This is a genomic window from Pelomonas sp. Root1217 (genome assembly GCF_001425705.1).
Classification (GTDB): Bacteria; Pseudomonadota; Gammaproteobacteria; order Burkholderiales; family Burkholderiaceae_C; genus Pelomonas.
Window position 1 is genome coordinate 530049 of record NZ_LMDC01000012.1, and the last position, 110691, is coordinate 640739.

A 110691-nucleotide genomic window follows, 5' to 3' on the forward strand; every position below is an offset into this window, starting at 1 on the left:
GGGTCAGCAAAGGCCGCCTGCCAAGTACCTACTGACTCCAGGCCTCCGCAAGGCTGACGTACTTTTCAATGCCCATGCGGCGATTCAGACTCTTCGGAATGGAGCTCGAAGCGGACAGCAAGACCCGATCCCCGCGTCAGCATGGGTGTGTACGCCACGGCGCTCTGGCTGATGGGCAGAGATGACGCTTTGCGTGAACTGGCGGCCCCTGAAAGCGATTCGCAGGCGTTGGCGCAGGAGATGCTGGTGATTCCCCACGAGCACAACCCACCCCAATAGGTAACGTGCCCGTTGATCGGAATGTGGACCGTTGTACCGTTGATCGTCAGCGACGTATCCAGGATACGTGCGCGGGAGATTGCGGACTGAGCCGACTTTCTAAAAGGCCAGGGTGACTCGCTCATCTGTCCGACATCAAGCAGCCGAGGCTAGTTCGAGGTAGAGCGCACAACGTAAGCGCTAACAAGGGGAAACGGCGAGCCCTCATGGGGCTCGCTTTGCGATTCACTCGTGGAAGAAGTATTTGCGCTACTTCCCTGGAATTCTTTGCGTGGTGTGGACGTGGACGTCTCTTGATCGTGACGCATGTGTCCTCGGCCTTCTGCGCGGCCCCTGGAACTTGGCGCGGACCTTTTTTGGGCCCTTTTCGATTAGCCCGGCTATCTCATGCCAACTCTTCAGCGGCAGGGCTGGATAGCGCTGCGTCATCCCGGCGAACGCTGACGTGCCTGGCGCAGGCGCAGGCACAAGGTTGGCTCGACGCGTGCAGTGAGCTGCCCGACGACGACACTAGCGCCACCGCGCTGGTACCACGCAAGCTGGTCTCGTCAACCGTCTCCAGCGCCGAGCCCCTGCGCGAGGCGTGCGCACTGGTTCGACGCTGGCGTGCAGGGCAGCGCGATCTAAGCCCACTCACGCGAGAAGGGCCATGGTCCACCCGCGAAGCCTGAGATTCCTCCATTGATTGGCGTAGCATTGCCCCCTGCACCGAGCAAATTCCCCCGCAGTCAGGCGTCATCGTCGGTGATCGACGAAGTTCAATCTGGCTGCGCTTATGACATACCAACCCGTCTTCCCCGTTGCACTTCAGCCTGCAGCGTCGGCATTGCTGAATGCAATGACCGCCTCGGAGCTTGCCCCGGCGCATCAGGGATTCCAAGTCACCGTGCGGGGAGAGTTGTTCTCCGCTCCTGCCCGGCTCTATTGCTCGCCAAGAGTCCTGCGGGCATTGATTGAGAACGCCACTGGCGACACTCGTACTCTCGCGCTCTGCCTCGGGACGCGGCACTGGAATGGATATATCCGTGAGGAGTGCTTGAGACGACTCATCTCGACGGACTTCCCATGGGCCGCTCCGTTTTTAGTCCAGCTCCTCGGCGAATACGTAATCGAAATCGTCGAAGTGATTGCCGAAGCAGTCCGGCAGGCGACCATTCAGAACCTGTCTGACTTCGCGCGGGCAAACCCAAAGTTCATGGCGATCACCAGACAGAGGGCTACAAGCTACTGGGACTGCTACTTCCGGCGCGGCTTCCGTTCGCTACAAACTTACCCCGCAATCATCGCCTTGAACGCTATCGACGTGATGCCCCGATCCGTGTAGGCCGTCGTCAGGATGGGTTCACCGATGCGTCCGCCCAAGTCACCTTGATGTCCGGTAGACGGACCTGGATGCTTGTGCCCACGACGACATGCGTGGACATATGGGCACTTCAGACTTGAGCACAGAGGAACCGACGACACCGACCGGGCGCAGCTGGCGCCGGCACTCGGCAGAGTTCAAGACTCGAGTTGTCGAGCTGGCGCGCCAGCCCGGCGTCTCGACGGCGGCGGTGGCTCTGGCCAACGGCCTCAACGCCAACATGCTGCGTCGCTGGGTTCGGGAGGCTGATGAGCGCGTGCCGAGCAGTGCACACAAGGACGCGGCGGCGGTGCCGGCGTTCGTTCAATTGCCCATGCCGCAAGCGGTGCCGCTCGCCTTGCCGCCCGCATCGGTAGAAGTGCCGAGCCGCATCTCCGTGGAGATCCGCCGCGGCAGCACCACGGTGCAGGCTGAGCTGCCGCTGGATGCGCGCAGTTCCGCCTGGCTGCGTGAGGTCCTGGGTTGATCCGCGTCGACGCCGTCTGGCTTCCATGACAGCGCCGTGGGCGGCGTGTTGACGCGGTCAGAAGAGCCGATGGAGGCGAACTACCGGAAGAATCCGAAGATGGGTGAAGGTTTTGGCCTCGACATGGAAAACTGGAGCCCGCAAGGCCACGCCGAACTCGTCACGAAGTTCCGCCACAGGCCTGACGATCCGGTCGGCCAGATGCTTATGGCGCACCCGGACAAGATGATCGAACGGAGCGCCGACGGAATGTCATTGGTCGGCCGGCCGGCGTTCCGCCTCCGGCCGACGCGATCGCGCGAGCAAGCGGTCGAGCTGGCCAGGGAGGTCATTGACCGTTACGCCACCGACATCAGCGCGACGAACGAGCTTGCGGACGCAGTCAGCCAGCGCAAGGCCAAGTTGACGGCGATCATCCGCGTCTGTCAGGACCTCGATCAGATGCACCTCTTCACCGACGGCAATATCCGCACCATCACCTTCCTGGTGCTGAACAAGCTGCTGATAGAGCAGGGCTTCTCGCCCGCAATCATGGACGAGCCCAATGCCTTCGACTGCATGAGCGTCGCGGAGCTGACGGCATTGGTCTTGGCCGGGCAGCAAACGTACCAGAAGTACGCCAGCTAAGACTCGACCATGCCAGCACCCGCAGGACTGCGCACAATGCGGACCTTGTCATCGTTCTCGTCATGCGCCATGCGTCTTCTGCTGCTCGCCTTCGCCCTGCTCGCCAGCTTTGCCGCCCAGGCCCAAAGCCCTGTCGTGAAGATCGACGACCCCTGGGTGCGCGCCACCGTCGCGCCACAAAAGGCCACCGGCGCCTTCATGCAGCTGACGTCGGCCAAGCCGGCCAAGGTCGTGGCGGCCAGCTCGCCGGTGGCGGCCGTCGTGGAGATCCACGAAATGAAGATGGACGACGGTGTCATGAAGATGCGCGCCGTCGACGCGTTGCCGTTGCCCGCCGGCCAGGCCGTGGCGCTCAAGCCCGGCAGCTATCACGTCATGCTGATGGGTCTGAAGGCGCCCATCAAGGCCGGTGAGACCGTGCCGCTGACGCTGACCGTCGAGGGCGAGGACAAGCAGCGCACGACGGTCGAGATCAAGGCGCAGGCGCGCTGACGCATGGCGAAGATGTACATCGTTGATGCCGCCGACCCCGGCGGCTATGTCGCCGCGCTCGGTGGCTGGCAACGGGCCCAAGTGATGGCGCTGCGCGCCGCCGTGCTGCAGGCCGCGCCGGGCCTTGAGGAAAAACTCAAGTGGGGCCACCTCGTCTACTTCAGCAACGGCCCGGTGCTGCTGATCCGCGCCGAGCCCAAGCGCGTGCTGTTCGGCTTCTGGCGCGGCAAGCGGTTGCTGCATCTGGAGCCCCGCATGCGCGGCGGCGGCAAGTTCGAGCTGCGCACGCTGGAGCTGCAAGAGGACACGCCGTTTGATCGCGAGACCGCATTGGCCCTGGTGAAAGCAGCCGTCGCGCTCAACGCCGAGCTGGGCAACCCGCAGCGGGCGGGCCAGTGAAAGCGCCGTAAAGCCAGTTCAGTTCTGCGCTGGCCTGCCGATATCGCTGGATTACTCCGGAGTTGCCCATGGTCGCCGCCGTCAACACCCAAACCCCGGCCAGTCCCCTGACTGGCGGCGCCTCCGTCGACCGCACCGAGCAGCCTCTCAAGGAGCTGGACAGCGGCGATCAGCAGGCCGCAGTCGTCAATATCTCGGCAGAGGGCGCGAAGCGAGCCGGCACTGCCACTCAGGCCACCCAGGCGGCGCCCAGCGTCCAGGACCAGCCGGCGCGGCTGGATGATGGCAGCGCCGTCCAGGTGACTGCACCGCAACTCCAGACCAGCGCGCCCAAGGCGCCGCCGGCGGATGCCAGTGGTGGTGGCGCAGGCGGTGCGGCACCTGCCGGCGGCGAGACGACCGCGGTCAGTACCAGCGCCAGCACCAGCCAGACGTACGAGCCGGCCGATACCGACGAGGACGGCACGGTCTCCCCCATGGAACGCCAGGCTTACGAGGCCAAGCTGGCCGACGAGAAGGCCGCCGCCCAGGCGGAGAAAAGCGCGCGCGCCGCCGAGGCCGATGCCGCGGTCAGGGCCTATGAGGCGGTCGAGCAGCTGGGCGGTGCCGCCGCGGGCTGAGGCTGTCAGGCCCGGGCCGCATTGGCCGCGATTTCAGCGGCCAGCCGCGGCCACAGGGCTTCGGGCAGGTCGTGCCCCCAGCCGGGGATGGTTTCCAGCCGCGCATTGGGAACGCGCTTTGCTAGGTCATGCGCCGCAGCGACGGGGATCAGCGCATCGTCCTCGCCGTGGACGATGAGGGTGGGGACCGTGATGCGCGGCAGCCGCTCGGCGCGGTGCCCGTCCGCAGCGACGGCCACGATCTGGCGAGCGACGGCCTGAGGCCGGAAGGCCCGCTTCACGCCGCTCGCGAGGCGCTCGCGCAACTGGCTGGGTTCGGGCGGGTAGCCGGGGCTGCCGATGATGCCGTAGAGGCTGGCGTAGTGGTCGAGGACGTTCTCGAACTTCTGCTGCGGCGTCGTGGCCGGCCGCGGGCGCGACAGCAGCGCACGGCGCACCTTCAGGCTCTCCTTGGGCACGCTGCGGTCGCCGCTGGTCGTCATCATCAGCGTCAGGCTCTTCAGCCGCTGGCCATGCGAAAAACCCAGATGCTGGGCCACCATGCCGCCCATGGACGCACCGCAGACATGGGCCTTGGCAATGCCCAGTGCGTCCATCACACCAACGGTGTCGCGCGCCAGGTCGCTGAGCTGGTAGGGGGCCTTCACTGGCAGCCGCAGCGTGTGCAGCAGGGCCGCCATCGGGATATTGGGCGTGCCGAGTTCATCGAAGGGCTGGCTCAGCCCGACGTCGCGGTTGTCGAAGCGGATGACGCGAAAGCCGCGGGCCACAAGCTCGTCCACAAAGCCCTCGGGCCAGGCGATGAGCTGCATGCCCAGGCCCATGATCAGCAGCAAGGGCTCGCCGCCCTCCGGGCCGTGGATGTCGACCTCGATGCGGACGCCGTTTGCTGAGACTTGCATCGACGTCCAGATCAGCCGAGGTCTACCTGGCGCTCGATGACGCGCGACACCAGGCCGTAGGCGATGGCCTCTTCGGTGCTCATCCAGAAGTCGCGCTCGATGTCTGAGCGCACGCGCTCCAGCGGCTGGCCGGTCTCGCGCGAGATCGTGGCGGCGAGGCGCTCACGCGCGCGCAGGATCTCCTTGGCCTGGATGGCGATGTCGCTCGCCTGGCCGCCGGCACCGCCGGCGGGCTGGTGGATCATGAAACGCGTGTTGGGCAGCGCGAAGCGGCGCTCCTTGGGCACGGCGAGGTAGATGTGGGTGCCGGCGCTGGCCACCCAGCCGGTGCCGACGATGGTGACCGGCGCGCGCACGAAGCGGATCATGTCGTGAATCGCGTCGCCACTTTCCACATGGCCGCCGGGCGACGAGATCAGCAGCGTGATCGGCGCGTCGGATTCCTGCGAGAGCGCCAGCAGGCGGCGGCAGGTGGCATGCGCCATCTTGTCGTCGATCTCGCCAAAGATCATCACGAAGCGGCCCTTGAAGAGCAGCTGCTCTTCCATCTTCTCGGGGGCGTCTTTCTTGGCGGCCTTGTCTTCGGCGGCGAGGGTGTGGTGTTGCATGGTCGGGGGTCCGGGTTAAGGGCGATACCTTACCGCGAGATGCGGGAGCGGGTTGAATATGGGTTCAAGGGTCAGGCGTCGCCCAGGCGGCGCCACCAGGCGACGCTGCCGATGACGAACAGCGTGGCGAAGCAACTGGTGCTCCAGACGACCGTGCGCACCAGCCGGCGCATCGGGTAGCCGGGCAGCGTGTCGGGCGTAAGGGCCCAGGCGGACTGTGCGCCGACCGCGAGCGCCACCGCCAGGCAGGCCCACAGCACGCGGGCGCGCCGCGGGTCCGGCGCTTCCGTGCGGTCGGGCTGCCGGCGCACCACCCGGGCGTAGGCGACGGCAAGGACCAGCGCGCCGGCCACGGTGCTCAGGTGCTGCAGCAGCCGGGCGACCGTCAGCGGCCGGCCCAGGAAGGTCAGCAGCGGCTGGGCCAGCCAGGGCAGCAGGTCGGTGAGTGGCCGCACGGGGTGGGTGAAGAGGTCCCACAGCAGGTGGGTTGCCGCGCCGAGCAGGATGGAGAGCACGGCGACCGCCCAGCGCGCGACGGCCGCTCGCGGCGGCGGCTGTAGCTCACCGCGCACCAACGACCGGTGAGGCTCGGGCAGCAGCACGGTCAGCGGGCGCGGCCACCGCAGCATGAGGCCCAACAACAGCAGGCCGGCCGGCAGACAGACGGTCAGGACCCCCATCGGCGTGTGGCAGAAGGCGCGCCAGGGGCCGTGCATGCCGACGTAGTAGCTCAGGTCGGGGGCCATGGCCCCCAGGATCAGGCCGGGAAACGAGAGCCAGCGGGGGCAGAGAGACCGCAGGGGCAGGACGGCTGCGGGGTGGGCGAAGGTCCAGGGCATGGTGGGGTTGTCAACAGCACACAAGAGCACCGTCGTGCATGCTGCACGATGCGTGCCCGACGGGTGGCTGGGCGTTCTACGGCCGCACCGGCGTCTTGTAGAACCACCGCCTCGCCCCCTTGGGCTCAAACGGCTGCCAATCCCCATCCGGCTGCGCCAGCCGGTCTGCCAGCGCATACAGCGCGATCGGGTTCACGCCCAGGCCGATGTGGCTGGCCTGCACTTCGATGTTCTCGGCCAGCGGCGAGGGCTCGTTGACGCTGCAGCGCCAGGCGACGACGCCATCGCTCTTGGAGTAGATGGAGGTCGTTGGCACTGGCGGCGCCTTGCGGATCTGGGCCATCAGCTCCGGATCGTTGGAGGCATGGCCGCTGACCATCTCGAAGAAGCGCCAGGCGTTGGTCGCGCGCGGATGGCCGGTGAAAGGCGTGCCCAGCGTGACGACGCAGCGCGCCAGCTCCGGGCATTCCTTGGCCAGCTCGCGGGCATAGATGCCGCCCAGGCTCCAGCCGAGCAGGCTGACCTTGCGACCATGCCGCCGGTGCAACTCGATCAGGTCGGCCTTGGTCTTTTCCAGCACCCCGGCGCGCGGGCCGAAGTTGAAGCCCTGGCCCCAACCCTGCGTGGTGTAGCCCAGCGAGTCGAGCATGGCGCGCAATGGTGCCGTGGTGAAGTCATGCGCGCCCAGGCCGGGGAAGACGAGCACGGGATGGCCGTCGCCATGTGGCAGCTTCTTCATCCACGGCATGGTGGCCAGCAGGGCCGCGTACTCCCAGGGCGCGCGGCCCTCCAGCATCAGCAGCCAGGCGTTGGGGGCGCGCAAGTCGGACCAGTCGGGATGAGGGGTGGTAGAAGTCTGGTGCCAGTGCGAGAAACGTGGCGAGCGGGAGGCGGGCATGCGGAAAGCGGGGAACGGGCAGGCCCGGCGATGTTAGCCAGCTGTCGCCTGTTTCCGGGGCGTGCTTGCCCGGGGCTGGGGTGTCGCGTTGGCGACTCGGCCCGAGATGCTATTGGGGCGAATCCCCGGAGCGGGGGCGGTGCGGCGGCGTCAGGTCCTTCAGCTGGCGAAGCCATAGCCGGCGGGCGCCCGCAATGAAACGGTGCGGGTCGCGCGAGCCTTTCCAGTCGGCCCAGAGCTGCCGACCGCAGAAGGCGAGCATCAGCACCATCCCCGTCCGCACGAATGCCTTGTGCGAGCCCGAGGACTCCATGTGGAGCATCAAGCTGACCACTGCGAGCCAGATCCAGCCGAAGAACGGGAGATCCCGGCGATCCCTGAGCTGCGTTTCGCAATGGGGGCATTGCAGCCGGAACGTCGTGGGGCGCCACCATGCCACCCTGGGTGGCCACAGCACCCGAACTGGTGCTGCGAAGCGCTCGTGGCAATGCGGGCAGATGTATTTGCCAGGCGGGTTCGGCGTTTCGGCCGTCAGTTCGGCCTCGCAGTGCGAACAGACGGCGTCTGGGGATGGCAGCGCCGCGCCGCAGCCCTGGCATCGGAGGGCTGCCTCATTCATCGGGCGAAACCGCCTTCCGACGAATAGCGGGTCGGACACTCGGCCGTCAAGCGCGTGATCTTCTCAGGAGCTTCGAAGGCTTGGCGTGCGTCGTAGGCCAGATGGCCGGTGAAGCACACGATCGCTGCCATGAATGCCAGGCCCGCGACGCCTCTGACCTTGGCGCGCCAGCCCGCGACGGCGATGGCGTCCCGCGCTAGCGTCGAGTCCAGTGGGGGTGCATAGCCACCCCGCAGTATCCGGATGGACCGGAGGATTTCGAACATGGCGGGCAGCGCAGCCAGGACCGGCACGCCGGGAAAGATAAACGCCAGGGTCCAACGCAAGGTTTCGGCCATGCCGACGCGGCCGCACAGGAAGATGAGCCCGTGCTCCATGACGTAGAAGAGGCCATAGAGCACGCCGACCGCCAGCATGGCGTTCAGCAATGGCCGCCACCATGCGCTCGACGCGGGTTGCCCCCGGATGATGACGGCGCGGGCGCTGGCGGGATAGCGTGCCAGCCGCTTCTGCAGCGCCTGCTCGCGCTTGGGTTCCAGGTGGCTATCGTCGTTTGCCGCATACCAGACAAGTGCCGCCCCGCCCAGCACCACGCAGCCCCACAGCAGCAGATCCCAGAGTGAGACGTCCACCGGCGATCAGGCAGCCTTGGCCACTCGCCGCTTGGCGGGCGCTGCAGCCTTCTTTGCCGCTACCTTCTTCGCCACCGGCTTCTTTGCCGGCACCTTCTTCGCCGCCGCCTTCTTCACCACCGGCGCCGGCTCAGGCTCGACAACCTCCGCTACCGGCAGCGCCTGGAACTCCATGAAGGCCGCCTCGACGTAGGCCGACAGCTCGGCCGTCTCCGGCAGCGCCTCGCCGCAGGCCATCAGGCCGATGTCCAGGGACTGGTTGTAGGTCTGCACCGTCACGTTCAGTGCCAGGCCGTGCACGGCAATCGACGTGGGGTAGTTGGTCAGCATCTTGGCGCCGGCCAGGTACAGCGGCAGCTGTGGCCCGGGCACGTTGGAGATGACGACATTGGCGACGACGGGCAGCTTCTCGGCCACCTTGGCGCGGCCGTAGAGCATGGCGCCGGCCTGCATCAGCCATGGGATGCCCAGGGAGGGGAAGTCGGTCGGCATCAGGCTCTTGAGCTGGCTCATCTGCGCCTTCATGGCCTTGCTTGAGGCCATCACATGGGCCAGGCGCTCGCTCGGGTCGCTCAGGTGCGTGCCCAGGCTCATGAAGGTCATGGTGGCTTGGTTGTTGGACGTGGTGTCGCCGGCAGCGCGTGTGGACACGGGCACGGCGGCGATCAGGCTCTTGCGCGGCAGCGGGCCATGCTTGGCGAAGTAGCGCCGCAGCGCGCCGCCGATGACGAAGAGCACGGCGTCATTGACGCTGGCGTGGTGGCGCTTGCGCGTGCGGTGCAGTTCGGCCAGCGGCAGGGTCACGCCCGAGAAAGAGCGCGTGTCCGACAGGCTGACGTTGAAGCGCGTGCGCGGTGCCGGCCCCAGGCTGGAGACTGCGGTCTTGCCGCGCACCAACGCCGTCGTCTGGGCGGCAACGTCGCCCAGCAGCGTGCGCAGCTTGTCGATGGAGGCGCCGGCCGCGGCGCCTCCGGCATAGCCCATGGCCATGTTGCCCAGGATGTTGGCGGCGCTGGGCAGGGAGCGCGCCAGCTTGACGGTCTGCTTCCACTGCTGCGACACGGCGGCGCGCAGCATGCCGACGGTGCCGAGCTGGCCGCGCTTTTTGCCGCGCGCGGCGATGGCGTCGATGGCACGCGGCTCCGGGCTCAGGTCGAGGATGACCTGAGCCAGCGCCACGGCGGCCTGGCCGTCCACGGCGGCGTGGTGGAGCTGGGTGTACAGGGCCACATGCTGCTGGCCGTCGGGGCCTGGCTCCAGGCCAGTGAAGACATGGAACTTCCACAGCGGCTGGCTGCGGTCCAGCAGCACGGGGTGCAGGGCACCGACCTGCGCCTCCAGGTCAGCCATGCCGCTGCCTTCAGGGAGCGGGATCTCGACGATGTGCTCCTCGAGATCGGGTTCGGCATCCACCCAGCCCGGGTTGGACAGGCCCAGCGGCATCGCGATGAGGCGGCGGCGCAGCGCTGGCAGCAGCGGCATGCGGGCCCGCATGTGCTCGCGCAGGTCTTCGACGTAGTCACCGTCGTAGCCGACGGGCAGCTCCAGCAGGTGCAGGGCGCCGACATGCATCGGCATCTGCGGCGTTTCCAGGTAGAGGAAGCTGGCGTCGAGGCCGGCGAGCTGTTTCATCGGGCTGTCTCCTGGTGTATTTATCCCACCCCCTACGGCCTGACGGCCGCCCCCTCAAGGGGGCACTGCCGACGGCCCGGCAAAGCCGGTTCCGTGGCAGTCACTGGAGGCGTCGGCCCAAGGGCCTCTTCATTCCTCCGGCACGAAGATCCACAGGAGGACGTACAGGAGTATGCCGCTGCCGAAGGCCAGGAAGAGTACCGTGAAGATCAGGCGCCAGACCCAGGAGTCCAGCCCCGTGGCGCGGGCGATGCCGCCGCAGACGCCACCGATCCAGCGGTCGATGCGGGCACGGCGCAGGCCATTGACGGCGCCGACATTGGGGCTGGCTGTGCCGGCGTGGCTCGCGGAGGTGTTGCCACTGAGTACGCGGGCCTTGGCCTTGGCGAATTCCTCGTCATTGAGCACGCCACGGGCATGCAGGTCGGCCAGCTTGTTGAGTTCTTCTGCGTCGTTCATCCGGGACTCCTTTCGGTGTTGATGATGCGAAGCCTAGCGGCCCGGCGCATGCAGGCGAGGGCCTTGCGACAGTCGGTCGAATCTGCGGGACGCGCCCGCGGAAATCAATGGACAGGCTGTGAGGAAGATCTCGGCCACACCCGTGGGCTGCGTTTGCCAGAGAACCGGCCCGCGAGTAGGCGTGCTGCGAAGTTGGGGCTGTGAGCCCCAACGAGCGGCGCAACACCGTCGCGGGCCGGTTATCTGGCAAACCCACCGGGGCATAGCTTTGCGGGCGCGGTGCGGCGTTGCAGCCCTTGCCCAGGTACCTGCCTGGGCGGCGGTCCGCGCCTTGCCCCGCATCCCGCAAAGCCATGCCGCAGCCTACGGGTGTGACCGAGATCTTCCTGGGTCGATGTCCACGAACTGCCAGAAGTCCTGCCAGAACAGCGGCCGGCGGAAACCGCTCATCCAGGGCTGCTCGATGTCGGTCAGGATGCGGTGCGCATGCACCTTGTAGGGCATGTAGGTCACGGCAATGCGCTTGGCCTCGCGGAACAGCGCATCGCGCTCGGGCCCGTCCGGCATGGCCTGCATGCGGTCGTACATCGCGTCGAAGCGGGCGTCCTTGAAGCGCGGCAGGTTCTGCGTGCCCGAGGCCGGGCCGTACAGGCGCTGCATGGCCTCCTGACCGTCCGACGAGGCCGCGGTGGAACCCACCGGCCACATCTGAAAGTTGCCGGCCTGGGCGGCCTTGAGGTTCTCGGGCCACTGCTGGATCTTGACCCGCAGCCGGATGCCGACGTTGCGCAGGGCCTTCTCCCACAGCTCGTCGATGGCGCGGCTCAGCGAGTTGGGCTCGGTGTTGCGCGTGAGGATCAGCGGGCTGCCGTCGGGCAGGTCCCGCCAGCCGTCGCCGTCCTTGTCGACATAGCCATACATGTCCAGCAGGGCCTTGGCGCGCGCCGGGTCGTAGTCGCTCATCTCGCTCTTGAACGCCGGGTCGTAGCCGCTGGTGTTGGGCACGATAGGGGCCTGGGCGGGCACGCCCTGGCCGCGGCGCGCGCTCTTGATTTCCTTGCGCACGTCGAAGGCCAGCGAGATCGCACGGCGCAGCGCGATCTTGTCGGGAGTCATGCCGCCGATGACCGGGTCTTCGAGATTGAAGCAGGTCAGCGTCATGTCGGGCGCCAGCGTGAACACGGCGTGCATGCCGCGCTTGGCCAGGTTGGGTGCGAGCTTGCCGCCGGGCGCGGCCTGGGTGATGAACTCCTCGGGCACGCGCTCGATGAAGTCGTGCTCGTTGTTCAGGAAGGCCAGCCAGCGCGGCTGGTTCTCGACGATGACGTCGATGACGACGCGGTCGACCATCGGAATGCGGCGGCCCTTGAACTTCGCGTAGATGGCCTCGGCCTCCTTGTCGCCGGGGGCAGGCTGGGCCTCGTAGTGGCGCTCGCGGTAGTCGGGGTTGCGCTCGAACACCATCTGCGAGCTGCGCCGCCACTCCTTGAGCATGAAGGGGCCGGTGCCCACCGGGTGCTCCATGATCTTGTCGCCGTAGAACTCCACCACCTCGCGCGCGACGGCGCCGTAGAGGTCATTGCCGGCGAAGATGGATTCGATCAGACGCGGCCGAGGGCCATTGGTCTTGATTTGCAGCGTGTAGCGGTCCAGCGCGCGCACGCCGGCGATCTCAGTGTCGTAGGAGAAGGGCTGCTTCGTCTTGAGGGCCTTGTTGCGCGCCTCGCCCAGGCCGGTGATGTCCTGGTCCTCGTAGCTCGTCCAGGCCTGGGCGTTGGTGGCTGGGTCGGCAAAGCGCTTGATGCTATAGACGAAGTCCGCGGCCGTGACCTCGCGCTTCTTGCCCTTGAAAGCAGGGTCGTCGGCGAAGTAGATGCCCGGCTTGACCTTGATCGTGAAGGTCTTGAAGTCAGCACTGATTTCGGGCTCGCCGGCGGCGATCAGCGGCATCAACCGCGTGGGCCGTGCCAGCGGGTCGAAGGCGTACAGCGTCTCAAAGATGTGGGCGGTGATGCTGCGCGAATAGATGTCGGACAGGCGCGGCGGGTCGAAGCCGGTCTCGGCGATCCTGAAGGCGTAGCGCAGCGTCTTGACCGGCTCGGCCGAGTGTGCCGATTGGGCCGGCGCAAGCAGGGACAGGCAGGCGGCGAGGGCGGCGAGCAGGTGTTTCATGGGCTACTTGGCTTTGGGCAGCGCGGTGGTGTCGATGTCGACGTACTTCCAGAAGTCGCGCACGAAGAGGTTACGGCTATAGCCCCTGACCCAGGGCTGCGCCATGTCGGTCCAGATGCGGTGGACGTGGAATTTGTAAGGAGCGTAGGCCACCAGCAGGCGCTGGGCTTCGGTCATCAAATGGGCGCGCTCAGGGCCGTCGGGCAGTGCGCTCTGCTTGTCGAAGAGGGCCTCGAAAGCCGGCAGGTCGAAGCGGGCCTTGTTGGCATTGCCCTTGGACTTGCTGGAGCCCATCGCCAGGAAGGTATCGCCGTCGGGCGTCGTGGCCACCCAGCCGAGGCCCCACATCTGCAGCTTGGCCGCATTGGAGGCCTTGAGGTGCTCGGGCCATTTGGCGATCTTGAACTTCATGCGCACACCCAGGGCGTCCATGTTCTTCTGCCACAGTTCTGCGAGCTGGCGGTTCTGCGCATCGGGCGTCGTTGCGTATTCCAGTTGGAGCGGCGAGCCGTCAGGCAGGTCGCGCCAGCCGTCGCCATCCTTGTCCACATAGCCGTAAAGGTCGAGCAGCGCCTTCGCCTTGGCGAGGTTGAACTCGCTCATCTCGGACTTGAAAGCCGGGTTGAAGCCGAAGGACACCGGGGGAATCGGTCCCTGGCTGCTGACGGCCTGGCTGCGGCGCACGAGGCGGATCTCCTTGTCCACGTCTACCGCCAGGTTGATGGCGCGGCGCAGCGCGATCTTGTCAGGCGTGTAGCCACCGACGACCGGGTCCTGCATGTTGAAGTAGCTGTACGACACGTCGGCCCGCGGGTAGCGTGTCATCGAGATGCCCTGCTTGATCAGGTTGGGCGCGAGGTGGTTGTTGGGCATCGCAATCGACGTGAAATCCGCCGGCACTTCCTCGATGACGTCGAACTCGCCGCGCAGGAAAGACAGCCAGCGCGGCTGGGCCTCCTCGATGACCTCGATGACGACGCGGTCCACCAGGGGCAGTTTGCGGCCTTGCAGCGCGGCGGCCTCAGCCTTGACGCGCGGGTCGGCCTCTGGCGGCACGGTCTCGGCGTAGCGCTTGTCGCGAAAGTTGGGGTTCCGGTCGAGCACGATGCGCGAGCTGCGCCGCCACTCGGCCAGCCGGAAGGCGTTGGTGCCGACCGGATGCTCCATGATCTTGTCGCCATAGAACTCGACCACTTCGCGCGCGAGGGCGCCAAAGGTGCCCGCGTCGCTGAAGTTGTAGACGAAGCGCGGGTCGCTCACGCCAAGCTTGATCTGAAAGGTGTAGCGGTCCAGTGCCTTCACCCCTTCGACTTCGCGGTCGTAATCGAAGGGCTTCCCGGCCTTCATCAGCTCGCGGCGCAGTTCCGACAGGCCAAGCAGCTTGGCGTTCTCCAGCAGGTAGAGGTTGCCGCTCTTGAGCTTGGGGTCGTAGTGGCGCTTGAGCGAATAGACGTAGTCGGCCGCCACCAGCTCGCGCTTCTTGCCACCAAAGGCGGGGTCGTCGGAAAAGTAGATGCCGGGCTGGACCCGAAAGGTGAGGGTGCGGAAGTCGGCGCTGATCTCCGGCATCTCCGTCAGCGTGGCCGGGCGCAGCTTGAATGGGCGGGCGCCGAAGTCGTATTCCAGCGGTGCGTCCAGGATGCCGGCGATGACCGCCTTGGAATAGGTATCGGTCACCTGCACGGGATCGAAGCCGGTCTCGGCGATCTTGAAGGCGTAGCGCAACACCTTCTCGGGCGCCGAGCTCTGGGCCTGGGCGGCCGTCAGCGCGCAGGCCAGCAGCCAGCCGATCAGCAGGGAGGAATGCTTCATTGCAAGAGGAGCGCAGCTCGAAAGAAGCGCGGAGTCTAGTGAAACCGTCAGGACAAAGCCGAAGGTGGCTCGCATAGACTCCGCCCCGTTCTCTCGTGTAACCCCGCGTCCACGGCGGGGTTTGTGGTTTCTGGAGCCCTGAATGGCGGCCTATCTGATCCGACGCCTGTGGCAGATGATCCCGACCCTGCTCGGGGTCGTGCTGCTGGTGTTCTTCCTCTTCAAGTACTTCGGCAGCGACCCGGCCATCATCCTTGGCGGCCTGAACGCCAGCCCGGAGCAGATCGAATCCATCCGCGAGCAGCTCGGGCTGAACAAGCCGGTCTGGGAGCAGCTGTGGATCTTCATCAAGCAGATCGTCAGCTTCGACTGGGGCAAGAGCTGGGCCACCAACGAGTCGGTGGCCAACCTGTTTGCCACCCGGCTGCCGGCCACGCTGACGGTGACGCTGCCCATCCTCCTCCTTGAGGTGATGCTGGCCATTCCCTTCGCGCTGGCGGTAGCCACCGTGCGCGGCAGCCTGACCGACCGCGCGGTGATGATCTGCACCACGGTGGCGGTATCGATCTCGCTGCTGGTCTACGTCATCCTGGCGCAGTACCTCTTTGCCTTCCGCCTGGGCTGGTTCCCGGTGCAGGGCTGGACGAGCAGCCACTGGACCAACCTGACCACCTACGCGCCGTTGCCGGTGCTGGTGGCGGTGGCCGTGTCGATGGCGCCGCAGATCCGGCTGTATCGCAGCTTCTTCCTCGACGAGATCGGCCACGACTACGTGCGCACCGCGCGCGCCAAGGGCATGACCGAGGGCACGGTGCTGCTCAAGCATGTGCTGCGCAACGCCATGATTCCCATCCTCACGAACGTGTCGGTGCTGCTGCCCGGCGTGCTCGTGGGCAGCTTCCTCATCGAGGTGTTCTTTTCCATTCCCGGCCTGGGCCGCGAGCTGCTGCTGGCCGTCAACCGCGGCGACTATCCCGTGATCCAGGCCTTCGCCATTTATCTCGCTGCGCTGACGATGACGGTCAACCTCGTGGTGGACCTGCTCTACAAGCTCGTGGACCCGCGGGTGGTGCTGAAATGACCGCGGTCTCCAACTCCTCTGGCCCGGTCCGGGCGGCGGAATCTTCGAGCGGCGGCGTCTGGGCCGCCGCTTGGCGGCGCCTCAAGACCGACCGCGTCGGCGTCGTGTCGATGTGGGTCGTCGGTGCCTTCCTCGTCCTGGTGCTGCTGGCGGCCACCAAGCTGCTGGCCTCGGGCTGGCAGCAGGAGGTCGGCGTGCCCAACGCACCGCCGACGTTGCTCGGGCCCCAGCCGCAGGAAGACACCGGCACCATCGCCACGCCCAAGGGCCCCAACGTCGACCTGTCCGACATCGACCCGCTGGCGCCGCGCTATGCCGAGTGGGCCGAGCGCGCCAAGGCCTTCAAGACCGAGGAGGCGCCCAAGGCAGAGACCCTGCCGCTGGGCGGCGACCGCCTGGGCCGCGACGTGCTGGCCAAGGTCATCAAAGGGGCCGAGGTGTCCATCGTCGTCGGCCTGGCGGCGGCCCTCGTCGCGACGCTGATCGGCACCGTGCTGGGCGCCATCTCAGGCTTCTTCGGCGGCAAGGTCGGCGACCTGCTGGAGTGGGTCTACAACGTCTTCACCGCCATCCCCAGCATCTTGCTGATCTTCGCCTTCGCGGCCATCTTCCCGCGAGGCGTTGGCGCGGTCGTCTCCATCCTGGCGCTGACGGGCTGGACGGGCATCTACCGCCTCATCCGCGCCGAGTTCATGAAGCACCGCGTGCGCGAATACGTGCGCTCGGCCGAGGCCATCGGCGCCTCGCAGGCCTCGCGCATGTTCAGGCACATCCTGCCGAACGTTTCGCACGTGGCGCTGGTGCAGTTGTCACTGCACGTCGTCAGCTTCATCAAGAGCGAGGTCATCCTGAGCTACCTCGGCCTGGGTGTCGGCGTCGACCAGGTGAGCTGGGGCACGATGCTGGCCGAAGCACAGAACGAGATGATCCTCGGCTACTGGTGGCAGCTCGCCGCCGTGACGGCCTGCATGGCCGTTTTCGTCACGGCCTTCGCGTTGTTCACAGATGCGCTGCGCGATGCGCTCGACCCGAAACTACGAGGTCTGGAGTGACCATGCTGTTGAGCATCCAAGACCTCAAGGTCGCCTTCCGCATGGGCAAGCAGGGCGGCGCCATGCAGCGCACGCTCGCCGTCAAGGGCGTCAGCTTCGACGTGCCGGAGAACAGCACCGTGGCGCTGGTCGGCGAGTCGGGCTCGGGCAAGAGTGTCACGGCCATGTCCGTGCTGAACCTGTTGCCAAGCAACGCTGAGCGCGAAGGCCGCATCCTGTTCCAGGGCCGCGACCTGCTGCAGGCTTCGCTGCGCGACTTGCAGGCCATCCGCGGCCGCGACATCGCCTGCGTCTTCCAGGACCCGATGAGCTCGCTGAACCCGGTCTTCGACGTGGCCACGCAGATCTGCGAGCCGCTGATGAAGCACATGGGCATGAGCCGCCGCCAGGCCCTCGTGCGCGCAGAGGAACTTCTCAACGAGGTCGGCATCCCCGAGCCCAAGCGGCGCCTGAAGGCCTATCCGCACGAGATGTCCGGCGGCCAGCAGCAGCGCGTGATGATCGCCGTGGCCCTGGCCTGCAGCCCGAAGCTGCTGATCGCCGACGAGCCGACGACGGCCCTGGACGTGACCATCCAGCGCCAGGTGATGGAGCTGATGGCGCGGCTCAAGGAGAGCCACAAGATGAGCCTGCTGTTCATCTCCCACGACCTCGGCGTCGTCGGCGAGATCTCGGACCAGGTCGTCGTCATGCGCCACGGTCAGGTGCGCGAGAACGCACCGGTGGCGCAGATCTTCAACGACCCGCAGGACGCCTACACCAAGGCCCTGCTGGCCTGCCGGCCGTCGTTGACCGAGAACCCGGCGCGATTGATGGTCATCGACGACCACATCGCCGGACGCGCGGCCGGCAACGACGCGAAGGTGAAGGACGACAGCGCGCCCGTCATCATGGAAGTGACCGGCCTGCAGAAAAGCTTCTGGCTCAAGGACGGCCTGTTCGGCAAGCGCGAGTTCAAGGCCGTCAAGGGCGTCGACTTCAAGCTGCGCAAGGGCCACACGCTGGGCGTCGTTGGCGAGTCCGGCTCTGGCAAGACGACCATGGGCCTGACGCTGCTGCGCCTGCACGAGCCCACGGGCGGCCAGGTGCTGTTCGAGGGCAAGGATCTGCTGAAGATGAGCGGAAGCGACTGGCAGCAGATGCGCCGGCGCATCCAGGTCGTGTTCCAGAACCCCTATGCCTCACTGAACCCGCGCTTCACCATCGGCCAGACGCTGCGCGAGCCGATGGAGATCCACGGCATCGGTACCAGCACCGCCGATCGCGAGGCGCGCGCCGTGGCGTTGCTTGAGAAGGTCGGCCTGGACGAGAGCGCCATGGCCAAGTATCCGCACGAGTTCTCGGGCGGCCAGCGCCAGCGCATCGCCATCGCGCGCTGCCTGACGCTGCAGCCCGAGGTGCTGGTGCTGGACGAGGCGGTGTCGGCACTGGACGTGTCGGTGCAGGCCCAGGTGCTCAACCTGCTGAAGGATCTGCAGGACGAATTCGGCCTGAGCTACATCTTCATCAGCCACGACCTGGCGGTCGTCAAGTTCATCTCCGACGAGGTGCTGGTGATGCAGAACGGCGACGTTGTCGAGCAGGCACCCACGCGCGAGATCATCCAGGCGCCGCGTGAGGAATACACGCGCCGCCTGCTTGGCGCGGTGCCGCGCGGCTACCAGGGCGCCGTCGCCGGACCGGCCTAGCCTGGCGATTCTTACGGTTACGTGTAATTTCAACGGTCTCTGACGTGGGATCCGCAACAGCCAGGCCGAACCGCGCTGAAATCAGCAGCGCGGTTCGGCAAGCCCGGCCGCCTACCGTTTCGATGCATCAACCCCTGGCTTCACGATCCACGCTTTGCGCGGCGCTGGCCGCACTGGCATTGCTGTGCGCCTGCTCGCCCAGCGAGGGTCCCAGTGCGCCCGCCGGCACCGCATCGGGCGTGCAGAACGAAGACCTGGCCCGTGACCTCGAACGCATCGAGCGTGCCGCCCGCGCCAAGCCCGCGCTGCTGGAGCTGGAGCTGCGTGGCCGCAGCGAGAAACTGGCATCCGGCAGCTTTGCCGAGCTGGAGGTGCTGGCCTTGCGCGGCCTGCTCGCCGCCTATGCACGCGACCGGGCGCTGACCGACCAGATCACCCAGCGCCTGCGCGACTGGCCAGCCGGTGAATTGCGTGCCGCCGCCACCGTCGCAGCGGCCAGCGTCAGCGCCGAATACCTGCGCTCCCACGGCGACCTGCGCGAGGCGCGCAAGACGCTGCTGGCTGTGGACGCCGCCCAGCTCAATGCCGCCGCGCCCGTGTTCCGCTGGCGCTACCACCACCAGCTCATGGCCATCGCCAGCGATTCGGGTGAACTCGACCTGTCGCTGAACCAGGGCCACGCCGCCCAGCGCCTGGCCGAGCAGATGGGACAGCCCTGGCGCGTGGCGCTGACGCTGGTGGACCTGGCCTTCACGTCCAGCCGCGCGGACACGCCGGCGCGCGCCCGCCAGCTCATTGGCCAGGCGCTCACCGAGGCCCAGAAAGACCCGGACCCGATGACGCTGAACCAGGTCTACACGATGCGTGGCATCGTCTACGCCGAGGACAGCGACTCCAGCATCACGCTGCAGGCGAATTCCGACGCGCTGGAGCAGGCCACGCGCGCCGGTGCCGACTCGGTGCGCGCCCTGGGCCTGGCCAATTTCGCCGACTACCACCTGCGCCAGGGCCACCCGGCGCGGGCGCTGGAACTCGCCGAGCAGGCGCTGCCGCTGGCACGCGCGACGCGCAACATCAGCGCCGAAAGCGTCGCCCGCTCCAACATCGGCCTGGCCAAGATCGCCATGGGCCGCGTCGCCGAAGGGCGCGACGACGTGCGCGCCGGCATCATGCTGGATGAGCAGCAAGGCGCCATGTCCTATGCCTCCGCGGGCTGGCAGGAACTCGCGGGTTATCTGGAGCGCGCCGGCGACCTGGCCGGTGCCATCGCCGCCTATCGCGAGCATCGCCGCATGGACGAGCGCGTGCTGCGCGACGAGACCCGCAAGCTGCTGCTGGAGGCCCAGGAGCGCCAGGACGCCGAGCAGCGTGCGCGAGACATCGAACTGCTCAACCGCGACAACGCCCTCAAGGCCGAGCAGGTCCACCAGCGCAACCTGGCGCTGACGCTGTGGTCGGCCATGGGCGGCTGCGTGCTGGTGTCGCTGGGCCTGCTCTACCAGGCCTTCCGCCGCGTGCGTCGCACGAATGAGGCACTCGCCCACAGCAACGCCTCGCTGAAGCGCCAGAGCGAAACCGACCCCTTGACCGGCCTGGCCAACCGCCGCCACTTCCAGGCCGCGATCAAGACCCTGGCCAGTGGCGAGGGCCTGGCGGCCAGCCTCTTCCTCATCGACATCGACCACTTCAAGCGCATCAACGACAGCTTCGGCCATGCCGCCGGCGACACCGTCCTCATCGAGATCGCCGCGCGGCTGCGCCAGGCGGTTCGCGACGACGACCTCATCGTGCGCTGGGGCGGCGAGGAATTCCTCATCGTCGCGCGCAGCCGCGACGGCGCGTCGGCGCACCAGCTGGCCCAGCGCCTGCTCGATCTCGTCGGCAGCAAGCCCGTCGCGTATGAAGGCCGTGAGGTGCCCGTCACGGCCTCCATCGGCTTCGTCAGCCTGCCGGTGCCGCCGCACGGGCTGCGCCTGTCCTGGGAGCGTGCCATCGATCTCGTCGACACCGTCATGTACCTGGCCAAGGCGCATGGCCGCAACAAGGCCTATGGCGTCGAGCGCATCCATGCCGAGGATGCCCTGGCCGCGGCGCAGTTGACGGCGCGACTGGAGGCCGCCTGGGCCGAGGGCCTGGTGGGCTTACAGGCCCTCAGCGGCCCGCCCCGCGCAGCCGACAGCGGCTTCCATCCCGACGCCGCCAGCCGGCCGGCCAACGCATGAGAACCGTTGCGCTTCTGCTGATGCTGGTTTCGGGCTTTGCGAGCGCAGCACCGGTCACGGCGCCCGACCCGGTGGCCGAGGACACGCTGCTGGCCAACATCACCCGCCGCGCCTTCGATGCGCCCGAGGCCATGCTGGCCGAGCTGCAGCAGCGCTGGCCCACCCATGCCGAGCCCGGCCAGCCGCGCGAGGCCGCCTGGCTGATGGCACGGGGCCGTGTGCTGCTGGCCGCTGGCCAGGCCGGGGCGGCCGACGCCGTTGCCGTGCAACTGATGGCCCGAGAGGACGGCGTCGACCGCAGCTGGCTGCTGCGTGCCCTGGCCCAGGAGCGTACCGGCAGATCCGCCACTGCACTGGCTGCCCGCGCCCTGGCCGGCCTGGACAAGCGCTGCCCTGCCGGCGATGAGGCGCGTGCCGTGCGCGAGCTGGGCTGCGACTTCCGCAGCGCCTGGGAGGCCCTGCGCATCCTGCAGCGGGAGCAATACGCCCAGGGCGCCTTCGCCGTCGCCGAGACCAGCATCAGGCGGGCCCTGGCCCTGGCCCGTGCCGGCGATGACAAGCATCTGACCGCCCTCAGCCACGGCCTGCTCGCCGTGGCGCAGCAGGCCCAGGACCGCATGGACGCCGCGCGCGCCGAGCTGCGCGCCGCCGCGACCGAGGCCGCGGGCGACCTCGTGGCCGGCGCCCGGGTGCGCAACTACGAGGCCGCCGTCGAGCGCCGCGCCCGTGACATGGCGGCTTCGCGCAGTGCCGTCGAGGCCGCGTTGTTGCTCGCCGAGCAGGCTGATGCGCCGCACCTGGCCGCGCAATTGCGCTCCAACCTGGTCGACTCCTACATGCATCTGGGCATGGCCAAGGAGGCGCTGGCCGCCGGGCAGCGTGCCATGCCGGTGCTGCAGCGCTTCGGCGACCGCTTCTACGAGCGCAGCCTGCACCACAACCTGGCGGTGGCCCACATCAAGCTGCGCCAGTTCGACCAGGCCCGCCAGGAGCTCGCCAAGGTCAGCGAGTTCGGCACCGACCCGGCCGACCTGGTGCCGCGCGCCCGCGAGCTGCGTGAGCTGGGCGACACCTGGGGCGAGGCGGGCCAGTACAAGGAGGCTCTGGCGGCCCTGCATGCCGAGCGCGACCTCAACACCCGTGCCAACGAGCGCAACCGTGCGGCGGCGCTGGAGGAGCTGGGCCGTAAATACGACAGCGCCGCCAAGCAGCGCGACCTCGACCTGCTGGCCCGCGACGGCCAGCTCAAGGACCAGCAGATCTCCAACCAGCAGCTCGCGCAGCAGGTCGGCTTCGCCATCGGCGCGTTGCTGCTGCTGTCCGTCGCCCTCATCGGCGTGACGCTGGTGCGCATGCGCCGCGCCCAGGCGCGCCTCACGGCCAACCAGAGCCTGCTGCGGGCCCAGAGCGAACGCGATCCGCTGACCGACCTGTCCAACCGGCGCCACTTCCTGGCCGTCATGGACCAGAGCGCCCGCGAAGCCAGGGGCGAGGGCTTTGTCGGCGCGCTGATGATGATCGACATCGACCACTTCAAGAACGTCAACGACTGGCATGGCCACGCGGCCGGCGATGCCGTCATCGTCGAGGTGGCGCGCCGCATCCGCGCTGCCGTGCGCGATACCGATCTCGTGGTGCGCTGGGGCGGCGAGGAGTTCCTCGTCTTCGCGCCCGCGCTGCCTGGGGACGACCTCGCGCTGATGGCCGAGCGCGTGCTGCGCGGCATCGGCAGCCAGCCGATCGAGACCGCCGAGGGCCCGTTGCGCATCACGGTCTCGATCGGATTCGCGAGCTTCCCGCTTGGCGGCGCTGCCGGCGCGGGCCTGCGCCTGCACTGGGAGCAGGCCGTCAACTGGGCCGACATGGTGCTGTACCAGGCCAAGGCTGAGGGCCGCAACCGTGGTGTCGGCATCAGCGCCGTCGAGGCCCCCGATGCCCATGCGCTGGCCGCCGTGCTGCAGGACTTTGACGCTGCCTGCATGAATGGCCAGGTCAAGCTCAGGCAGCTGCCGGGGCCTCCATGACCGCTCTGCTGCAACGCCGCAGCCTGATGCTGTGGTTGGCCGCTTCGTCGGCTCCTTCGGCCTACGGCCAACCCGCCGCTCCATGGCCAACGCGGCCGCTGCGCATCGTCGTGCCCTATGCGGCGGGCGGCCCGGCCGACGTTGCTGCCCGCCAGCTCGCGACCGAGCTGCAGAGGAGCCTGGGCCAGCCGGTGACCGTCGACAACAAGCCCGGTGCCGACGGCAATATCGGCACGGCCGAGGTCGCTGGTGCCAATGACGGCCACACCCTGCTGATGGGCAGCCTCGGCACGCATGTCATCAACCCGCTGCTGTGGCGCCGCCTGCCCTATGACGCGGTGAAGGATTTCGCGCCGATCAGCCTGGTCGCGACCGTGCCGCTGGTGCTCGTCATCAACCCCGGTGTCGCGCAAGCCTTGGGCGTGCGCAGCGTGAGCGACCTGGTGCACGCCGCCACCAACCAGCCTGGGCGCCTGCACATCGCCTCCGGCGGCAACGGCAATACGACGCATCTGTCCGGCGAACTCTTCAAGCGCCTGACCCAGACCTACATGCTGCACTTCCCCTACCGCAGCGCGGCGTCGGCCCAGCAGGATGTCATCGCCGGCAACATGGACCTGATGTTTGACGCCCTGCCCTCGGCCCTGCCGCAGATCAAGGCCGGCAAGCTGCTGGCCCTGGGCGTCACGAGCGCGCGGCGCAGCCCCAGCCTGCCGGAGCTGCCCACCGTCGAAGAAGCCGGCGGGCCGGCGCTCAAGGGCTATGAGGCCAGCGCCTGGATCGGCCTGTTTTCTCCCAGCAGCCAGCCGGCCGAGCAGCTCGCACGGCTGCAGCGCGACAGCGTCGCAGCACTCGCCGCTCCCGCGCTGCGCGAGCGGCTGACCCACCGTGGCATGCTGGTGCACGGCAGCGGCGGGCCGGAGTTCGCTGCCCTCATTGCTGCAGAAACGGCGAAATGGGCGCGCGTGATGCAGCTGTCGGGTGTCAAAGTCGATAGATGAAACCCCGCGTCCAGTCGCGCCGCGCTGAACGCGCCTGACCGGTCCGTCGCGAGCACATCGCCAACAGGGCCGGCTCGCACTCGGCCCGAATATCCTCTGGCGTTGCCGAATCACTAAGAGGAGACCGCCATGAAGCTGAACCGTCGCCAAGTCACCGTGCTGGCGGGCAGCCTTGCGCTACCCGCCGTTGCTCAGTCGACGTGGCCGAGCAAGCCCATCCGTCTTGTCGTGCCCTTCACACCCGGCGGCACGACCGACCTGCTGGCGCGGGCAATGGCGCCCGAGTTGCAGCAGCGCCTGGGCCAGGCCGTCGTCGTCGACAACAAGCCCGGCGCGGGCGGCAATATCGGTTCGGCCGAGGTCGCCAAGGCCACGGACGGCCACACGCTGCTGATGGGCACCGTCGGCACGCATGCGATCAATGCGTCTCTTTACCCCAAGCTGCCCTACGACCCGGTGAAGGATTTCGCGCCCATCACGCTGGTGGCGGCCGTGCCGAATGTGCTGGTGCTCAACCCCGCCAACGCGGCGCGCCTGGGCATCCGCAGCGTGGCCGACCTGATCCGCGTCGCGCGCGCCAATCCGGGCAAGCTCAACATGGCGTCCAGCGGCAACGGCACGTCCATCCACCTGGCCGGCGAGCTGTTCAAGAGCATGACGGGCAGCTTCATGCTGCACTTTCCCTACCGCGGCTCGGGTCCCGCGCTCCTCGATCTGATCGCCGGCAACACCGACCTGATGTTCGACAACCTGCCCTCGGCCCTGCCGCAGATCAAGGCCGGCAAGCTCCTGGCCCTGGCCGTCACCAGCGCTCAGCGCAGCCCGGCCGTGCCCGACCTGCCCACGGTGGCCGAGGCGGGTGGCGCGGTCCTGAAGGGCTATGAAGCCAGCTCCTGGTTCGGCCTGTTGGCGCCTGCCCATCAGCCGGCCGACCAGGTTGCCCGCCTGCAGCGCGAAGCTGCCGCGGCGCTGAACACGCCGGCATTGCGCGAGCGCATGGCGGGGCAGGGAGCTGTGGCCGGTGGAGGCTCCTCCGCGGAGTTCGCGGCGCTGATCGCCAGCGAGACGGCAAAGTGGGCCAAGGTGGTGAAGGTCTCGGGCGCCAAGGTCGATTAGGTGGAGCCCCTCGTCCAAGGCATACCTTGGCCGGTCCCCCAAGGGGACGGCGATGCTTGCGGTATCGAACCGCAAGCACATCGCCAGCGCGTGCCGGCTAGGGAGCGGCCCGTCGCTCGGCCCGCAAGTTTCATTCGCGGCGGATGCCGCGAACGCGAAATCGATCACCGATGAGATTCATGCCCACTTGGCGCGCCGACCTGATTGCCGGCGCCGTTGTCGCGGTGCTGTTGATCCCGCAGAGCCTGGCCTACGCGATGCTGGCCGGCCTGCCGCCGCAGGTGGGGCTGTATGCCAGCTTGCTGCCCCTGCTGGCGTATGCGGCCCTGGGCTCCAGCCCGGTGCTGGGCCTGGGCCCGGTGGCCGTGCTGGCGCTGATGATTGCGCAGGCCCTGGGCGCATTACCGGCCAGCGTCAGTGCGACCGAGGGTGCCCTGGTGCTCGCGGCCGAGGTGGGCCTGCTGCTGGCGGTGGCTGCGATGCTGCGCCTGGATGCCCTGTCCAGCCTGCTGTCGGTGCCAGCGCTGCGCGGCTTCGAGACCGGTGCGACGCTGATGATCGCGGCTGGCCAGCTGCCGGTGCTGCTTGGCAGCGCGGCAGTGGGCTTCACGTTGCCGGACCTGATCGCGTCCGCCGTATCGGGCGGCTTCGGGCCGGTCAGCGCAGCCTGGGGTGGCGGTGCGATCGCCTTGCTGCTGCTGTCGCGCCGGGCCGGCCCACGCCTGCTGGCGCGGCTGGCGCCGCTGCTGCTGCTGGTCGTGGCGATGGCGCTGTCGGCTTTTACGCCGGCCGCCACGGGTGTCGCCCAGGTCGGTGCGCTGCCGTCTATGGCCCTGCCGCTGGGGTTGCCGCGCCTGGAGGCCGCGCTGTGGCTGCAGCTGCTGCCTTCCGCCGCGCTGGTGGCCCTGATGGGTTTCGTCTCCAGCCTTGCGGTATCGGAGTCGCTGGCGCAGCGGCGCGGCGAGAAGCTGCTGCCGGCGGCCGAGATGCGCGGGCTGGCGGCGGCCAACCTGGTCGCGTCGGTCAGCGGCGGCATGCCGGTGGCGGGCAGCTTCTCACGCAGCATCCTGTTACACGAGGCTGGCTCGGCCAGCCGCTGGAGCCTGGTGTTCGTCTGCGGCTTCATGTTCGTGGCGATGCTGCTGCTGGCCGAGCCTCTGGCCCATCTGCCCAAGCCTGTGCTGGCTGCAACCATCGTCGTGGCCGTGCTGGGCGGCTTCTCGCTGCAGCCCTACCGCGAGGCCTGGCGCTATGCGCGTGCAGAAGGCCTGCTGATGGTGGCCGTGACGGTGGCGGTGCTGTGCTGGAGCATCGCGGCCGCGCTGGCCATCGGGGTGGTGGGCTCGGTCGCGTTGCTGATCCAGCGCACGGCCCAGCCCCATGTTGCCCGCATCGGCCGCGTGCCGGGCACGCAGCATTATCGCAACCTCGAGCGCTACGCCGTCGAGTGCCGGCCCGAGGTGGTCGGGCTGCGTGTCGACGAGAGTCTCGTGTTCACCAACGCCCGCGGCCTAGTCGATGCCGTGCTGGCCCATGTGCGCGAGCACCGCGAAAAGGTCGGCAAGCCGCAGCGTGTGCTGATGCTGATGGCGCCGGTCAACCACATCGATGTCTCCGGGCTGACGGCGCTGCAGGAGCTGCACGCGGCGCTGCAGGCCGAGGGCCTGAGGCTGGAGTTTTCCGAGGTCAAGGGCCCCGTGCTGGACAGGCTTAAGGCTGTGGGTTGGCTGGAGCGCTATGACGTTTCGCTTTACCTCAGCCACCACGAAGGCATCCAGGCCGGCGAACATGCCCTGAGGCCGAGTCTGGCTGACATGGACGCGCCTGGGCAGCTTTAGCCTTCATCTGCTACCGTCTTGGCCCAATTCCCGGTCCCCGGACGCCATGAACGACAAAGAGACATTGCTCGGCATCCGCCGTGGCATCGAGAAGGAAAGCCTGCGCGCCCTCCCTGGGGGCGGCCTGGCGTTGACACCGCATCCGGTGGCCCTCGGCGCGGCCCTGACCCATCCGCACATCACGACCGACTACAGCGAGTCGCAGCTGGAGCTGATCACCGGCGTGCATGCCGGTGTCGACGACTGCCTGCTGGAGCTGACCGAGATCCACCAGGCTGTTTATCGGGCCCTGGCCGACGAGCGGCTGTGGGTGGGCTCCATGCCCTGCGGCCTGCCGACGGACGAGACCATCCCCATCGGCCGCTACGGTTCGAGCAATGTCGGCCGTGCCAAGAGCGTCTATCGCATGGGCCTGGGCCAGCGCTACGGCCGGCGCATGCAGACCATCTCGGGCATCCACTACAACTGGTCGCTGCCGGGCGTGTCCACGGAGGGCTATTTCGGCACCATCCGCAACTTCCGCCGCGAGGGCTGGTTGCTGCTGTACCTGTTCGGCGCCAGCCCGGCGCTGTGTGACAGCTTCGTGCATGGCCGCGAGCATGGCCTGCAGCGCCTGTCGGGCCACACCCTGTACCTGCCGCACGCCACGTCGCTGCGCATGGGGCGGCTGGGCTACCAGAGCGACGCGCAGGCCAGCATCGCCGTCACCTACAACTGCCTGGAGAGCTATGCAGCCTCACTGCAGGAGGCGCTGAGCCGGCCCTATCCGGCCTACGAGGCCATCGGCGTGCAGACGCCCGGCGGTGACTACAACCAGCTCTCCACCAGCCTGCTGCAGATCGAGAACGAGTTTTACAGCACCATCCGCGCCAAGCGCGTGATCCGCTCCGGCGAGCGGCCACTGCATGCGCTGCGGGAGCGCGGTGTCGAATACATCGAGGTCCGGCTGATGGACCTCGACCCCTTCGAGCCGATCGGCATCGGCGCCGACGCGATCCGCGTGCTGGATGCCTTCCTGCTGCACTGCCTGAAGAGTGACAGCCCCGACGACACACCCGACGAGATTGCCGCCAACGGGCGCAACCAGCACCGCGTGGCCGCCCGCGGCCGTGAGCCGGGCCTGATGCTGGAGCACTGGCGGGGCGGTGAACGCAGCCTCGCCGACTGGGCCGGCGAGATCCTGGCCGCCTGTGCCGTGCAGGCCGAAACCCTGGACGCCGCCCATGGCGGCGACGCCTATCGCGCCGCCTTGCGGCGCGTGGCCGAGCGGCTGCAGGAGCCGCAGCTCTGCCCGTCGGCGCGGGTGCTCAGCGTCATGGCCCAGGACTTTGACAACAGCTATGTCGGCTTCATCCGCCGCCAGAGCGACGCCACGCGTGCGGCCTTGCTGGCCCTGCCTTTCCCGGATGAGCTGCAGCGCCGCTTCGAGAAGATGGCCGCAGATTCCCTGGCCGAACAGGCCCGCATCGAGGCCGCAGACACCATGGACTTCGAGGAGTTCCGGCGGCACTACGTCGCGCCGGAACGGATGGCGGTCTAGATGGTGGTGTCCAGCGCCCCATAGACCGACGAGCTGAAGCGCGGCCGGTCGTCCTGCGCGTCGGTCGCCCAGCGCGTCAAGTCGTCGGCCGGCATCGGGCGCGCGAACAAGAAGCCCTGCAGCTTGTCGCAGCGTTTGCCGCGCAGCACCTCGGCCTGGCCTTCGGTCTCGACGCCCTCGGCCACCACCTGCAGGCCCAGCGCATGGGCCAGTTCGATGACGGCCTTGACGATGGCGCGCGCGTCGGCGCTGCTCTCCAGGTCCTGTATGAAGCTGCGATCGATCTTGAGCTGCGACACCGGCAGCCGGCGCAGATAGGCCAGGCTGGAATAGCCGGTGCCGAAATCGTCGATGGACAGGGACAGGCCGAGTTCGGCCAGGCGCTGCAGTGATCGCTCGGTGGCGGTGGCGTCGTCCATGGCGACGGATTCGGTGATCTCGCAGGTCAGGTGGCGGGCGTCAACGCCATGCTGGGCCAGCGCCTCCTCGAAGCGGCGCACCAGGGCATCGGGCTGACGCAGCTGCTGCACCGACAGGTTGATGGCCACGCGCATCTGCAGGCCTGCCTCGCGCCAGAGCGCGATCTGGCGGCAGGACTCCTTGATGACCCAGTCGCCCAGCGGCACGATCAGGCCGAAGCGCTCGGCCACCGGGATGAAGACGACCGGGCTGATGGCGCCGCGCTGCGGGTGCTGCCAGCGCAGCAGCGCCTCGACGCCCTTCACTTCACCCTGGGCCGTGGCGATCTTGGGCTGGTAGTGCAGGGCCAGGCGGCCGCTGCCGGTTTCGCCGGCCAGCGTGGCGCGCAGGTCGCGCGCCAGCTCGACCTGCTCGCGCACGCCGGCCTGCATATGCGCCTCGAAGAACGCAAAGCCATTGCCACCAGCGCGTTTGATCGACTGCGCGGCCGAATCCGCCTGGGCCACCAGCGCCTCGCCGGGCCCGCTGCCGTCGTACAGCGCAATGCCGACCGAGGCCGACAGCCGCAGCGGCTGGCTGCCGGCGCCGGGCACGCCCGCCATGGGCTGGGCCAGCGCGTCCAGCAGGCGTTGGGCGATCTGGGCCAGCGTCGTCTCGCCGACGTCGCCCTCCACCATCAGCACGAATTCATCGGCGGCCAGCCGGGCCAGGGTGTCATGGCCGCGGGCCAGGCCCTCCAGGCGCCGGGCGGTTTCGCGCAGCACCTGGTCCCCGGCGGCCAGGCCGAAGCTGTCGTTGATGGGCTTGAAGCCGTCCAGGTTGACGGCCAGCAGGGCCAGCCGGGCGCCCTCGCGCTGGCCGCGCGCGGCGGCATGCTGCAGGCGGTCGTTCAGCAACTGGCGGTTGGCGAGGCCGGTCAGCGGGTCACGCAACGCGATCTCCTGCAGCTCGGTCGTGGCGGCCTGCAGGGACTGCTGCAGCCGGTTGGTGCGGCGCTGGCCGCGGGCGTCCAGGGCCGAGGTGATCAGCGTCAGCAGCAGCAGCGCGAAGGTGGCGCCGGCGACGAGATTGCCGAGGTTGTCGCCGCGCAGCGCGCCCGCGCTGAGGCAGACCGCACCTTCGGCGATGCCGGCGGCGGCCATGCCGGTGTAGTGCATGCCGGCCACGGCCGCACCCATGACAAGGGCAGCGACGAGCTGGCCCCAGCGGGCCCAGGCCCGAGGCAGCCTGCGCAGGCCGAAGAAGATGATGAGCGCCGCGGCGGCGGCGCCGGTGGCAACGGCGGCCGAGGCTGCCACCAGGCCCCAGTGCCACTGGATGCCGGGCGCCAGTACCAGAGCCGCCATGCCGGTGTAGTGCATGGCGCAGATGCCCGCACCCATGCTGATCGCGCCCATCGCCAGGCCGGCCGGCGTCAATGCCTCCCGGGCCGCCACGCGCAAGGCGATGGCCGACACGGCCACGGCGGCGAGCCAGCTCAGCAGTGTGACGGCGCTGTCATAGCCGACGAGGAAGGGCAGCTTGAGGGCCAGCATGCCGACGAAATGCATGGCCCAGATGCCCGTGCCCATGGAAAGCGAGCCGGCAATCCACCAGGTGCGGGCGACCAGCGCATCGGGCGTGCGCACGCGTTGGGCGAGGTCCAGCGCCACATAGGAGGCGAAGGCAGCGGTCAGGTAGGACAGCACGACGACCGCCGGGTCGAAGCGCAGCGCGAGTACGGCAGCGGGCATGCCGCCAGTATGAAAGCTCAGCGAAAGATTGGCCCGGCGCCATTCGCGCCCTGCGTGAAGGGGTGCCGGAACCCACGGCTCACGCTGGATAGATGCCTGCCCCGTGAGCGACTTCGCGCCCCACGGGGCGCGGACAGGCCTCGTGGCACAGGGCCGCAGGCCCCGGCGCGTCAGCGCCGAACGGCTCACGCCAGGGAGCCGTGTGCCCCGTGACTGACAAAAAAAGACCCGGTCAGCAGGCTGCCGGGTCGTGAAGCCCTCAGGGTAGAGGGCGTCGTTGGGATGGGGGCACTCTAGAGCTTCGGCCGGCGCCAATGTGGGCAATATTCACTTGCGCTGCCCATAATCCCGCCATGTCAGCCCCCCAGCACCGTCCGACCGAAGCCCTCTCCGAAGCCGACCTGGAGCGCCTGCAGGCGCTGCTGGACGACCTGCCCGCGCCGCTGGAGCCGCTGGACGTCAGCATGGTCGATGGCTATCTGTGCGGCGTGCTGCTGCAGCCTTCAGTCGTGGCGCTGGAGCAGTGGCTGCCGCCGCTGCTGGACAGCGAGGGGCGACCCATTCCTCAGCGCATCAGCGACGAGCTGATAGGGCTGCTGCGCCGCCGCCACAAAGAGCTGAACCTGGCCATCGTCGGCCGCCAGTGGTTCGACCCCTGGGTGTTCGAACTCGACGAGGACGCCAGCCCCAGCGAAACCGTACTGCCCTGGGTGGCCGGCTTTGCGCATGCACTGGACGCCCATCCCGCGCTGATGAAGCTGCCCGAGGAGCCGCTGCTGGAGCCGCTGGCGGCCCTCTATCTGCACCTGGACCCGGACGACCTCGAGGACGCCGACGCGCTGCTCGAGGAAATCGAGTCGCTGGAGCCGCCGACTGACCTGGAAGAGGCGGTCGAGGGGCTGGTCAGCGCGGTGTTGATGCTGGCGGACGTGTCTAGGCCTCTGAAGCCGCAGCCGACCCAAAAAGCCGGCGCGCGTGCAGGCCCAGGCCGGTCGCGACCGAAGCAAAGCGGTCGCCGCTGACGCGGGCCGCCTTCGGGAAGCCGGCTGCCATCCCGTCCACCAGCAGGCGCAGCCCGGTCGAGCCGCCGGTGAAGTAAAGGGCGTCGATCTGTTCGGCCTTCAGGCCGGCCAGCGCCACGGTTTCGTGGGCGGTCGAAATGATGCGGTCGAGGTCGGCTCGCAGCGCGGCCACCGCGGTTTTTTCGCTCAGTGGCAGCACCAGGCCGGTCTCGATGTGACCAAGGTCCACCGTCGTGTCCTCACCGCCCGACACGGCGATCTTGGCGCCTTCGGCGCGAGCGGCCAACTCGTGGCCCAGGCGCTCCTCCAGCACCGTCATCAGCCGCGCATGCTGGCGCACGTCAGTGAACCAGCTCTTCATGCCGCGCCACTCGGCCACGCGCAGCGGCGAGTAGCAGGTGTTGATCAGGTGCCAGGTGGCAAGATCGAAGTAGATGCCGCTGGGCACTTCCCGTCCGCTGGGCCCCGTCGTGCGGTAGCCGAATTCCTGAAGCAGGCCGGCGAGTTCGATGTGGCGGTCGAAGTCGGTGCCGGCGATGTGGATGCCGTGGCTGGCGAGGATGTCGTCGCGGCGCGCCAGGCGCTGCATGCGCTCGGGGCCGACGCGCACGATGGAGAAGTCACTGGTGCCGCCGCCGATGTCGGCGACCAGCACGATCTGCTCGCCCTTGCCTTCACGGATGGCCTGCTGCTCGAAGTCGAAGGCCGCCGCGATGGGCTCGTACTGGAAGTGCACCTCGCGAAAACCCACGGCGCGCGCGCAGGCCTCCAGCTGAGCCTGGGCGGCCGCGTCGCGCTCGGGCTCGCCGTCGACGAAGAACACCGGCCGGCCGAGCACGACGCGCTCGGGTTCGCCGGCCAGGCGGCGCAACCGTTTCAGGTAGCCGGCAACGATGTCGGAATACTTGGCGCCTCGGCCGCCGCCCACGTCGGTGGTCTGGTCGATGAGGGGGGAGCCGAGGATGCTCTTCATCGAGCGCATCAGCCGGCCGTCGTGGCCCTCGACATAGGCCGCCACGGCGGCGCGGCCGAAGGCGCGCGGCGGGCCATCGGCGTCGTGGGCGCCTTCGGTGAAATAGAAGACCGCGGTGGGCATCGTGCGTTGAGCCGGTTCCAGCTCGATGAGACACATCTCGCCGGCGGCCGTGCTGGCATTGGGCACCGCCACCGCGGAATTCGACGTGCCGAAGTCAATCGCGCAAAAGGGGGGAGGGGCAATCATTCGAATTAACGGCTGTGGCGGGCCAGTCCTGACAAGTCCTGAAAAGTTCGGAGGAAAGGGCGCGGATTCTAGGAACACAATCGCGCGCCTGATTTGCGGAGATTCGATGAAGACGCGCCATTTCGCTCCTCTCCTGCTGGCTGCCGCACTGGCGGCCTGCGGCCAACGTTCCGAGCAGGACCTGCTCGCCGCCGCGCAAAAGCGCATGGAGCAGAAGGACGTCGGCGGGGCCGTCATCGAGCTGAAGAATCTGCTGCAGCAGAACCCCGAGAACGCCAAGGCCCGGCATCTGCTGGGCAAGGCGCTGCTGGATGCCGGTGACGTGGCCGGCGCCGAGATCGAGTTGCGGCGGGCCTGGGAGCTGGGTGCGCCGCGCGACGAACTGGCGCCGCTGCTGGCGCAAACGCTGCTGTTGTCCGGCCAGTCGCGCAAGTTGATCGGCGAATTCTCCGACCAGACCCTGGCTGACCCCGTGGCCCAGTCGACGTTGCAGCAATACCTGGCCATGGCCTTCCTGGCGCAGGGCAATGTGACCGAAGCGAAGGCGGCGGCCGGGCGAGCCCTGCAGCTGCAGCCCGAGTCCGAGGACGCCATCATCGTCAGCGCCCGCACCAAGTTGGCTGCCGGCTTCCCCGACGAGGCCCTCGTGGCGCTGGATCAGCTGATCCTGAAGAATCCCAAGGCGGGCAAAGCGCTGCTGCTCAAGGCCGAGGTGCTGCTGGCGCGCGGCAAGATGGATGAGGCGGAGCCGCTGCTGCGCGAAGTGCTGGTGCTGGACCCGAAGTCCTACGACGCGCGTTCGCTGCTGCTGCGCCTGGCCTTCGGGCGCCAGCAGCTCGACGTGGCGACCAAGCTCGTCGATGAGATGCCGCCTGACGTCGCCAAGAAGCCGCAGGGTCGTTTCATGCAGGGCCAGCTCGCGCTGGCCAAGGGCGATGCAGCCAAGGCGAAAGAGCTGGCCGTTCCCCTGCTCAAGGTGATGCCCAACTACCTGCCGCTGTTGCGCCTGGCTTCGGGGGCCCATCAGCAGCTGGGCGAGATTGCCGATGCGGAGAATCTGCTCAACCAGGCCCTCAAGCTCGCGCCTGAAGACCTGGCGCTGCGCCGCCAGTTCGCCGGCCTGCAACTACAGCGGCGCTCGCCCGCCAAGACGCTGGAGACGCTGCGCCCGATGCTCGAAAGCGGCCGCGCCGACGCCGACTCCCTGCTGATGGCCGGCAAGGCCCAGCTGATGCAGGGCAATTTCGAGGCCGCCGACCAGGCCTTCGGTGCCGCTGCCAAGCTGCGCCCTGACGATGCCAAGACCACCGCGGCCCTGGCACTGTCGGCCATCATTCGCGACAGCGCGGCGCCGGGCGGCGCCAGCCGGGCCAAGGCCGACGCGGCCATGAACCAACTGCGCGACATTGCCGCCAAGGACAGCGGCAGCAGTTACGACCTGATGCTCATCAATGCGCTGTTGCGGCGCAATGACCTGCCTGCGGCCCTGGCAGCCCTGGACAGGCTGGCGCCGAAGATGAAGGGCAGCCCGGTGCCGGACGGCCTGCGTGGGCGCATCCACCTCGCGCGCAAGGACACGGCGGCGGCGCAAGCGTCCTTTGAAGCTTCGTTGAAGGCCGACGCCGGTTATCTGCCCGCCGTGCTGGGCCTGGTCACGCTGGACATGCAGGCCAACCGCAGCGAGGCCGCAGTCAAGCGCCTGGAGAGCTTCGTCACGACCCAGCAGCATTCGCCGCAGGCCCGCCTGGCTTTGGCCGACCTGCTGGCTCAGACGCGTGCGCCGGTCGATCGCGTCACCGAGGTACTCGCCGCCGGGGTGCGCGAGGAGCCGACCGAGGCCGCGCTGCGCGTGTCGTTGATCGACCACTACCTGCGCAATGGCGACGTTGCCAAGGCCGCCCAGGCGGCGCAGGAGGCTGCGGCCGCCCTGCCGCTCAACGCCGATCTGCTGGAGCGCCTGGCACGCACCCAGCTGGCGTCCAGCGACAAGGCCCAGGCTGCCAAGACCTACACGCGCCTGACGGTGATGGCGCCCACGCGCGCCCAAGGCTGGCTGGGCCTGGCCCAGCTGCGTTTCATGGAGAAGGACGACGCGGGCGCCGAGCGCGAAGTCAAGCGCGCGCTGGAAGCCGAACCGGCCTCCGTGCCGGCCCAGCGCCTGCTGATCCAGCTCGCCGCCCGCCAGGGCCGAGTCGACGAGGCGCTGACCGCTCTGCGTGAGCGCCAGAAGAAGAATCCGCAAGAGGCCTTTGCGCTGATGGCCGAGGCCGAGATCGAGAGCAATCGCCAGCGCTACGACGTCGCCATCGCGGCCCTGCGCAAGGCCGTCGCCCTGCGCGAGCCGGCCGATGCTGCACCGCGTCTGTTTTCCGTGTTGATGGCGGCCAAGAAGCGTGACGAGGCGCTGGCCTTCGAGACCCAGTGGACGGCTGCCCACCCGCAGGACCAAAGCTTCCCGGCAGCCACGGCCGACATCCTGCTGGCCCGCGGCGAACTCGACCCGGCGCTCGCCCGCTATGAAGCCTTGCTCAAGCGCAACCCTGACGCGCTGCCCATCATCAACAACGTCGCCTGGCTGCGCAGCAAGACCGGCAAGCCCGGTGCGCGCGAACTGGCCGAGCGTGGCCTCAAACTCAACCCGGACTACGCAGCCTTGCGAGACACCTATGCCACCGTGCTGGCCAACGAAAAGGACTTCAGCAAGGCGGTCAGTGCGCAGCGCCAGCTCATCAGCGACCAGCCCGACCAGCCGGCCTATCGGCTCAATCTCGCACAAATCCTGATCCAATCCGGCGACAAGCCGGCCGCCAAGGCCGAGCTGGAGGGCTTGGCCAAGCTGGGAGCGAAGTTCCCGCAGCAGGCGCAGGTCGAGGCGCTGCTGAAGACGCTCTGATCAGACCGAGCCGTAGAAACCGAAAGCCATGTCCGGCTTTCGGCCAGCGATCAACTCGGCCATCGCATGGCCCGAGCCGGCGCCGTGGGTCCAGCCCAGGGTGCCGTGGCCGGCGTTGATCCACAGATTGCGCGCTTTCCTGCTACGGCCGATGTAGGGGATGTTGGTCGGCGTGCTGGGACGCAGGCCGGTCCAGTAGTTGGGCTCGCTGGTGTCGGCCACGCCGGGGAAGAGTTCCTCGTAGCGCTTGACCAGGGCGGCACAGCGCACGCGGGCCGTCGGTGAATCGAGGTTGAGGTCGAAGCCCGACAGCTCGGCCGTGCCGGCGATGCGGATGTGGTCGCCCAGGCGCGAGATGGCGATCTTGCGGGTGTCGTCCAGCAGGCTGACGACGCTGGCGGCCTCGGGCTTCTTCAGCCGCAGCGTGGCCGAGTAGCCCTTGGCGGGATAGATGTTGAGGTGCTCGCCGAGGGGCTGAACCAGGGCCGGCGTGTATGAGCCCATGGCGGCGACGAAGGCATCGGCCTTCAGCGTCTTGCGCTCGCCATTGCGGGTGTGGGCGACCTGAACGGACTCGATGCCGTCGCCGGCGCGCTGCAAGCCGAGGACGTCGTGCTCATAAAGGAATTGCGCGCCGCGTTCGGCGCACAGCCGGGCGAGCTTTTGCGTGAAGACCTTGGCGTCGCCGCTTTCGTCGCTGGGTGTGAAGGTGCCGCCGAAGATGCGGTTGCCGAAGGCCGCCAGCGCCGGCTCGACCTTCAGCACCTCCTCGCGGCCCAGCACGCGGCGGTCCACGCCATGGCGGCGCATGATCTCTGCACCGGCGGCGCCATTGTCGAAGTCGGCCTGGCTGGAGAAGAAATGCAGGATGCCGCGTTCCAGCCGGTCGTATTCGATGCCGGTGCGCGCGACCAGTTCCTTCAACGAGGCGTGCGAGTAGCGGCCCAGTTGCACCAGTTCTTCGACATTGCGCTCGAAGGCGGCGTTCGTGCATTGCAGCAGGAAGGCCAGGCCCCAACGCCACTGGTTGGGGTCCAGGCGCGGGCGGAACAGCAGCGGTGAGTCGTCACGCAGCAGCCATTTAGCCACCTTGAAGGGCGCGCCGGCATTGGCCCAGGGTTCGCAGAAGCTGACCGAGATCTGGGCGCCGTTGGCGAAGCTGGTCTCCAGCGCGGCGTCCGCCTGGCGATCGACGACGATGACCTCATGCCCCTCGTCGAGCAGGTACCAGGCGGTGGCGATGCCGATGATGCCGGCGCCGAGAACGACGATCTTCATGGTTGTCCTTTTTGAGTTTTTAGAGGGGTTGCAGGAGGAGTTGTAAACCCAGGGCGGCCATCAGCACAGCGACAAGAGCGTCGATGACCCGCCAGGTGTGGGCGCTGCGCAACCGCGGCGCCGCCGCTGCTGCGCCGAAACCGAGCAGGCCGAACCACATCGCCGACGCCAGCCCGGCTCCCGCCGCGAAGGCCGCGCGCAGCTCGGCCGGCTGGCGTGCGCCCAGGCCGCCGAGCAGGACGACGGTGTCCAGGTAGACGTGGGGGTTCAGGTATGTGAAGGCGAAAGCGGCCGACAAGGTGGCGCCCAAGCTGGACGCGGCCGTTGCGGCATCCAGCCCGGCGGCGGGGCGCCAGGCGCGCCGGGCGGCGAGCAGCGCGTAAATGAGCAGGAAGGCGGCGCCGCCGAAGCGAAACACTTCCAGCAGCAGCGGCTGACCCTGGACCAGCGCGCCAAGACCAAAGACGCCCAGCGCAATCAGCAGCCAGTCCGACAGCGTGCAGACCGCGACGACGGCGCCGACATGTTCTCGCTTCAGGCCTTGGCGCAGCACCAGTGCGTTCTGTGCACCGATGGCCAGGATGAGGCCGGCGCCCATCGCCCAGCCTTGGGCGAACACGGCAGGCGCGGTTGCAGAGGCCAGGTCGGAGGCGGGCATCGGCGGATTTTCTGCACCAGCCGGCAATTCAAGAAGTGTCATTCATATTCTTAGCCATATATTAGAAGTGCTTATGAACGACTTCGATCACGCTGCGCTGGACTGCTTGGCTGCCCTCGCCGACGAGCAGGGTTTCGAGCGTGCTGCGCAGCGCCTGTCGATCACGCAGAGCGCCGTGTCGCAACGCTTGCGTTCGCTGGAGGCTCAGGTCGGCCAGCCGCTGGTGGTGCGCTCGCGGCCGCTGCGGCTGACGGAGGCCGGCAAGGTGCTGCTGCGCTTTGCTCGCCAGTTGCAGGCGCTGCGCGTGGATGTGGCACGAGAACTGGGCGAGCGCGTCGCGCCGCAATCGCGCCTGGCCATCGCCGTCAACGCCGACAGCCTGGCGACCTGGGTGCCGCCAGCCTTGGACGCGCTTGTGCAACGGGGCCTGCGTGAAGGGTATGGGCTGGAGCTCGTCGTCGACGACCAGGACTTCACCCACGACAGCCTGCGCCAGGGCGCGGTGCTCGGCTGCATGTCCACGGTGGCCGAGGCGCTGCAGGGCTGCCGGGTGCAGGCCCTGGGCGTCATGCGCTATGTGGCGGTGGCCAGCCCGGGTTTCCTGGCAGGCCAGTTGCAGGGTGATCCGATTCAGGGCTTGCACGCCGGCAACTTCGCCGACACCCCGTTCCTCGTCTTCAACCGCAAGGACGACACGCAGGTGCAATGGGTGTCACAGGCCTTTGGCGTGCGCGCACCGAGACTGCGCGAACGCTTCGTGCCGTCCAGCGAGGCCTATGTGCGCGCCGCCGCCATGGGTTGGGGCGTGGGCGTGGCGCCCGAGATCCAGGTTCGGCCCCTCGTCGAGGCGGGTCAACTGGTTGTGCTCAAGCCGGAGGTCGGTATCGACGTGGCGCTGTACTGGCACCAATGGCAATTGCAGGGACGGGGCGCCCTGCTGGACCAGATCGGCCAGGCCCTGGCGGATGGCGCCAGGCTGGCCCTGGGCTGATCAAGGTGTGGCAATCACCGGTGCCGAGGCAGCGGCGGCTGCCGGTACTGCGACCTGGGCGAGCATCAAGCTGGCGCCGCCCTGCTCGGGATGGATGACGTGGGCCATCCATAGCGTGCTCGCGAGCACGGCAGCAATCAGGCCGCTGGCGACCCATTTCAACAGTTCTGAACTCATGCAGTCAGCCGGGGGGGCTCGGAAGGGTGGCAGCTTAAGCGCCGAAGCCTGCGAACCTATCCTGAGCTCTAGGGAGACGCAGAAAAGAATTGCAAAAGCGCAACGCTCCCCTTGGATCGGGGGCATCGGCCCACAGGCCCCATCGCTACTGGGAAAAACAGGGGTTGCGCCTGTGCGGTAATGCCTGGCCAGGCAATATTTACTCACAGATGAGGGGTTCGTTTGTCACATGAATCCCGCACACTGGCTTCGCGGTGCTGATGTTGTTGTTGGCCCGTCAAGCCAATGAGGTCTGCCATGCGATTCGTTCCAGCGCTGCGCTTCTTCCGCCGAAACGTCGCTGCGCGCAGCGAGCCGGATCCCGCCGACCTCGGCACGGCCTTCGGCCTGGACGCCTGCCTGGACGGCGTTGGCGTCAGCGAATATCGCAGCCAGCCGCCCAGTGATTTCCTCGAATCCCAATCGTCCGTCGCGGTTCAGGAATCGCCGCTGAGCTGGTTGTCGCGCCGAACGGCTTAAAGTTTCGGAATCCGGATCCGGCTCACCATCAACGAGCCGGACAACGCGAACATCAGCACCAGCGGGTGCAACTTGAAGCCCGCCAGCCACCAGACGCCACCCCATAGCGCGTCACCGATGGCCCCCTGAGCCGTGGCCACCCACAGCACAGCCACAAGCAGCATGGACGTCGGGATCGGCGTGCCCTCGAAATACGCCACCTTGTCCGAGCCTGCGCTGAGCTTTTCCGCCGTCACGTTGTAGCGCGCCAGCCGGCTGACGCCGCAGGCAACGAAGAACACCAACACGACGCGGTCATACAGCCCCTGCATGCCACAGCCGTAGGCGATCGCTGCGGGTGCGACGCCGAAGGAGATCACGTCGGCCAGGGAATCCAGCTCGCGGCCGAGCGCAGAGCTCTTCTGGCGCCAGCGCGCAATACGGCCGTCCAGCACGTCGAAAGCCAGCGCCAGCGGAATCAGCGCGCAGGCGTATTGCAGATGATGGCGCTCGCCGGTCTGCAGGAAGCTCATCACGGCGAACAGGGCGCCCATGCCGGCGCAGGCATTGCCGAGGGTGAACCAATCGGCGAGATGGAACTCGCGGATCATCGAAAAGGGCTTGGGTTTTTCCATCAGGGCCTCCTTCTCAACGCTGCTCCAGCGGGTCGATGTCGTCGCGCCGGGACGGCCTGGCAGGAGGGCGGCTGACCGCTTTGACGACGAGATGAGGCACGAGCAGGTGCATTGGCATGCGAAGGTAATGGCTGCGAACGAATAGCGCAAACTCGGCAACGCGCGTGCCCGGGGCCATCGAGCCGCGGTGGGCGCTGGTCAGGGCCCGCCTCAGCAAGCCCTGCATCAGCCAGCGCAGCACAGGGCCCGGGCGGGCAGGGCAGCGTTCCAGCACATCGTCCGGGACGGGCGTGTGCAGATAGCGTCGGCACAGGCAAAGGGCATAGAACAGCGGCCGACCCAGCGACAAGGCCGCAGCGCGGGCCAGCAAGGTGTTCCAGAAGCTCGGCTCGGTGGCATGGCGGCGCAGCAGGCTGTCGAGATCGCTGAGGTCGCGCAGGCCGTGCCCCCATTCGCCCTCATGCATCAGGTGCGTCGCGCTGTGCAGGATCTGGTCCGGTGCCGACGGCAGGCTGAAACGCGGGAATTCGGTGACCGGCTGGGCGGCCGCCAGAAGCGGTGCGCTGTGGGTTTTGATGCGCGCCGTCAATGGCAGGATGTTGTGGTGCAGGTCCAGGTTGGTCTGGCGGCGCAGGTGCATCAGCGGCGGCAGCTCGTGCATCCATTGCCGGTAGTAGCGTTCATCGTAGGCGGTTCCCGCAGCACTGGCCCAGCCCCCGAGCATCAACGCCGCCTCCGCTTCATCGAGCTGCTCGCGCGGCACCAGGATGTCGATGTCCGAGAACAGCCGGCCCGGCGCCGGGGGTAGGTCGCCAGCGACATAGGCAGCGCCCTTGAGCAGCATCACAGGGCCGGGAAGGCTCGCCAGATCGCGGGACAGCAGCACCAGCTCCCAGCGCACGGCGCGCCGCTGTTCCTGGGAAACGGCCAGCAGCGCGCGCATCTGGCGCCGCACGGGCAAGGGCAGTGAGGGCTCGACGCCCGCCTCCCGGGCCAGCGCGCCCAGCCGGGCCAGCAAGCCGGCCGACACGGCCTGTCTCAGCAGCAGGTCCCAGGTCGCTTCGCCATGGAAAGCCATGAAAGCCGGCTCGCGCAGCGAGCGCAGCAGCGATTCCCATGCCGGCGTCATGACTTCAGCCCGCCAAGCGTGGCCAGCCCTTCCGCCAGGTCGCAGTAGCAGAAATCCCAGCACCTGCACGAATCGATCAACGCTGCCGTCAGCTCGAAACCCACCCGGCCCAGCATGCTGTAGTTGAACGCATGGCCGGCCAGCCGCTCGAAGGCCTGGGCCTTGGGCACCGGCGTCAGCTGCGTCGACGCGCCGGCGCGCCAACGGGGAAAGATCAGCTGCGTCGGGCGCGCCTGTTGCTGCTGACCGGTCATGCTGGCGACCGACGCGCGCAAATGGGAAACCGTGCCCTTGTGCGTGTCGCGGGCGGGCTCACCCAAGACGGCCTGCGGGGAGAAGCCGCGGATGATGTCGATGGACTGATTCTTCAAGCTGACCGGACGGGCCAGCGGCGCGACCTGCCCGTCGTCGCGGTCGACCATGGCCATCTCGTCAGAGAGCAGCCGCCAGCCCGACAGCATCAGCGCAGCCGTCAGCGTGCTTTTGCCGGCGCCGGGGTCACCGGGCATGACGAGGCATTGGCCGTCTTTCTCGAGTACCGCCGCATGGAAGAGCAGATAGTGATTCGCTTGGCTGGCCAGACACCAGTTCATGCCCCATTCCAGCAGTGCAAAGGCGTGGTTGGCCGGCAGCGGCAAAAAGGGGCTGTGCTGATCCAGCCGGAATTCCACCTGCGCGCCAAGCCAGCGGCGTAGCCCGGTGACCGGCTGCACATGCACGTGGAAGTCGGCAATGCCGCCCTCCGGTTCCAGCTCGAAATCCGCGTACAGCGTTGCCAGGCCCGCCGCCACGGGCGGGCAACTGCTGTGGATGCGGTAGGAGAAGGGGCCGGTCCTGAGCGTCAAGCCGTCGTGCAGCCGTTGCCCAAGCTCTGCCGGCGCCAGCATGCCCAGCGTCAGCATCGCTGGACCAACAACAGCTGTTCGAGCTGTTGCAGCACATCGGCGGTCATTTCCGAATCGGCATCCATCAGTGCAGCGAGTTCATCGAACCCCGCGGGCGGCTGCTCGGCGAGGCGTCGCAGGGCGGGCACCAGCCAGGCGGCGAGGCGATGGGTGTCGTTGGACAGCGCGTGATGCACGAGGCAATCGTCACCCCAGACCCGGATCGACAGATCGGCTCCGTAAGTGAGCGCCCATCGAGGCGTTGGCACTGGATCGGTGGTGGTCACGGAGTGGCTGCAAAAAGACTTCGGGCGTCGCTACGGACGCCCGAAGTGTCACACCGGCGGTGCCGGCCGCTCAGGAGTACAGGCTCTGGAAGTAAGCCATGACCTGATTGGCGTCCCAGGAGACTGTCGTATTGACCTGGTACTTGCCCCCCGCAGGGCAGACGGCGTTGAACATCTTGATGGCCTGGGCGACTGTGATCGGGTAATCGGTGCCGACGCTCAGCGCGTTCAGGATGGTCGCCACGGTGGCGCGGCCCAGCGCATAGATCATCGTGTCGTTCAAGCCGCCGGGCGCATTCAGCACCTGCAGCAGGGTGGCCTTGCTCGTGCACAACCCGAATGCCGAATCGCGAAGGCCATAGACATTGCAGGCCGAGGACTCGGCCTTGTAGCGGAAGGCGTCCATCAGCGTCTGGCCACCGCTGATGAAGCCGCCGAAGACGGTGCCCTTGTTGCCGCCGAAGCTGCAGCTTGCCGCGGGCAGATTGCCCTTCAGTGTGCCGGCCGGCCAGGTAGCTGCGTTCTTCCAGTAGCCGGGCGATTTGCCAAGGAGCTTGCAATCCACCTTGCCAGGCCGCGGCGATGCATTGCCGGACATCTGGCCCGACACGGTGCAGTTGTAGGCCTGGCTCGCCAGCGCCGGTTTGCTCAACAGGCTGCCCAGCACGACCGGCGTGGCCGCGCCCGCTTGGGCGAACCGTCGACGAGACGCGTTCATCCGGGTCGCGGCCGGCCGACTGGCGGACGCATCGACGGAGGCCGGCACTTTGGGTGTCGACTGCGGGTCGTTGATTTGGCGTTCGCTCATGACAGTGTGCCTCGTGGGTCCGTTTTTGGGTTGCACCAGACTAGGGCACAACTCGCTCTGAATATCAGAGCGGGCCGATGCTAATAGGGGGCTCGGCGGTTTGGACGGAAGTGTTTCACACAAAGCCTTTTGAGGGTCATCTGGCGCCCCCTTGATTGGGTGGGCCTGAATCAGGGACTTAAAGGGCGGCTGACGAAAACGTGTCACATGCCTTCAGATCGCCTGCTTCCAGGCCGCGCTTGAACCAGCGAACACGCTGGGCGCTGCTGCCGTGGGTGAAGCTTTCGGGCACGACGGAGCCCCGGGAGCGCTTTTGCAGGGTGTCGTCGCCGATCTGGGAGGCCGCGTTCAGCGCCTCCTCGACGTCGCCTTGCTCCAGCCAGCCTTTGCTGCGTTGCGACAAATTCGCCCAGACGCCGGCAAAGCAGTCCGCCTGCAGTTCCAGCCTGACGCTCATGGCGTTTGCTTCGCGCTCGGAGACGCGGCCGCGGGCGCTGTCCAGCTTCTCGGTTGTGCCCATCAGGTTCTGCAGATGGTGGCCCACCTCGTGGGCGATGACATAGGCCTGGGCGAAGTCGCCCGGCGCGCCCAGGCGCTGGCGCAGGGTGTCGTAGAAGCCCAGGTCGATATAGACCTTGCGGTCGGCAGGACAGTAGAACGGTCCCATGGCGGCCTCGCCGGCACCGCATCCCGTGGGCCAGCGGTCGCGGAAGATGACGAGCTTGGGAGCAGGGTATTGCTGGCCCGAGCGTTGAAAGTACGCGCCCCAGACGTCTTCGGTATCGGCCAGCACCCGGCTGACAAATACGGCGCCGGGGTCTTTCGGGTGCTCGGCGGGCGCACTGGACTGCACCGCCGGTGCACCGCCGCCACCGTCCAGCAATCCCAGCACCGTGAGCGGGTTGATGCCAAAGGCCCAGGAGGCCAGCAGCGCGACGACGATGCCACCCAGCCCGATGCCTCTGCCACCGATCGGCAGGCCGCCGCCGCCCCTGCTGCCCCGCACGTCCTCGACGTTCTCGCTTTCGCGCTGGCCATCCATCTTCATGCCGACTCTCCTGCAGATCGCCTCATCCTACGGCCCATGCCCGCGGAAATGCAGTCCGTCGCCCAACGCGGGCGCCGCATCGGCGTGTCGGACAGACTGCCTTTATCCGCCTGAACCGGGAGCCCTCCAATGAAACGACTCGTCCTGCCGATCCTGTTCGCCGCCCTTTGTGGCATAGCCTGTGCCGGCGAAAACGACTGGCATCTGCGCATCAAGAAGGAGTCCGACGGCTGGACGGCCCATTTCAGCGGCCCCATCGACTACGGCAGCGGCAAGAACCGCATCAAGGGCTCGGGCGTCAAAGTCGAGAAGGCGCGTGCCCTCGGCAGCTTCAGCAAGCTGCGCATCGATGGCCCCTTCGACGTCACGCTGACCCAGGCCGGCAGCGACCAGGCCACGGTGGTTGCCGACGACAACATCGAGCCGCTGGTGGAGACGGTCGTTGAGGGCGACGCCCTGGTGGTGCGCATGAAGCGCGACGCCGGCTTCACGACGCGCGCCGCGCCGCTCGTGCGTGTCGACGCCCGGGCCCTGCAGTCCATCGCCATCAATGGCTCGGGCGATCTGGCCGTGGAGCGCTTCAAGGCCGACAGCCTCAACCTGAACGTGATCGGCTCGGGGGACGTGCATTTCGGTCTCGTCGAGCTGAAGGACCTGAGCGTCAGCATCAGCGGCTCGGGCGATGTGCGCCTGGCCGGCCGGGCGGACCAGCAGAGCTGGACGGTCAGCGGTTCGGGCGATGTCGACGCGCGCGCCCTCGCCGGCCGCGCAGCCCGAGTCAACATCAATGGCTCGGGCGATGTATCCGTCGGGGTGATGGAACAGCTGGACGTCCAACTGAGCGGTTCCGGCGACCTGAGCTATGCCGGGCGGCCGCAGTTGCGCCAAAGCGTCAGCGGCTCCGGCGAGATCCACCGCCGCTGACCATTGACGGCCCAGAATCGGGCCGTGAATGAAGACGAACTCTGGTGGCAAACGCTGGCCGATGGCCCGCTGCTGCTGGCCCTGTTTGATGCGGGCGAATGCCTGCGCCAAGCCAATGCGTCCTACCGCCAGGCCTGGGGGCTGGCTGCGGATTCATCGCCTGGCTGGCTCGAGATGGTCGAGGCCGCCCAGCGGGCCGGCGTCGGCCCGGTCGACGTGCCGGAGCGCCGCGGCCGCATGGTGCAGCGGGGCTATGAGCAGGCCTGGCGCGATGGCCGGCGCCTGTGGTGGGTCGAGCAGCGCACGCCAGAAGGCGGCCTGGCGCTGACAGGCGTGGACATCAGTGCGCTGGCGGGGCCGCGGCCTTTGACGGGTCAGTTGCTGTCGGCTCAGGCTGGCCGCGAACTGCTGCAGGCTCTGCTGGCCGACCCGCGCGCCTGGCCCTTGTCCGTGGCGACGTTGGCACCCGAGGCCGATCCGGCCGAGCTGCTGGCGCGCACCCGTGGCGAGGATGGCTGCATGCGCCTGGACGACGGGCGGCTGCTCGTCATGCTGCCGTCCACTGGGCCAGCCCAGGCCGCGGCGCTGGGCGAGCGCCTCGGGGCATTGACGCTCACCGAGGCCATCTGGGGCGAATCGGCAGCGGCACTGATCGTCAGGGCTTGAGCTTCAGGTCCCGGCCTTGAGCCTGGGCCGGCGCGGGCAAGCCGGCGATGGCGGCCAGCGTGGGCGCCAGATCGGCAATTTCGACGCGTTCTTTCACCTCGCCCTGGCCGACATAGCCCGGGCCCCAGAACAGCAGGGGCACATGGGTGTCGTAGTCGTAAGGGCTGCCGTGCGTGCTGCCACCAGGCCGGTAGCTGAAGATCCAGTTGCGCTTCAGCACGATCTGCAACTGCGCGGCGCGCGTTGGATCGAAGGATTTGCGCATGGCTTCCAGGTAGGGCGTGGTGCGGTCGTCACCCAGCAGCTGCTCGCGGGTGAAGACCGCGGCCACGCCGGGCAACTGCAGCAGTTCCTCGCGGGCAGCGGCCTGGACGTCAGCAAACTTCAGGCCCTTGTCGGCTGCCAGCTTCTCGTTCAGCAGCAAGCCGGAGGCGGAGAAGTCGCGCGCCAGCCTGTCGACACCAAAGCGTGCCGACAGGGCCGTATTGACGACAGCCAGCGATGGGGCGCTGTTGAAGCGGCCGGCGTCGCGACCCTGGGTGGCTGCCCATTCCGGCGTGTCGGTGAAACCGTGGTCGGCCGTCAGTGCGAGCACGTAGTTGCCGGCGCCCACTTCCTTGTCGAGAAACTGGAAGAAAGCCTGCAGATGGCGGTCCAGATGCAGCGTGTGGTCGTGCGACAGCCGCGATTCGGGGCCGAAGGCGTGGTTGATGTAGTCGTGGCTGGACAGGCTGACGGACAGGATGTCCTGCACGCCGCGCTGGCCGAGCTTCTCGTTCGTGACCGCCGCGCGCGCGAAGGCCAGCGTCAGCTCATCGCCAAAGGGCGAGGCCAGCAGGCCGCCATAAAAGCGCGGGCCAGGGCCGTCCATCTTGTCGCCAATGACGGTCGGCAGCTTGTTGCCGTTGCCGCTGGCGATCTGCCAGGACTGGCCGTCCGGCACCGAGCGGGCGTAGGCGGCCTCCGGCAGCAACGGGGCCCAGGTCTTCTTGAAGAAGGCATCCGCCGGCTTGGTGGCGTTGAAGTCCGTCACCCATAGCGGATGGGCCTGCATGTAGTAAGTGCTGGAGGCGAAACGGCCCGTCTCCGTCATGTACATATAGGCCGTGCCCTTGTGGCCCGCGGGCAGGATGGCGCCGCGGTCCTTGCCCGAGATGCCGATGACCTTGGACGCCGGCGTGCGCGTGCGCAGCACATCGCCCAGGGTTTCGACCTTCAGATTGCGCGGACTGGTGCCTGACAGCGGCGCGGTGGGGTTGTCGATGTATTGGTAGTCCGGGTCGCCGGTGTTGTAGACCGGCTCGCCGGTTGCTGGATTGCGCCATTCGTTGCTGATGATGCCGCTGCGCTGCGGATAAGCACCGGAGAGCATCACCGAGTGTCCGGCCGCCGTGACCGTGTGGCCATGGCCGTAGTGGGCCTGCGAGAACCAGCGTCCGTGGTCAAGAAAGCGGGCGAAGCCGTCGGGCGCGAGTTGATCTCGGTAGCCCGTCACCTGCCTCATGGGCAGCCCGTCGATGACGACCAGAACGAGCAGCCTTGGCTTTTGCGGCACCGAGGCAGGCGGTGCCATCGTCGTGCAGGCGGACAGGGCGGTGGCGAGGGCCAGGCTCAGCAGGCGGCGGCGAGTGTGCAACATGACGTTTGTGTGACAGTGAGTTCGCGAGCTTACGTCGTCACAATGTCTGGCTTGTAAATGCCATGGCCGAGCCGGACGCCTTCGACCCTACACACGCGCTGGACGGCTGGCGCCCGCCCGCTCCTGCCCCCATCTCGCTGCAGGATCTGACGCTCGGCGCGTTGCCACGGAGCGACGGCGATGGGCAAGGTAGGGCGCCGCGACTCCCTCTCGTCAGGGCTGAAACCGTTGCCTTCGATCCCACGCATCTGCTGGACGGCTGGCGCCCGCCCGCGCCGGCGCCCTTGGACCTGGAGCTCAAGTCACTGGTGCGCGCCGGCCGCAGCGGGCCCGACGAGGCCAAGAAGGCGCGATTGAAGGCGCGCGGCTACGAGATGCTGGACGTCGAAGACATCGAGTTGCCGGAGGCGCCGGCGCCGCGCGTCGTCGTCGCGCGGCTGGTTCGGGAAGCCACGCCCGCGCCACCGCTCGCCGAGGCCGAGTCCGTGGCGCCGCCTGTGAGCGAGGTGCCGCCCGCGCCGCCACCCGAGGCAGCCGATGTGGAGCCGCCGCCCGAGGCGTCGTGGCCTCTCTTCACGGCCGAAGCACAGGTCCTTGAAGAGGCGTCGGCGCCCACCGAGCCCGACGCTGTCGACTCGCCTGAAGCGCCGCCTCTCACCGCCGAAGCAGCATGGCTTGATCTCCGGTTCGAGCCGCCTCAGACCGTTGAGGACGGTGGAGCCTTGGCGGAGCCTCCGCCCGCAACCGCGGGCATGCATGAGGGCGAAGCGGTCGAAGTGGCGCCGCCGGACGCGGACGCCGCCGCGGTGCCGGTCGATCTGACACGACCGGTTCAAAACGCCGAAGTGCCTGCCGGGCCGGCACCCGGCGACGCGCTCATGGCAGATGTCGAAGTGCCGGAAGCGCCCGAAGCGTTTGCGCCGGAGCCAACGCCGTTCGTCGAAATCGTCGAGTCGATCAACGAGCCGCAGCCCATCGTTGCGCAGGCGCCTGAGTCGTCGATCGCGCCGCTGCCGCCAGAGCCGGTGCTCGCCGAGGGTGCTGATCCGCTCGGGAATCCGGCACCCTCTGCCGTCGAAGCGCCCGAAGCGCCCGAAGCGCCCGAAGCGGTCATGCCGGAGCTTGAGCCGTCGCCGGTCTACCCGCAGCCAGGGCCGATCATGGAAGTCGTCGAATTGATCGACGAGCCGCTGCAGCCCGCTGCCGCGCAAGCGCTTGAGTCGTCGAGCGCATCGCTGCCCACGGCGCCTGCCCTTGTGAAGAAAGTTGAGCTGCTCGAAATTCCGCCACTTACCGCCGTCGAAGCGGTGGTGTCGGAGCCAGAGCCGGAGCCGGAGTCGCCGGTGGTCGAGTTCGTACCCGAACCGCTCATCGAACCCGTCGAGCCGCCCGACGAACCGCTGGAGCCCGCTGTCGCGCAAATGCCCGAACCGCCGTCCGCGCCGCTGCCGCCCACGCCCGCCGTCGCGCAAGACGCCGGGCCGCTCGACACGCCGCCGGTTGCCGTCGAACCGCCGGAACTGGATTTCCGCGCGCTGCCCCCGCCGGCGCCCCCGGATCCGCGGGCGCTTTTCGACGACATCAGGCTGACCCAGGTGCCGCCGCCCCCTGCCGTCGTCGAAGCGCCGGTGCTGGACTTCCGGGCTCCGCCGCCATCGCCCCAGCCGGACCCCCAGCAGGTCATCGACGAGATCGAGATGCCCAAGGTGTTGGCTCTGCCCACGGCCATCGAGGCGCCGGTGCTGGACATGCAGGCCCTTGCCTCGCGCAGCGAGCCCAGCCCACGGCTGGTTGCCGAGTGGCAGCCGCAGGCCTGGACGGTGTTGGCGCAGCACGTGGCCGATGCCAGTACCGAGGTGTCGCGGACGGCGCATGGCCTGCACGTTGTAAACCATGCAGCGCAGTGGCTCTGCGCCCTGTGGCCGCCCCAGGACAAGCGGCCGGCACTGCTGGCACGCTGGCCGGAGATGGCCGCTCTCGTCGGTGCGGCAACGAGGGCCGAGGCCTTGGAGTCCTTGCTGGAGGCACTGCCCGACGAGGCGAAGTTGTGGCTGGGCGAGCTGGAGGCGGACTGGGGGCTGGTGGCGGAACTGGTGCTGCATCAGGACACCGGTCTGCGGCCCGCTCAAATCCGGGCCCTGCGCGACTTGGCTGAAGCGGAGCGCAACGCGAGCCTGGCACGCCTGAACGCGGGCTACCAGTCCCAGGGCCGTGTCGCCCGGCGCAAGCCATGACGAGCGGTCAGGCGCCGTTGTTGGAGGTGACCGATGGCGTCGCGCGCATCACGCTGCGCCGGCCGCGCCAAGCCAATCGCCTGGCTGTGGACGACCTCGACACCCTCCGCGGCTTCATTGAGGCAGTGAATGAGAACGATGCCGTGCGCGTGCTGATCCTGACCGGCGAAGGCAGGCATTTCTGCAGCGGTTTCGACCTCGGCGCCCTGGGCGCCATTGATGCGGGCGCGCGCTTCGGCGAACTGGCCGATGCGCTGGAAGCGGCGCGGCCCATCACGATTGCGCGCCTGCATGGCGGTGTTTATGGTGGCGCGGCCGATCTGGCCCTGGCCTGCGATTTCCGCCTCGGCGCGCCGGCCGTCGAGATGTTCGTGCCGGCGGCGCGCATCGGCCTGCACTTCTATGCCGGCGGCCTGCAGCGCTTCGTCAACCGCCTTGGGCTCGCGACGGCCAAGCAGGTGCTGCTGGCGGGGCGCACGCTGGACGCCGGCGCCCTGCTTGGCTGTGGCTATCTGGATCAATTGCTGCCCGACGCCGCGACGCTGGATGCCGCGCTGCAGGCGCTCACCGACGAACTGCTGCGCATGGCGCCGCTGGCGCTGTTGCCGATGAAGCAGCATCTGAACGCGATCGCCGCCGGGCGGCTCGACGGGAAACAGCTGGCAGCCGACATCGTCAGGGCGCGCTATTCGGCCGATCTGGCCGAGGGTCAGGCGGCCTGGGCGGGCAAAAGACCAGCGCGATTCAAGGGGGGTTGAAAGCCCTAGGCCGGGGCTTTCGCCACATCGTGGAAAATACGGGGCCTGCGCGCCTGCCTGGCGCCCCTCTTTCACACACTCTTCGACAGGACCAGCGTGGCCAAAGAAACCACCAAGACCACCATCGAAGCGGATGGTCTGCGCTACCGCTCCAAAGCTCCCGGTTCGCCGTTCGCGGCAACCTCGTCTTTCGGCGCAGCAACGATGTCTTGCTTCCTTTGCGGCAAGCACCGCCCCCGAGCCATGCTCAAGTCCAAGAAGCTGTTGGGCAAGTCGCAGCCCGTCTGCTCGCCTTCTTGCAAGGAACTCGATGCGCAAATAGCGGCCAAATAGGGCTGCCAACCCTCGCCCCGTGTGAGGGCCATGAACGACCCAGCGCCGCCACGGCCTTGACCGCCGTGGCGGCGCTTTTGCATTCAGCCTTGGCGAAAGCATCGGCCGCAGACGGACCGATAGCGCGCATTGCCGCCGATCTCGACCTGGGCGCCCTCGGTGACCTTGCGGTTGTTGGCGTCCACGCGCATGTTCATCGTCGCCTTGCGGCCGCAGTCGCAGATGGTCTTCATCTCGTCCATCTCGTCGGCCAGCGCCAGCAACGTGGCCGAACCGGGGAAGAGCTCACCCTGGAAATCCGTGCGCAGGCCGTAGCAGATGGCCGGCAGGTTGCGCAGATGTGCGAGCTCGTGCAATTGCTGCACCTGGTGCTTGGACAGGAACTGCGCCTCGTCGATGAGCAGACAAGCGATGCCTGGCGTTTCATCAACCAGGGCCAGGAAATCGGTGTTTTCGTCGAACTGCTCGGCCTCACGCTTGGGGCCGAGGCGCGACGTGACGAAGCCGTGCCCGTAGCGGTCGTCCAGGCGGGCCGTGAAGATGCGTACCCGGTGGCCGCGCTCCTCGTAGTTGTGCGCCACCTGCAGCAGTGCGGTGGATTTGCCGGCATTCATTGCGGCGTAGCGGAAAAAAAGCTTGGCCATGTCGTCTTCTGGAGCGGAGCGGCATTGTCCTCGTTGCCTCACCCCGCGGATCGGGGTAGGGAAAGCCCGCGCTTTGGTCACTTTGGTGGCAGCAACCGCGGGCTTGCGAGATGGCGCTGTCATCTTCGGCGTGCGTCAATTCACGCTTCGTCCCGACCTGTCTGAAGAATGAGCAAAGACACCGTCACCGCGGTCCGCCAGGATGGCTTGCGTTACCAGTCGAAAATCGGCGGTTCGCCCTTCCTTGGAAGCGGCCACACCCGCTCCTGCTTCAAATGCGGCAAGCACCGTGCGCCGGCCAGCTTGCAGTCCATCCGACTGCTCGGCCGCAACGAGGTGGTCTGCAAGCCCAACTGCAAGGCTGAGCCCTAAGGGCCTTCGCCGGCTGGGTGCGGTTGGTCGCACCCGCACCCGCCATTGACGGCGCTCGATTCGTTGCATAGCATGATATGCATATCGGTTGAGCGGGATGCGCCATGGTCGAAGATGTCGTCAGGGAACTGGGCCACCTGAGCCTGGGCACCCGCCTCAAGCGCATCGGCGAAACGTTGCAGGCGCAGACCCAGGCCGTGCTGGTGGCTCATGGCTTCGAGCAGCCGGCCGCATGGTTTCCGCTGCTGGCGGCGCTGGACCGGCTGGGCCCGTTGAGCGTCGGTGAGCTGAGCCAGGCCGTGGGCGTCAGCCAGCCGGTAGTCACGAGATCGCTGAAGGGCCTGGAGGACGAAGGCCTGGTCAGCTCGGAGGCTTCCGAATCCGACCGGCGCGTGCGTCGCATCGGCCTCAGCGGCAAGGGGCAGGCGCTGGTGGAGGGCTCCCAGGGCGCAGCTTGGCCCGCCATCGAGGCGGCCGTCGCTCAGGCCTGTGCGGGTTTGGAAGGCGATCTGCTGGCCCAGCTCGGGGCGCTGGAAGACGCGCTGATCGAAGCACCGCTGCTGCAGCGGGTGCCATCATGAGCGAACTCGACCGCCCCGTCTGGGCGAGCCTGCAGCACCAGCTTCATTGGGGCGTCGGCGACGGGCGAGCGCGGCGCTTCAAGGCCGACATCAACCGCTTTGCCGCGACGCCAGACGAAGGCGCCGACAACCTGTGCGCGCTCGCCGCCCTCGTGCAGCCCGGCGATGACGCCGTTTTTCTCGCACAGGTGCCGCCTATCGTCGTGCCACCGGGCCTGATCGCGGTGAAGGAAGCGCTGGGTGTGCAAATGGTGGCGACGCAAGCCTTGGCGCCAGGCGAAGATTTGCAAGTCCTCGGCGATGCCGATGCCGCCGAGATGCTGGCCCTGGCCACGTTGACGGAACCCGGACCCTTCCTGCCGCGAACCCACACCATGGGCCGCTTCATCGGCATCCGCATCGACGGGCGGCTGGCGGCGATGGCTGGCGAGCGCATGCGCTTTCCTGGCTATGTCGAAGTCAGTGGCGTCTGCACCCACCCCGATTTCCGCGGCCGTGGCCTGGCGCGCCGGCTGTCGGCCGCGGTGACGGCCGACATCCAGCGTCGCGGCGAGCAGGCCTTCCTGCACGCCTGGACGGCCAACACCGCCGCGATTGCGCTCTACGAAAGCCTGGGCTTCGTCACGCGCGCCATGGTCAATATCGCGGTGTTGAAGCGTCGGCCATCTTGACCGGCGCCTCGCTCCAGCCGCCACCCAAAGCGCGGATCAGCCCGACCGTCGCCTGGTACTGGGCCGAGCGCACCTGCAGCGCGGCACGCTTGTTGGCGAGCTCGCTGCGGCGTGCGTCCAGCAGTTCCAGCTGGCTGACCAGGCCGTTGCGGTAGCGCGTGTCCGACAGCTTCAGCGCCTGGCCGGCCGCGTTGACCGCGCGCGCATTGGCCTCGCCCTGCTGCTGCAGCAGCGTCAAAGCACCGAGCTGGTCTTCGACGTCCTTCAGCGCCAGCAGGAACTGCTCACGGAAGGCGATCGCCGAGCCGTCGAGCTGCGCCTTGGCCGCGTTCACACCAGCCTCGCGGCGGCCACCGTCGAAGATGGGCAGTGCGGCGAGCAGGCCGACGCCCCAGGTGCTGGCGCCGCTCTTGAGCAGGTTGGATAGCTCGCTGGACACACCACCGCCCTGGGCCGTCAGCGCCAGGCTCGGCCACCACGCGGCCTGGGCGACGCCGACGCGGGCCCGGGCGGCCTGAAGCTGGCTGCGTGCGGCAGCCAGGTCGGGGCGGCGTTGCAGCAGCTCGCTGGGCAGGCCGGCGGGCACCGTGGGCAGGGCAGTGGCCCACGCGGTGGGCGTGAGTCTGAAGTTGGAGGCCGGTTCGCCCAGCAGCACGGCCAGCGCCGTTTCCAGCTCCAGGCGGCGGCGGTCCAGGGCCAGCGCCTCGGCCTCGTTGGCGGCCAGCTCGGCGCGCACGCGAGCCAGGTCCAGGTCGGCGACGTCGCCAGCGCGGGCGCGTTTCTCGGTCAACGACAGCGTCTCGCCATAGGCCGCAACGGTGCCCCTGACGATCTCGCGCTCGGCATCCAGCGCACGCAGCGCCAGGTAGCCGCGGGCGACATTGGCCTGCACCAGCAGGCGGGCATCGGCCAGCAGCTGTTCGCGGGCGAGCACGTCCAGCGCGCTGGCATTGCGTTCGTGCAGCAGGCGGCCGCCCAGGTCCAGTTCATAGGCCAGGTTCAGGCCGGCGTTGTATTGCGTGACGCCTCGCGCGCCGGGGTCGGCAGCGCGGCCGGCACCGGCGGCGACGCCGAGCTGCGGCAGACGCGCCGCCTCGGTGCTGCCCAGTGCCGCACGCGCCTGCGCCAGGCGGTTGGCCGCGGCTTGCACGCTGGTGTTGGCCGCCATCGCACGGCCGACGAGGTCGTCCAGCACCGGGTCGGCAAAGGGCTGCCACCAGCTGGCGGTCAGCGCAGGTGCGTCGTTCGCAACCTGGGCCTTGTAGGCGGCGGGCGCCTGCGGCAGCTGGGACGGGTCGACCGTGCCGACCGACGCGCAGCCGGCCAGCAGCAGCGCTGCAAAAAGTGGGGTCAGGTTCAATTTCATGATGTTGATCACTTTCCTCGTTGCGGCAGGGCGTCGATGACGGGCTGCGTGGGTGCGGCAGGAGCGGCGATCTGGCCACCGTGGTGGCGCAGCGGTGCATTGCCGGTGACGCGGCGCACGATGACGTAGAACAGCGGCGTCAGGAACAGGCCGAACAGCGTCACGCCGATCATTCCGGCGAACACCGCGATGCCCATGGCCTGGCGCATCTCGGCGCCGGCGCCGGTGGACAGCACCAGGGGCAGCACGCCCATGACGAAGGCCATTGACGTCATCAGGATGGGACGCAGTCTGAGCCGCGCCGCCTCCAGCGCGGCCTGCATCGGCGTTCTGCCGGCGAACTCCAGCTCACGGGCGAACTCGACGATCAGGATGGCGTTCTTCGCGCTCAGGCCCACCAGCACGATGAGGCCGATCTGCGTGAACACGTTGTTGTCGCCATGGCTGAGATACACGCCCGTCATCGCCGCCAACAGGCCCATGGGCACGATGAGCAGGATGGCGATGGGCAGGGTCAGGCTCTCGTACTGCGCGGCCAGTACGAGGAACACCAGCAGGATGGCCAGCGGGAAGACCCACGCACCCGAGTTGCCGGCGATCTTTTCCTGGTAGGTCAGGTCGGTCCACTCGTAACCGATGCCCGGAGGCAGGGTCTCCGCGGCAATGCGCTCGACGGCGGCCTGGGCCTGGCCCGACGAGAAGCCGGGGGCGGCGCCGCCATTGATGTCGGCGGCCAGGAAGCCGTTGTAGCGCAGCGCGCGCTCCGGCCCGAAACTGGGCGTGACCTTCATCAGCGCGGCCAGCGGCACCATCTCGCCGGTGCTCGAGCGCACCTTCAGTGCGCCGATGTCCTCGGCCCGGGCGCGGTAGGCGGCGTCCGCCTGCACGCGGACCGAGTAGGTGCGGCCGAACTTGTTGAAGTCGTTCACATACAGGCTGCCGAGGTAGATCTGCATGGTGTCGAACACGTCCGTCACGGCCACGCCAAGCTGACGCGCCTTGGTGCGGTCGAGGTCGGCGAACAACTGCGGCACATTGACCTGGTAGCTCGAGAACAGGCCGGCGAGCTCTGGCGTCTTGTAGGCCTTGGCCATGAAGCCCTTGAGCGCCTGGTCCATCGCCTCGTAGCCCAGGCCGCCGCGGTCCTGCAGCTGCAGCTTGAAGCCGCCCGTCGTGCCCAGGCCCTGCACGGGCGGCGGCGGGAACATGACGATGAAGGCGTCCTCGATGGCACCGTACTGAGCGTTCAGCTTGCCCGCGATGGCGCCGGCCGACAGGTCCTTGGACTTACGCTCGTCAAAGGGCTTGAGCGTCGCGAACACGATGCCCGAGCTCGAGCTGTTGGTGAAGCCGTTGATCGACAGGCCGGGAAAGGCCACCGCGTGTTCGACACCCGGCGTCTTCAGCGTGATGTCGGTCATGCGGCGGATGACGTCCTCGGTGCGGTCCAGCGTCGCTCCATCAGGCAGCTGGGCGAAGCCGATCAGGTATTGCTTGTCCTGGCCAGGCACGAAGCCGCCGGGCACCGCCTTGAACAGGCCAGCGGTGGCAGCGACCAGCACCAGGTAAACGACCATCATCACGGCCTTGCGCGACATCAGCGTCTTCACGCCGCTGCCGTACTTGGCCGAGCCGCTTGAGAACAGCCGGTTGAAACCGCCGAAGAAGCGGCCCAGCACGGCGTCCATGGCGCGGGTCAGCGCGTCCTTGGGGGCGTCGTGGCTCTTCAGCAGCAGGGCGGCCAGGGCGGGCGACAGGGTCAGCGAGTTGATCGCCGAGATCACCGTCGAGATGGCGATGGTCAGGGCAAACTGCTTGTAGAACTGGCCGGTCAGGCCCGTGATGAAGGCCAGCGGCACGAACACCGAAATCAGCGTCAGCGCGATGGCGATGATGGGGCCTGACACCTCGCGCATGGCGCGGTAGGTGGCCTCGCGCGGCGACAGGCCCGAGGCGATGTTGCGCTCGACGTTCTCGACCACCACGATGGCGTCGTCCACGACGATGCCGATCGCCAGCACCAGGCCGAACAGGCTCAGTGCGTTGATCGAGAAGCCGAAGCCGTGCATGACCGCGAAGGTGCCGATGATGGACACCGGCACGGCCAGCAGCGGGATGATGGAGGCGCGCCAGGTCTGCAGGAACAGGATGACGACCAGCACCACCAGGGCAACGGCTTCCAGCAGCGTGTGGATGACCGACTCGATCGACGCGCGCACGAACTGCGTCGGGTCGTAGACGATGGTGTATTCCACGCCTTCCGGCATGGCCGTCTTCAGGTCTTCCATCGCGGCGCGCACATTGGCCGAGATGTCCAGCGCATTGCCCCCCGGGGCCTGGAAGATGGGCACGGCGACGGCGGACTTGTTGTCCAGCAGCGAGCGCAGCGCGTATTCGCTGGCGCCGAGCTCGACGCGGCCGAGGTCGCGCAGGCGGGTCACGGCACCATTGGCGCCGCTCTTGACGATGATGTCGCCGAACTCCTCGGCCGTTTGCAAGCGGCCCTGTGCGTTGACGGACAGCTGCAGGTCGATTCCCTGCAAGCCGGGCGACGCGCCGACCACGCCGGCCGCGGCCTGCACGTTCTGGCCGCGGATGGCGGTCACGACGTCACTGGCCGACAGGCCGTGCTCGGCGACCTTCTGCGGGTCCAGCCAGACGCGCATCGCGTAGTCGCCCGAACCGAACATCAGCACCTGGCCCACGCCGGGGATGCGGGCGAGGCGGTCCTTGACGTTGAGCAGCGCGTAGTTGCGCAGGTAGGTCATGTCGTAGCGCTCGTTGGGCGAGGTCAGGTGCACGACCATGGTCAGGTCGGGGCTGCTCTTGACCGTCGTCACGCCCAGGCGCTTGACCTCCTCGGGCAGGCGCGCCTCGGCCTGGCTGACGCGGTTCTGCACCAGCTGCTGGGCCTTGTCGGGGTCGGTGCCGAGCTTGAAGCTGACGGTCAGCGTCATCAGGCCGTCAGTCGTCGCCTGGCTGCTCATGTAGAGCATGTCTTCGATGCCGTTGATGGCTTCCTCGAGCGGCGTGGCCACCGTCTCGGCGATGACCTTGGGGTTGGCGCCGGGGTACTGGGCGCGCACGACGACGGACGGCGGCACGACGTCGGGGTATTCCGAGATCGGCAGCGCGCGGATCGACAGCAGGCCGCCGATGAAGATCAGCAGCGACAGCACGCCCGCAAAGATGGGGCGGTCGATGAAGAATTTGGAGAGATTCATGTTTGCTCCAGACAGCACGCCCCCCGCGGGCCGGCTGAACCGGCCCGCAGCACGGGACTGCGGTGGGATTGGGGGCTAGATCAGGAGATCTTTGCGGCAGCTTGCTGGGCGGCCAGTTCGGGTTTGGCGTCCATGGCCACGTCCTTGGGCGCGAGCACCGAACCCGGCCTCACGCGCTGAACGCCGCCGACGACGATGCGCTCGCCGCCCTTGAGGCCACTGGTCACGACGCGCAGGCCGTTGACGTTCGCCCCCAGCGTCACGCCGCGCCACTCGGCCTGGTTGCCCTGGCCGACGACGATGACATAACGCTTGTCCTGGTCGGTGCCGACGGCGCGCTCGTTGACGAGCAGGGCCGGTTCGTTCTTCGCCTGGCCCATGCGCAGCTTGGCGAACTGGCCGGGGATCAGCCCGCCGTCCTTGTTGTCGAACACGGCGCGCACGCGCAGCGTGCCGCTGCGGGCGTCCACCTGGTTGTCGACGAGTTGCAGGCGGCCGGTCTGGCTCTTGTCGCTGCCTGACAGCATCTCGACGGGGATGCGCTCCATGCCCTTGCGCTCAGCGGCGCCGCCAGGCAGCGAGGCCAGGGCCTCACGCACCACCTTCTCGTCGGCATCGAAGCTGGCGTAGATCGGGCTGACCGACACCAGCGTCGTCAGCACCGGTGCACCGGCACCGGCGGCGACGAGGTTGCCCTGTGTCACCTCGATCTTGCCGACCCGGCCGGCCACCGGTGCACGCACCTGGGTGTAGCTCAAGGACAGCTGGGCCGACTGCAGCGCGGCCTGAGCAGCGCGCAGGTTGGCCGCACTTTCACGGGCGGCGTTGTCCTTCTCGTCGAACTCGCGACGGGCCACGGCGCGCTCTTCCAACAGCGATTTGGCGCGCTGTGCCTCGCTGAGCGTGTAGGTGACGCGGGCCTGGGCGGCGGCCACCTGTGCTTCCAGGCGCGCCACCTCGGCCTGGTAGGGCGCGGGGTCGATGGTGACGAGCAGGTCGCCTGCCTTCACGAGGCTGCCCTCGCGGAAATGCACGGCCTGCACGGCACCCGACACGCGGGCCCGCACATCGACGCGCTCCACGGCTTCTAGGCGGCCCGAGAACTCGTTCCAGGCCGAGACATCCTGGCTGACGACTTGAGCGACGGACACCGGCGTCGCCGGTGGCGCCGCGGGAGCGGAGTTGGCCTGGGCCGCGCCCGAGCCGAACTGGGCGAAGCCCACGCCGCCCAGGGCGACGAGTGCGACAGCACCAGCGATCAGGCCGGCACGACGATTGAGACGAGGGGTGGACTGCATTTCTATTTCTCTCCGAAGGTCAATCAGGCAGGGATCAGGCGGGAAGGGACAGCGCGCGGCGGGCCGCCTCACGCAGGAATTCGTGGATGGGATTCAGCGCATAGCCCGGTGCGACGGCGGGCAGCGTCATCTCCTTGGCGGCGCCGCCTTGCTCCCGCAGTGCAATGGCATAGCGGCGCGACTCGTCGCTCAGCGGGTGGCCCGCGGCGCTGAGGATCAGCGCGGGCGCCAGGCCGCTCAGCCGGCTGGCGTTCAGCGGCGCGGCATAGGGGTGGTCGGCGCGCGTGCTGCCGCCCAGATAGGCCTGCCAGCCCTTGGCGTAGTGGCATTCACAGCCGCCGCATTCGCCGTCGCGCATGGAGGCGCTGCCGAGTTGCGGGTCCAGCATGGGCGCAATCAGCAATTGGCCAGCGAGCTTGGGTGCGTGCTGGTCGCGCGCCATCAGCGCGAGCGCTGCGGCGAGGTTGCCGCCCGCTTCCTCGCCGGCAACGAACAGGGCGGTGTGCGGGCTGCCGGTCAGCCTGGCCGGCTTGGCGGCGAGGGCCTGCAGGGCCTCGAAGGCGGCGCTCAGGCCGCTGGGGAAAGGGTGCTCAGGCGCCAGCGGATAGTCCAGCGCGACGACATCGGCGCCCGCGTCGGCGAGCATCTCGCTGCGGGCCCGGCTGGCCTGGAGTGAGCCGTCCGTGAAGCAGCCGCCGTGCAGCCACAGCAGCAGCGCGCGCCCGTCACCGTCCAGCGGCCGGCGTGCCGTGTAGACCTGGGCCACGAGGCCAGGCGCAGGGCCGAGGCGCAAAGTGGCAGGGGAGGCGATCTTGTCCATGGACCGAAAGATAGTGATCAACGGCCTAGGGATAAACGGCCTTGAAAGTGACTCACTTTTCCTTGCCGTGGAACAATGAAGTCATGGACCGACTCAACGCGATGCAAGCCTATGTCCGGGTCGTCGAGGCTGGCACCTTCACCAAGGCGGCCGACTCGCTGGACCTGCCCAAGGCCACCGTCACGCGCCTGATCCAGACGCTGGAAGGCCATCTGCGCACCAAGCTGCTGAACCGCACGACGCGGCGCGTGACGGTGACGCCCGACGGTGCCGCCTACTACGAGCGCGCCATGCGCCTGCTGGGCGACCTGGAGGAGCTGGAAGGCAGCATGAACCAGGCCCGGGTGACGCCGCGGGGCCGAATCCGCATCGACGTGCCGGGTGTGGTGGGCCGGGAAATGATCATTCCCCACCTGCCGGACTTCTACGCCAAGTACCCCGACATCCAGATCGAACTCGGCGTCAGCGATCGCACGGTGGACCTGATCAGCGACAACATCGACTGCGTGATCCGTGGCGGCGAGTTGACCGACCAGAGCCTGGTCGCGCGGCGCATCGGCGAATTCCGCTTCATCACCTGCGCGACGCCTGAATACCTGCGCCGCCACGGCACGCCGGCCCATCCGCTGGAGCTGATGCAGGCGCCGCATCGCATGGTGGGCTATTTCTCGGCGCGCAGCGGCAAGGTCATGCCAGACACCTTCCGCCGCGGCGAGGAAGAGGTGGAGGTGGCGGGCAACCACATCCTGGCGGTGAACGATGCGAATGCCTATCTCAATGCCGGCCTGGCCCACCTGGGCGTCGTGCAGGTGACCTGCTTCATGGCCGGCCCGCTGCTCAAGAGCGGCGAACTGGTGCGGGTGCTGGAAGAATGGGATGCCGACCCGGTGCCGGTCTATGTCGTCTACCCGCCCAACCGCCATCTCAGCAGCAAGCTGCGGGTGTTCGTCGACTGGGTCGTCGAGCTGATCGGTCGCGAGGCGATGGGCGGGCTGAAGCTGCGCTGTACGACGAGCTGAGGGCAGTTTTGCCGCTTAGGCCTCGTCGGCCGCGCTGCTGGCGACCACGGCCGCCGGACCGAAGTCTTCGGCCGACGGGGCTGGGGCACTGATAGCCAGCAACATGCCCGCCGCCAGCGCTGCGACAGCCGTCGCGGCGGTGATCAGCGTGGAGATGGATCGGGTGTTGTTCATGGTGACTCTCCTGGTCGACCACCGCCGAGCGGGGTGTGCCGATAGGTTGTCACTGTAGGAATTGCGCGCCGCGAGAAAAAGCGGGGCAGAGAGAACGGCGAGTTGCTGCCAGCGGAACAATCCGCGGCTTGAAAACCGGTCAGCTCTTGCGCGGCGCGCCCCGCCCGCGCTCCTCCAGCCAGGTTTTGGCCGTCGAGAAATGCCCGCAACCGATGAAAGGCCGCGGCGGCTTCAGTGCCGACAGCGGCGAGGGGTGGTTGGCCTTCAGCACCAGATGGTCCTGCCGTGCCGCCTCGATCAGCGGCGCCTTGGCCTGGGCGTAGCTGCCCCAGAGCATGAAGACCTTCGGCGCTGCGTCCTCAGCTGCCGCCTTGATGAGGGCGTCGGTCAGCACTTCCCAGCCGCGGTTGGCGTGGCTGGCGGGCTGGCCGTCTTCCACGGTCAGCACCGCGTTCAGCAGCAGCGTGCCACCCTTGGCCCAATTGACGAGACTGCCGTGCTTGGGCCGCGGCACGCCGAGATCGCGCTCTATCTCCTTGAAGATGTTCAGCAGGCTGGGTGGCGGCCGCACGCCTTCGGCGACGCTGAAGCACAGACCCTCGGCCTGGCCGGGGCCGTGGTACGGGTCCTGGCCGAGGATGACGACCCGGGTTGCGCTGAGCGGTGTCAGCGTCAGCGCGCGCAGCGGCTCGGGCGGATAGATGGTGGCGCCGGCCGCGACCCGTTCCGCCAGGAAGGCCTGCAGCCGTTGGCCGGCGGGTGAGGCGGCCCAGGCTTCGACGACGGGGCGCCAGTCGGTGTCGGGAATCTCGAGCGGGAGCTTCATCCGAACAAGTTTGCCAGCGCCTGGCCCGGGTCGGGCGCGCGCATGAAGGCCTCGCCGACGAGGAAGGCGTTGACGTTCGCCTCGCGCATGCGCTTCACGTCCGCCGCGCCGAGGATGCCGGATTCGGTCACCAGCAGCTTGTCGGCCGGCACGCGCGGCAGCAGGGAGAGCGTCGTGTCCAGCGTCACGTCGAAGGTGCGCAGGTTGCGGTTGTTGATGCCCACCAGCGGCGTCTTCAACTTGAGCGCGCGGTCGAGTTCCTCGCCGTCGTGCACCTCAACGAGCACGTCCAGCCCCAGCGCATGCGCGGCAGCTTCAAGATCGGCCATCTGTGAGTCGGCCAGGCAGGCGGCGATCAGCAGGATGCAGTCGGCGCCCATCGCACCGGCTTCCATGACTTGGTACTCGTCCACCATGAAGTCCTTGCGCAGCACCGGCAGCTCGCAGGCGGCGCGGGCTTCGCGCAGATAGGCGGCCGAGCCCTGGAAGAAGCGCTCGTCGGTCAGCACACTCAGGCAGGCCGCACCGTTGCGGGCATAACTCTCGGCGATTAGCCCGGGCTTGAAGTCCTCGCGCAGCACGCCCTTGCTGGGGCTGGCCTTCTTGATCTCGGCAATGACGGCGGCGTGGCCGGCGGCGATGGTGGCGCGCAGCGAACGCTCGAACCCCAGACGCTCACCCTTGCGAGCCTCTGCCTCCTCACGCTGTGAGGCCAGCGAGCGCTTGAGCTTGGCCGTCGCGATCTCTTCCCACTTGACCTCGACGATGCGTTTGAGAATATCGCTCACGCCTTACCTCCGAGGGCCTGGGTCTGCTTGACGAAGCCATCCAGCTTGGCACGTGCCGCGCCGCTGTCCAGCGCCGCGCGGGCGCGGGCGATGCCTTCTGCCAGCGTCGGCGCCACGTTGGCGGCGTACAGCGTCGCGCCGGCGTTCAGCAGCACGATGTCGCGCGCTGGGCCGGGCTTGCCATCGAGCACGCCGACCAGCATCTCGCGCGACTGTTCCGGGTTTTCGACCTTGAGGCTGCGGTTGCTGGCCATGGCCATGCCGAAGTCCTCGGGATGGATCTCGTACTCGCGCACGGCGCCATCCTTGAGCTCGCCGACCAGCGTCGTTGCGCCCAGCGAAATCTCGTCCATGCCGTCCTTGCCGTAGACGACGAGGGCGTGCTCGGCGCCCAGGCGCTGCAGCACGCGCACCTGGATGCCGACGAGGTCGGGGTGGAAGACGCCCATCAGGATGTTGGGCGCGCCGGCCGGGTTGGTCAGCGGGCCCAGGATGTTGAAGATGGTGCGCACGCCGAGCTCGCGGCGCACCGGCGCGATGTTCTTCATCGCCGGGTGGTGGTTGGGCGCGAACATGAAGCCGATGCCGCACTCGTCCAGGCAGGCGGCCACGGCGCGCGGGCTGAGCTGGATGTTCGCGCCCAGGGCCTCCAGCACATCGGCGCTGCCGGTCTTGCTGCTCACACTCCGGTTGCCATGCTTGGCCACCTGGGCGCCGGCTGCCGCTGCGACGAACATCGAGCAGGTGGAGATGTTGAAGCTGTGCGCGCCATCACCACCGGTGCCGACGACGTCGACGAGATGCGGCAGCGGCCCAATCTCATGCAAGGGCACCTTGTTGCTCAACTCGCGCATGACCTGCGCAGCGGCAGTGATCTCGCCGATGGTTTCCTTCTTCACGCGCAGGCCGGTCAGCAGCGCTGCCGAAATGACGGGCGACATCTCGCCGGCCATGATGCGGCGCATCAGCGTCAGCATCTCGTCGTGGAAGATCTCGCGATGCTCGATGACGCGGGTCAGGGCTTCGGTGTCGGTGATGGCCATGGTGGTCAGGCTTTCTCGAAGAATTCGCGGGCGGCGGCCAGGGCGTGGTCGATACCGGCGGCGTCGACATCCAGATGGGTCACGAAGCGCAGACCGATCAGCCCCGTGGCCAGCACGCCGCGCGACTTCAGATGCTCAAGCAGGGCCGGCGTGCGGCCGTCGCTGACCTGGGCGAAGACGATATTCGTCTGCGGTGGCGTGACCGTGACACCCGGCAAGGCGGCCAACCCCTCGGCCAGGCGTTTGGCCAGTGCGTGGTCATCGGCCAGGCGCGCGACATGGTGGGTCAGCGCATGGTCGGCCGCGGCCGCCAGCAGGCCGACCTGGCGCAGACCGCCGCCCACCATCTTGCGGACGCGGTGGGCGCGGGCGATCAGCTCGCGCGAGCCCACCAGCATGGAGCCGATGGGCGCGCCCAGGCCCTTGCTGAAGCACAGCGACACCGAGTCGAAGGGACGGGCCAGGTCCGCCACGCTGCGTCCCGTGGCGACCGCGGCGTTGAAGAGGCGGGCGCCGTCCAGGTGCGTGGCCAGGCCACGCGTGTGAGCCAGTTCGCAGGCGGCGTTGGTGTACTGCGTGGACAGCACGTTGCCGCTCCAGGTGTTCTCCAGCGCCAGCAGCCGCGTGCGTGCGAAGTGCGGATCGTCGGGCTTGATGGCGGCGGCGATGTCTTCGAGCCGGATCGTGCCGTCGGGCTGGTTGGGCAGGGGCTGGGGCTGGATGCTGCCCAGCACTGCGGCGCCGCCGCCTTCGTAGCGGTAGGTGTGGGCCAACTGGCCGACGATGTACTCGTCGCCACGGCCGCAGTGGGCCAGCAGGGCGCAGAGGTTGCTCTGCGTGCCGCTTGGCATGAAGAGGGCGGCCTCCTTGCCGAGCAGGGCGGCGACGCGCTCCTGCAGCGCATTGACGGTGGGGTCGTCGCCGAAGACGTCGTCGCCGACTTGTGCCGCCTTGATCGCCTCCAGCATGGCCGGCGTCGGCCGGGTGACGGTGTCGCTGCGCAGATCCACGACCATGCCGGTCGCCGCACCGCTGGAGGAAGGTGCGTAGTCACTCATGCCTTCAACTCCAGGAAGTTGCGCAGCATCGCATGCCCATGCTCGCTGAGGATGGACTCGGGGTGGAACTGCACGCCTTCCAGCGGGGTGGCCGTGCCGGCCAGTTCGCGGTGGCGCACGCCCATGATTTCGCCATCTTCGCTGCGCGACGTGATCTCCAGCACCGGCGGGCAGGTCGCTTCCTCGATGACGAGGGAGTGGTAGCGGATCACCGAGAAATCCTTGGGCAGGCCGGTGTAGACGCCGCGCTGGTCGGTCGTGATCGTGCTGGCCTTGCCGTGCATCTGGCGCTGGGCCCGGATGATCTTGCCGCCCAGGGCCTGGCCCATGGACTGGTGGCCCAGGCACACGCCCAGCAGCGGCTTCTTGCCGATGAAATGCTGGATGGCCTCCACGCAGACGCCGGCCTCATTGGGAGTGCAGGGACCGGGCGAGAAGACGATGTGGGCGGGGTCCAGCGCCGCCATCTCCGCCACGGTGATCTCGTCGTTGCGCACCACCTTCACGTCGGCGCCCAGTTCACCGAAGTACTGGACGAGGTTGAAGGTGAAGCTGTCGTAGTTGTCGATCATCAGCAGCATTTAGAAGCCCTCCTCGACGAGTTCGGCGGCGCGCAGCAAAGCGCGCGCCTTCGCCTCTGTCTCTTGCCATTCCAGCTCAGGCACTGAATCCGCCACAACCCCGGCCGCCGCCTGCACGTACAGCATGCCGTTCTTGATGATGCCGGTGCGGATGGCGATCGCCAGGTCCATGTCGCCGGCAAAGCTCAGGTAGCCGCAGGCGCCGCCGTAGATACCGCGCTGCACGGGCTCCAGTTCGTCGATGAGCTCCATGGCCCGCACCTTGGGCGCACCGGTCAGCGTACCGGCGGGGAAGGTGGCCTTGAGCACGTCCAGCTGGCCGACCTCGGGCCGCAGCACGCCTTCGACGTTGGACACGATGTGCATCACATGCGAGTAGCGCTCGATGGCGAAGGACTGCGTCACCTTGACGCTGCCGACGCGGGCGATGCGGCCGATGTCGTTGCGCGCCAGGTCGATCAGCATCAGGTGCTCGGCGCGCTCCTTGGGGTCGGCCTGCAGCTCGGCTTCCAGTTCCAGGTCGCGCTCCACCGTCGAGCCGCGTGGGCGCGTGCCGGCCAGCGGGCGGATCGTGACCTTGCGGCTGCCCTTGCCTTCACTGTCCACGGCATGCTCCTCGCGCACGAGGATCTCGGGGCTGGCGCCGACGATCTGGAAGTCTCCCAGGTCGTAGAAGTACATGTAGGGGCTGGGGTTCAGTGCCCGCAGCGCCCGGTACAGCGCGATCGGCTCGGCCTTGTAGGGCTTGGAGATGCGCTGGCCCACCTGCACCTGCATCAGGTCGCCGGCGGCGATGTAATCCTTGGCCTTGGCCACGGCGGCCAGGTAGTCGGCCTTGGCGAAGCCACGTGTGACCGGATGCGACTCGCCACGCGGCACGCGCGGCACGCTCACCGAATAGGTCAGCTTGTCGCGCAGCTGCGAGAGCTTCTTCTTGGCGCGGAAATAGGCCTCGGGCTGGCGCGGATCGGCCCAGACGATGAGATACAGGCGGCCGGACAGGTTGTCGATGACGGCGACCTCCTCGGACAGCAGCAGCAGGATGTCCGGCGTGCCCAGGCTCTCGCCCGCGTGATCGCGGTCCAGGCGCTTCTCGATGGCGCGCACCGCCTCGTAGCCGAAGTAGCCCGCCAGACCACCGCAGAAGCGCGGCAGACCCGTCGGGATCTTGGGCTTGATGCGTTCCTGGTAGGCGGCGATGAAGTCCAGCGGGTTGCCTTCGTGCGTCTCGATGATGGCGCCGTCGGTCAGCACCTCGCAATGCTGCCCCGTTGCGCGGATCAGCGTGCGGGCCGGCAGGCCGATGAAGGAGTAGCGCCCGAAGCGCTCGCCGCCGACGACGGACTCCAGCAGAAAGCTGTTGCGGCCCTGGCCGGAGCCAGAGCACAGCTTGAGGTAGAGGGACAGCGGGGTTTCGAGATCCGCAAAGGCCTCGCTGATCAGCGGGATGCGGTTGTAGCCCTCGGCAGCGAGGCTCTGGAATTCGAGTTCGGTGATCACGGTCAAACCTTGAAAAGACAGTTTTCAGGGCTTGGCGTGCAGCCCGGTGGAGAACGGGCAACGCGAGAAAAAGCGCGTCAGGGCGCGCCAAGCAGCATCAGTCGGCGGCGAACCAGCGACGCCAGGGCCAGGCTCCCCGGTCGCTCGACCCCGTGATGTACTTCCGCGTGATGAACATGATCGGATCAGTGTATCAGCGGGTCTTTGGGCCTGACACGCCATACTTCGGCTCACGAAGATGCCGCCATCGCGGCACAGCAACGGAGCGAGACATGCGCGCATTCATCGTCGCGGCCCTGGTAGCCGTGGGCAGTCTGAGCGGGGGGAGCGCCTGGGCCGAGACGGTCGAGGTGGCCAACGTGAAGTACGAGACGGCCATGGACCTGGCGGGCCAGAAGCTGGTGCTCAACGGCGCCGGCGTGCGCTACAAGTTTGTCGTCAAGGTCTACACGGCGGGGCTGTACCTGACCCACAAGGTCAGCACGACGCCCGAGGTGCTCGCAGCGCCTGGCCCCAAGCGCATCCACATCCAGATGCTGCGCGAGATCGACGGCAACGAACTCGGCAAGCTCTTCACCAAGGGCATGGAAGCCAATGCGCCGCGTGATGAGTTCGTCAAGTCCATCAATGGCGTGCTCAAGTTGAGTGAAGTCTTCGCCAGCCGCAAGCAGCTCAACAGCGGCGACAACTTCACGGTCGACTATGTACCCGGGCTCGGGTCGACGCTGCTGGTCAACGGCAAGTCGCTGTTGAGCGAGCCGATCAAGGAGCCCGAGTTCTTCACCGCGCTGCTGCGCATCTGGCTGGGCGACAAGCCGGCCGACGATGCGCTGAAAGAAGCCCTGCTGGGCATCAAGCGCGAACGCCGCCGCTGAAACGGAGCCCCGGGCCGGCTTGGTGAACTGGAGTCGGACACAAGCAGTCCCTGCGGACTGCTTGTGCCTACGGAAGGCCATGGGCCTCTGGCCCATGGCAGGCCCGGCGCTCGGCCCGCAGCAGGCAATGAGCCTCAGTTAGCCGAACTGGATCTCGTCCAGGCGGCCCAGATGCTGCAGCGCCGGCACGGAACGGATGTCCTCACCATGGTTGTAGCCGTAAATCATCAGCACCAGCGGGCAGCCGGCCGCGCGCGCGGCCTCGGCGTCGTTGCGTGAGTCGCCCACCATCCAGGTGGCTGAGGGCGGTGTGCCCAACGCCTCGCAGGTCTTGAGCAGCGGCAGCGGATCGGGCTTCTTGCGCGCGAAGTCGTCGCCGCCGAAGACGTGGGTGAAGTAACCATCCAGGCCCTTGCGCCTGAGCAGTTCGCGCGCTGGCGCGCCCGGCTTGTTGGTCAGTACGGCCAGTGGCAGGCCCAGCGCCCGCAGCGCCTCCAACCCTTCGACGACGCCCGGGTAGACGGTCGCATGCTCGCCATTCAGGCCGGCGTAGTGCTGCTGGTAGAGCGGCCAGGCTTGCTCGAACAAAGCCGGCTCGCCGCCCACCTTGGCCAGCGTCGTGCGCACCAGGTGCTCGCTGCCGCGGCCGATGGTGTGCTCGATGAAGTCACGCGTGACGGGCGGCAGATCGAGGTCGGACAGAACGCTGCCCAGCACGGCGACGAAGTCACTCAGTGTGTCGATCAATGTACCGTCGAGGTCGAGGATGCAGGCCTGCGGAGGGAGGGGGTCGTTGTGTCTCAAAATCGTTCCTGTCGGCGCACGCTGCGAAGAACCAGCGGCGCATTGTGAAACGCGAATAGACGGCCCAGGGAGGGCGTATGAGAGCAATCCGATCAGCGGCTTGGATGGCGCTGCTGTTGTGTGCATCAGCGCATGCCGCCGATCCTGTGTTGTCGCTCGGTGGTCGTGAATGGACGATGCGCAAGTCGGCCGATATGCGGGCGGTGACGGCGCGCGACGCGGACTCGCCGGGTGCGTGGATCGAGAACTCGACACTCGAACTGATCCAGCCGCTGGAGGCCTCGGAGCGTGACGACGCCTTCATCCTCGCGGTCGCGTTCACGGCGGAAGGCGAGAGCTGCGTCAGCCTGGAGATTGGCTTCCCTTCGCTTGGCGACGCTGACTGGGTGGACCGCGTGGAGACCGATTGCGTGGCTTCCTCAAACAGCTGGAAGCAACTTGCGCAGGCGGCGCGCGGGCAAAGCCTCGTCAAGACCGTGCGCTACCGCATCGTCGTTCGCGGCGGCGCACGCTTTCGCGACGCGGATTTGCTGGCCGGCCCGGCCCGCGCCAACACGAGGGCGCTGCGGGCGATGGTGGCCACACCCACCATCGACGCGCTTGACACGGCCCTGCGCGAGGTCAAGGCGCGGGCCAAGCTAGCATCGCAAGTCGACTGGCCCTTCGCGACGGCGCAGGCTCTGGCCGCCGTCATCGACGGCAGCACCCGCCGTGACGCGTTGCCGGGTGTCCAGATCATCCTCAAGGCTCTCGGCGACAGGCACAGCTGGGTCACCGTGCTGGACGAACAGGGTCGGCTGACCGCCAACGGCCAGTTGGTGCCGTATCGCGCACCGCAGTCGCGGCTACAGGCGCTGAGCGAGCAGCGCGTGGTGGGCTGGCTCACCATTCCGTTGTTGGCAGCCATGGGCGGCCTGGAAGCTCAGGACTATGCGAGCGCGATACAGGCGGGCCTGGCGCAAGGGCAGGACGCGAGCGCCTGCGGCTTCGTCGTCGATCTCACTGGCCATGAGGGCGGCAACATGTGGCCGGGCTTGGAGGGGCTGGGCCCGCTGTTTGGCGCCGACGCCGTGGTGGGCGCCTTCAAGCCGGGCCCGCCCTGGACGATCTACAAACGAGAGACCGATGGAACCGGCCTCTGGCGCGATGACGTGGCGAGGCTGCCGGTGGCCGTGCTCCTCGGCCCGAAGACTGCCAGTTCCGGCGAGGCGATCGCCGTGGCTTTTTCAGGCCGGCCGCAGACTGAATTCTTCGGCCGCAGGACGGGCGGTTTCGCCACGTCCAACCAGAACGTCCCGCTCGGTGACGGCATGGTGGCCTTCGTCATGACCTCGGAGATGGCCGACCGGCATGGCCGGACGTTCCCGAAGGGACTCGCCCCGCCCGTCGAGGATGCGAGCGACGAAGACGCCGGCCTGCGCGCGCTGGCCTGGCTGCGCACGCAGGCCGGCTGCCACTAGGGTTTGAGCACCCCATCCGCCTTGAACATCGCCTTGATCCCCCGCACCGCCTGGCGAATGCGCGCTTCGTTCTCGATCAGCGCGAAGCGCACATGGCCGTCGCCGTGGTCGCCGAAGCCGATGCCGGGTGACACGCAGACCTTGGCCTTCTCCAGCAGCTGCTTCGCGAACTCCAGCGAACCCAGCTCGCGGTAGGGCTCCGGGATAGGCGCCCAGATGTACATGCTGGCCTTGGGGCAGTCCACCTGCCAGCCGGCTTCGATCAGCCCTTTGTAGAGCACGTCGCGGCGGCGCTGGTAACTGGCGGCGATGTCCTGCACGCATTGCTGGTCGCCTTCAAGTGCGGCGATGGCCGCGACCTGCAGTGGCGTGAAGGTGCCGTAGTCGTGATAGCTCTTGATGCGCGCCAGCGCGGCGACGAGGTCAGGATTGCCGACCATGAAGCCGACCCGCCAGCCAGCCATGTTGTAGCTCTTGCTCAGCGTGAAGAACTCCACCGCCACGTCCTTGGCGCCGGGCACCTGCATGATGGATGGCGCGACATAGCCGTCGTAGACGATGTCGGCATAGGCCAGGTCGTGCACGACCAGGATGTCGTGCTTCTTCGCCAGTGCGATGACGCGCTCGAAGAAGGCCAGGTCCACGCACTGCGCGGTGGGGTTGGACGGGAAGCCGAAGACCATCATCTTGGGCTTGGGGTAGCTGCCGCGGATGGTCTTCTCCAGCTCGGCGAAGAAGTCCACCTCGCTGGATACCGGGATGGCGCGGATGTCGGCGCCGGCGATGACGGCGCCGTAGATGTGGATGGGATAGCTGGGGTCAGGCACCAGCACGGTGTCGCCGCGGTCGAGTGTGGCCAGCATCAGATGGGCCAGGCCTTCCTTGGAGCCGATGGTGACGATGGCCTCGTGGTCGGGGTCGATGGCGACGCCGTAGCGGCGCTGGTACCAGTGCGAAATCGCGCGGCGCAGGCGCGGGATGCCCTTGCTGGCCGAGTAGCCGTGGGTGTCGGGCCGCTGGGCCACCTCGTTGAGCTTGGCGACGATGTGCGCCGGTGTGGCCCCGTCGGGGTTGCCCATGCTCATGTCGATGATGTCTTCGCCGCGTCGGCGGGCCGCGAGCTTGAGCTCGGCGGTGATGTTGAAGACGTAGGGCGGGAGACGGTCGATGCGCGCGAAGCGGCGCTTGCCGCTCGAGGCGGAAGAAGAGGAAGTCATTGGCAGTGTTCACGTGAGCGCCCGGAACCGTCCGAGCGACGTGGGCGGCGTAGCGCCGCACCGCGGGCGACTCTAGCGCACTAAGCTGCGCGAATGAGTCCTCCCGAACCCCTCAAATTGAAGGTCGACGACGACACCACCGTGCCCGCGCTGTGGTGGCAGCCGCCACAACCGCTGGCGTTGTATGTGTTCGCGCACGGCGCGGGTGCCGGCATGCATCACAGCTTCATGGCGGACCTGTCGCAGGCGCTGTTGCAGCAATCGGTGGCAACGCTGCGCTACCAGTTTCCCTACATGGAGCGCGGCTCCAAGCGCCCCGACTCGCCCGCTGTGGCGCACGCCGCCGTTCGCGCCGCGGTGGCGGCGGCGCGCCAGCGGTTGCCCGACACGCCGCTGTTCGCCGGCGGCAAGTCCTTCGGTGGCCGCATGACCTCGCAGGCCCAGGCGGCCGAGGCGATGCCGGGCGTGCGCGGGCTGGTGTTCGTGGGCTTTCCGCTGCACCCGGCCGGCAAGCCGGGCATTGACCGGGCGGCGCACCTGGCGCAGGTCGCCGTACCAATGCTATTCCTGCAGGGCACGCGCGACGAGCTGGCTGAACTGGCGTTGCTGCAGGGCGTCGTCCAGGGCCTGGGCGATCAGGCCACGCTGCACATCGAGGATGACGCCGACCACGCCTTCCAAGTCAGGGCGCGCAGCGGGCGCAATGATGCGCAGGTGGTGCAGGCCTTGGCGGACGCGACGGCGGCATGGTTCCTAGCGCAAGCCCCTGGGGCGCGCGGCGGGTGACTTCCTAGAATCGGGCAATGAACACCTCCGCCGCCCCCATAGTCTGTATCGGCGGCCTCAATATCGACCGCAAGCTCAGGCTGCTGTCCAACTCCCTGCACGGCTCGTCCAACCCTTGCGAGTCACATGAAACCCCTGGTGGCGTCGTGCGCAACGTCGCCGAGAACCTGGCGCGGCTGGGCCTGCCGGTCGCGCTGGTTGCCACGGTGGGCGACGACGCTGGCGGGCGCATGCTGCTGGAGCAGGCCGCACAGGTCGGCATTGACACGCGCGCGGTCATCCGGCTGCGTCGCCATGCCAGCGACAGCTACACCGCCGTGCTCGCGCCAGACGGCAGCCTGGAACTGGGCCTGGCCTCAATGCCGCTGGTCGAGAGCCTGAACCCCTGGGCGCTGGCGGCCAGCAAGTCCATGCGCGCCAGCGCCGCCCTCGTCGTGGCCGATGGCAACCTGCCCACGGACGCCTGGCCCTTGCTGCTCGGCGAGGCGCGAGCCAGCGGCATTCCGCTGGTGGGCGTGGCGGTGTCCGAAGCCAAGATGGAAAGACTGCCAGAGCACCTGGACGGCCTGCACCTGCTCGTCATGAATGCCGGTGAACTGGCCACCATCGCGGCAGACGCGAACGAGGCCTTCGATGCATTGCACGCACGCGGTGTCGGCTGCGTGCTGGTCTCCAAGGGCGCCGACGGCTTGCTGCTCAGCACGCCGGGCCGCGCACCACGCCACTGGCCGGCGCCGCAGGTGCATGTCGTGGACGTGACCGGTGCCGGCGACGCGCTGTCGGCCGGCGTCTGCGCCTCGCTGCTGCGCGCGCCCGACGACTTCGACGCCGCCGCCCGGCTGGGCCTGGACCTCGCTGCACTGACGCTGCAGACCGAGGACAGCGTCCACCCCGAACTGACCCCCCGCTTTCTGGAAGAACGATAGAAGATGAACGAACTGATCCAGCTCTCGCCCGAGGTCGCCGCCGCCCACGAGGAGGGCCGGCCCATCGTGGCCCTCGAATCGACCATCATTGCCCACGGCATGCCCTGGCCGCAGAACCTGCAGACGGCGCGCGAGGTCGAGGACGTCATCCGCATCGAGGGCGCCGTGCCGGCCACGATCGCCGTCATCGGCGGGCGCATCCGCGTCGGCCTGACCGACGCCGAACTGCAGCAGCTGGCCCAGGCGCCCGACGCCATGAAGCTCAGCCGCCGGGACCTGCCCTTTGCCATCGCCACGGGCAGGCTCGGTGCCACGACGGTGGCCGCGACGATGATCTGCGCCCACCTGGCCGGCATCGAGGTCTTCGTCACCGGCGGCATTGGCGGCGTGCATCGCGGCGGGCATGAGAGCTTCGACATCTCGGCCGACCTGCAGGAGCTGGCGCGCACGCCGGTGGCGGTCGTCTGCGCGGGCGCCAAGTCCATCCTCGACCTCGGCCTGACGCTGGAATACCTGGAGACCCACGGCGTGCCGGTGCTGTCGGTCGGCCAGGACAATTTTGCTGCCTTCTTCACGCCCGACAGCGGCTTGAAGGCGGACTTCCGCATGGACGATGCCGAGAGCCAGGCCCGGTTCATCCGCGCCAAATGGTCGCTCGGCCTGAACGGTGGTGTCGTCGTCAGCAACCCGGTGCCGGCAGCCCAGGCCATGCTGCGCGAGGAAATTGACGCGATCACGGCCCAGGCTCTGGCGGAAGCCGACACGCAAGGCATCACCGGCAAGGCCATCACCCCGTTCCTGCTGGCGCGCATCAAGGCGCTGACGGGCGGCCGCAGCCTGACGACCAACATCGCCCTCGTGAAGCACAACGCGATCGTCGGCGCGCGGTTGGCGCGCGCGCTGAAGAACTGAAAACGCGCAAGCCGGGGCGAGCCAGCAATCTGCGAGCAAAACGGGGCAGGTAAGCTGACTCGTTTTTGCCGTCAATCCCCATTACTTTTGGCAGCCTCATGCGCGCGACCTCCTCCCTGAACCTTTGTGGCCTGCTCCTGGCCGTCGCGGCCGCCCTGGCGGGCTGTGGGCGCAAGGCGGATGCGGAAGGGGGCGGTGCGCAAGCTGCTTCGCCTGGTCGTGCCGCGAGTGCGCCGGCGCAGACGGTGGGGGTCGTCAAGGTGCAGCAGGCCGACGTGCCCATCACCGTCGAGGCCAGCGGCACCGTCACGGCGCTGCAAAGCGTGGACCTGCGTGCGCAGACGACCTCCACGGTGGCCCAGGTCCTGGTCAAGGACGGCCAGAACGTCAGAAAGGGCGATCTGCTGTTCCGCTTCGACGACCGCGCCGACCGCGCCGGCCTGGAAAAGGCTCGCGCTCAGCTCGCCCGCGACCGCGCCGCGCTGGCCGACCTGGAGCGCCAGCTCAAGCGCGCCCGCGAGCTGGTGGCGCAGAACTTCATCGCCCAAAGCGCCGCCGACACGGCCCAGGCCAATCTCGACGCCGGCATCGGCCTGGTCAGGAGCGACGAGGCTGCGGTGCAGGCGGCCCAGGTCACGACGGGCTACAACGAGCTGCGCGCGCCCATCAGCGGCCGCGTCGGCATCGTCAGCGTCTTTGCGGGCAGCCTGGTGCAGCCCAGCGCCACGGCCGCCCCCCTGGTCAACATCGCCCAGCTGGACCCGATCAGCATCGCCTTCAACCTGCCCGAGACGCAGCTGGGCTCGCTGATGGAGGCCACTCGCAATGGCCGGCTGGACGTCGAGGCGCTGCCACCCCCCGGCGCGGCGCGCGGCGCTTCGGCCGCAAAGGGCCATGTCACCGTCGTCGACAACTTCGTCGACACGACGACCGGCACCATCAAGGTCAAGGCCGAGTTCGACAACAAGGCCCAGGCGCTGTGGCCGGGCCAGTACCTGCGCGTGCGTGTGACGCTGCGCACCCTCAAGGGCGCCACCGTCATCCCGCAGGTGGCCGTCATCATGCGAGGCAACGAGCGCTTCGTCTATGTCGTAGCACCCGACAACACAGCCAAGCTGGTACCGGTGCAGGTGCGCACCGGCATGGGCGAGCAGGTCGTCGTCGAGGGCCTGACGGTGGGTCAGCAGGTTGTCGTGGACGGCAAGCAGAACCTGCGGCCCGGCACGCTGTTGAAAGTCCAGGCGCCCGTGGTGAAACCGGCGGACGTGGCTGCTTCCGGAGCTGCCGCATGAAGTTGACGGAGCTTTTCATCCGCAGACCGGTGATGACCGTCCTGCTGAACATCTCGCTGGTCATCGGTGGGCTGGCGGCCTGGAGCCGCATCCCCGTTGCCGCGCTGCCGTCCTACAACACGCCCATCATCAACGTGCAGGCCGTGCTGCCCGGCGCCTCGCCGGACACCATGGCTTCGTCCGTAGCCCTGCCGCTGGAGAAGCAGTTCTCGACCATTGCCGGCCTGCAGACGATCTCGTCGGTCAACACGCTGGGTAATACCTCGCTGACGCTGGAGTTCGATTCGGCGCGCAATATCGACGCCGCCGCCGTGGACGTGCAGGCCGCGCTATTCCGCTCGCTGCGCGCGCTGCCGGCCGAAATGACGACGCCGCCGAGCTACCGCAAGGTCAACCCGGCCGACGCGCCGGTGCTGCTCGTGGCGCTGACCTCGCCGTCCATCAACCTGTCCGAACTGAACGACTACGCGGAGAACCTGCTGTCGCCGGGACTGTCCACCATCGACGGCGTGGCCCAGGTGTCCATCTTCGGCCAGAAGCGCTTCGCGGTGCGGATCAAGGTCAGGAACGAGCTGCTGAACCAGCGCAACATCACGCTGGAGGAGCTGCAGGCCGCCATCCGCGGCGCCAATGCCAACACGCCGGTGGGTGTGCTGGATGGCGCGCGCCAGACGCTGACCATCCAGGCCAACAAGCAGCTGAAGAACGCCAGCGAGTTCGGCGCCGTGGTGGTCGCGTCGCGCAACGGCGCGCCGGTCTATCTGCGCGACGTGGCCGACGTGCAGGACAGCTTCGAGACCGTGAAGAGCTTCGGCAGCTTCCAGGGCGAGCGCTCCATCGTGCTGGCCATCCAGCGCCAGCCCGACGCCAACACGGTGCAGGTGGTGGACAAGGTCAAGGCCATGCTGCCGCGGTTTGCGGCTCAGATGCCGGCCTCCATCCAGATGGACACGCTCAACGACCGCTCGGTGTCCATCCGCGAGTCGCTGCACGACGTCTACTTCACGCTGGCGCTGACGGTCGTGCTGGTCGTGATGGTCATCTTCATGTTCCTGCGCCGCGCCGTCGCGACGCTGATCCCGACGCTGTCGCTGCCGATCTCGCTGATCGGCGCGCTCACCCTCTTGTTCGCGCTCGGCTATTCGCTGGACAACATCTCGCTGCTGGGCATCACGCTGGCCGTGGGCCTGGTGGTAGACGACGCCATCGTCATGCTCGAGAACATCGTGCGCCACATCGAGGACGGCATGGCGCCCTTCGAGGCGGCCATCCGCGGTGCGCGCGAGATGGCCTTCACCATCATGTCGATCTCGATCTCGCTGGTGGCGGTGCTGATCCCGATCTTCTTCATGCCGGGCGTCATCGGCCTGCTCTTCCACGAGTTCGCCGTCGTCGTGTCGCTGTCCATCCTGGTCTCGGCCGTCGTGTCGCTGACCCTCGTGCCCATGCTGTGCAGCCGGCTGCTCAAGCATCACGAGGCCCACGAAGAGGGCTGGCTGGGCCGCCATTTCGAACGCGGCTTCAACGGGGTGCTGGGCGGCTACACGCGCACGCTGGACCTCGCGCTGCGCCACCGCTGGTGGGTCATCGGTCTCGCCGTCATCAGCTTCGCAGCCACCATCGGCTTCTACATCGCCATTCCCAAGGGCTTCTTCCCCGAGGAAGACATCGGCCAGATCCGCGGCAACACGGAGGCGGCGGAAGACATCTCCTTCGGCGCGATGACGGCGCTGCAGGAGAAGGTCGCCGCCATCGTGCAGGCCGACCCGGCCGTGGCCAGCGTGTCGGCCGGCATCGGCGGCGGCGGCAATGCGAGCAACTCGGGCCGCCTGTTCATCAACCTCAAGCCCCGCAAGGACCGCCCCGCCATGACGCAGGTGCTGGAGGGCCTGCGCAAGAAGCTGCGCGCCGTGCCCGGCATTGCCGTCTACCTCAGCCCGGTGCAGAACCTGCAGCTGGGCGGGCGCCCGAGCAAGAGCCGCTACCAGTACACGCTGCAGTCGGTGTCGTCGGGCGAACTGAACTCCTGGTCCGTCAAATTGCAGGACCGGTTGCGCGAGGACAAGCGCTTCCGCGACGTGACCAGCGACTCTCAGCTGCGCGGCCTGCAGGCCAACCTCATCATCGACCGCGAGCGCGCGTCCGTGCTGGGCGTTCAGATGGGCGACCTGCGCAACGCGCTCTACGACGCCTTCGGCGAGCGCCAGGTGTCCAGCATCTATGCCGAGAGCAACACCTACCAGGTCATCATGGAGGCCAGCGACCCCGACCGCGCCAGCGAGGAGGCCTTCGACAAGATCTACCTGCGCGGCCGCGGCGGCGTGCAGGTGCCGCTGAGCGCCTTTGCCACCGTGCAGCGCGGGCTCGGCCCCACGGCCGTCAACCACCAGGGCCAGCTGCAGGCCATCACGATCAGCTTCAACCTCGCCCCCGGCGTGCCGCTGGGCGACGCGACCGGTGCACTGGAAGGCTATACCCGCGAGATCCACCTGCCGGCCAGCGTCATCACCAGCTATGGCGGCGACGCGGCGGTGTTCCGCGACTCGCAAGGCGGCCAGCTGCTGCTGATCGGCCTGGCGCTGGCGGTCATCTACGTGCTGCTGGGCGTGCTCTACGAGAGCTACATCCACCCCATCACCATCCTGGCCGGCCTGCCGTCCGCGGCGGTGGGGGCGCTGATCACGCTGCAGCTCTTCGGCATGGAGCTGACCATCATCGCCACCATCGGCATCGTCATGCTGATCGGCATCGTCAAGAAGAACGCCATCATGATGATCGACTTCGCGCTGGACGTGCAGCGCAGTCAGGGGCTCAAGCCGGCCGAGGCGATCCGCCAAGCCGCGATCCTGCGCTTTCGCCCCATCATGATGACGACGCTGGCCGCGCTGATGGGCGCGCTGCCCATCGCGCTGGGCCTGGGTGCCGGCGCCGAGCTGCGCCAGCCGCTGGGCCTGGCCGTGGTGGGCGGGCTGATCCTGTCGCAGGCCGTGACGCTCTACGTCACGCCGGTCATCTACCTGGCGCTGGACCGCTTCAGCGGCAAGGGCCCTGACGTGCGCGAAGTCGCCGAGTTCGCCAGCAAGGCGGTTTGATCAGGCGAACTTGAGGCGGCCTTCGCGGGCCGCCATCTGCAGGCTGCCGGCCGCGCGCTCCAGCATGCCGATGACGGCATCGAAACCGGCGACCGGGCCGAAGTAGGGGTCGGGAATGTCCTGGCCGGCCAGCTCGGGCACGAAGTCGGTCAGCAGCAGGATCCTGGCGTGATGCTCGGGCGCCGCCTTCTTGCGCAGCGCGTCCACATGCTCGGCCTCCATCGCCAGCACAAGGTCGTATTGGCCGAGCTGCTCGGGCTCGACACGGCGCGAGCGCCATTTGCGGTCGAGGCTGTAGTTGTGCCGGCCGAGGGCCGCCGCGGCACGCGCGTCCACCGGGCCGCCACGTGGGTCGGCATGCACGCCAGCGGAGGCGATGGTCTTGAACATCTCGCCGAGCTTGGCCTTGAAGATGGCCTCGGCCATTGGCGAGCGGCAGATGTTGGCGGTGCAGATGAGCAGGATGGCGGCCATGTCAGCTGTCCATGTTGCTGCACGCCGCCCGCAGCTTCTGAAGCGGGGAGAAAAATGCAACCACAGAGGCACAGAGGCACCGAGACAGGTCTTCTCTTTGCGTGCTCTGTGCCTCTGTGTCTCTGTGGTCGTATTCGGATTTCACATCAGACCTTTGCCAGTTCGGCACGCATCGCGTCGATGACGGCCTTGTAGTCGGGCTTGCCGAAGATGGCTGAGCCGGCGACGAAGGTGTCGGCGCCCGCCGCGGCGATATCGCGGATGTTGTCGACCTTGACGCCGCCGTCGATCTCCAGGCGGATGTCGCGGCCTGTCTCGAGATGATGGGCCTTGATGATCTCGCGCGCCTTCTTCAGCTTCTGCAGCGCCGTCGGGATGAAGCTCTGACCGCCAAAGCCCGGGTTCACGCTCATCAGCAGGACCACGTCGACCTTGTCGATGACCCACTCCAGCACATCCAGCGGCGTGCCCGGGTTGAACACCAGTCCGGCCTGCCTGCCCTCGGCCTTGATGAGCTGCAGCGTGCGGTCCACATGGGCGCTGGCTTCGGGGTGGAAGGTGACCACATCGGCACCGGCGCGGCAGAAGGCCTGGGCCAGGCTGTCGACCGGCTGCACCATCAGGTGCACGTCGATGACGGCCGGCGTGCCGTCGGGCTTCACGGCGTGCTTGCGCAGCGCCTCGCAGACCATCGGTCCGAAGGTCAGGTTGGGCACGTAATGGTTGTCCATCACGTCGAAGTGGATCCAGTCGGCACCGGCGGCGAGCACGGCCTTCACTTCCTCGCCCAGGCGGGCAAAGTCGGCGGACAGCAGGCTGGGGGCGATGCGGTATTGCGGTGCGGCGGGCATAGCGGGCGATTCTAGGCAGCCCGCTCGCGCGCCGTCAGCGGCCCGGCCGCTTGAAGCTGTCGCGCGCCTGCTGCGCTTCCTTCCAGTGGTGGCAGCCGGGCTGGTGGTCGTTGATCAGCCCCATGGCCTGGATCAGCGCGTGCATGGTCGTCGGGCCGACGAATTTCCAGCCGCGCTTCTTCAGGTCCTTGGAGAGGGCCTCGGAAGGCGCCGACGTGGCCAGGTTGTGGGCCACGGAGTTCTGGGGCGGCTCGAAACGCCACAGATAGGCGGCCAGAGAGCCCTCAGCAGCCACCAGCTCCACGCAGCGCGCGGCGTTGTGGATGGCCGCCTCGATCTTGCCGCGGTGGCGCACGATGCCGGCGTCCAGCAGCAGGCGGTTCACGTCCCGCTCGCCGAAGCGCGCCACCAGGTTGTAGTCAAAGCCCGCAAAGGCCGCACGAAACGCCTCGCGCTTGTTCAGGATGGTCCGCCACGACAGGCCGCTCTGGAAGCCCTCCAGGCACAGCTTCTCGAACAGGCGGAAGTCGTCGGCAACGGGCTGGCCCCATTCCTCGTCGTGATAGCGCAGGTAGAAATCGTCGCCGGGCGCGGCGGCGCACCAGGCGCAGCGCGGGCGGCCGTCGGGGGGCAGGTAGAGGGGGCGGGTCGGCATCGGGAAGCTGCTCCTTGCGAAGTGCCGAGTGTCGACTCACACGAGCACTGACGTGTCAGCTGCACACTCGCATTTTGCGGGCCGAGCGCCGGGCCGCTCCCTAGCCGGCCCGCGCTGGCGATGTGCTTGCGGTTCAATGCCGCAAGCATCGCCGTCCCCTCGGGGGCTGAGGCCGGACACGGAAAGTCCTTTGGACTTGCCGTGCCTGCCGAAGGGCAGCCGCTCTGTCGGCTGCGCGGTCTGCTAGACCGACCAGGCGCGCCCGCGTTCAGCGGGGCGGGACTGGGCGAGGGGCTAACGGTATTTGTCAGCAAGTTGGCGCAGCGTGCCGTCCTTCTCCAGCTTGCGCAGCGCCTGGGTCAGGCGTTCCTCGTGGGCGGCGGGCAGGTCGGCACGCAGCGCAAGGAACTGCGGCTCCTCCTGGAAGGCGGTGCGGCCGAACTTGAGCTTGTCGCCCAGCTTGCTCTGCGCCACATGGCGCCGCAGGTTGATGTCCTGGCCGTAGATGGCGTCGGCGCGGCCCATGACCAGCATCTGCAGGGCCTCGCGCTCGGAGCCCACCTCGGCGACGGCCACATTGGCCGACACCAGTCGGCGCGCCAGCGCCGTGCCGCGCATGACCAGCACCGGCTTGCGGCGGCTCAAGGCAGCCAACTGGGCCAGGGAATCGGGGTTGCGCGGGTCGTCGGCGCGCTGCACGACCACGTGGCGGACGGTATACAGCGCCACCGGCGCATAACGCCACTGTTTCTCGCGCTCGGGCGACTTCAGCAGGCAGAAGAAGGCATCGACGAGCCCCTCGGCCAACGAGCGTTCCACGCGCTTGAGCGGCACCAGCTGGTCCAGGCCCGTGAAGTGCAGGCCCGGGTCCTGCCGCTCGACGGCGCGCAGGATTTCCAGGCACAGCCCCGGCTTGAGCGGGCCGCCGTCGGGGTCGTATTTCACTGTCGAGCTGGCCTGCTGGACTGTGCGCAGCGTCAGCTCCTGGGCCGGCGCCGCCAGGCTCAGCAACGCACTCAACAACCAGGGCCAGCGCAGCACTTAGGATCACGTATCCCGAAAAACATGCGGCAGCATAGCCTTCGACACCGAAAATCCCCTGATGGCCCACCCCCGTTTCAGTTGCAGCGTCACTGTGCAGTCCCTGCCCGAGCAGACCCATCTCGAGCAAGGTCTGTACGCCTTCAGCTACACGATCACGATCGAGAACACCGGCGACGTGCTGTCCCAGCTTATCGGCCGGCACTGGGAGATCACCGACGCGCGTGGCCAGATGCAGGTCGTCGACGGCCTGGCCGTCGTCGGCCACCAGCCGGTGCTGGCGCCGGGCCAGAGCTTCCAGTACAGCTCGTGGGCGCAGATCGGCACCCCTCAGGGCACCATGCGCGGGCGCTTCCTGTGCGTGACCGAGGGCTGCGAGGTTTTCCATACCGAGGTCGACGAGTTCCTGCTCGCCGACAGTGCATCCCTCCATTGACCTGGGACCTCACCGCCCTCCTGAACGCGGCCGACCCGCAGGCCGTACTCGCCGAGCGCAATCTGTGGCTGGTGCGCCTGCTGGAATGGCTGCGGCACGCGCCGCGTGAAGAGGCCTCGTTGGGCACGCCGCTGCCCATCGTGCGCCTCAAGCACCTGCTCAACGTGCTGGAGCGCCACCCCGAGCACGCCTGGGCCTTCGCCAATGTCATCGGCGGGGTCTGGAATGATGTCGACGCGGTGGCATTGTTTGCCGAGGTGGGCTTTGCACCGCGCATGGCGCTGTGGCATGAGTTCCTCGGCCGGCTGCGCCGCCGCCTGTTGCCGGCCACGACCGACACGCGCGACCTCGCGGCACTGTTCGAGCTGCTCTTCCCTGACGAGGCCGACGAGGACTGGATCGCCGCCATCGACGATGAGCTGCTGGTGCGGTTGGGCCTGCTGTTTGCCGCCACGCCCGACGACGGCTGGCGCGTCGAGGCCAACGCCGCGATCACGGTGCTGGTCAGCAGCGTGCATGCCGCCGGCCTGGCCGGTCCGCTGCGGGTGCGTATGGATGCGGAGCTGGTGCAGGACAAGCCTTTCCACCAACTGCCTGCCGCCTGGGCGGCCGTCGAGCGCGCGCTGGCTGGCGCCAATGACGATGGGATCGCACTGGCCTCGGCCATGCAATACCTGCATGCGCTGCTCGACCGCTGCCGTGCCGCCGCGCTGACGGTGCCCGAGCACCTGGAAGCGCATGGCGTGTCGGTGGACCTGATGTTCTCCGTCGAGCAGCTCACCGCGCGGCTGGACCGCATCGATGCGCTGCTGGCCTGCCTGCTGTCCCACGAACCCCAGCGCGAGCTGTTGCGCCTGGTGTCGGGCCTGGTGCGCGTCGTGCACGAGCGGCGCAGCCTGCGCACGCTGTTCGCGCGCCACTACTCGCTGATGGCGCGCAAGGTGGCCGAGCGCAGCGCCGAGACGGGCGAGCACTACATCACCCGCAACCGCGAGGAATACCGCGACATGCTGCGTCGCGCGGCCGGTGGCGGCGCGGTGCTGGCCGGCACCACCTTCCTGAAGTTCGGCATCGCCCTGCTCGGCTTCACAGCCTTCTGGGGCGGCTTCTGGGCGGGCGTGAACTACGCGGCCTGCTTCGTCCTTATCCACCTGCTGCACTGGACGGTGGCGACCAAGCAGCCGGCGATGACGGCGCCCGCCATGGCGGACAAGTTGCTGCACATCGACCGCGACGACGCCATCGTCGCCTTCGTCGACGAGGTGACCCACCTGGTGCGCTCGCAGGTGGCCGGCATCATTGGCAACCTCGTCGTCGTGGCGCCGCTGGTGCTGGCGGTGCAGGGCCTGTGCTGGCTGGCCTTCGGCGCGCCGCTGGTGGGCGTGCGCGACGCCGAATACGTGCTGCATTCGCTGAGCCTGTTCGGCCCCTCGCTGCTGTTCGCCACCTTCACCGGCACGCTGCTGTTCGCGTCCAGCATGATCGCCGGCTGGGTGGAGAACTGGTTCGTCTTCCACCGCCTGGACAGCGCCATCGCCTGGAACCCGCGCATCATCGCGACGCTGGGCCAGACGCGCGCGCAGCGCTGGTCGCATTGGTGGCGGGCCAACATTTCCGGCCTGACGGCCAACATCAGCCTGGGCCTGATGCTGGGTCTGGCGCCGGCGCTGTTCGGCTTCGTCGGCCTGGGCCTGGAGGTGCGCCATGTGACGCTGTCCACCGGTCAGCTCGCCGCCGCCGTAGGTGCGCTGGGTGTCGGCGTCATGACGACCTGGGCCTTCTGGTCCTGCGTGCTGTGCATCGCCGGCATCGGCATGCTCAATGTCGGCGTCAGCTTCTTCTGCGCCTTCAAGGTGGCGATGCGCTCACGCGGCGTGCGCCTGGCCGACCGCAAGCGCGTCTATGCCGCCATCCGCGCGCGGCTGCGGCGCCAGCCCTTGAGCTTCCTGATCGCGAGGAGTTAGTCCTCGCGCCGCTCGCCCTTCTTGCGGCCCGAGAACATGGTCCACCAGATGATGAAGACAAAGATCGCGAGCGCGCCAAGGGCTTCGAGGGCGAGGAGCAGCATGGGGTGGTGGGCGCGTGGAGGGCTGGCGGCGATTCTAGGAAGCCTGGCCGCCTGCTCGTCGCCGCCCCTGCAGCCGCCGACCCCGGCACCCGTGACACCGACGGCACTCAAGGCCGCGCCGCGCTGGACCACCGCCGACTGGAAGGAACTGCCGGGTTGGGGGAGTGATGACCTGCTGGCTGCCTGGCCGGCCCTGCTGGCCAGCTGCCAGCGCCCCGCGCCGGGCTGGGCCGAGTTCTGCGCCCGCGCCGCGCTGCAGGCGCCTGCCGACCCGCTGGAGGCCGCGCTCTTCCTGATGAAACATCTGCGCCCCTGGCGGCTGCAGGCCGATGGCGGCGAGGCGACGGGCCTGCTGACCGGCTATTTCGAGCCCCAGCTCGCAGCCAGCCGCACGCGCCAGGGTGCCTTCCAGTGGCCGCTGCATGCCCTGCCCGCCGATGCCGCGCTGCGCCGCACCCCGCGCCGCGACATCGACGCCAACCCGCGCTTCGCCGCGCTGGAACTGGCCTATGTCGATGATCCGTTTGCGCTGCTGCAACTGCAGATCCAGGGCTCGGGCCGCCTGGTCATGCGCGATGCGGCGGGCGCCGAGCGCATCAGCCGCGTCGCCTATGCGGGCCACAACGACCAGCCCTTCCAGTCGGTCGCGCGGGCCTTGCTGGACCGCGGCGAAGTGAGCGACGCGACGCCGCGCACCTTGAGCGACTGGGCGCGCCGCAACCCGGCCAAGGTGCACGACGCCTTGGCCGTCAACCCGCGCGTCGTCTACTTCCGCGAGGAGGCCCTGCCCGATGCGAGCCTGGGCCCCCGCGGTGCCCAGGGCGTGCCGCTGACACCAGGCCGTTCCGTCGCCATCGACCGCAGCTACATCGCACTGGGCACGCCGCTGTGGCTGGACAGCACCGCGCCGCTATCGACGACCCCACTGCGCCGCCTTGTGCTGGCTCAGGATGCGGGCAGCGCCATCCAGGGCGCCGTGCGCGCGGACCTGTTCTGGGGCTGGGGCGAGGACGCTGCACTGCAGGCCAGTCGCACCAAGCAGGCGCTGCGGCTGTGGGCGCTGTGGCCCGACGGGATTACTCCGAGACCTTGACGCCTTTCCAGAAGGCGTAGCGGCCCTTGATCTCGGCTGCGGCGGGCAGCGGGTCGGCGTAGTACCAGACCGCATCCGGGTTCATCTCGCCGTTGACGAACAGGCTCAGGTACTGCGCCTGGCCCTTCCAGGGGCAGCCGCTGCGGTGGTTGGAGAAGGTCGTGTATTCCTTCTTCAGCGATTCGGCCGGGAAATAGTGGTTGCCTTCGACGACCACCGTGTCGTCGCTCTCGGCGATGGTCGCGCCGTTCCACACTGCTTTCATCTCTGGCTCCGTGAAAATGGGTTGATGCGACGCTACCACTCCCACCTCGGCCGCGACATCGTCATCACCGGCGGCAGCGCCCGGGATCTCGACCCCGGCCAGTTCGGCGTGCTCGCCATTGATGGCGGTGCGGGCGGCTGGTCGGTGGTGCACAAGGGCCCCGACGGGGACGTCGACGAACTCAACAACGAGATGCACTTCGAGACGTGGGAGGAGGCGCTGGCGTTTGTGAAGGAGTTGATCGGGATGATGACCGCACCATGAACTCTCCCGCTGCCCCGCTCACCCTCTATGGGGCTGCTGCCTCGGGGTCTGTGGCTGTCGAAGCCGCGCTGACGCTGCTGGGCCTGCCTTACCAACTGATCGAAGGCGCCACCTGGGCCGAGGCTGCTGCGCGTGATCGCGTCGCGCCGACGAATCCCATGCGCCAGATCCCGACGCTGGTGCTGGAGGGCGGCGAGGTCATGACCGAAAGCGCGGCCATCCTGATCTATCTGGCCGACCTGCATCCTGAGGCGCGGCTGGCGCCGGCACCCAACGACCCGCGGCGGCGGCAGTTCCTGCGCTGGATGCTTTATGTGTCATCGGCCATCTACTCGCTGCACTGGATCAAGCCGGACGTGAAGCGCATCGGTGCGCCAGACAGCGCGCGAGATGCCGTAGTTAATGCGGTGCATGAGCGCATCGCGTTCTGCTGGTCCAACATGGATCGCCAGCTGACGCCGGGGCGTTATCTGCTGGGTGATGAGCTGACTGCGCTCGATCTCTACGTCGCCGTCATTTCGCGCTTCGGGCCTTGGCGCGAGCGCTTCTATGAGTCTGCGCCGGGCATGACGACAGCCGTGCGGCGCGTCGACGAGGAGCCACGGTTGGCGGCGCTGTGGCGTGAACGTTTTCCGGAAGATTGAGGAGCAAGCCATGGCTGCGAACCGCATGTCCAAGTTCGACGTCTTCATTGGCACCTGGAACACAAGCGGCGAGGTGCTGGAGACCGACGCTGGCCCTGCAAGCACACTGACTGCAACCGACACCTATCGCTGGCTGCCGGGCCGGCACTTCATCGTGCACGAGGTCGATGCACGCTTTGACGGCAAGCCCACGCGCTCGATGGAGGTCATGGGCTTCGACACGAGCAAGCAGCAGCATTTCGCGCGGTCGTTCGATGACCAGGGCGTGGCCGAGGCCTATGTCGTCGAACTCCATGGCAGGCGCTGGACGATCAGCGGCAAGACAGCCAGGTTCAACGGCGGCTTCGATGCAGGGAGAAACCGGCTGACGGGATTCTGGGAGCTCAAGGGCCGAAGGGGCCGGTGGCAGCCATGGATCAAGCTCGAACTGGCGCGTGCCTGAGGGAGTGGCGATGGCTGCTCAACGTTTTGATGTCTTTGGCCGCCTCTTCGACATCGAACGCAGAGACGGCAAATGGGCGGCCCTCGCGGTCGGCAACGACGGCAAGCGCGGTCCGGCCGGCTTCGTGATCCCGGAGTTCGTGGCGGACGAGGAGCTCGAGCAGTTCCTGTTCGACCTGTTCCATGAGCAGGCCGCTTACAAGAAGGGTGGCATCAGCCGCGTGAGCCGTCAGACCTGACCGCCCGCCTTCGCCCCCTTGCCCTGCAGCACCGGCGCATCCGGCATGCCCAGCAGATCTGCCGCCAGCGCCTCGGCGACCTCGATGCCGTCCACGCCGGCGCTCATGATGCCGCCCGCATACCCCGCCCCTTCGCCAGCCGGGAACAGGCCGCGCACGTTGACGCTCTGGTAGTCCCGCCCACGGTTGATTCGCAGTGGTGACGAGGTGCGAGTCTCGACACCCGTCAGCACCGCATCCGGCCGGTCGAAGCCGCGGATCTGGCGCGCAAACGCAGGCAAGGCTTCGCGGATCGCCTCCAGGGCGTAAGACGGCAGCGAGCCACGGCCCTTTTGCTGCAGGTCGGTCAGCGTGACGCCCGGCTTGTAGCTCGGCGCCACATCGCCGAATTCCTTGCTGACCTGGCGCTTGACGAAGTCGCCCACCAGCGAACCGGGCGCCAGATAGCCGCCGCCGCCCAGCTCGTAGGCGCGGCTTTCCCAGATGCGCTGGAAGGCCATGCCGTCCAGCGGGTTCACGAGGCTGCCGTCGCGCTTGCCGTCCTGGCGGTAGTCCTCGGGCGTCAGGCCGACGACGATGCCGGCGTTCGCATTGCGCTCGTTGCGCGAGTACTGGCTCATGCCGTTGGTGACGACGCGATCCGGTTCGCTGGTGGCGGCCACCACCGTGCCGCCGGGGCACATGCAGAAGCTGTAGACCGAGCGGCCGTTCTTGGCGTGGTGCACCAGCTTGTAGTCGGCCGCACCGAGGATCTCGTTGCCGGCGTGGACGCCGAAGCGAGCCGCGTCGACCAGGCTCTGCGGGTGCTCGATGCGATAGCCGATGGAAAAGGGCTTGGCTTCCATCTGCACGCCACGGGCATGCAGCATCGTGAAGGTGTCGCGGGCACTGTGGCCGAGCGCAATGACGACATGGGTCGTATCGATCTGCTCGCCCGATTCGAGCTGCACGCCACGCACCGCGCCGTTCTCGATCAGCAGATCCGTCATCTTCTGCTGGAAGCGGATCTCGCCGCCCAGCGCCTCGATGTCGGCCCGCATCTTGATGATCATGCTGACCAGGCGGAAGGTGCCGATGTGGGGCTTGCTGACGAACAGGATCTCGTCCGGCGCGCCGGCCTTGACGAACTCGGTCAGCACCTTGCGCGTCAGGTGGCGCGGGTCGGAGATCTGGCTGTAGAGCTTGCCATCAGAGAAGGTGCCGGCGCCGCCCTCGCCGAACTGCACATTGCTCTCGGGGTGCAGCTGCTGCTCGCGCCACAGGGCCCAGGTGTCCTGGGTGCGCTCGCGCACGGCCTTGCCGCGTTCCAGCACGATGGGGCGCAGGCCCATCTGCGCCAGGATCAGCGCGGCGAACAGGCCGCAGGGGCCGAAGCCGACGACGACCGGCCGCGGGCCGGTGTACTCGCCCCGACCCTTTCCAAATTGGGCCAGGAAGTGGTAGCCGGTGTCGGGCGTCGGTCGGATCTGGTGGTCGCCGGCAAAGCGCGCCAGCAGGGTGGCTTCGTCGACCCCATCAGCCAGCGTGCAGTCCAGCGTGTAGACGAGCTGGATGTCGCTGCGCTTGCGCGCGTCGTAGCCGCGCCGGAAGACCTGGATGTCAGCCAGCTCGCTGTCGGCGAGCTTCAGCCGCGCCAGCACGGCAGGGCGCAGGGCCTCCGGAGCATGGGCCAGCGGAAGGCGTAATTCGGTGATGCGGATCATGGTGTCAGGTCAGTTTCTAGCCGACAAAAACAAACAGGCCCCGCGGGGCCTGTGTGAGCAAGATCGTCAGGCGATCAGCCCGTCAATCAACCCGAATGCGGGCGCTTGCCCGGGTTCTTCTTGGAGCGGGTGTGCGAACCGCGCTCCAGGCTGCGCAGCTGGCCCTTGGGCGCCGTGAAGGTCACGCCCTTGGGGGCTTCGGGACGGGGGGAGGCGCGGCGGTCCGCTTCGGTGATGATCTTGTTGCCCATGATGGCTCCGTAAACAAAAGCCCACAGCAGGGGCGAAACGCAAAACAGCGACGAAAGGCAGGGATTTTAGCCTGTGCGGCTCAACCAGGCTTCAAAGTCCGGCAGGTCCATCGGTTTGGCCAGCAGATAACCCTGGATCAGGTCGCAGCCGCAGGCCGTGATGCAGGCCAGCTCGGCGGCGTTTTCCACGCCCTCGGCGGTGACCGTCAGGCCCAGGCCCTGGCCGACGCCGACGATGGATTTCAGCAGGGCCTGGCGGCGCGGGTCGCCGTCCACGTCCTGCACGAAGCTGCGGTCGATCTTGAGCTCGTCCACCGGCAGGTGCTGCAGATATGCCAGCGACGACTGGCCGGTGCCGAAGTCGTCGATGGCCAGGCTCACGCCCCAGGCCTTCAACGCGTTCAGCACGGCGATGGGGTCGGTGCCGCTGGACATCAGGCCCGTTTCCGTGACCTCCAGTTGCAACTGGCCGGGATCGACGCGGTATTCGGCCAGCAGCGCGGCCAGGCGGGCCGGCAGGGTCTGGTCCTGGATGTCCAGCGTCGAGATGTTGACGGCGATGCTCATGGGCTCGCGGCCCTCGGCCTCCCACGCGGCCAGCGTGCGCACGGCGCGCGCCAGCATCCAGTCGGTGATCTGGCGGATGCGGCCGCTGCGCTCGGCAAAGGGCACGAAGTCACCGGGCGGCAGCCAGCCGCGCTGCGGATGCTGCCAGCGCACCAGGGCCTCGGCGCCGGTGATGCGGCCGGTCTTCAGGCAGCGCTTGGGCTGCAGGAACTGGCGCAGCTGGTCCTGCTGGATGGCGGTGGCCAGGTCGGACAGCAGGCTCAGGTGCAGGGCGCGCGAGGCCTCGGCACTGGGGTTGAAGACGGCGACGTCTTGACGCAGCCGCTTGGCCTCGAACATGGCCTGCTCGGCGCGGCGTAGCAGGGCCTCGGTGTCGGCGGCATGCTCGGGCCAGTGCGCCACACCGAGCGACACGGAAAGGTCCAGGGACTGGCCCTGCCAGCTGAGCTTGTGCTCGACCTCCTCGCGCAGCTGAGCCGCCAGCGCCGCGCCGTGGTCCAGCCGGGCCACGGGGGCCAGCGCCGCGAAGGTGCCGCCAGCCAGGCGACCATAGGCAGCCACGCCTTCGAAAAGCCCTTCCAGCTTGGCTGCCGCGCCGCGCAGCAGGGCGTCACCGGCGTCGAAGCCCAGCACGCTGTTGACCGCCTTGAGCCGGTCCACGTCGATGCAGATCAGCACCGCCTGCTGCTCGCGCTCGGGCAGGTTGGCCAGGAGCCGGTCGCCGTCGGCGATGAAGCGGGCGCGCTGCGGCAGGCCGGTCAGCAGGTCGACGTCGGCCAGGCGGCGCAACTCGGCCTCGCGCTCGCCGACGGCTGCGGCCATGGTGTTCATCGCCGCAGCCATGTGGCCGAGCTCGTCGGCCGAGTCCACCTCGATGCGGTGGCCGTACTGGCCCTGGGCGATCAGCTCGGCGCCGTCCTCGGCGCGCTTGAGCGGGATGACGATGGAGCGCGTGACGCCCACCGCCAGCAGCGCCCCGGCGACGAGGGCGCCGATGCACAGGGCCAGCACGCCGGTGCGGTCGACGTCGATCTGGTCACGCAGCTCGCGGGCCTGGGCGGTGCCGGCGCGCTCCTCGCTGGCCGCGAGCTGGTGGATGGCGCTGACGAACAGGGACAGGGCCGATTCCGTGTCGCTGCCCAGCAGGGCGCGGGCGGCCTGGAAGTCGTCGCGCTCGATGAGGTTGCGCACGTCGACATAGCTGGCGCGGTAGTCGGCCAGGCGCAGGCGCACTTCGGCCAGGCGATCGGTGCGGGGCCCCAGCGGCAGCACCATGGCCAGGCGCTGCATGGCGTCGTCGAGCCGATTGTTGGCTGACGCGATCTCGGGGTAGGCCGACACGCGCAACTCGGCGTCGGGGCTCATCAGCACCAGCAGCTTGCGGGCGACGGCCTCGGCGTTGCGGTTGATCTCGTTGACCGAGTCGCGGATGACGGCCTGGTCGTCGACGATGCGGTTCAGCGCATCCGACAGCCCCGTGAGGCGATAAACCGACAGGGCGGCCAGCCCCATCAGCAGCAACAGCAGCAGGCCGAAGGCCAGGCCCAGGCGGGTGCGGATGCGCAGCCGCCGCGACAGCCGGCTCAGGGGCCTGTCAAGGCTGCTCATGGGCCGACGGCATCTCAGGCGTCATGCCGCGCTCCAGCGCGTCAGCAGCAGCCGCGCGGTGGCCACGTTGGTGGCGCAGGGCACGTCGTGCACGTCGCAGGCGCGTACCAGGGCGTTGATGTCGGGCTCGTGCGGCTGGGGCGTCATCGGGTCGCGCAGGAAGATGACGCCGTCCAGGTCGCCCACCGCCAGCCGTGCGCCAATCTGCAGGTCGCCCCCCATCGGGCCGCTGAGCATGCGCTCGATGGTCAGGCCATGGGCGGCGTTCAGCCGGGTGCCCGTGGTGCCGGTGGCCATCAGCTGGCAGCGGCGCAGCAGCGGCAGGAAGTCGGCGACCAGGGAGATCATGGCGTCCTTCTTGCCGTCGTGGGCGATCAAGGCGAGCTTCATGGTCGGGAAGGCGGGGAGTTCTGCAAAGGATTGACGTTACACGCAAGACGTGACCATAAATGCGCAAGACTTGGCACATTGCTGCTTTGGCGGCGCTGTTACTCAGCGTACCGGGTCATCAGCCTGCTGCCATGGGCTGGCAGCGGGTCCGGTCAGCATCGTCCCTCCTTCTCGCCACCCCGCAAAAAGCGCCATGAACTTCCGCCAGCTCCACCAGGGCCCTGTGCTCCTGAAGATCGCCAACGTCTGGGACGCCGGCAGTGCCGTCCTGGTCCAGGCCTTGGGCGTGCCGGCCCTGGCCACGACCAGCGCCGGCCTGGCCTGGGCTCTGGGCTACCCGGACGGCAACCACCTACCTGTCGACGAGCACGCCGCGGCGCTGCGCCGTATCGCCCGCGTCGCCCGCGTGCCGCTGTCGGCTGACAGTGAGGCCGGCTACAGCGACGACCCGGCGGTGGTGGCCGACAACGTCCTGAAGTTCGCCGAGGCCGGCGCCGTTGGCATCAATCTCGAAGACGGCGCCGGTGCGCCCGCCCTGCTGTGCCGCAAGATCGAGGCCATCAAGGCCGCCGCGGCGCGGGCCGGTGTCGATATCTTCATCAATGCGCGTTGCGATGTCTGGCTGAAGAACCTGGCGCCCGGCCGGGCGGTCGAGGAGGTGCTGCTGCGGGCGCGCGACTATGCGGCGGCCGGCGCCGATGGCCTGTTCGCCCCTGGCGTGACGGCCGTGGCAGACATCGAGGCCCTGGTGGGCGGCCAGCCCCTGCCGTTGAACGTGATGGCGCGGCCGGTGCTGCCGGGCCTTGACGAACTCCAGCGCCTGGGTGTGCGCCGCATCTCGGCCGGCAGCGCCCTCGCCGAGGCGGCCTGGGGCCGGGCGCAGCGTGCGGCGACGAGCTTCCTTGAGCATGGTGCTGGCGCGGAGCTGTTCGACGGCGCGGCGCCCTATCCGCAGATCAACGGCGCCCTGGCTTCGGCTCAAGGCTGAATCGACACCCGCAGCTGCAGTTCGCGCTCGGGCCGGCCGGCCGCGTCGCCGCTGCTCAGCGTGCCCTTGGGGGCGGGCGAGGCCACGCTGCCACTGCGCGCGACGGTCTGCCAGCGGTCCAGCGGTAGCTGCAATGTCGACTGGAAGGCATGGTCGTGCTGGTCAATGTCGAAATCGACCTGCACCGGCGCCTTGCCACCGGGCCAGTTGGGCGTGACGGTGAAGCTCTGCGTCATGTGGCGCTCCGCGCTGCGCGGGCTGGCGTAGACACGCTGCGGCGTGCGGGTCGTCGGGTCGATTTCGACCACCGCGTCCACCCATTGCAGCGGCTCGCGCGTCGTCAGCGTCAGCGTGGCGCGCCGGCCGTTCAGCACAGTCAGGCGCTGGATCTGCTGGGGCGCCGGCGCTGCGGTTGAAGTGACGACGCCGGCGCCGCGCGGCGAGATCGAGCCCGCCGTGCCGACGACGACCGCCCCGTCACGCACGGCGGCCTGGGCGGCCGGCGGCAGGTTGGAGTCCACCCAGCGCAGCTCGACGATGAGCGGCACCGCCGGCGGCGCGGCGGCGGCCCATGGCGAGGCCAGGGTCAGCAGGAGCAGGGGGCGGCGCTTCATGCGCCCCAGCTTATTCCTGTGCCGGCTTGACCCTTGCCGCCAAAAGCCGCGGTCCGAACAGGTTGATCGCCAGACCGGCCAGCACCAGGGCGGCGGCGATCAGCTTCCAGGCCGGCAGCGGCTCGCCCAGCAGCACCGCGGCCGAACCCATGCCGAACACCGGCACCAGCAGGGCCATGGGCACGATGCGCCCCGCCGGGTGGCGGGCCAGCAGCCAGCTCCAGACGCCGTAGCCGAACAAGGTGTTGCCGATCGACTGCCACAGCACGGCCGCCCAGGTGCCCAGGTCGGATGCCGCCAGGCCGGCAGCCATCTGCTGCGGCCCGTCGATCAGCAGCGCCAGCAGCAGCAGCGGCGGCACCGCGAAGGCGCTGCTCCAGACCACGTAGGCCAGCATGTCGATGCGGCCGGCGCGCTGCGTCAGCAGGTTGGCGCAGGCCCAGGAGAAGGCGGCGGCCAGGATCATGACCAGGCCCAAAGGCGTTGTCGTGCCGTCGGTGTGGGAGGCGATGACGGCCACGCCGCAGGCCGCCAGCACCAGGCCCAGCCACTGCGCGCCCAGCACCTTCTCCTTGCGGATGCGCACGGCCAGCAGCAGCGTGAAGAAGACCTGGGTCTGCACCACCAGCGAGGCCAGGCCGGGCGAGATCTGGCTGCGCATGGCCAGGTAGAGCAGCCCGAACTGGCCCACGCCGATCAGCACGCCGTAGGCACCCAGGTTGCGCCAGTCCACCGCGGGCCGGCGCAGGAAGAAGCAGGCCGGCACCAGCGCGAAGCTGAAGCGCAGCACGGCCAGCGTCATCGGCGGCAGGGTGTGCAGCGCGTACTTGATGACGACGAAATTGCTGCCCCAGATCGCGACGACGGCCAGGGCGAGCAGGAAGTGGCGCAGCGGCAGGGTCTGTGCGGAGGGGGATGACATGGGGGGAGTCTAGAAGGAGGCACTTCTACAATTTTTCGCATGGAGTTCCTCGTTCCCGCCACCGCGCTGGCCGGCCTCGAAGCGGCCGCGCCGGGCGGCGAGGCGGCAGCGCTGACCGAACTGGCCTGGCAACTGCGCCAGCGCGACAGCCGCCGCGCACTGGCCCTGTGCGATCAGGCGCTGGCCGGGCCCGGCCTCTCACCCTCGTTGCGGGCGCGGCTGGCGCTGGCACGCTGCGAAATCGCCGCGCTGCTGGGCCGGCTCGACGAGGCCGAGAGTCTGCTGGCCGAGGCGCGGCGAGACCCGGCGCTGGACGGCGACGCCTTGCTGGCCGAGGCCGTCGTCGCCAAGGCGCGCGGCCAGCGCGAACGGGAGCTGGATGCCTATGCCCGTGCCGCCGCCTGCCATGCTCGCGGGCCCGACCCGCGGCGCCAAGCCATTGCCCGGGCCTGGCTGGCCTACGAGCAGGCCTTCGCGGCGCCCGCCGATGCGGATGCGGCCGCGGCCGAGCCCGCTGCGGCCGCCTTTGCCGATGCGGCGCTGGCACTGCCCCTGTCCCGCCGCGACCCGGCGCGCGCGGCGGCGCTCTTCCTGCGCGCGGCCGATGCGGCCCGCCACTGGGGCTTGCTGCGGCATGCGCTGGTCTGCACCATCAATGCCGGCACGGCGTTGCAGGGCCTGGGTGAGTTCGACCGCGCCGCCGCCTGCTATGACCAGGCGACGCTGGAGTCGCGCGCGGCGGGCTGGCCGGCGTTGATCGGTGCCTGCGAGACGCGGCTGGGTGCGCTGCTCAAGGAGATCGGCCGTCACGATGAGGCCCTGGTGCTGCTGGGCGACGCGCTGGCGTCGCTGGCGGGCGTGCCGCCCGGCATCAACAAGGCCAATGCCTGTGCCGAGCTGGCCCAGACCCTGCTGGCCCTGGGCCGCGGCGTGGAGGCGGTCGGCCCGATGACCGAGGCGATCGCGATGTACCGCGCGGCGCACTCGACCGACAACCTGACCGTCAACCTGCTGGGGCTGGCGCGGGCGCTGTCGGCGGCGGGCCAGGTGCACGCGGCGCTGGCGGCGCTGCTGGAAGCGGAGCAGCTGATCGCGCGCCATGGCTTCAACGCGCTGGTCGTTGGCGTGCAGGAGGCGCTGACCGAGATCCACCGACGCCACCCGCGCCTGGCGCCGCCGCCCGGCCTGGTGCTGCCGAACGCGACCCTGCACCACGGCGAGGCGACCTTGGCCGAGGGGCTGAAGATCGTCGGCTGGAAGGCGCCGGCCTCGCTGCATGTGGCCCTGGCCGAGGACTGGGCCGCTGCCGGCGACATGGGCCGGGCCTATGGGCATGCCCGCCAGGCCCTGGCACTGAAGGACGGCGAGGCCGATCGCATGCGGCTCAGCCAGACGCCGGCCGCGCTGCGCCGCGGGCCGCTGCCCCAGGGCGCGGACGCGACGGGGACCGAGCGCCTGCTCAGTCCCAAGGAGCGCGAGGTGCTGGTGCTGGTGGCGCGCGGCTATGCAAACAAGGAGATCGCCACGGCGCTGGCGGTCAGCGACGAGACGGTCAAGACCCACCTGAAGAAGATCTACGCCAAGCTGGAAGCCGGCTCGCGCAAGCACGCGGTGACGCGAGCGCGGGCGCTGGGCGTCATCGGCGTGGCGGGCTGACCGGGTTTTTCCTCCCCTCGCTCGGGGGTCCCCCACCGCGGGGGATGGGCGGCACCGGGAGGCGGCCGCACAGTGGCTTCACCCCGGATCAGGCGAACACCGAGCGGGGCCGGCGACATGAACGCCGGCCCGGCAGGCGCAGCGCTGTCCGCCTCGCAACGAACCGCCTCACGCGACGTGTCCGCCATGAATCGACCTCCCCTTTCCGCGCTGCGGCGCTTGGCCCTGCTGGGCGGCCTCGCCGCGCTGCTGCCCGCCGCCCACGCCACCCAGCTGGTGCACCAGAACCTCAAGCAGATGATCGCCGCCGCCGACGTCATCGTCAGCGGCGATGTCGCCAAGGTCGGCGACGGCATCGACCACGGCCTGCCCTTCACCGAGGTCACGCTGAAGGTCAAGGAAAGCGTCAAGCGCGACATGGCCCTCAACAGCAGCTACAAGTTTCGCCAGTACGGCCTGCTGAAGACCCGCAAGATGGGTGACGGCCGCTACATGCTGCCCGCCAAGATTGAGGGTATGGCGAGCTGGAAGGTGGGCGAGAAGGTCACCATCTTCATGAACAAGCCCGCGCTGCGCACCGGGCTGGTCACGCCGGTCGGTCTGGCCCAGGGCAAGTTCACCTCCAGCGGCTCCAAGCTGGCCAATGGCTTCAACAACCGCGACCTTTTCAAAGGCATGACGGTTGACCCCAGCGTCCTGAACGCCAACGAGGCCGCCATGCTGGCCAACCAGTCTGGCGGCGCGGTAGAGGGCGGGGTGCTGAACCACTTCGTCAAGCGTGCCATCTCGGAACAATGGATTGAAAAGGGAGTGATGCGCTGATGAAGAGGCTCAAGACTTCGCTGGCCGCCGCGCTGCTGGCCACCCTCTCGGTCGCACTGACGTCGGCAAACGCTGCCGGTCCCCTGCTGCTGACCGACCACCCGAAAAACCCGCAACCCCAGCGCTGGGACACCAGCAAGACTGTCCAGGTCTACACCGACATCGGCCCGCTCACTTACAAGAACGACGGCTCGGTGTTCCTGAACAACGCCCAGGCCGACAAGATCACCGCCTTCGCGGTCAGCCAGTGGAGCAATGTGGCGACCTCGACCTGGAAAGCCACGATCGACCCTAAGAAGTTCAAGAAGTTCAACCAGGTGCCCAGCATCGGCGTGGACGTCAAGGACGGCGAGACCGCCATGAAGCTCTACGGCCAGTACAACGAGGGCGGCCTGTACGTCATCTACGACCAGACCGGCGCGGTGATCGAAGAAGTCTTCGGCGCGCCCAAGGATCAGGTGCTGGGCATCGCCTTCGCCGAGATCGCGGAGGACCGCGACGGCGACGGCTACCCGGAAACCATCGTCAAGGCGACGGCCGTGATGAACGGCTATGTCGTGGCCCACGAGGCGCTCGACCCCGAGAACCCCTGGATGCCGCCGCCGGACATCGACGGCAAGCGCATCGCCGGCGTGTTCACGCACGAGTTCGGCCACGCGATCAATCTGTCGCACTCGCAGGTCAATGGCCAGATGGCCTATTTCAGCGACCTGGACTTTTACCCTCTGCACCCCGGTGTGCCCGGCTGCGTGAAGCCGCTCGCGTCCTGGAACTACTACGACCCGAGCGCCAGCAAGATCGATCCGAAGTACATCGAGACGATGTTCCCCTTCATCAATCCGGACACGGTGAACGCGCAAGGCAAGAACCCCGGGCTGGAAATGAGCACGGTCGATCGTCCCGATGACATCGCGGCGATCTCGGATCTCTACCCGACCGCGGCCTATTCGAAGACGCGCGGCTCCATCGCCGGCACGCTCTATCTGAAGGATGGCCGCACGCCTTATGGCGGCATCAACATCATTGCCCGCAATGTCAGTGCCCCGCTGGGCGATGCGATCTCGGCGCAGTCCGGCGACAAGACGCAGGGCAAGATCGGACCGGACGGGCGCTTCCGCATCAACAATCTGAAGCCGGGCGCCAGGTACAAGCTCTACACCGAGGAGATCGTGGCCGGCGGCTATCCGACCGAGCCGACCGCCCTGGTATCGGAAGCGGAGTACTGGAACACCAACGAGCAGTCGATCGCAGCCAGTGACCTGGCTTGCACGGCCAGCGCCATCACCGCGGAAGCCGGCGTCACCAAGACCGCCAATTTCTACTTCAATGGCTACAAGGATGGCGTGCAGTACACCCCGGTGACCTACGGCTACCTGGGCAGCCTGTCCAAGGACGGCGAGCGCGCCGCCGGCACGATCGACAGCATTCCCTTCGTCTGGGACTCGAAGAAGGGCATCGAATGGTCACCCGAGGGCGTGCTGGGCGTGAATTCCAGCATCACCCGCGATGGCCGCAAGATGATCGTGCAGGCCGACCTGAACAAGAACGTGATCGGCTACTACGACGACGGCACGCCGGTGACAACCAACTCGGCCACGATCTGGGACACCCGGACCGGCCGCCTGACCGACCTGGGCAACCTGAACGGCGACACCTGCGGCGGCGGCAGCCAGATCGGCTATTCGGCCAGCTATGGCTGGGCGCTGGATGCGACCGGCAGCACGGCCGTGGGCACCGCCTACCTCGACAAGAACGGCGACGGCTTCTGCGAGGGCGGCTTTTTCGGCGACACCTTCGTCGGTGGCGAGATCGTGCCCTTCATCTGGACCGAAAAGGGCGGTATCAAGCCCTTGAGCATGGCGGGCATCGACACGGCCAATGAACCCTGGCACCGCGCCCATGCGGTGTCCGGCAATGGCCGTGTCGTACTGGGCAACAGCAACTTCATGAAGGCCTACGCCTGGATCGACCAGGGCAAGCCGATCGATCTTTACAAGGTTGCCGGTGCCGTCGATGCCTACGCGATGACGCCGGATGGCAGCCGCGTGGCGCTGCAGACCGAGAAAGACGGCCTGGTGTTCTGGGATGCGACCAAGGGCACCGGCAAGAACGCCTTCACGAAGACCAAGGTGTTGAAGTGGTGCGAGGACTTCCCGCTGCTGGGCATGGACGTCAGCTGCGAGACCGAGGGCGCGGCCTATATCCAGGAGAACTTCGGCCCGATCCCGATCACATCCAGCGACATCAGCGACGACGGCAAGGTGCTGATCGCCCAGGCCGGCGTCTGGTTCAGCGGCATCCACGGCATGCTGTGGATCGAGGACATCGGCTGGATCAAGCTCAGCGACTTCTTCCGCACCCAGGGTGTGGCCGAGGCCTATCGCTACGGCATGGACGGCACGGCCTCGATCAATGGCAAGGGCAACGAGATGGTCGGCGGCATTCCGGGCGTCCCGATGACCTGGTATGTGGACATGAAGAAGGCCTTCGTCTGCAAGCACGGCAATTCGACGGAGGTCGGCTTCCCGGGCGAGTTCGTGGATGAGGTGAAGCGCGGTGCCCGCATGGGCCGCTGCGAGCACCTGCGACCATCGGACCGCTAGTCGTTGCTGATGCAGTTGCGGCCCTGGGCCTTGGCCTGGTAGAGCAGGCGGTCGGCACGCTCCAGGGTCTGCGCCAGCGTCTCGCCGCGGCGGTGGCCGGTCAGCCCGATGGAGACGGTGACGGCCAGCCGGCTGCCGCCGAAGGCGATGTCTAGCGCGGCAGTGTGGTGGCGCAGCCTCTCCATGCCGCCCACCGCAGGCGGCATGGCCGTGTCGGGCAGCAGCACGAGGAACTCCTCGCCGCCCCAGCGGGCCAGCACGTCCGTCGCGCGCAGGGCGGCCTGGCCGGCCTGGGCGAAGGCGCAGAGCACGGCGTCGCCGGCGGCATGGCCGTGCACGTCGTTGATGCGCTTGAAGTGGTCGAGGTCCACGAGGGCGATGCAGAAGTCGTGGTGGTGGCGCAGCGAGCGCAGCAGCTCCTGGTCCATCAGCGCCTGCATCTGGCGGCGGTTGGGCAGGCCGGTGAGCTCGTCGCGGGTGGCAATGGCCTGCAGCTGGGCCAGCGCGCGGCCCAGCTCTTCGCGCTGCTCGCGCAGGCGGCGGCGGATGCGGCTCAGGCGCGCAGTCAGCGTCGCCACGGCGGGCAGCATGCAGGCCAGCATCAGGAAGTGGCCCACCTCCACCGCGGGCGGATAGCGCTCGGGCTGGCGCAGGGCCATCACGGCCATGACCGCGCCGAACAGGCCCAGCGCGAACAGGCTCAGCGCATAGGCATTGCGCGCGCGCAACTGGAACATGCCGAACATCAGGATCAAGGTCAGCACGGGAAAGACGGCGCCGCGCAAAGGCCCGGCCTGCGCATAGCCGATGGCCGCGGCCGTGATGGCGAAGGCGATCTGCAGGCTGGTCAGCGAGGGGTCGCGAAAGCGCAGCGACCAGCCGCTGCGGATGGCGGCAAAGACAGCCGCCATGCCGCCCAGCGAGACGGCGGTCCAGCCCCACAGCAGCAGCCCCTGTTCGCCGCCGCCGATGCGCACGGCGTAGTGCAACACGATGATGCTGACGACCATCAGCGCGGACGCGAGCGAGGTCTGGCGCAGCCGGATGCGCTGGGCGGGGTCCAGGCCCAGCCACAGGTCGCCAAGCCGTTGGAGGTGCGACATCACCATGGCGCCAAGCCTAACGCCGGCCGCGGTGCCGGGCCTTGCCTGCGGGCGCGCCGGCCGCGATCTTGTTCACGCCCGGCGGTCAGGACACATAGCCGTTCAGCAGCGCCTGCGCCCAGTCGGGCCGCCCGTTGCGCTGCGCCAGGGCCGCCATGGCGCGGTGGTCGCCAGCCAGTGCTCGCAATCGCTGCGCGGCGTGCCGTGGCAGACGAAGACCTCGGGCGACGATGCCGCGGCGGGCGATGTCGGCGACGACGGCTTCCTGGGCCGGCACGTTGCCATGGATGTCGGAGACGAGAGCGATGCGCATGGCTTCATCCCCGCAGATGTCCCAGCGGCAAGACGCCACTGGCCTTGACCTCGCCGAGGGAGAAGCTGGTGTGGATGTCCTTCACGTTGGGCAGGTTCAGCAACGTGTCGATGGAGAAACGCGAGAAGGCGTCCAGGTCGGTGGCCATGACCTGCAGCTCGAAGGTGCCTGCGCCGGAGATGTAGTGGCAGGCGATGACCTCGGGCAGCTGGCGGATGGCGTCCTCCAGCGGCTTGGTGGCGGCCCCCGCGCTGCGCTCGGCGTCCACGCGCACGAAGGCCAGCACGCCCAGGCCGAGCTTGCGGCGGTCGATCTCGGCGCGGTAGCCGGTGATGTAGCCCTGTTCCTCCAGCCACTTGACGCGCCGCCAGGTGGGCGCGGCCGACAGACCGATGCGCTGGGCCAGCTCGGCATTGGACAAACGGGCATCGGCCTGCAGCGCGGCCAGGATGGCGATGTGGTGGCGGTCAAGGGCGTCGGAGGTGGTGTCTTCAGAACTCATGGTTTGCCCTGATCAGCGAAGTGGCGATGAGATTGAAACGAATTTTGCATCTTTGGGAAAGAAGATTGCTGGGCGAGTCGATTTCGAGCGCAATTGAGAAAGCACTGCGCGCCCCCATTTCCCTACACTGACCGGTCCGGCCATACTGGCCCATGGCCCGCGCGCCTGCCTCACAAGGGCCGGCCCTCTCGGGCCGCCACTCAGGAGCCCCACCCGATGAACGCCCCGCTGCCCGAACACGTCTTGCGCGCCCTACAGACGGTCTCCCTCGACGACAAGTACGCGCTCGATTCCGGCCGTGCCTTCATGAGCGGCGTGCAGGCCCTGGTGCGCCTGCCCATGCTGCAGCGCACGCGCGATGCACTGGCCGGACTGAACACGGCCGGCTTCATCAGCGGCTATCGCGGCTCGCCGCTGGGCACCTATGACCAGGCGCTGATGGCCGCCAAGAAGCACCTGGCCAAGCAGAACATCGTCTTCCAGCCCGGCGTCAACGAGGAACTCGGCGCGACCGCCGTCTGGGGCACGCAGCAGCTCGATCTCTTCCCCGAGAAGGCCAAGTTCGATGGCGTCTTCGGCCTCTGGTACGGCAAGGGCCCGGGCGTGGACCGCTGCATCGACGTGTTCAAGCACGCCAACATGGCCGGCACCAGCAAGCACGGCGGCGTCATCGCCATCGCCGGCGACGACCACATCGCCAAGAGCTCCACCGCTGCCCACCAGAGCGACCACGTCTTCAAGGCGGTCGGCTTCCCGACCTTCTTCCCCAGCAGCGTGCAGGACATCCTCGACATGGGCTTGCACGCCTTTGCGATGAGCCGCTTCTCGGGCGTGTGGGCGGGCATGAAGACCATCCAGGAGATCGTCGAGAGCTCTAGCTCGGTCAGCGTCGACCCCGACCGCGTCAACATCATCCTGCCCGAGGATTTCCAGATGCCGGCCGGTGGCTTGCACATCCGCTGGCCGGACCCGCCGCTCGAGCAGGAGTCGCGGATGATGAATTACAAGTGGTACGCCGCGCTGGCCTACATCCGCGCCAACAAGCTCAACTACAACGTCATCGAAGGCCAGAACGACCGCTTCGGCATCATCACCAGCGGCAAGGCCTTCAACGACACGCGCCAGGCGCTGCACGACCTGGGCCTGGACGACGACACCTGCCGGCGCATCGGCATCCGCCTGCACAAGGTCAACGTCGTGTGGCCGCTGGAGGCGCAGATCACGCGTGACTTCGCCAAGGGGCTGCAGGAGATCCTGGTCGTCGAGGAGAAGCGCCAGATCATCGAATACCAGGTCAAGGAAGAGCTCTACAACTGGCGCGCCGACGTGCGCCCCAACGTGCTCGGCAAGTTCGACGCCGGCGACGGCGGCGAGGGTGGCGAGTGGAGCGTGCCCAACCCGAGCGAGCACTGGCTGCTGCGTCCGCAGGCCGACCTGACGCCGGCCATCATTGCCCGCGCCATCGCCAAGCGGCTGAAGAAGCTCGGCGTGGACAGCGACGTCGTGGCCCGCCTGGATGCCCGCCTGGCCATCATCGACGCCAAGGAAAACGCGCTGAAGGCCGAGGAGAAGACCGCCGGCGGCGCTGACCGCACGCCCTGGTTCTGCTCGGGCTGCCCACACAACACCAGCACCCGCGTGCCCGAGGGCTCGCGCGCCGTCGGCGGCATCGGCTGCCACTACATGGTGACGTGGATGCCCGGCCGCAACACGGCCACCTTCACGCAGATGGGCGGCGAGGGCGTGCCCTGGGTCGGCCAGGCGCCGTTCACCGACGAGAAGCACATCTTCTCCAACCTGGGTGACGGCACCTACTTCCACAGCGGCAGCCTGGCCATCCGCCAGAGCATCGCCGCGGGTGTCAACATCACCTACAAGATCCTCTACAACGACGCCGTCGCGATGACCGGCGGCCAGCAGGTCGGCGAGCGGCCCGAGGGCCACACCGTCATCCAGATCATGAACAGCGTGATCTCGGAGGGCGTGAAGAAGCTGGTCATCGTCACCGACGAGCCCTTCAAGTACGAAGGCGTGGCGCTGGCGCCGGGCGTCACCGTGCACCACCGCGACGAGCTGGACGAGATCCAGCGCCAGTTCCGCGAGATCGAAGGCACCACGGTCATCATCTACGACCAGACCTGTGCCACCGAAAAGCGCCGCCGCCGCAAGCGCGGCAAGCTGGTGGACCCGGCCAAGCGCGTCGTCATCAACGAGCTGGTCTGCGAAGGCTGCGGCGACTGCTCGGTACAGTCCAACTGCCTGTCCATCGAGCCGCTGGAGACCGACTTCGGCCGCAAGCGCCAGATCAACCAGAACACCTGCAACAAGGACTACTCCTGCGTGAAGGGCTTCTGCCCGAGCTTCGTCACGGTGGAAGGCGGCGAGCTGAAGAAGCCCAAAAAGGAGGCGCGCAAGAGCCCCTTCGACGCCGCGCTGCCGCAACTGGCGATGCCCGTCGTGCCCAACCCCGACAAGGCCTGGGGCATCGTCGTCGGCGGCGTCGGTGGCACCGGCGTCATCACCATCGGCCAGCTGCTGGGCATGGCCGCCCACCTGGAAGGCAAGGGCGTCATCACGCAGGACGCCGCGGGCCTGGCGCAAAAGGGCGGTGCGACCTGGAGCCACATCCAGATCGCCAACTCACCGGAAGCGATCTTCTGCACCAAGGTCGGCACGGCGGAGGCCGACCTCGTCATCGCCTGCGATGCCATCGTGGCCGCCAACAAGGCGACGCTGGCCGTCATGCGCGAGGGCCGCACCTATGTGGCGCTGAACACGCACGGCTCGCCGACGGCGACGCTGGTCAACGACGCCAACTGGAGCTTCCCCGGCGCCGCCTGCGAGGCGGCCGTGGGCAACGCCGTGGGCCGCGACCACCTGGGTTCCTTCGACGCTGAGGAAGTGGCCGTCAAGCTGGTGGGCGATTCTCTCTACACCAACCCGCTGATGCTGGGCTATGCCTGGCAGCAGGGCCGCATCCCGCTGAGCTACGACGCGCTGATGCGTGCCATCGAGCTCAACGGCGTGCAGATCGACAACAACAAGATCGCGTTCGAGTGGGGCCGCCGCTGCGCGAGCGACCTGAAGAGCGTGCAGGCGCTGTATGCGGCGCAGCAGGTCATCCAACTGGTCAAGCGCCAGGGTGTGGACGAGATCATCACCAAGCGCGTCGACTTCCTGACCGGCTACCAGAACGCCGCCTACGCGGCCGAGTACAAGGCCTTCGTCGACAAGGTGCGGGCGGCCGAAGCGAAGCTGGGCGGCACCACCAAGCTGACCGAAGCCGTGGCGCGCTACCTGTTCAAGCTGATGGCCTACAAGGACGAGTACGAGGTGGCGCGCCTGCACACCGACATGGGCTTTGCCGAGAAGGTGGCCGGCATGTTCGAGGGCAACTACAAGCTGGTGCACCACCTCGCGCCGCCGCTGCTGGCCAGGAAGAACAACAAGGGCGAGCTGGTGAAGCAGCAGTTCGGCCCCTGGATCCGCCCGGCCTTCGGCCTGCTGGCGAAGATGAAGGGTCTGCGCGGCACGGCCTTCGACATCTTCGGCTACACCGCCGAGCGCAAGATGGAGCGCCGCTGGATCGCCGACTACCGCGCCGGTGTCGACAAGGCGCTGGCCGGGTTGACGGCCGAGACGCTGCCCACCGCAGTTGAGCTGGCCCGTGTGCCGGAAGACATCCGCGGCTACGGCCATGTGAAGGAGCGCCACGAGAAGGTTGCCCGCGCCAAGTGGGAGGCGCTGCTGACCAAGGTCTGACCGCGCGCCGCGCCTTGACGTTCAGGGCCTGATCGTCGAGTGCTGCAGCACGATCAACCAGCGGCCGTCGATGCGCTGGTAGGCGAAGCTGTAGCGTGCCGGCTTCTCCTTCGTCACGCTGCCGACCTGCTCGCTGAACTCGTAATCGCCGGAGCGCACGGCGGTGTCGCCGAACAGCTGCAGATTGCCGATGATTCAGCGCATGCGTGCCGTCGGCCGCTGCGCCATCTGGTCGAAGAACACCGGCAGCTCCGATCCGCTCAAGGGCACGGCCGAGTACTCGTCGTCGGTGATCAGCGCGCCGGGGGCGTACAGCTGCTGCAGCCGCCGCGGGTCGCGGTTGTTGTAGGCGTCCTTCCAGTCTTCCAGCGCCTGCATCAGGTCGGGGAGGCAATGGGCGTCGGGATGGGCGCAGGGCAGCGGTGGCGACACCTGCACGCTTCGCGTCGTCGAGCAGCCGCTTCCAACCACCATGAGCAGCACACAGGCCGCCGCAGCGAGCGGCCGGCGCATCTTCAGAATCATTGCCATGTCGAGCTTCCCTGTCTTGTGACGCGGATTGTGAATCTGCCCCTCGCGGGGCATTCCCTGAACAGGCCGCGACGGGGTTTGCCTAGACTGCGGGCCTTTTCTGCAGGGAGAAACAACGATGAAGACCATGCTGCGCGGCCTGCTGGCCGCCATCGGCCTGTGCGCCGGCCTGGCCCACGCGGCCGACACGCCGCCGGAGAACCCGGCCTGGACCGAGGCCAAGGCCGTTGCCAAGGCCGGTCCGGCGGACATCGCCATCGCCGGCCAGGCCACGCTGCACCTGCCGGCCGACCGCGTCTTCATTCCCCAGCCGCAGGCTGGCAAGCTGCTGACGGCCATGGGCAATCCCGGCCAGCACACCGAGCTGGCCGGCCTTGTCTTTCCCAAGGGCGAGGGCGAATGGTTCGCCACGCTGCGCTACATCGCCTCCGGCTACGTGAATGACGGCGACGCCAAGGAGTGGAAGGCCGACGAGCTGCTGTCCAGCTACAAGGAAGGCACCGAAGCCAGCAACGAGGAGCGCAAGAAGATGGGCGTGACGCCCCTCGAAATCATCGGCTGGGCCGAGCCACCCGCCTACGAAGCCACCCAGCACCGCCTCGTCTGGGCCATGAGCTCCAAGGAAAAGGGCGCGCCGGCCGATGCGGCCTTGGGCGTCAACTACAACACCTATGCCCTGGGCCGCGAGGGCTATCTGAGCCTGAACTTCATCACCGGCCTGAAGGACCTGCCGGCGCAGAAGCCTGATGCCAAGGCCCTGCTCGGCGCGCTGGAGTTCGACAAGGGCAAGCGCTACGAGGATTTCGACTCATCGACCGACCACGTCGCCGAGTACGGCTTGGCGGCGCTGGTCGTGGGCGTCGGCGCCAAGAAACTCGGCCTGCTGGCTGTGGCCTTCGCCTTCATCGCCAAGTTCGCCAAGATCATCTTCATCGCGGTCGTCGCCTTCGGCGCGGCCATCACCAAGTTCTTCAAGCGCAAGCCGACTGTATGAGCCCCTCGCCCAACCTCGCGTCGCTGAACGCGAGCGAGTCTGGTCGGTCTTGCAGACCGCGCAGCCGGCAGAGCGGCTGCTCTTCGGCAGGCACGCCAAGTCCACAGGACTTGCCGTGTCCGACCTCAGCCCCCGGGGGGACGGCGATGCTTGCGGCATTGAGCCGCAAGCACATCGCCCACGGGCCGGCTTGGGAGCGGCCCAGCGCTCGGCCCACGTCGAGAGCTGTCACATGATCAAGCTGCTGCTTCTGCTGTTCACGGGCGCCAAGTTCGGCAAGCTGCTCGTTACCGGCGGCAGCATGCTGGTGTCGCTGGTTGTCTACGCGTGGATCTATGGCTGGCGCTACGCAGCCGGCTTCATCGCACTGCTGTTCGTCCACGAGATGGGCCACTTCATCGCCGCGCGCTACAAGGGCCTGAACGTCGGCGCGCCGACCTTCATCCCCTTCGTCGGCGCCTGGGTCGAATTGAAGGACATGCCGCACGACGCGCAGACCGAGGCCTTCGTCGGCTTGGCCGGGCCACTGCTCGGCACCGTTGGCGCCACGGTCACCTACCTGATGGCGCGCAGCTGGGACGCTGACTGGCTGCTGGCGGTGTCCTACAGCGGCTTCTTCCTGAACCTGTTCAACCTGATCCCGATCTCGCCCTTCGATGGCGGCCGCATCACGGCCGTGCTGTCGCCGCGCATCTGGCTGCTGGGCGCGCCCATGCTGGTGGCGCTGTTCTTCTGGCGGCCCAGCCCCATGCTGATCCTGATGGCGCTGCTCGCCTGGCCGCAGCTCATCAAGGCCTGGCGGCATCGCAGCGACAGCGCCGAGGCGCAGACCTACTACGCCGTGCCGGCCGCCGTGAAGTGGGAGTACGCGACCTACTATCTCGTGCTGGCCGCCTATCTTGCCGTCATGTGTCACGACGTGCATGAAATGCTCGCCGTCATGCGGGGCTGACACGAGCAAGCAGGCCCCAGGGCGCACTACGATCCAGCAGCACCCCGTGCCTGGAGTTCCCATGACTCGCACCTGCCTGCTGCTGGCCTTGTGCCTGTCCGCCCTGCTGGCGTCGCCGGCCAGCGCGGAACGGCAGCTGCGCGCCTGTGCGCATCCGGCCGCCCAGCCGATGAGCTGGGAGCAGCAGGGCCGGCTGCACGGCGTCTGCGTCGAAGTCGCGCGTCGTGCCTTTGCGGCCGCCGGCTGGACGCTAGCCGTCGAATCGGTCGGGCCCTGGTCGCGCTGCCAGGCCCTGGTCGAGCGTGGCGAGGTGGACGTCATGGTCTGTGCCTTCGATACCCCGAAGCGGCGCGAGTACGCCGTGGTCGTGGAGCCGGCGCTGGCGCGCAACGAGGGTGCAATCTTCGTGCGGCGCGACAACCCGCTGCGCTTCGAGGGCTGGACCGATCTCGCCGGCCTTCGCATCGGCGTGGGGTTGGGCGTCAGCCTGGGAACGGAGGTGGACCAGCAACTCGCCCGCCACGCCCAGGTGGACAACGCGCTCAGCGAGGAGCTGAACCTGCGCAAGTTGCTGCTGGGTCGGCTGGATGCGGTTGCCACGGCGCGCGAGTCGGGCGAGCAACTGCTGCGCGCCGTGGGCTGCGAACAGGAGGTGCGCGTCCTGCCGCGCGGCCTCGGCGCCGCCGGGCTGTACCTGCAGATATCGCGGCAGTCGCCTGGCGTGACGGCCGCTGCGCAGGTGCGGGACTATCTGCTGCAGCCCGGCTATGCGGCCCAACTGCAGCTGCTGCACCGCCAGCAGGCCGAGCTCTACCGTCAGCAGAACCCGCCGCGCGAGGCGGGGCGCTGCCGGCGTTGAAGGCAGCGGCAAGCAAGGCTTCACCAGTGAAGTGCGGTGGCCACGCGCCGCCGGCCTAGACTGCCCCTGCACCATGCGCCTGGACGATATTGACCCCGACACCCGCTCCGGCTGCCGCTGACCACCGCCGCTGGCTGGGCCTGCTGCTGGCGGTGCTCGGTGCCATCGGCTTCTCGGGCAAGGCCATCATCGTCAAGCTGGCCTATCGCCATGGCGTGGATGCCATCACGCTGCTGATGTGGCGCATGCTGCTGGCGCTGCCGTTCTTCCTCGCGATGGCCTGGTGGGCCGGGCGCGGCGAGCCGGCGCTGACGCGTCGCGACTGGCGCGACATCGGCGTGCTGGGCTTCACCGGCTACTACCTGGCAAGCTACCTCGACTTCGCCGGCCTGGCCTACATCACGGCCAGCCTGGAGCGGCTGATTCTTTACCTGAACCCGACGCTGGTGCTGCTGCTCTCGGTGGTCTTCTTCCACCACAAGCTGCGGGCGCGGCAGGTGCTGGCGATGGCGGTCAGCTATGCCGGCGTGGTGGCCGTGTTCGCGCACGAGCTGAGCTTCGAAGGCAGGAACACGGCCCTTGGCGCCGCCTTGGTGTTTGGCAGTGCCATCAGCTATGCGGTTTATCTGGCGCTGAGCGGCAAGGTCGTGCAGCGCCTAGGCTCGCTGCGGCTGGCTGGCCTAGCCAGCACGGTGGCCTGCGCGCTGTGCATCACGCAGTTCGCGTTGCTCAAACCGCTGTCGGCGGCGGCCGTCCCCGAGCCGGTGCTGTGGCTGTCGCTGCTGAACGCCACGGCCTGCACGGTGGCGCCGGTGCTGATGGTGATGATGGCCATCGCGCGCATCGGCGCGCCGCTGTCGTCGCAGGTCGGCATGGTGGGCCCGATGAGTACGCTGATCATGGGCGTGGTCATACTCGGCGAGCCGATGAACGCCTGGATCGTCGTCGGCACGGTGCTCGTGCTGGGTGGTGTCTTTCTCGTCAGCGCAAGGAAAAGTTAGCGGCCATACAGATAACCAGGCAACCAAAGCGTCATCTCCGGCCACACGTACATGAACACCATGCACAGGATGACGATGAGCATGTAGGGCATCATGCCCGCGAAGATCTGGTTCAGCGTCACATGCGGCGGGCACACGCCCTTCAGGTAGAAGGCCGACATGGCCACCGGTGGGCTCAGGAAGGCGGCCTGCAGGTTCACGAACACCAGTACGCCCCACAGCATCGGGTCGATCTGGAAGTGCGCCAACAGCGGCAGGAAGATGGGCACGAAGATGACGATGATCTCGGTCCACTCCAGCGGCCAGCCCAGCACGAAGATGATGGCCTGTGACAGCAGCATGAACTGCAGCGGCGTCAGGTCCATGGACAACACCCAGCGCTCCACCAGCGCCTGCCCGCCCAGCAGCGCGAACACGGCCGAGAACAACGCCGAGCCTACAAACAGCCAGCACACCATGGCGGTGGTCTTGGCGGTCAGAAACACCGCCTCGCGGGTCTTCTTGAAGGTCAGCGCGCCAGCCTGCCAGGCCATCAGGAAGGCGCCCGCCGCACCCACTGCAGCCGATTCGGTGGCGGTGGTGATGCCGAACAGGATGACGCCCAGCACCACCAGCGTCAGGATGCCCAGCGGCATCACCGACGACACCAGCATGGTGAGGATCTCGTACTGCTCGGCGTCGAAGCGCCAGTAGTACCAGGCCAGCAGCAGGGCCGTCAGCACGCAGACGATGGCGAAGCCCGTGTAGAAGTTCTTCGGTACGGCCTCGGGTCGGGGTGCTTCGCTGACTGCGCCACCCATGCGCTGCAGCGGCTCGTCGGCGGTGGGCTTGGCTGCGCCCGGTTCGGCCAGGGCACCGGGCGGTTCCTGCAACCCGCCGCTGGCCCCTGGCGGTTCGGCCAGGCCGCCCGATGGGCTCGGCGGCTCCTGCAGCCCGCCGGCTGCGGCCGGCGCATCCAGCTTCTGCACCGCCGCGGGCGCATTGACCTCGGTCTTTTGCGTGTAGATGGTGACGTACCACCAGGTCGTGCCCAGGCAGACCAGGGCCAGCCACACGGGTATCAGGGCGCGAAGCAGGCAGGCCAGCAGCCGGCCCCAGCCCATGGGTGCGCCTGAAGGAGACAGCACCGCCTTCAGCAGTGCCCACAGCATGCGCGGCGAGTAGCGCTCTGCAAGCGCCGCGACGGCCGGCGAGATCGGCGCACGCTGCTGCTCCGGCGGCAACTGCGGCGCGACCTTCGGGTTGATCATGCACCAACCGATCACGTAGACCAGGTACAGGAAGGCCAGGAAGAAGCCCGGGAACATCGCCGCCGCGTAGAGCTTGACGACCGACTGCCCGGCCACGGCTGCGTAGACGATGATCATCACGGACGGCGGGATCAGGATGCCCAGCGTGCCGCCGGCCGTGATGACGCCCGCGGCCAGGCGCGTGTCGTAACCGGCCTTCAGCATGGGCCGCATTGCGATGACGCCCATCAGCACGACGACGGCGCCGACCAGGCCGCTGGCGATGCCCCAGAAGGTGCAGATGACCAGCGTCGTGACGGCCAGCGAACCGGGCAGGCGACGGAAGGCCAGTTGCACGCTGTGGAACATCTTGTCCACCAGCGCACCGCGTTCCATCACATAGCCCATCAGCACAAAGAGCGGTATCGACAGTAGCGTGTCGTTGTTCATCGCGCCGTAGGCGCGCTGCACCATCAGGTCGAAGATGCGGTTGTCCAGCCAGGGCTGGCCGGGGTCATAGAAGGCGACGAAGCCGAACAACATGCCCAGCCCCATCAGCGTGAACGCCGTCGGGAAACCCAGCAGGATGACGACCACGATGAGGCTCAGCATGGTCAGGCCGAGAGCGGCGTTACTCATGCGAGGTGTCTCCGGTAGCGCGCTGGCGCGCGATGTCGTCGATGTTCTTGGCGCGGTCGATGGCCTCGCGGGCCGCGTCGGCATCCACATGCGTGCTGGCCGCCAGCTGCTGCTCGACGACGTCGATCTCCTCGGCATCCTTGAGCCGCGGCGTCCACTCACCCGTGCGGATGCACACGATGCAGCGCAGGATCTCCGACAGGCCCTGCATCATGACCATCGCGCCGGCGATGGGGATGATGGCCTTGAAGGGGTAGACCGGCA

At 68.1% G+C, this 110691-nt stretch carries 105 protein-coding genes (2 of these 105 running past the window's edge); 51 read left to right on the forward strand and 54 right to left on the reverse strand.

Going from position 1 to position 110691, the window contains the following annotated elements; translation table 11 throughout:
• From ASC95_RS32490 to ASC95_RS11430, 7 genes are all read left to right on the forward strand, one after another.
• Positions 1 to 172, forward strand: the final stretch of a protein-coding gene (locus tag ASC95_RS32490) for a hypothetical protein (protein ID WP_082567710.1). It extends 308 nt beyond the left edge of the window; only the last 172 of its 480 coding nucleotides appear in the window; its start codon lies beyond the left edge, outside the window; its stop codon occupies positions 170 to 172.
• A gap of 882 nt (positions 173 to 1054) precedes the next feature.
• Positions 1055 to 1603 carry a hypothetical protein gene (locus tag ASC95_RS11405; protein WP_157256179.1) on the forward strand — a complete coding sequence of 183 codons (549 nt, stop codon included), beginning with the start codon at positions 1055 to 1057 and terminating at the stop codon, positions 1601 to 1603.
• A 115-nt stretch (positions 1604 to 1718) separates the two neighbouring features.
• Entirely contained in the window at positions 1719 to 2108 is a 390-nt protein-coding gene (locus ASC95_RS11410) for a transposase (protein WP_235537897.1), read from the forward strand.
• A 69-nt stretch (positions 2109 to 2177) separates the two neighbouring features.
• Positions 2178 to 2735 carry a hypothetical protein gene (locus tag ASC95_RS11415; RefSeq protein ID WP_157256182.1) on the forward strand — a complete coding sequence of 186 codons (558 nt, stop codon included), beginning with the start codon at positions 2178 to 2180 and terminating at the stop codon, positions 2733 to 2735.
• A gap of 69 nt (positions 2736 to 2804) precedes the next feature.
• Entirely contained in the window at positions 2805 to 3227 is a 423-nt protein-coding gene (locus ASC95_RS11420; protein ID WP_057297819.1) for a copper chaperone PCu(A)C, read from the forward strand.
• Between the two features lie 12 nt (positions 3228 to 3239).
• Positions 3240 to 3626, forward strand: a complete 387-nt coding sequence (locus ASC95_RS11425; protein WP_200960139.1) for a DUF1801 domain-containing protein — start codon at positions 3240 to 3242, stop codon at positions 3624 to 3626.
• A gap of 68 nt (positions 3627 to 3694) precedes the next feature.
• Positions 3695 to 4246: a hypothetical protein gene (locus tag ASC95_RS11430; RefSeq protein ID WP_057297821.1), complete on the forward strand. Its 552-nt coding sequence runs from the start codon at positions 3695 to 3697 to the stop codon at positions 4244 to 4246.
• Between the two features lie 5 nt (positions 4247 to 4251).
• Here ASC95_RS11430 and ASC95_RS11435 read toward each other — a convergent pair whose 3' ends face one another.
• From ASC95_RS11435 to ASC95_RS11480, 10 genes are all read right to left on the reverse strand, one after another.
• Positions 4252 to 5148, reverse strand: coding sequence for an alpha/beta fold hydrolase (locus tag ASC95_RS11435; protein ID WP_057297822.1), 897 nt, complete (start codon positions 5146 to 5148; stop codon positions 4252 to 4254).
• 11 nt (positions 5149 to 5159) lie between these two features.
• A complete protein-coding gene (locus ASC95_RS11440) occupies positions 5160 to 5756 on the reverse strand; it encodes an ATP-dependent Clp protease proteolytic subunit (RefSeq protein WP_057297823.1) in 597 nt (198 codons plus the stop codon).
• A gap of 71 nt (positions 5757 to 5827) precedes the next feature.
• Entirely contained in the window at positions 5828 to 6772 is a 945-nt protein-coding gene (locus tag ASC95_RS11445) for a DUF4184 family protein (RefSeq protein ID WP_082567712.1), read from the reverse strand.
• Positions 6672 to 7418: a triacylglycerol lipase gene (locus ASC95_RS11450; RefSeq protein WP_235537898.1), complete on the reverse strand. Its 747-nt coding sequence runs from the start codon at positions 7416 to 7418 to the stop codon at positions 6672 to 6674. Before ASC95_RS11450 ends, ASC95_RS11445 begins: the two co-directional genes overlap by 101 nt.
• 184 nt (positions 7419 to 7602) lie before the next feature.
• Positions 7603 to 8112, reverse strand: a complete 510-nt coding sequence (locus ASC95_RS30590) for a hypothetical protein (RefSeq protein WP_157256185.1) — start codon at positions 8110 to 8112, stop codon at positions 7603 to 7605.
• On the reverse strand, positions 8109 to 8744 hold the full coding sequence (locus ASC95_RS11460) for a hypothetical protein (RefSeq protein ID WP_057297826.1): 636 nt from the start codon (positions 8742 to 8744) through the stop codon (positions 8109 to 8111). Before ASC95_RS11460 ends, ASC95_RS30590 begins: the two co-directional genes overlap by 4 nt.
• Before the next feature lie 6 nt (positions 8745 to 8750).
• Positions 8751 to 10376: a wax ester/triacylglycerol synthase family O-acyltransferase gene (locus ASC95_RS11465; RefSeq protein ID WP_057297827.1), complete on the reverse strand. Its 1626-nt coding sequence runs from the start codon at positions 10374 to 10376 to the stop codon at positions 8751 to 8753.
• Between the two features lie 129 nt (positions 10377 to 10505).
• On the reverse strand, positions 10506 to 10835 hold the full coding sequence (locus ASC95_RS11470) for a PspC domain-containing protein (RefSeq protein ID WP_057297828.1): 330 nt from the start codon (positions 10833 to 10835) through the stop codon (positions 10506 to 10508).
• A 363-nt stretch (positions 10836 to 11198) separates the two neighbouring features.
• Positions 11199 to 13007, reverse strand: coding sequence for an ABC transporter substrate-binding protein (locus ASC95_RS11475; RefSeq protein WP_057297829.1), 1809 nt, complete (start codon positions 13005 to 13007; stop codon positions 11199 to 11201).
• Positions 13008 to 13010: 3 nt separating this feature from the next.
• Positions 13011 to 14819, reverse strand: a complete 1809-nt coding sequence (locus ASC95_RS11480) for an ABC transporter substrate-binding protein (protein ID WP_057297830.1) — start codon at positions 14817 to 14819, stop codon at positions 13011 to 13013.
• A gap of 142 nt (positions 14820 to 14961) precedes the next feature.
• Here ASC95_RS11480 and ASC95_RS11485 point away from each other — a divergent pair, with 142 nt between their 5' ends.
• From ASC95_RS11485 to gshA, 9 genes are all read left to right on the forward strand, one after another.
• Positions 14962 to 15900, forward strand: coding sequence for an ABC transporter permease (locus tag ASC95_RS11485; protein WP_057297831.1), 939 nt, complete (start codon positions 14962 to 14964; stop codon positions 15898 to 15900).
• Positions 15897 to 16952 (forward strand): ABC transporter permease, encoded by a 1056-nt coding sequence (locus tag ASC95_RS11490; RefSeq protein WP_057297832.1) that lies wholly within the window; start codon positions 15897 to 15899, stop codon positions 16950 to 16952. Before ASC95_RS11485 ends, ASC95_RS11490 begins: the two co-directional genes overlap by 4 nt.
• 2 nt (positions 16953 to 16954) lie before the next feature.
• The gene (locus ASC95_RS11495) at positions 16955 to 18640 is read left to right on the forward strand and encodes an ABC transporter ATP-binding protein (RefSeq protein WP_057297833.1); all 1686 of its coding nucleotides are present in this window, start codon (positions 16955 to 16957) and stop codon (positions 18638 to 18640) included.
• Between the two features lie 122 nt (positions 18641 to 18762).
• Positions 18763 to 20862 carry a diguanylate cyclase gene (locus ASC95_RS11500; RefSeq protein ID WP_082567715.1) on the forward strand — a complete coding sequence of 700 codons (2100 nt, stop codon included), beginning with the start codon at positions 18763 to 18765 and terminating at the stop codon, positions 20860 to 20862.
• Positions 20859 to 22886 (forward strand): diguanylate cyclase, encoded by a 2028-nt coding sequence (locus ASC95_RS11505; protein WP_057297835.1) that lies wholly within the window; start codon positions 20859 to 20861, stop codon positions 22884 to 22886. Before ASC95_RS11500 ends, ASC95_RS11505 begins: the two co-directional genes overlap by 4 nt.
• Positions 22883 to 23887 (forward strand): tripartite tricarboxylate transporter substrate binding protein, encoded by a 1005-nt coding sequence (locus ASC95_RS11510; RefSeq protein ID WP_057297836.1) that lies wholly within the window; start codon positions 22883 to 22885, stop codon positions 23885 to 23887. The genes ASC95_RS11505 and ASC95_RS11510 overlap by 4 nt, the downstream gene beginning before the upstream one ends.
• A gap of 129 nt (positions 23888 to 24016) precedes the next feature.
• Positions 24017 to 25003 (forward strand): tripartite tricarboxylate transporter substrate binding protein, encoded by a 987-nt coding sequence (locus ASC95_RS11515; RefSeq protein ID WP_057297837.1) that lies wholly within the window; start codon positions 24017 to 24019, stop codon positions 25001 to 25003.
• A 179-nt stretch (positions 25004 to 25182) separates the two neighbouring features.
• Positions 25183 to 26841: a SulP family inorganic anion transporter gene (locus tag ASC95_RS11520; protein ID WP_235537899.1), complete on the forward strand. Its 1659-nt coding sequence runs from the start codon at positions 25183 to 25185 to the stop codon at positions 26839 to 26841.
• A 46-nt stretch (positions 26842 to 26887) separates the two neighbouring features.
• Positions 26888 to 28381 (forward strand): glutamate--cysteine ligase, encoded by a 1494-nt coding sequence (gene gshA / locus ASC95_RS11525; RefSeq protein WP_057297839.1) that lies wholly within the window; start codon positions 26888 to 26890, stop codon positions 28379 to 28381.
• Here the strand turns inward: gshA and ASC95_RS11530 are convergent.
• Positions 28378 to 30534, reverse strand: a complete 2157-nt coding sequence (locus ASC95_RS11530) for a bifunctional diguanylate cyclase/phosphodiesterase (protein WP_057297840.1) — start codon at positions 30532 to 30534, stop codon at positions 28378 to 28380. The genes gshA and ASC95_RS11530 overlap by 4 nt on opposite strands.
• Before the next feature lie 353 nt (positions 30535 to 30887).
• Between ASC95_RS11530 and ASC95_RS11535 the strand changes: the two genes are divergently transcribed.
• Positions 30888 to 31556, forward strand: coding sequence for a YecA family protein (locus ASC95_RS11535; protein ID WP_057297841.1), 669 nt, complete (start codon positions 30888 to 30890; stop codon positions 31554 to 31556).
• On the opposite strand, the gene ASC95_RS11540 is transcribed toward ASC95_RS11535, so the two are convergent.
• Complete coding sequence (locus ASC95_RS11540; RefSeq protein WP_057297842.1) at positions 31468 to 32778, reverse strand: Hsp70 family protein; 1311 nt, start codon at positions 32776 to 32778, stop codon at positions 31468 to 31470. The two genes, ASC95_RS11535 and ASC95_RS11540, sit on opposite strands and share 89 nt — an antisense overlap.
• 106 nt (positions 32779 to 32884) lie before the next feature.
• Here ASC95_RS11540 and prsT point away from each other — a divergent pair, with 106 nt between their 5' ends.
• Positions 32885 to 35671, forward strand: coding sequence for an XrtA/PEP-CTERM system TPR-repeat protein PrsT (prsT, locus tag ASC95_RS11545; RefSeq protein ID WP_057297843.1), 2787 nt, complete (start codon positions 32885 to 32887; stop codon positions 35669 to 35671).
• Here prsT and ASC95_RS11550 read toward each other — a convergent pair whose 3' ends face one another.
• Both ASC95_RS11550 and ASC95_RS11555 read right to left on the reverse strand, forming a co-directional pair.
• Positions 35672 to 36949, reverse strand: coding sequence for a D-amino acid dehydrogenase (locus ASC95_RS11550; protein WP_057297844.1), 1278 nt, complete (start codon positions 36947 to 36949; stop codon positions 35672 to 35674).
• 19 nt (positions 36950 to 36968) lie between these two features.
• Positions 36969 to 37607, reverse strand: coding sequence for a LysE/ArgO family amino acid transporter (locus ASC95_RS11555; protein ID WP_057297845.1), 639 nt, complete (start codon positions 37605 to 37607; stop codon positions 36969 to 36971).
• 73 nt (positions 37608 to 37680) lie between these two features.
• Between ASC95_RS11555 and ASC95_RS11560 the strand changes: the two genes are divergently transcribed.
• Positions 37681 to 38598: a LysR family transcriptional regulator ArgP gene (locus ASC95_RS11560; protein ID WP_057297846.1), complete on the forward strand. Its 918-nt coding sequence runs from the start codon at positions 37681 to 37683 to the stop codon at positions 38596 to 38598.
• Here ASC95_RS11560 and ASC95_RS30595 read toward each other — a convergent pair whose 3' ends face one another.
• Complete coding sequence (locus ASC95_RS30595; RefSeq protein ID WP_157256188.1) at positions 38599 to 38775, reverse strand: hypothetical protein; 177 nt, start codon at positions 38773 to 38775, stop codon at positions 38599 to 38601. It lies immediately after the preceding gene.
• 297 nt (positions 38776 to 39072) lie between these two features.
• On the opposite strand from ASC95_RS30595, the gene ASC95_RS11565 reads away from it, so the two are divergent.
• Positions 39073 to 39294 (forward strand): hypothetical protein, encoded by a 222-nt coding sequence (locus tag ASC95_RS11565; RefSeq protein WP_057297847.1) that lies wholly within the window; start codon positions 39073 to 39075, stop codon positions 39292 to 39294.
• On the opposite strand, the gene pssA is transcribed toward ASC95_RS11565, so the two are convergent.
• The 6 genes from pssA to ASC95_RS11595 form a co-directional block, all read right to left on the reverse strand.
• Positions 39291 to 39908: a CDP-diacylglycerol--serine O-phosphatidyltransferase gene (gene pssA / locus ASC95_RS11570; protein ID WP_057297848.1), complete on the reverse strand. Its 618-nt coding sequence runs from the start codon at positions 39906 to 39908 to the stop codon at positions 39291 to 39293. The two genes, ASC95_RS11565 and pssA, sit on opposite strands and share 4 nt — an antisense overlap.
• Positions 39909 to 39921: 13 nt before the next feature.
• Positions 39922 to 41037, reverse strand: a complete 1116-nt coding sequence (locus ASC95_RS11575; RefSeq protein WP_200960126.1) for a nucleotidyltransferase family protein — start codon at positions 41035 to 41037, stop codon at positions 39922 to 39924.
• Complete coding sequence (locus tag ASC95_RS11580) at positions 41034 to 41939, reverse strand: HprK-related kinase A (protein ID WP_200960127.1); 906 nt, start codon at positions 41937 to 41939, stop codon at positions 41034 to 41036. The genes ASC95_RS11575 and ASC95_RS11580 overlap by 4 nt, the downstream gene beginning before the upstream one ends.
• Complete coding sequence (locus tag ASC95_RS11585) at positions 41933 to 42208, reverse strand: hypothetical protein (protein WP_157256191.1); 276 nt, start codon at positions 42206 to 42208, stop codon at positions 41933 to 41935. Before ASC95_RS11585 ends, ASC95_RS11580 begins: the two co-directional genes overlap by 7 nt.
• 70 nt (positions 42209 to 42278) lie before the next feature.
• Positions 42279 to 43016 carry a hypothetical protein gene (locus ASC95_RS11590; RefSeq protein WP_057297850.1) on the reverse strand — a complete coding sequence of 246 codons (738 nt, stop codon included), beginning with the start codon at positions 43014 to 43016 and terminating at the stop codon, positions 42279 to 42281.
• A 178-nt stretch (positions 43017 to 43194) separates the two neighbouring features.
• On the reverse strand, positions 43195 to 44064 hold the full coding sequence (locus ASC95_RS11595) for a neutral zinc metallopeptidase (protein ID WP_057297851.1): 870 nt from the start codon (positions 44062 to 44064) through the stop codon (positions 43195 to 43197).
• A gap of 129 nt (positions 44065 to 44193) precedes the next feature.
• On the opposite strand from ASC95_RS11595, the gene ASC95_RS11600 reads away from it, so the two are divergent.
• A complete protein-coding gene (locus ASC95_RS11600) occupies positions 44194 to 44988 on the forward strand; it encodes a head GIN domain-containing protein (protein ID WP_057297852.1) in 795 nt (264 codons plus the stop codon).
• 24 nt (positions 44989 to 45012) lie between these two features.
• A complete protein-coding gene (locus tag ASC95_RS11605) occupies positions 45013 to 45654 on the forward strand; it encodes a hypothetical protein (RefSeq protein ID WP_057297853.1) in 642 nt (213 codons plus the stop codon).
• Here ASC95_RS11605 and ASC95_RS11610 read toward each other — a convergent pair.
• On the reverse strand, positions 45644 to 47293 hold the full coding sequence (locus ASC95_RS11610; protein WP_057297854.1) for an alkaline phosphatase family protein: 1650 nt from the start codon (positions 47291 to 47293) through the stop codon (positions 45644 to 45646). The two genes, ASC95_RS11605 and ASC95_RS11610, sit on opposite strands and share 11 nt — an antisense overlap.
• A gap of 62 nt (positions 47294 to 47355) precedes the next feature.
• On the opposite strand from ASC95_RS11610, the gene ASC95_RS11615 reads away from it, so the two are divergent.
• The 3 genes from ASC95_RS11615 to ASC95_RS29925 all read left to right on the forward strand — a co-directional run bounded on the left by ASC95_RS11615 (position 47356) and on the right by ASC95_RS29925 (position 50618).
• On the forward strand, positions 47356 to 49527 hold the full coding sequence (locus ASC95_RS11615) for a hypothetical protein (RefSeq protein WP_057297855.1): 2172 nt from the start codon (positions 47356 to 47358) through the stop codon (positions 49525 to 49527).
• Positions 49524 to 50285, forward strand: a complete 762-nt coding sequence (locus ASC95_RS11620) for an enoyl-CoA hydratase/isomerase family protein (protein WP_057297856.1) — start codon at positions 49524 to 49526, stop codon at positions 50283 to 50285. The genes ASC95_RS11615 and ASC95_RS11620 overlap by 4 nt, the downstream gene beginning before the upstream one ends.
• Positions 50286 to 50381: 96 nt before the next feature.
• A complete protein-coding gene (locus ASC95_RS29925) occupies positions 50382 to 50618 on the forward strand; it encodes a hypothetical protein (RefSeq protein WP_056266878.1) in 237 nt (78 codons plus the stop codon).
• An 83-nt stretch (positions 50619 to 50701) separates the two neighbouring features.
• Here the strand turns inward: ASC95_RS29925 and ASC95_RS11630 are convergent, their stop codons facing one another.
• The gene (locus ASC95_RS11630) at positions 50702 to 51262 is read right to left on the reverse strand and encodes a thymidine kinase (protein ID WP_057297858.1); all 561 of its coding nucleotides are present in this window, start codon (positions 51260 to 51262) and stop codon (positions 50702 to 50704) included.
• A 476-nt stretch (positions 51263 to 51738) separates the two neighbouring features.
• Here ASC95_RS11630 and ASC95_RS11640 point away from each other — a divergent pair, with 476 nt between their 5' ends.
• Complete coding sequence (locus ASC95_RS11640) at positions 51739 to 52215, forward strand: MarR family winged helix-turn-helix transcriptional regulator (protein ID WP_057297859.1); 477 nt, start codon at positions 51739 to 51741, stop codon at positions 52213 to 52215.
• Entirely contained in the window at positions 52212 to 52886 is a 675-nt protein-coding gene (locus ASC95_RS11645; RefSeq protein ID WP_082567718.1) for a GNAT family N-acetyltransferase, read from the forward strand. Before ASC95_RS11640 ends, ASC95_RS11645 begins: the two co-directional genes overlap by 4 nt.
• Here the strand turns inward: ASC95_RS11645 and ASC95_RS11650 are convergent.
• From ASC95_RS11650 to ASC95_RS11665, 4 genes are all read right to left on the reverse strand, one after another.
• Complete coding sequence (locus tag ASC95_RS11650) at positions 52852 to 54252, reverse strand: efflux transporter outer membrane subunit (protein ID WP_057298351.1); 1401 nt, start codon at positions 54250 to 54252, stop codon at positions 52852 to 52854. The genes ASC95_RS11645 and ASC95_RS11650 overlap by 35 nt on opposite strands.
• Before the next feature lie 8 nt (positions 54253 to 54260).
• On the reverse strand, positions 54261 to 57476 hold the full coding sequence (locus ASC95_RS11655) for an efflux RND transporter permease subunit (protein ID WP_057297860.1): 3216 nt from the start codon (positions 57474 to 57476) through the stop codon (positions 54261 to 54263).
• 80 nt (positions 57477 to 57556) lie between these two features.
• Positions 57557 to 58774: an efflux RND transporter periplasmic adaptor subunit gene (locus tag ASC95_RS11660; protein WP_057297861.1), complete on the reverse strand. Its 1218-nt coding sequence runs from the start codon at positions 58772 to 58774 to the stop codon at positions 57557 to 57559.
• Between the two features lie 34 nt (positions 58775 to 58808).
• Complete coding sequence (locus ASC95_RS11665; RefSeq protein ID WP_057297862.1) at positions 58809 to 59594, reverse strand: alpha/beta hydrolase fold domain-containing protein; 786 nt, start codon at positions 59592 to 59594, stop codon at positions 58809 to 58811.
• Between the two features lie 83 nt (positions 59595 to 59677).
• Between ASC95_RS11665 and ASC95_RS11670 the strand changes: the two genes are divergently transcribed.
• A complete protein-coding gene (locus ASC95_RS11670) occupies positions 59678 to 60613 on the forward strand; it encodes a LysR family transcriptional regulator (protein ID WP_057297863.1) in 936 nt (311 codons plus the stop codon).
• 15 nt (positions 60614 to 60628) lie between these two features.
• Here the strand turns inward: ASC95_RS11670 and ASC95_RS30600 are convergent, their stop codons facing one another.
• From ASC95_RS30600 to trpE, 7 genes are all read right to left on the reverse strand, one after another.
• The gene (locus tag ASC95_RS30600) at positions 60629 to 60787 is read right to left on the reverse strand and encodes a hypothetical protein (RefSeq protein ID WP_157256194.1); all 159 of its coding nucleotides are present in this window, start codon (positions 60785 to 60787) and stop codon (positions 60629 to 60631) included.
• Between the two features lie 139 nt (positions 60788 to 60926).
• Positions 60927 to 61613 (reverse strand): uracil-DNA glycosylase, encoded by a 687-nt coding sequence (locus ASC95_RS11675; RefSeq protein ID WP_057297864.1) that lies wholly within the window; start codon positions 61611 to 61613, stop codon positions 60927 to 60929.
• Positions 61610 to 62401, reverse strand: coding sequence for an indole-3-glycerol phosphate synthase TrpC (trpC, locus tag ASC95_RS11680; RefSeq protein WP_057297865.1), 792 nt, complete (start codon positions 62399 to 62401; stop codon positions 61610 to 61612). Before trpC ends, ASC95_RS11675 begins: the two co-directional genes overlap by 4 nt.
• Positions 62398 to 63444 carry an anthranilate phosphoribosyltransferase gene (gene trpD, locus ASC95_RS11685; protein ID WP_057297866.1) on the reverse strand — a complete coding sequence of 349 codons (1047 nt, stop codon included), beginning with the start codon at positions 63442 to 63444 and terminating at the stop codon, positions 62398 to 62400. The genes trpC and trpD overlap by 4 nt, the downstream gene beginning before the upstream one ends.
• Positions 63445 to 63449: 5 nt before the next feature.
• Entirely contained in the window at positions 63450 to 64502 is a 1053-nt protein-coding gene (gene ltaE, locus ASC95_RS11690; RefSeq protein WP_235537900.1) for a low-specificity L-threonine aldolase, read from the reverse strand.
• Entirely contained in the window at positions 64499 to 65083 is a 585-nt protein-coding gene (locus tag ASC95_RS11695; protein WP_057297867.1) for an aminodeoxychorismate/anthranilate synthase component II, read from the reverse strand. The genes ltaE and ASC95_RS11695 overlap by 4 nt, the downstream gene beginning before the upstream one ends.
• On the reverse strand, positions 65084 to 66583 hold the full coding sequence (gene trpE, locus ASC95_RS11700; protein ID WP_057298353.1) for an anthranilate synthase component I: 1500 nt from the start codon (positions 66581 to 66583) through the stop codon (positions 65084 to 65086).
• Positions 66584 to 66855: 272 nt separating this feature from the next.
• Here trpE and ASC95_RS11705 point away from each other — a divergent pair, with 272 nt between their 5' ends.
• On the forward strand, positions 66856 to 67458 hold the full coding sequence (locus ASC95_RS11705) for a chalcone isomerase family protein (RefSeq protein WP_056191702.1): 603 nt from the start codon (positions 66856 to 66858) through the stop codon (positions 67456 to 67458).
• Between the two features lie 138 nt (positions 67459 to 67596).
• Here the strand turns inward: ASC95_RS11705 and gph are convergent, their stop codons facing one another.
• On the reverse strand, positions 67597 to 68265 hold the full coding sequence (gph, locus tag ASC95_RS11710) for a phosphoglycolate phosphatase (protein ID WP_057298354.1): 669 nt from the start codon (positions 68263 to 68265) through the stop codon (positions 67597 to 67599).
• 101 nt (positions 68266 to 68366) lie between these two features.
• Between gph and ASC95_RS11715 the strand changes: the two genes are divergently transcribed.
• The gene (locus ASC95_RS11715) at positions 68367 to 69722 is read left to right on the forward strand and encodes a S41 family peptidase (protein ID WP_162250760.1); all 1356 of its coding nucleotides are present in this window, start codon (positions 68367 to 68369) and stop codon (positions 69720 to 69722) included.
• Here the strand turns inward: ASC95_RS11715 and alaC are convergent.
• Positions 69719 to 70939, reverse strand: a complete 1221-nt coding sequence (alaC, locus tag ASC95_RS11720) for an alanine transaminase (protein WP_057297869.1) — start codon at positions 70937 to 70939, stop codon at positions 69719 to 69721. The two genes, ASC95_RS11715 and alaC, sit on opposite strands and share 4 nt — an antisense overlap.
• 93 nt (positions 70940 to 71032) lie before the next feature.
• Between alaC and ASC95_RS11725 the strand changes: the two genes are divergently transcribed.
• The 5 genes from ASC95_RS11725 (at position 71033) to ASC95_RS11745 (ending at position 77947) form a co-directional block, all read left to right on the forward strand.
• Positions 71033 to 71725 carry an alpha/beta family hydrolase gene (locus tag ASC95_RS11725; protein WP_057297870.1) on the forward strand — a complete coding sequence of 231 codons (693 nt, stop codon included), beginning with the start codon at positions 71033 to 71035 and terminating at the stop codon, positions 71723 to 71725.
• A 17-nt stretch (positions 71726 to 71742) separates the two neighbouring features.
• Positions 71743 to 72651, forward strand: coding sequence for a carbohydrate kinase family protein (locus ASC95_RS11730; RefSeq protein WP_057297871.1), 909 nt, complete (start codon positions 71743 to 71745; stop codon positions 72649 to 72651).
• A gap of 3 nt (positions 72652 to 72654) precedes the next feature.
• The gene (locus ASC95_RS11735) at positions 72655 to 73563 is read left to right on the forward strand and encodes a pseudouridine-5'-phosphate glycosidase (RefSeq protein WP_057297872.1); all 909 of its coding nucleotides are present in this window, start codon (positions 72655 to 72657) and stop codon (positions 73561 to 73563) included.
• 98 nt (positions 73564 to 73661) lie between these two features.
• Positions 73662 to 74855: an efflux RND transporter periplasmic adaptor subunit gene (locus ASC95_RS11740; RefSeq protein ID WP_057297873.1), complete on the forward strand. Its 1194-nt coding sequence runs from the start codon at positions 73662 to 73664 to the stop codon at positions 74853 to 74855.
• Positions 74852 to 77947: an efflux RND transporter permease subunit gene (locus ASC95_RS11745; protein ID WP_057297874.1), complete on the forward strand. Its 3096-nt coding sequence runs from the start codon at positions 74852 to 74854 to the stop codon at positions 77945 to 77947. Before ASC95_RS11740 ends, ASC95_RS11745 begins: the two co-directional genes overlap by 4 nt.
• Here ASC95_RS11745 and ASC95_RS11750 read toward each other — a convergent pair whose 3' ends face one another.
• From ASC95_RS11750 to ASC95_RS11765, 4 genes are all read right to left on the reverse strand, one after another.
• Entirely contained in the window at positions 77948 to 78421 is a 474-nt protein-coding gene (locus ASC95_RS11750) for a low molecular weight protein-tyrosine-phosphatase (RefSeq protein WP_057297875.1), read from the reverse strand.
• A 146-nt stretch (positions 78422 to 78567) separates the two neighbouring features.
• Complete coding sequence (gene rpe / locus ASC95_RS11755; RefSeq protein ID WP_057297876.1) at positions 78568 to 79272, reverse strand: ribulose-phosphate 3-epimerase; 705 nt, start codon at positions 79270 to 79272, stop codon at positions 78568 to 78570.
• A gap of 34 nt (positions 79273 to 79306) precedes the next feature.
• Positions 79307 to 79927, reverse strand: a complete 621-nt coding sequence (locus ASC95_RS11760; RefSeq protein ID WP_057297877.1) for a DNA-3-methyladenine glycosylase I — start codon at positions 79925 to 79927, stop codon at positions 79307 to 79309.
• Positions 79928 to 80221: 294 nt separating this feature from the next.
• Positions 80222 to 80968, reverse strand: coding sequence for an ABC transporter substrate-binding protein (locus tag ASC95_RS11765; RefSeq protein ID WP_057297878.1), 747 nt, complete (start codon positions 80966 to 80968; stop codon positions 80222 to 80224).
• 61 nt (positions 80969 to 81029) lie between these two features.
• Between ASC95_RS11765 and apaG the strand changes: the two genes are divergently transcribed.
• The 3 genes from apaG (at position 81030) to ASC95_RS11780 (ending at position 84565) form a co-directional block, all read left to right on the forward strand.
• Entirely contained in the window at positions 81030 to 81404 is a 375-nt protein-coding gene (gene apaG, locus ASC95_RS11770) for a Co2+/Mg2+ efflux protein ApaG (RefSeq protein WP_057297879.1), read from the forward strand.
• Positions 81401 to 83368 carry a site-specific recombinase gene (locus tag ASC95_RS11775; RefSeq protein WP_057297880.1) on the forward strand — a complete coding sequence of 656 codons (1968 nt, stop codon included), beginning with the start codon at positions 81401 to 81403 and terminating at the stop codon, positions 83366 to 83368. The genes apaG and ASC95_RS11775 overlap by 4 nt, the downstream gene beginning before the upstream one ends.
• A gap of 195 nt (positions 83369 to 83563) precedes the next feature.
• A complete protein-coding gene (locus tag ASC95_RS11780) occupies positions 83564 to 84565 on the forward strand; it encodes a murein transglycosylase A (protein ID WP_235537901.1) in 1002 nt (333 codons plus the stop codon).
• On the opposite strand, the gene ASC95_RS11785 is transcribed toward ASC95_RS11780, so the two are convergent.
• Positions 84549 to 84830, reverse strand: a complete 282-nt coding sequence (locus tag ASC95_RS11785; RefSeq protein ID WP_057297882.1) for a DUF427 domain-containing protein — start codon at positions 84828 to 84830, stop codon at positions 84549 to 84551. The two genes, ASC95_RS11780 and ASC95_RS11785, sit on opposite strands and share 17 nt — an antisense overlap.
• A gap of 24 nt (positions 84831 to 84854) precedes the next feature.
• On the opposite strand from ASC95_RS11785, the gene ASC95_RS11790 reads away from it, so the two are divergent.
• Genes ASC95_RS11790 through ASC95_RS11805 form a run of 4 tightly spaced genes read left to right on the forward strand, consistent with a single transcriptional unit; the run spans position 84855 to position 86418 of the window.
• Positions 84855 to 85094, forward strand: coding sequence for a hypothetical protein (locus tag ASC95_RS11790; RefSeq protein WP_057297883.1), 240 nt, complete (start codon positions 84855 to 84857; stop codon positions 85092 to 85094).
• Positions 85091 to 85738, forward strand: coding sequence for a glutathione S-transferase family protein (locus tag ASC95_RS11795; RefSeq protein WP_057297884.1), 648 nt, complete (start codon positions 85091 to 85093; stop codon positions 85736 to 85738). The genes ASC95_RS11790 and ASC95_RS11795 overlap by 4 nt, the downstream gene beginning before the upstream one ends.
• Before the next feature lie 10 nt (positions 85739 to 85748).
• A complete protein-coding gene (locus tag ASC95_RS11800) occupies positions 85749 to 86180 on the forward strand; it encodes a DUF1579 family protein (RefSeq protein ID WP_057297885.1) in 432 nt (143 codons plus the stop codon).
• A gap of 10 nt (positions 86181 to 86190) precedes the next feature.
• Complete coding sequence (locus ASC95_RS11805) at positions 86191 to 86418, forward strand: hypothetical protein (RefSeq protein WP_057297886.1); 228 nt, start codon at positions 86191 to 86193, stop codon at positions 86416 to 86418.
• On the opposite strand, the gene ASC95_RS11810 is transcribed toward ASC95_RS11805, so the two are convergent.
• The 4 genes from ASC95_RS11810 to ASC95_RS11820 form a co-directional block, all read right to left on the reverse strand.
• The gene (locus ASC95_RS11810) at positions 86409 to 88121 is read right to left on the reverse strand and encodes an NAD(P)/FAD-dependent oxidoreductase (protein ID WP_057297887.1); all 1713 of its coding nucleotides are present in this window, start codon (positions 88119 to 88121) and stop codon (positions 86409 to 86411) included. The genes ASC95_RS11805 and ASC95_RS11810 overlap by 10 nt on opposite strands.
• An 86-nt stretch (positions 88122 to 88207) precedes the next feature.
• Entirely contained in the window at positions 88208 to 88372 is a 165-nt protein-coding gene (locus tag ASC95_RS31370; RefSeq protein ID WP_200960128.1) for a hypothetical protein, read from the reverse strand.
• 66 nt (positions 88373 to 88438) lie between these two features.
• Positions 88439 to 90547 carry a bifunctional diguanylate cyclase/phosphodiesterase gene (locus ASC95_RS11815; protein WP_057297888.1) on the reverse strand — a complete coding sequence of 703 codons (2109 nt, stop codon included), beginning with the start codon at positions 90545 to 90547 and terminating at the stop codon, positions 88439 to 88441.
• 21 nt (positions 90548 to 90568) lie between these two features.
• Positions 90569 to 90937 (reverse strand): methylglyoxal synthase, encoded by a 369-nt coding sequence (locus ASC95_RS11820; protein WP_056191744.1) that lies wholly within the window; start codon positions 90935 to 90937, stop codon positions 90569 to 90571.
• A 193-nt stretch (positions 90938 to 91130) separates the two neighbouring features.
• Between ASC95_RS11820 and ASC95_RS11825 the strand changes: the two genes are divergently transcribed.
• Positions 91131 to 91925 carry an isocitrate lyase/phosphoenolpyruvate mutase family protein gene (locus ASC95_RS11825; protein ID WP_057297889.1) on the forward strand — a complete coding sequence of 265 codons (795 nt, stop codon included), beginning with the start codon at positions 91131 to 91133 and terminating at the stop codon, positions 91923 to 91925.
• On the opposite strand, the gene ASC95_RS11830 is transcribed toward ASC95_RS11825, so the two are convergent.
• On the reverse strand, positions 91916 to 92539 hold the full coding sequence (locus tag ASC95_RS11830; RefSeq protein WP_057297890.1) for a hypothetical protein: 624 nt from the start codon (positions 92537 to 92539) through the stop codon (positions 91916 to 91918). The genes ASC95_RS11825 and ASC95_RS11830 overlap by 10 nt on opposite strands.
• A 10-nt stretch (positions 92540 to 92549) precedes the next feature.
• Positions 92550 to 93437, reverse strand: coding sequence for an EamA family transporter (locus ASC95_RS11835; RefSeq protein ID WP_200960140.1), 888 nt, complete (start codon positions 93435 to 93437; stop codon positions 92550 to 92552).
• Between the two features lie 63 nt (positions 93438 to 93500).
• On the opposite strand from ASC95_RS11835, the gene ASC95_RS30605 reads away from it, so the two are divergent.
• From ASC95_RS30605 to ASC95_RS11850, 3 genes are all read left to right on the forward strand, one after another.
• Positions 93501 to 95117 carry a LuxR C-terminal-related transcriptional regulator gene (locus tag ASC95_RS30605; protein ID WP_057297892.1) on the forward strand — a complete coding sequence of 539 codons (1617 nt, stop codon included), beginning with the start codon at positions 93501 to 93503 and terminating at the stop codon, positions 95115 to 95117.
• A 186-nt stretch (positions 95118 to 95303) separates the two neighbouring features.
• The gene (locus ASC95_RS11845; RefSeq protein WP_157256197.1) at positions 95304 to 95939 is read left to right on the forward strand and encodes a hypothetical protein; all 636 of its coding nucleotides are present in this window, start codon (positions 95304 to 95306) and stop codon (positions 95937 to 95939) included.
• On the forward strand, positions 95939 to 98542 hold the full coding sequence (locus tag ASC95_RS11850; protein WP_057297894.1) for a hypothetical protein: 2604 nt from the start codon (positions 95939 to 95941) through the stop codon (positions 98540 to 98542). Before ASC95_RS11845 ends, ASC95_RS11850 begins: the two co-directional genes overlap by 1 nt.
• Here the strand turns inward: ASC95_RS11850 and ASC95_RS11855 are convergent.
• From ASC95_RS11855 to ASC95_RS11865, 3 genes are all read right to left on the reverse strand, one after another.
• Positions 98539 to 99645, reverse strand: a complete 1107-nt coding sequence (locus tag ASC95_RS11855) for a diguanylate cyclase (RefSeq protein ID WP_162250761.1) — start codon at positions 99643 to 99645, stop codon at positions 98539 to 98541. The two genes, ASC95_RS11850 and ASC95_RS11855, sit on opposite strands and share 4 nt — an antisense overlap.
• An 85-nt stretch (positions 99646 to 99730) precedes the next feature.
• On the reverse strand, positions 99731 to 99958 hold the full coding sequence (locus ASC95_RS32495) for a hypothetical protein (protein WP_057297896.1): 228 nt from the start codon (positions 99956 to 99958) through the stop codon (positions 99731 to 99733).
• 4 nt (positions 99959 to 99962) lie between these two features.
• The gene (locus tag ASC95_RS11865) at positions 99963 to 100460 is read right to left on the reverse strand and encodes an Lrp/AsnC family transcriptional regulator (protein WP_057297897.1); all 498 of its coding nucleotides are present in this window, start codon (positions 100458 to 100460) and stop codon (positions 99963 to 99965) included.
• Between the two features lie 216 nt (positions 100461 to 100676).
• Between ASC95_RS11865 and ASC95_RS11870 the strand changes: the two genes are divergently transcribed.
• Positions 100677 to 104222, forward strand: coding sequence for an indolepyruvate ferredoxin oxidoreductase family protein (locus tag ASC95_RS11870; RefSeq protein ID WP_057297898.1), 3546 nt, complete (start codon positions 100677 to 100679; stop codon positions 104220 to 104222).
• Between the two features lie 21 nt (positions 104223 to 104243).
• Here the strand turns inward: ASC95_RS11870 and ASC95_RS30615 are convergent, their stop codons facing one another.
• Together ASC95_RS30615 and ASC95_RS11875 are read right to left on the reverse strand one after the other, a co-directional pair.
• Positions 104244 to 104381 (reverse strand): hypothetical protein, encoded by a 138-nt coding sequence (locus ASC95_RS30615; protein WP_157256200.1) that lies wholly within the window; start codon positions 104379 to 104381, stop codon positions 104244 to 104246.
• Between the two features lie 36 nt (positions 104382 to 104417).
• Positions 104418 to 104753 (reverse strand): hypothetical protein, encoded by a 336-nt coding sequence (locus ASC95_RS11875; RefSeq protein WP_157256203.1) that lies wholly within the window; start codon positions 104751 to 104753, stop codon positions 104418 to 104420.
• 118 nt (positions 104754 to 104871) lie between these two features.
• Here ASC95_RS11875 and ASC95_RS11880 point away from each other — a divergent pair, with 118 nt between their 5' ends.
• From ASC95_RS11880 to ASC95_RS11895, 4 genes are all read left to right on the forward strand, one after another.
• A complete protein-coding gene (locus tag ASC95_RS11880) occupies positions 104872 to 105747 on the forward strand; it encodes a DUF2167 domain-containing protein (RefSeq protein WP_057297900.1) in 876 nt (291 codons plus the stop codon).
• A 232-nt stretch (positions 105748 to 105979) separates the two neighbouring features.
• Positions 105980 to 106699: a site-2 protease family protein gene (locus ASC95_RS11885; RefSeq protein ID WP_057297901.1), complete on the forward strand. Its 720-nt coding sequence runs from the start codon at positions 105980 to 105982 to the stop codon at positions 106697 to 106699.
• 61 nt (positions 106700 to 106760) lie between these two features.
• Complete coding sequence (locus tag ASC95_RS11890; RefSeq protein WP_057297902.1) at positions 106761 to 107558, forward strand: ABC transporter substrate-binding protein; 798 nt, start codon at positions 106761 to 106763, stop codon at positions 107556 to 107558.
• A gap of 89 nt (positions 107559 to 107647) precedes the next feature.
• Entirely contained in the window at positions 107648 to 108559 is a 912-nt protein-coding gene (locus ASC95_RS11895) for a DMT family transporter (RefSeq protein WP_057297903.1), read from the forward strand.
• Here the strand turns inward: ASC95_RS11895 and ASC95_RS11900 are convergent.
• Positions 108556 to 110427: a TRAP transporter large permease subunit gene (locus ASC95_RS11900; RefSeq protein ID WP_057297904.1), complete on the reverse strand. Its 1872-nt coding sequence runs from the start codon at positions 110425 to 110427 to the stop codon at positions 108556 to 108558. The two genes, ASC95_RS11895 and ASC95_RS11900, sit on opposite strands and share 4 nt — an antisense overlap.
• Positions 110420 to 110691, reverse strand: the 3' end of a protein-coding gene (locus tag ASC95_RS11905) for a TRAP transporter small permease subunit (RefSeq protein ID WP_057297905.1). The gene runs 394 nt beyond the window's last position; the window shows 272 of its 666 coding nt (coding positions 395–666); the start codon falls outside the window, past its right edge; the stop codon is at positions 110420 to 110422. The genes ASC95_RS11900 and ASC95_RS11905 overlap by 8 nt, the downstream gene beginning before the upstream one ends.

Excerpts from the sequence above, each read along its gene's own strand:
- ASC95_RS11405 (WP_157256179.1), top strand. The coding sequence starts at position 1,055 with ATGACATACCAACCCGTCTTCCCCGTTGCACTTCAGCCTGCAGCGTCG.
- ASC95_RS11415 (WP_157256182.1), top strand. The coding sequence starts at position 2,178 with ATGGAGGCGAACTACCGGAAGAATCCGAAGATGGGTGAAGGTTTTGGC.
- ASC95_RS11420 (WP_057297819.1), top strand. The coding sequence starts at position 2,805 with ATGCGTCTTCTGCTGCTCGCCTTCGCCCTGCTCGCCAGCTTTGCCGCC.
- ASC95_RS11425 (WP_200960139.1), top strand. The coding sequence starts at position 3,240 with ATGTACATCGTTGATGCCGCCGACCCCGGCGGCTATGTCGCCGCGCTC.
- ASC95_RS11430 (WP_057297821.1), top strand. The coding sequence starts at position 3,695 with ATGGTCGCCGCCGTCAACACCCAAACCCCGGCCAGTCCCCTGACTGGC.
- ASC95_RS11435 (WP_057297822.1), bottom strand. The coding sequence starts at position 5,148 with ATGCAAGTCTCAGCAAACGGCGTCCGCATCGAGGTCGACATCCACGGC.
- ASC95_RS11440 (WP_057297823.1), bottom strand. The coding sequence starts at position 5,756 with ATGCAACACCACACCCTCGCCGCCGAAGACAAGGCCGCCAAGAAAGAC.
- ASC95_RS11445 (WP_082567712.1), bottom strand. The coding sequence starts at position 6,772 with ATGCGCTGGCAGACCGGCTGGCGCAGCCGGATGGGGATTGGCAGCCGT.
- ASC95_RS30590 (WP_157256185.1), bottom strand. The coding sequence starts at position 8,112 with ATGAATGAGGCAGCCCTCCGATGCCAGGGCTGCGGCGCGGCGCTGCCA.
- ASC95_RS11465 (WP_057297827.1), bottom strand. The coding sequence starts at position 10,376 with ATGAAACAGCTCGCCGGCCTCGACGCCAGCTTCCTCTACCTGGAAACG.
- ASC95_RS11470 (WP_057297828.1), bottom strand. The coding sequence starts at position 10,835 with ATGAACGACGCAGAAGAACTCAACAAGCTGGCCGACCTGCATGCCCGT.
- ASC95_RS11475 (WP_057297829.1), bottom strand. The coding sequence starts at position 13,007 with ATGAAACACCTGCTCGCCGCCCTCGCCGCCTGCCTGTCCCTGCTTGCG.
- ASC95_RS11480 (WP_057297830.1), bottom strand. The coding sequence starts at position 14,819 with ATGAAGCATTCCTCCCTGCTGATCGGCTGGCTGCTGGCCTGCGCGCTG.
- ASC95_RS11485 (WP_057297831.1), top strand. The coding sequence starts at position 14,962 with ATGGCGGCCTATCTGATCCGACGCCTGTGGCAGATGATCCCGACCCTG.
- ASC95_RS11490 (WP_057297832.1), top strand. The coding sequence starts at position 15,897 with ATGACCGCGGTCTCCAACTCCTCTGGCCCGGTCCGGGCGGCGGAATCT.
- ASC95_RS11495 (WP_057297833.1), top strand. The coding sequence starts at position 16,955 with ATGCTGTTGAGCATCCAAGACCTCAAGGTCGCCTTCCGCATGGGCAAG.
- ASC95_RS11500 (WP_082567715.1), top strand. The coding sequence starts at position 18,763 with ATGCATCAACCCCTGGCTTCACGATCCACGCTTTGCGCGGCGCTGGCC.
- ASC95_RS11505 (WP_057297835.1), top strand. The coding sequence starts at position 20,859 with ATGAGAACCGTTGCGCTTCTGCTGATGCTGGTTTCGGGCTTTGCGAGC.
- ASC95_RS11510 (WP_057297836.1), top strand. The coding sequence starts at position 22,883 with ATGACCGCTCTGCTGCAACGCCGCAGCCTGATGCTGTGGTTGGCCGCT.
- ASC95_RS11515 (WP_057297837.1), top strand. The coding sequence starts at position 24,017 with ATGAAGCTGAACCGTCGCCAAGTCACCGTGCTGGCGGGCAGCCTTGCG.
- ASC95_RS11520 (WP_235537899.1), top strand. The coding sequence starts at position 25,183 with ATGCCCACTTGGCGCGCCGACCTGATTGCCGGCGCCGTTGTCGCGGTG.
- gshA (WP_057297839.1), top strand. The coding sequence starts at position 26,888 with ATGAACGACAAAGAGACATTGCTCGGCATCCGCCGTGGCATCGAGAAG.
- ASC95_RS11530 (WP_057297840.1), bottom strand. The coding sequence starts at position 30,534 with ATGCCCGCTGCCGTACTCGCGCTGCGCTTCGACCCGGCGGTCGTCGTG.
- ASC95_RS11535 (WP_057297841.1), top strand. The coding sequence starts at position 30,888 with ATGTCAGCCCCCCAGCACCGTCCGACCGAAGCCCTCTCCGAAGCCGAC.
- ASC95_RS11540 (WP_057297842.1), bottom strand. The coding sequence starts at position 32,778 with ATGATTGCCCCTCCCCCCTTTTGCGCGATTGACTTCGGCACGTCGAAT.
- prsT (WP_057297843.1), top strand. The coding sequence starts at position 32,885 with ATGAAGACGCGCCATTTCGCTCCTCTCCTGCTGGCTGCCGCACTGGCG.
- ASC95_RS11550 (WP_057297844.1), bottom strand. The coding sequence starts at position 36,949 with ATGAAGATCGTCGTTCTCGGCGCCGGCATCATCGGCATCGCCACCGCC.
- ASC95_RS11555 (WP_057297845.1), bottom strand. The coding sequence starts at position 37,607 with ATGCCCGCCTCCGACCTGGCCTCTGCAACCGCGCCTGCCGTGTTCGCC.
- ASC95_RS11560 (WP_057297846.1), top strand. The coding sequence starts at position 37,681 with ATGAACGACTTCGATCACGCTGCGCTGGACTGCTTGGCTGCCCTCGCC.
- ASC95_RS30595 (WP_157256188.1), bottom strand. The coding sequence starts at position 38,775 with ATGAGTTCAGAACTGTTGAAATGGGTCGCCAGCGGCCTGATTGCTGCC.
- ASC95_RS11565 (WP_057297847.1), top strand. The coding sequence starts at position 39,073 with ATGCGATTCGTTCCAGCGCTGCGCTTCTTCCGCCGAAACGTCGCTGCG.
- pssA (WP_057297848.1), bottom strand. The coding sequence starts at position 39,908 with ATGGAAAAACCCAAGCCCTTTTCGATGATCCGCGAGTTCCATCTCGCC.
- ASC95_RS11575 (WP_200960126.1), bottom strand. The coding sequence starts at position 41,037 with ATGACGCCGGCATGGGAATCGCTGCTGCGCTCGCTGCGCGAGCCGGCT.
- ASC95_RS11580 (WP_200960127.1), bottom strand. The coding sequence starts at position 41,939 with ATGCTGACGCTGGGCATGCTGGCGCCGGCAGAGCTTGGGCAACGGCTG.
- ASC95_RS11590 (WP_057297850.1), bottom strand. The coding sequence starts at position 43,016 with ATGAGCGAACGCCAAATCAACGACCCGCAGTCGACACCCAAAGTGCCG.
- ASC95_RS11595 (WP_057297851.1), bottom strand. The coding sequence starts at position 44,064 with ATGAAGATGGATGGCCAGCGCGAAAGCGAGAACGTCGAGGACGTGCGG.
- ASC95_RS11600 (WP_057297852.1), top strand. The coding sequence starts at position 44,194 with ATGAAACGACTCGTCCTGCCGATCCTGTTCGCCGCCCTTTGTGGCATA.
- ASC95_RS11610 (WP_057297854.1), bottom strand. The coding sequence starts at position 47,293 with ATGTTGCACACTCGCCGCCGCCTGCTGAGCCTGGCCCTCGCCACCGCC.
- ASC95_RS11615 (WP_057297855.1), top strand. The coding sequence starts at position 47,356 with ATGGCCGAGCCGGACGCCTTCGACCCTACACACGCGCTGGACGGCTGG.
- ASC95_RS11620 (WP_057297856.1), top strand. The coding sequence starts at position 49,524 with ATGACGAGCGGTCAGGCGCCGTTGTTGGAGGTGACCGATGGCGTCGCG.
- ASC95_RS11630 (WP_057297858.1), bottom strand. The coding sequence starts at position 51,262 with ATGGCCAAGCTTTTTTTCCGCTACGCCGCAATGAATGCCGGCAAATCC.
- ASC95_RS11640 (WP_057297859.1), top strand. The coding sequence starts at position 51,739 with ATGGTCGAAGATGTCGTCAGGGAACTGGGCCACCTGAGCCTGGGCACC.
- ASC95_RS11645 (WP_082567718.1), top strand. The coding sequence starts at position 52,212 with ATGAGCGAACTCGACCGCCCCGTCTGGGCGAGCCTGCAGCACCAGCTT.
- ASC95_RS11650 (WP_057298351.1), bottom strand. The coding sequence starts at position 54,252 with ATGAAATTGAACCTGACCCCACTTTTTGCAGCGCTGCTGCTGGCCGGC.
- ASC95_RS11655 (WP_057297860.1), bottom strand. The coding sequence starts at position 57,476 with ATGAATCTCTCCAAATTCTTCATCGACCGCCCCATCTTTGCGGGCGTG.
- ASC95_RS11660 (WP_057297861.1), bottom strand. The coding sequence starts at position 58,774 with ATGCAGTCCACCCCTCGTCTCAATCGTCGTGCCGGCCTGATCGCTGGT.
- ASC95_RS11665 (WP_057297862.1), bottom strand. The coding sequence starts at position 59,594 with ATGGACAAGATCGCCTCCCCTGCCACTTTGCGCCTCGGCCCTGCGCCT.
- ASC95_RS11670 (WP_057297863.1), top strand. The coding sequence starts at position 59,678 with ATGGACCGACTCAACGCGATGCAAGCCTATGTCCGGGTCGTCGAGGCT.
- ASC95_RS30600 (WP_157256194.1), bottom strand. The coding sequence starts at position 60,787 with ATGAACAACACCCGATCCATCTCCACGCTGATCACCGCCGCGACGGCT.
- ASC95_RS11675 (WP_057297864.1), bottom strand. The coding sequence starts at position 61,613 with ATGAAGCTCCCGCTCGAGATTCCCGACACCGACTGGCGCCCCGTCGTC.
- trpD (WP_057297866.1), bottom strand. The coding sequence starts at position 63,444 with ATGGCCATCACCGACACCGAAGCCCTGACCCGCGTCATCGAGCATCGC.
- ltaE (WP_235537900.1), bottom strand. The coding sequence starts at position 64,502 with ATGAGTGACTACGCACCTTCCTCCAGCGGTGCGGCGACCGGCATGGTC.
- ASC95_RS11695 (WP_057297867.1), bottom strand. The coding sequence starts at position 65,083 with ATGCTGCTGATGATCGACAACTACGACAGCTTCACCTTCAACCTCGTC.
- ASC95_RS11705 (WP_056191702.1), top strand. The coding sequence starts at position 66,856 with ATGCGCGCATTCATCGTCGCGGCCCTGGTAGCCGTGGGCAGTCTGAGC.
- ASC95_RS11715 (WP_162250760.1), top strand. The coding sequence starts at position 68,367 with ATGGCGCTGCTGTTGTGTGCATCAGCGCATGCCGCCGATCCTGTGTTG.
- alaC (WP_057297869.1), bottom strand. The coding sequence starts at position 70,939 with ATGACTTCCTCTTCTTCCGCCTCGAGCGGCAAGCGCCGCTTCGCGCGC.
- ASC95_RS11725 (WP_057297870.1), top strand. The coding sequence starts at position 71,033 with ATGAGTCCTCCCGAACCCCTCAAATTGAAGGTCGACGACGACACCACC.
- ASC95_RS11730 (WP_057297871.1), top strand. The coding sequence starts at position 71,743 with ATGAACACCTCCGCCGCCCCCATAGTCTGTATCGGCGGCCTCAATATC.
- ASC95_RS11735 (WP_057297872.1), top strand. The coding sequence starts at position 72,655 with ATGAACGAACTGATCCAGCTCTCGCCCGAGGTCGCCGCCGCCCACGAG.
- ASC95_RS11740 (WP_057297873.1), top strand. The coding sequence starts at position 73,662 with ATGCGCGCGACCTCCTCCCTGAACCTTTGTGGCCTGCTCCTGGCCGTC.
- ASC95_RS11745 (WP_057297874.1), top strand. The coding sequence starts at position 74,852 with ATGAAGTTGACGGAGCTTTTCATCCGCAGACCGGTGATGACCGTCCTG.
- ASC95_RS11750 (WP_057297875.1), bottom strand. The coding sequence starts at position 78,421 with ATGGCCGCCATCCTGCTCATCTGCACCGCCAACATCTGCCGCTCGCCA.
- rpe (WP_057297876.1), bottom strand. The coding sequence starts at position 79,272 with ATGCCCGCCGCACCGCAATACCGCATCGCCCCCAGCCTGCTGTCCGCC.
- ASC95_RS11760 (WP_057297877.1), bottom strand. The coding sequence starts at position 79,927 with ATGCCGACCCGCCCCCTCTACCTGCCCCCCGACGGCCGCCCGCGCTGC.
- apaG (WP_057297879.1), top strand. The coding sequence starts at position 81,030 with ATGGCCCACCCCCGTTTCAGTTGCAGCGTCACTGTGCAGTCCCTGCCC.
- ASC95_RS11785 (WP_057297882.1), bottom strand. The coding sequence starts at position 84,830 with ATGAAAGCAGTGTGGAACGGCGCGACCATCGCCGAGAGCGACGACACG.
- ASC95_RS11790 (WP_057297883.1), top strand. The coding sequence starts at position 84,855 with ATGCGACGCTACCACTCCCACCTCGGCCGCGACATCGTCATCACCGGC.
- ASC95_RS11795 (WP_057297884.1), top strand. The coding sequence starts at position 85,091 with ATGAACTCTCCCGCTGCCCCGCTCACCCTCTATGGGGCTGCTGCCTCG.
- ASC95_RS11800 (WP_057297885.1), top strand. The coding sequence starts at position 85,749 with ATGGCTGCGAACCGCATGTCCAAGTTCGACGTCTTCATTGGCACCTGG.
- ASC95_RS11805 (WP_057297886.1), top strand. The coding sequence starts at position 86,191 with ATGGCTGCTCAACGTTTTGATGTCTTTGGCCGCCTCTTCGACATCGAA.
- ASC95_RS11810 (WP_057297887.1), bottom strand. The coding sequence starts at position 88,121 with ATGATCCGCATCACCGAATTACGCCTTCCGCTGGCCCATGCTCCGGAG.
- ASC95_RS31370 (WP_200960128.1), bottom strand. The coding sequence starts at position 88,372 with ATGGGCAACAAGATCATCACCGAAGCGGACCGCCGCGCCTCCCCCCGT.
- ASC95_RS11815 (WP_057297888.1), bottom strand. The coding sequence starts at position 90,547 with ATGAGCAGCCTTGACAGGCCCCTGAGCCGGCTGTCGCGGCGGCTGCGC.
- ASC95_RS11820 (WP_056191744.1), bottom strand. The coding sequence starts at position 90,937 with ATGAAGCTCGCCTTGATCGCCCACGACGGCAAGAAGGACGCCATGATC.
- ASC95_RS11825 (WP_057297889.1), top strand. The coding sequence starts at position 91,131 with ATGAACTTCCGCCAGCTCCACCAGGGCCCTGTGCTCCTGAAGATCGCC.
- ASC95_RS11830 (WP_057297890.1), bottom strand. The coding sequence starts at position 92,539 with ATGAAGCGCCGCCCCCTGCTCCTGCTGACCCTGGCCTCGCCATGGGCC.
- ASC95_RS30605 (WP_057297892.1), top strand. The coding sequence starts at position 93,501 with ATGGAGTTCCTCGTTCCCGCCACCGCGCTGGCCGGCCTCGAAGCGGCC.
- ASC95_RS11845 (WP_157256197.1), top strand. The coding sequence starts at position 95,304 with ATGAATCGACCTCCCCTTTCCGCGCTGCGGCGCTTGGCCCTGCTGGGC.
- ASC95_RS11850 (WP_057297894.1), top strand. The coding sequence starts at position 95,939 with ATGAAGAGGCTCAAGACTTCGCTGGCCGCCGCGCTGCTGGCCACCCTC.
- ASC95_RS11855 (WP_162250761.1), bottom strand. The coding sequence starts at position 99,645 with ATGTCGCACCTCCAACGGCTTGGCGACCTGTGGCTGGGCCTGGACCCC.
- ASC95_RS32495 (WP_057297896.1), bottom strand. The coding sequence starts at position 99,958 with ATGCGCATCGCTCTCGTCTCCGACATCCATGGCAACGTGCCGGCCCAG.
- ASC95_RS11865 (WP_057297897.1), bottom strand. The coding sequence starts at position 100,460 with ATGAGTTCTGAAGACACCACCTCCGACGCCCTTGACCGCCACCACATC.
- ASC95_RS11870 (WP_057297898.1), top strand. The coding sequence starts at position 100,677 with ATGAACGCCCCGCTGCCCGAACACGTCTTGCGCGCCCTACAGACGGTC.
- ASC95_RS11875 (WP_157256203.1), bottom strand. The coding sequence starts at position 104,753 with ATGGCAATGATTCTGAAGATGCGCCGGCCGCTCGCTGCGGCGGCCTGT.
- ASC95_RS11880 (WP_057297900.1), top strand. The coding sequence starts at position 104,872 with ATGAAGACCATGCTGCGCGGCCTGCTGGCCGCCATCGGCCTGTGCGCC.
- ASC95_RS11885 (WP_057297901.1), top strand. The coding sequence starts at position 105,980 with ATGATCAAGCTGCTGCTTCTGCTGTTCACGGGCGCCAAGTTCGGCAAG.
- ASC95_RS11890 (WP_057297902.1), top strand. The coding sequence starts at position 106,761 with ATGACTCGCACCTGCCTGCTGCTGGCCTTGTGCCTGTCCGCCCTGCTG.
- ASC95_RS11900 (WP_057297904.1), bottom strand. The coding sequence starts at position 110,427 with ATGAGTAACGCCGCTCTCGGCCTGACCATGCTGAGCCTCATCGTGGTC.